This window comes from Candidatus Pelagibacter sp. HIMB1746, from assembly GCF_052047555.1.
Taxonomy (GTDB): domain Bacteria; phylum Pseudomonadota; class Alphaproteobacteria; order Pelagibacterales; family Pelagibacteraceae; genus Pelagibacter.
On the sequence record NZ_JBNAJZ010000004.1, the window covers coordinates 1 to 115,343 of the forward strand.

A 115,343-nucleotide genomic window follows, 5' to 3' on the forward strand; every position below is an offset into this window, starting at 1 on the left:
ATATAATATAAAAAATATTAAAAATATTTTAACAGAGAGCAATAAAATCATTAACAACTTTCAAAAAAATTTCTATATAGATGAAACCCAAATAATATTACAAAACTCAAAAAATCTAAATTGTAATAGACATTTTAAGGTATTTAATGAATTTAATATTATTCCAAAATATTGCTTCTCTTGTTATAAAATTCAAGTAAGCCTATTCAATGTAATTGATCTGATTAAATTATATTTTGTTTTTAAAAATATAAATCTTAAAAATAATAATATTAGGAAATGTATGGTCGAAACAAGAGCAACTATAAAAGTAAACTATAAGGGATTTATTTACTGTAAAGGATTAGAAGAAGCTCAAACAATTTTGAAAGAAATAAATTTAATATTAAATAATAAAAATATATCAAAATTTCAAATTGAAATAAAACATGGCTGTTCAGAATTTTACAAAAGTTATCCAAAATATAAAAAGATTAATTTTCATGGAAAACAGGAACTTGAATATGACAAACAATGGATAGAAAAAGAAAATATTATTGATAAAAGAATTCCAGCCAGAGAAAAGCAAGATGTAAAATTTTTTGGTAAAACTTTAAGAGTACTAAATCTATATGATATTTTAGTTATAAAAAATTGGATTATATACGCAAAGAAAATTGGAGATAAATACTCAGACAGAATTTTAGATGATGAACTTAGTTTTCCAATTTTTGAAAAAATAATTGAAAAACAAATTGATTTCAGGAAAAAAGAACTTCATTCGGATTGATTAAAATTTATTTTAACCAATCATAGCTTTTTTTATAATCATTAATTAAATAATGGTAATCTTTATATTTATCAGAGTTATAGCTTTTTACTGGACTTCTTACTTGTGAAAAACTTAAGGTTTTTGTGAACAAGTCTTTTCTTTTATAAAATTCTAATGATTTATTATTCCAAGTGAGATTACAGAAATCATAAATTTTCTTTGTAAATTGCTCAGCTGATTGTGAAAATTCTTCAAGATTTATTTCTAATATATTTTGTGAATATTTTTTTTTAAAATAATTCATAGCCTTCATGGAACTATCCATATAATCTAAAATATCTTTAATTGAATTTGTCCAAGCAAGCTCTGGTAACATTGATTGATAAATTGAAAAAACAGAGTCATAAAAATTTCTGTACGTATATAAAAATTTAGCATTTGGAAATGAGTTTATAATAATCTCCACATTAAAAATATTTTCTAATGATTTATCGATAAAAGTTATATTTGGATTATCATCAATATTTATTTGTGAATATCTAAATAATGCTCTCTTTTTAAATTCATCTTGATCAATTTCAAATTGAAAATTTTTAATATTAAAATCCTTATTATAAATTTTTGGACCTATTTGTTCTAACACTGATGCATTAATTATATTACATTCACCTAATGATTTTATATTTTCTTTGCTTGATTTTAATATTGACTCTATAAGTGTAGATCCTGATCTTGGTAACCCAACTATAAAAATTGGCATAAAATCAGATTTTGAAGTATTTTCATAATTATTAATAAATTTAATCTTGTCATAATTATTATTTATGATCTGATTATAATAAAATCTCGCACTCATATTATATTGATATTTTGAATCAAAAACACTTGTGTGAAAACTTTTTAGTAATTCAAATTCATTTATAATATTTTTCTTTTTTTTTTCTTTTTTTGATAAAAGAAAATTAATTACTCCAAAATCATATAAAGAAGGCATCTTTTTTTCTCTAATATCTTTTATTATTTCGTAGTCTTTTTCACTTAAATATTCTGGGTCTAAAGTAAAGAGGCCATAAAACGGTTTCACACTATCTTTGTCTAGTTCTTTTAGTTTTAGATAAATTTCTTTTGCTGGCTTAATTTCACCTAAAAACTGTTTAACACCTGCTAGATTATAAAGTGCATTTAGTGAGTTTGGCTGATCTTTTAAAAGTTGTTCATAAAAAAAAATGCTTTTTTCAATATTGTTGGTCTCAGCATATATTAGTCCTAAATAAAATAGTACATTAGGGTTTCTTGAATTTTTTTTTTTTAAATTTAATAAAGTTTCTAAAGCGTTTTTATATTCTTTTTTTTTAATAAAATTTAAGCTTTTTTGAAAATCCAATTGGACATTAGTATTCATTGCTATATTAAAAAATTACTAATACATTATTAAATATGAAAGATAAAGATTTACCTAAAAAAATACCTGTTTTTCCATTGAGTAACTTTATCATTTTTCCAAAAACAACTGTTCCTTTAAATATTTTTGAACCTCGTTACATTGACATGATAAATGACTCAATGAAATCAAATAAAATAATAGGAATGATACAGCCCAGATCCTCAAGTACCGAAAAAAATATTCCAGCACTTCACGATGTTGGGTGTGTTGGTAAAATAACTAGCTTTAGAGAGACTGAAGACGGTAGATATTTAATTGAATTAAAAGGATTAATAAGATTTAAAAATATTCAAGAATTACAGAGTGTTACTAAATATAGAATTTTAGAGGTAAAATATGACGATTATTTAGACGATTTAAAAGGCCAAAAAGAAGATCTAAAGTTTTCTGATTTAGAGTTAATTTTTAAGGACCTTAAATCATTATTTGAAAAGAAAGGATTTATAATTAATTGGAAGGCTTTAGAAAAACAAAGTTTAGACGAAACAATAAACGCTTTGGCTATGGCATCACCTTTTTCTCTAGAGGAAAAACAAGTTTTATTAGAAGCACAAAATTTAGATATTAGAAAAAATAAAATTGCTGAGATATTAAAAACATATACTCACGATATCTATGAGAATAACACCATTCAATAATCAATAATTCAAACCTGTATCTGCTATTTTTTTTAGTATGTTATTTATAGAATTTTTCCTTGCTAAGTATTTTAAAGAATTGATAAAAAAATTATTTTTAGTCTTACTTTCGTAGTTAAAAAATTCATAAATAAAGTCAATTCCATTTGAAAAAATAAAATTTTTATGCTTTGTATTTTTTTGAAATTCTTGATTAACAGAAATATTTAATGGTAATCCAAGATCTATTTTATTTTTAATTATCTCTAATAATATTTTTATATCTCTAATAGTCATATTAAAACCTTGTCCAGCCAAAGGGTGTATTTTGTGAGTTAATTCACCAAAAGCTAGAATATTTTCATGATAATAATTTCTTAAACTTGCAGAGAATAATTCAAATGAAGATATTTTTTTAATTTTTTTAATTTTATATTTTGGATTATGTAAGTTTATAAGTTCTAATAAATTTTCTTTTTTAATTTTAGCAATATTTTTTATAGAATAAACAACAGAAGTTTCTTTATTAGAAATAGGTAAAAATGCTAAAGGTCCAATTTTTGTAAATACTTGTCTAGCAATTTTATTATCAATTTTCTCATGTTCTAGTATTAAAGTGTAAGCTAAGCTTTTATATTTTTTGATAATTTTTTTACTAAAAAATTTTTTTGTAATTAAATTTGTAAAATTTAAATTTATCAGAAGATTATATTCGTTCTGAATATTTGTTAGATTTATTTTATTTTGTATCCTAAAAAGTTTATTTCCTTTTAAACTTTTTTCTAAAATATTATATAGATCAAAACTTCTGACCATTGAAAAAAGTTCTTGATTATTATTTTGAAACTCCAATAATTTTTCTTTATTTAGTTTGTCAGAAAGAATTTCTATTTTATTTAATTTCCAAATTATTTTATCAATATTGACTATATTATTATTAAAATATCCAACATTACTTTTTGTAATACCTATAGTCCTAGATTGATCAATTTTTTGTTTTTTTTTATCTCTTAAAATATCAACATGTATATTTTGATTAACTAAAGCTTTTGCTAAAGCTAAACTAGTTAGTCCACTTCCTATTATACAAATCTTCATATTATTTTTAATTTTAACAACAAAAATTAGATGATACAAAGTGGTATAATTGATTTGTATAAATGGACATTAAAAAAATAGCTAATTTATTACTTAATTTTACTTTAAAACGACTAGCAGAAATATTTGGAATCACAATTTTCTCTGCTGGCATTCTTTTATTTATTGCTCTTTTTTCATATTCACCAGATGACCCTAACTTTATTTTTCCTAAAGATACTAAAATTAAAAATTTATTAGGTTTTCACGGAAGTTTCATTTCAGATCTTTTTTTTCAATCTTTTGGCTTCATTGCTTATCTAATTTCTTTCACATACATAATTACTGGAATCAATATATTTCGGTTGAAAGAATTTTTTTTAATAATTGAAAATACTTTTATATCAATATTGTATACTATAATTGGAACATTATTTTTAAACTATTTTTATTCTGATGCTTTTACACTTTACATAAATGGTAACGGAGGCTTTGTTGGAGAATATTTTGGACAAACTTTTTTAAACTCAATAATTCTTATAAATGAAACATTAATTTATTATGTTTTAATTATACTGATAATTGCTTTATTTTTATTAAGTGTAAATTTTCACCCTATTAAATTTTATAATTCTTTAATAAAAATTATTCAGTTTTTTTTTAAAAAAGAAAATAGATCATATACAGATAAAAGTGAACTTATAAGTGAATATATTCCCCAAGAGGAAATTAAAAACTTAATACAAGAGGACTTACCATTCATTAAAGCAGAGAATAAATCAAATTCTAAAAACAAGTTTCAATTACCAAAAATTGAATTATTAAAAGCTCCAACTAAGAAAGAACGAGAAAACTCAAATAAAGATGAAACAAATGACCCTAAGTTTTTAGAAAAAATTCTAATGGACTTTGGAGTTAAAGGTGAAATTCAGAAAGTAAGTCATGGTCCAGTTGTAACACTCAATGAATTTGAGCCAGCTGCTGGGGTAAAAGTTTCAAAAATTATAAATTTATCAGATGATATTGCTAGAAATACTAGCTCTGAATCTGCTAGAATTTCAACTATTCCAGGCAGCAATACCGTGGGAATTGAATTACCAAATAATTCAAGAGAAAATGTTTATCTCAGTGAAATTATAAATAACTTAGATTTTAAAAAGAAAGAAATAAAATTACCAATAGCTCTTGGCAAAAATATTTCTGGGAAACCTATTGTAGGAGATCTATCCTCTATGCCTCACTTGCTAATTGCTGGAACAACAGGATCAGGAAAATCTGTTTGCATTAATACAATTATTTTATCTCTTCTTTACAGACACACACCTGAAAGATGTAAGTTTATACTGATTGATCCAAAAATGCTTGAGCTTTCAACATATGAAGGCATACCACACTTACTTTGCCCGGTAATAACTGAAGCTAAAAAAGCTGCATCAGTTCTTGGTTGGGTAGTAAAAGAAATGGAGAGTAGATACAGGTTGATGACAAAAGAAGGAGTTAGAAATATTGATGGTTACAATGCCAAGCACAAACTACCTATGCCCTACATAGTGGTGGTGGTAGATGAAATGTCAGATTTAATGTTAGTTGCAGGTAAAGAGATAGAGAACTATATTCAAAAATTATCTCAAATGGCTAGAGCTGCTGGGATTCATATTATTATGGCTACGCAAAGACCTAGTGTTGATGTGATAACAGGTACAATTAAAGCAAATTTTCCAACACGAATATCTTTTCAAGTAACTTCAAAAATAGATAGTAGAACAATTCTAGGTGAACAAGGAGCAGAACAATTATTAGGAAAGGGAGACATGCTTTATATGTCATCTGCTAATCGAATAGTAAGAATTCATGCTCCGTTTGTTTCAGATAATGAAATAGAAAAAATAAATAATTTTTTAAGATCACAAGCAGAACCAGATTATATTGATGAAATCTTGAATTTTGCAGACGAAAAGGAGTTAGGATCAAACACAGATCAAGGAGATAAAGATGAATTATATCAACAAGCTGTTGAAATAATTAGATCTGAGGGAAAAGCTTCTACCTCATTTTTACAGAGAAAACTTCAAATTGGTTACAACAGAGCTGCAAGAATAATTGACATGATGGAAGCTGATGGAATTGTTAGCAAAGCAAATCATGTGGGTAAAAGAGACGTTCTTTAATGTTGAGAGTCCTGCTTTTAGTTTGTCTAATTAGTTTATCTAGTGAAGCAAATGCAAATAATAAAGATCAAATAATTAATAAATTAAAAAATACTTCAAATTTAAATTTTGATTTTGAACAAGATATAAATGGAAAAATTGAGTTTGGAAACTGTACAATTCAATATCCAAAAAAAATGTTTTGTGCGTATGATCAAAAAAACAAAGTTATAGTTTCAAATGGAAAATCTTTAATTGTAAAATCTACTTCGAGCTATTACAGATATCCATTGAATAAAACACCATTAAATTTTATTTTAGATAAAAATTTTTTATTAAAAAAAATAGCCGAATTAAATGAAGAAATTATTAATAATTCTCTGATTAAGTTTACAATAAATGAAAATAATCAATCAATAGAGATTTTTTTTGATATAAATAATTATAATTTAATTGGCTGGCAAACTAAGGATATTTATCAAAATATTACTGTCACACTTCTTTATTCAGTTAAATTAAATCAAATTGTTGACGAAAAAATATTTAAAACTCCTCTTCAAAATTAAATTTTAACAATTTCTGATTTAAATATTTTCATTCCTCTAGATAGATAATTATTTAGTGCATTTTTATGGTCAAGAGAACAGGTATGAAGCCAAACTCTCTCTACGTTTTGTTGAAATGATTTTTTAATAGCATCCGATAATAAAAATGAGCCTAATTTTTTATTTTGGTATTCTTCTAATATTCCAAAATATGCTATTTCCACTTCTTTCTTTTCAGAATGAATAATTAATTCAAAAAAACCAACTAAATCTTTTTTATTTTTTAATACAAATGTTTTAACATTTTTGTTAGATACGTATTTGATCCACTGCTCTTCTGTCCATATTAATCTATCAATCCATTTATGTTTTTTACCTATATTTTTATAAAAAAATTTATTTAACTGAAAATCAGTCGGATCAATCAATTTAACTTGATAATCTTCTGAAGGTGGTTCGCCATCTTTTAAATCATGCAATGAGTTTATTTCTAGATAATTTCTTTTAACTTCTTCTGTCACTCGACCATTTTTCCAACACGTTCACCACCAAATAAATGAAAATGCAAATGAGGGACCTCTTGACCACCATGTTCACTAATATTAGCTAGTGCTCTATAACCTTGGCCTATTTCTGTTGAAATACCAAGCTTTTTTGCAACTATGTTAATACCTTTCAAAAGGCCCACCATCTCTTCTGATGATGCATTCATACTAAAATCGTCAAGATCTATATATTTTCCCTTAGGAATTACTAGAGCATGAACTTTCTTTTGTGGATTAATATCATGAAACGACAAAACAAAATCATCTTCGTAAATTTTATTGCAAGGTACCTCTCCACGTAAAATTTTAGCAAAAATATTATTGTCATCGTAGCTCATTTTTTCCTTTTTTCTAATTCTTCCATTACTTCTTCAATTTTCACATCATTAGCTTCTAAATACATTAATAAATGGTAAAATACGTCAGCTGCTTCATGTATTTTGTTTGTATTTTCTTCTATAGCTTCAATTAATTCATAAATTTCTTCTAAGACTTTTGCTTTGCTGAGAGATTTATCTGTAAGTAATTTGTTTGTATAAGAACCTTCAACTGGATTAGTTTTTCTCTCTCTTGCAAGTTTAATTAAATTTTCTAATGTATTAAGCATATTAAATTCTAACAGGTATTCCCTTTGAATCCAAATATTCCTTCGCCTCTTTTACAGAGTGTTTGCCATAATGAAATATTGATGCTGCTAAGACTGCACTGGCATTTCCCAATCTAATTCCATCAACTAAATGATCCAGATTCCCAACCCCGCCTGATGCAATGACAGGAATATTTACCTTAGATGAAATTTTAGACATAAGCTCAATATCATAACCTACTTGAGTACCATCTCTATCCATTGATGTTACCAATAGCTCACCTGCTCCACTACTTTCCATTTTTGATGCAAATTCTATTGCATCTATTCCAGTGTTGTTTCTTCCACCATGGGTAAAAACTTCCCATTTGTCAGCATTTTTTTTAGCATCAATAGCAACAACAATGCATTGTGAACCAAATTTTTTTGAGCTCTCAACTACTACCTCAGAATTTTGAACCGCTGCAGTATTAATAGAAACTTTATCTGCTCCACAATTAAGTAATTTATTTATATCATCAACACTCCTAACACCTCCCCCAACAGTTAGTGGAACAAAGCATTTTTTTGAAGTTTTCTCTACAACATCGTAAATTGTATCTCTATTTTCATTTGATGCAGTTATATCTAAGAAACAAATTTCATCTGCTCCTCCATCGGAGTAAATTTTGGCCTGTTCAACGGGATCACCCGCATCTTTTAAATCGACAAAATTAATACCTTTAACTACACGACCATTTTTGACATCTAAACAAGGTATTATTCTATTCTTAAGCATCTATTTCCTTTGCTAATTCATCCAATTTAATATCACCATCGTAAATAGCTTTTCCAACTATAATACCTTCAATGTTTTTATTATTTAATTCCTTTGCTTTTTTAATATCATCTATCGACGAAACTCCGCCTGATACAATAACTGGACAACTAGAAATATCAGCTACCCTTGCTGTTTCCTCAAAATTAGGACTTTGCTTCATCCCATCTCTGTTAATATCGGTATAAATTAATCTGCTTGCACCATATTCGTTAACTTCTTTTAGGTAATCTAAAGTTAATTGATTTGAATTTTCTTTCCAACCTGAAACAGATAGATAGCCATCTTTAGCATCTAAGCCTAATGCAATTTTTTTTGGAAATTTTTCACAAGCTTGTTTTAAAAAGTTTTTATCTTTAATTGCAGCACTTCCTAAAATAACTTTTTCAACACCAGCATCAGTATATTTCTGGATACTCTTAAAATTTCTAATACCTCCACCAATTTCAATTTTAAGATCATATTTATTAACTATTTTCTCAATAATATCTAAATTAATTGTTTCACCAGTTAAAGCTCCGTCTAAATCAACTATATGTAAATTTTTAAAACCATGGTCTTTGTATTTCCCCGCTTGTTCAAGTGGAGACATTTTATATTCAGTTTTATTGCCAAAGTCTCCTTTTATTAACCTCACACATTTTTTATCTTTAATGTCTATTGCTGGAAATATCTTCATTATAAATTTATAAAATTATGAATAATTTTAAGCCCAATTTTATCACTCTTTTCAGGGTGAAACTGAGTTCCAAAAATATTTTCTTTCTCTACAGAGCAAACAATATTTGAAGAATAATCAGTTGTTGCGGAAATCACATTTTTATCTTCTGGCACAAATTCATAACTATGAACAAAATACATGTGAGAATTATTTTCTATACCTTTAAAAATTTTACTATCTTTAATAATATTTAGTTGATTCCAACCAATATGTGGAAGTTTATATTTTCCATTTTGATTGTCTATTTTTGATACTTTTCCTGAAATCCAACCGAGTCCTTTTGTTTCCGTTTCTTCAAAACCAATGTCCGCAAACATTTGTAAACCAACACAAATTCCTAGAAGTGGTTTTTTATTAATTATTGCGAATTCGTTTAATACATCTACCAAGCCATTAATATTATCAAGTGCATCAACACAACTTTTAAACGAACCCTGGCCTGGCAAAACTACTTTATCAGAAGATTTAATGTTGTTTAAATCTGACGTTACTTTAATTTTTACCTTATTTTTGGCAACTTCCTTAAATGAGTTTATTACCGAGCTTATATTGCCCGAATTATAATCAACAATAGTGACGTTCATTAAACTTATAATGAGCCTTTAGTTGATGGAATACTTTTTTTGCTTCTAGGGTCCATCTCTAATGCCTCTCTTAATGATCTTGCTAATGCTTTATAACAGGACTCAATAATGTGGTGGCTGTTATCACCATAAATATTTTCAACATGCATTGTAATACCTGCAGCCTGTGAAAATGCCTGGAACCATTCCTTAAACAGTTCTGTATCCATCTCACCAAGTTTCTCAACTTTTAATTTTACTTTCCAAATTAAATAAGGTCTGTTTGAAACATCTATTGCAACTCTGGTTAATGTTTCATCCATAGGAATAACTCTGTGTGCATATCTTTTGATACCTACAAATTTATTTGCAGCTTTTTTTAAAGCTTCACCAATTGCAATTCCTGTATCTTCTGTTGTGTGGTGAAGATCAATATGAGTGTCTCCTTTTGCTTTTACTTTCAAATCAATTAGAGAATGCTTTGATAATTGTTCAAGCATATGATCTAAAAAACCTATTCCAGTATTAATATGGTATTTGCCTTTACCATCAATGTTTAATTCAACATTGATACTGGTTTCTTTTGTTTTTCGAGATACTTTTCCTTTTCTAGCCATATAATTTAAATGGTATACATACTTAATTCAACTATATCAATATTAGTGTAGATACTTGAAGTATCAAAAATAGTTACCATTTATTAGTCATGACAACAATTGTACTAGTTAGAAAAAATAATGAGGTTGTAGTTGCTGGTGACGGTCAAGTAAGCATGGGAAATACTGTTGTAAAAAGCACTGCTTCAAAAGTTAGAAAAATTGAAAAAAGAGATGTAGTTGCAGGATTTGCGGGATCAACTGCTGATGCTCTAACTTTATTTGAAAGATTAGAGGGAAAATTAGAAAAACATGCGGGCAATTTATCTAGAGCTGCTGTTGAGCTAGCAAAAGATTGGCGAACAGATAAATATTTAAGAAGATTAGAAGCATTAATGGCTGTAGGTGATAAAGATAATAGTTATATAATTTCTGGAACTGGAGATGTTTTAGAGCCTGAAGGTGATGTAATAGGAATAGGTTCTGGTGGAAATTATGCTTTAGCAGCAGGAAAAGTTTTAATGGAAGGTAATTTATCAGCAGAAGAAATTGCAAAAAAAGCAATTAAGGTTGCAGCAGATATTTGTGTTTTTACAAATGAAAATGTAAAAATTGAAAAAATATAATGGATAATTCAAACGTAACACCTTTGCATCCAAAAGAAAAATCTCAAAAAGAAGAAGCTTCTTTGGTAAGTGCTCTCTCTCCAAGGGAAATAGTTTCAGAATTAGATCGTTTTGTAGTTGGACAAAATAAAGCGAAAAAAGCTGTCGCTGTTGCATTAAGAAATAGATGGAGAAGACAAGCCTTGAAAGGTGAAATGAAAAATGAAGTTTTGCCAAAAAATATCTTAATGATCGGACCAACTGGGGTTGGAAAAACGGAAATATCTAGAAGACTATCAAAACTTGCTGAAGCTCCTTTTGTTAAAGTAGAGGCAACAAGATTTACAGAAGTTGGTTATGTTGGGAGAGATGTTGAGCAAATAGTTAGAGATTTAATTGAAATAGCAATTGCAATGGAAAAAGTAAAAAAAAGAAAGGAAGTTTTTACTAAAGCTCAAAAAGCTGCCGAGGAGAAAGTATTAGATGCCTTAGTAGGAAAAAAAGCAAGCCTTGCAACAAGAGAAAGTTTTAGAAAAAGACTAAGAAATGGTGACTTAGATGACAATGAAATAGAAATAGCTGTAAGCGACAGTGGTTCGAATGGTACATCGTTTGAAATCCCAGGAATGCCAGGCGCCAACGTTGGAATGATTAATATTGGAGAAATGATTGGAAAATCAATGGGAAACAAAGAAAAAAAGAAAAAAATGACAGTTAAAGAATCTCATGAAATATTAATTAATGATGAATCTGATAAACTAATTGAGCAAGATAAAATCATTAAAGCTGCAAAGCTTTCAACTGAAAACAATGGAATAGTGTTTTTAGATGAAATAGATAAAATTTCTGCAAGAACTGATCGAGTTGGTGGTGATGTATCTAGAGAAGGAGTCCAAAGAGATTTGTTGCCACTCATTGAGGGAACAACAGTTAATACAAAACATGGTCCAATAAAAACAGATCATATTTTATTTATTGCTTCTGGTGCTTTTCAACTTGCAAAACCATCTGATTTACTTCCTGAATTACAGGGACGATTGCCTATAAGAGTTGAACTAGAAGCTTTAACTAGCGAAGATTTTAAAAGAATTTTAAAAGAACCAGACTACAGTTTAATAAAACAATATGTAGCTCTTTTAAAGACCGAAAATGTAGAACTTGAATTTTCTGAAGATGGCATTGACACAATTGCAAATATTGCATCTGAAGTAAATGCAACTGTTGAAAATATTGGTGCGAGAAGGCTACATACTATTATTGAAAAAATATTAGATGATATCAGTTTTACAGCAACTGATAGAGCTGGGGAAAAAATTATAATTGATAAAAATTATATTGATAAAAATTTAGACAACTTAGTTAAAGATACTGACCTATCTAAATTCATCCTTTAAAATTACAAATAGCCAAGTTCTAACATCTCATCTTTAAAATGTTTCTCAATTTTTTCTATATTCTTTTTATCAAGAATTTTTCTCCAATCATTTTTAGGTCCTAAATTAAAAAAGACCCTCCTTTTACCAGTCTCTTTGTCGGGTAAAGCTTCAGAAAAACTTTCTTTCTCTTCTTTTGACTTCATTAGGTTAAATTCTGTAGTTTTAATAGCCTTATTTAGTTTAATAATATTTAAATTATGACTGAAGCCAACCTGATTTAAAAATTTAAATACTCTAATTAAAACAGTTTTTTTTTTTGAAATTAAATCCTCATATTTAATTAAAATATATTTATTTTTTTTTTTAAATTCTTTCCAGCTATTATAATTAGATGCCCAAGAACCAACTAAAACTTTACATATATTTGATGATTTGTCTGTAAACATATTTTGATCTAAAATTATATCAGTAGCTTCATCAACGCTTATTCCATTATGATTAGCGAAAGAAGTAACAACATTTCTGGGGTCTCTTACAATATATATTGCTGCTAAAGAATTTTCTAGGTTAGTAAAATCACAATCATACATTTTAACCAATGAACTATGTGTTTTAAAAAAACTCAAACTCCTTTTTTTTTCATTTATAAATTTTTGAACGTTGATAAAATTTTTAAACACCTCTTTATCATTTTCAATATCTATACCTAGAGACATGAAATCAACACTCATTGGAAATTGTTTAATTTGGTTTAGGTTTTTAAATTCAAAGTTTCCATCTTTTGAGTAGAAATAAGATGACAAGATTGATCTCATCAATGTATTTCCACTTTTTGGATAAGAAGCGAGCCAAATTATCATTTATTCTTATTCTTTTTTAAATATATATAAAAAGCACCACTACCACCATCTTTAATGTCAGCATCCCGAATATCATTTATAATTTTCATTAAACTTTTATTATTATTAATAAATTCTGGAACTGAATATTTTAAAATACTTAAATCTTTAGATACATAAGGGTCTTTATCAACATCAGAATGAATACCTTTGCCGGTAACAATAATTAATTTACTAATATTATTTTCAAATGCTTCTAATATAAATTTTTCTACAGCGATATTTGCTTGTTCAAGAGTATATCCATGGAGATCAATGGACTTTGATTTTAAAATATTTTCAGTTTGTGGTCTAAAATCCTTATTGTGAACTTTGTCTTTACCTGAAATAAAAGCTTGCCAATCTTTTTTATCTTTGTCTGAAATTTGATCGTTCAACTAAGTTAATATATTGACGAGTTGCCAATTTGGATTTACAGAGGTTGTATCTCTTGAAAAAACCCAAGTATCATAGATCTTTTTAATTTTTTCAGGATCTCCTGAAACTATTTTTTTTTCTTTATCTCTAATACAAGTGATTACCTCAGCTATAAAATCGACTGTTACATTCAGTATGTTTCCATTCTTTTTATGTTCTTTAATCTCTGCTTTGTTAACACCTATAAAAGTAATTTCTGCGTAATGCCCTCTTTTGGCTCTATTTTTTAATGCATCATCAAACTGATCATATATATCTTTATTTAATAGAGGTTTTGCGTTTGTAATTTTGTTATCATTATCACTAAAATCTGTGATAATTGTTTCATAAGCAATTTTTGCTCCTTTTAAAAATTCTTTTTGAGCTTCATCATCAAATTTATCACTAGGTTTTTTTTGACTATCAACTTTAATTTTATTTAGTACTTCTTGAAATTGTGGTGAAGATTTACCTTCATAACCACTTCTTTTTCCTAAAATGCCTCTTAGTCTTAAAAAAATGAATCCTGCTATCATTGCAAGTAATATGATATCGATATATTCAAAACTATAATTCATAGTTAGATAGTAATTACTCTATTGATTAATTTCAACCGGCAATTTAAATAAAGACAAAATGAACCTAATTTTATTTTTAGTAATTGCTATACCAGTTATTGAAATATACCTTTTTATTAAAATTGGAGCTCAAATTGGAGCAATCACAACAATATTATTAATTTTTATTACTGCTATTGTTGGAGTTTATTATGCTAGATATGAGGGTTTAAACACTTTAAAAGCTGGTTTCTCTCAGTTAAGTAAACAAGAAACCCCGGCTTACGAGATAATTTCAGGTGCTGCAATTGCATTCGCGGCCTTACTGTTAATTATTCCGGGTTTTGCAACAGATGTTTTGGGATTTTTATTAATTTTTCCTACTACAAGAAAGATTATTGTAAATAAATTTTTAAAAAAGTTCTCATACAAAAAAAACAATAAAAATAATTTTATAGATGGAGAATTTGAAGATATAGACGACCGCAATGACAGATAAATATAAAATATTAGGAAAATATATAAAAGATTCATCTAGTGAAACACCAGATCTAGAAACATATTTGTTTGTTAGAGATAGAATAGAAAAATATCAATTGGGTATTGATATAAATTCTAAAGCTCTAAAAAATAATATGATAGAAATTCACACTACTTTTAAATTTGAAGATAAAGAGCAAAGCAAAAAAAAATCATACTTTGAGATAATCTATTCAACAATAATAAAGCTAAATAGTGAAATTACAGATAAGAAAGAATTGGAAAAAATTATTTTATGTGACGTTCAAACAGAAATTTATCCTGATTTAGAAAAATCCTTATTAGATTTATTACATAATTCCGGTTATCCAAATATAAAATTTGAGAAAAAAGTTGATTTTGAAAATTTGTACAAACAGAGATTTAACTAAAGTAATTTTTTTTTAAATTGTTTTTTAAGTACTCTTTATGTTTTTTCAATTCTTCAGGTGTAGGTGAAATTATCTTTTTGTAATATTCTAATTTATTGTTTTGATGCTCTTCTATTTGTGAATTTTGCTTAAAATCTAATGTTGGTTCTTTTTGATCAAGTAGATTGATGTAAACTTTTGCTAATAAATCACAATCTAATAATGCGTTGTGATATGTTCTTCTCGAATTGTCGATTCTATATTTTTTACATAAGGCATCCAAATTTACCTGTGATCCTGGATATTTTTCTCTTGCTAATGTTAATGTATCAACAATTTCGTTATTAATTTTATCTTTGCCAAAAATCTTTAATTCATTATTTAAATGCGCTAGATCAAATTCTGCATTGTGAATAATTAGTCTTTTATCTTTGATAAATTCTAAGAATTCATCTGCAATTTCACTGAATTTTTTTTGCTGTGATAAAAAATCATCAGAGTATCCATGTATTTCAAAAGCTTTTTCAGAAACCTTCCTTTCAGGATTGAGATAGCAATGAAATTTATTTTGGGTTATGATTAAATTATCTAATTCTATACAACCAATCTCTACAATCCTGTGTCCATCTTTTACTGATATACCTGTAGTTTCTGTGTCTAGAATTATTTCTTTCATTTATAAAATTTCTTTTAAAATTTCTTTTATTCGTTTTTTAACAGGCTTTTCTGTAAAAGTATTTTTAATTAAAAAATGAGACTTTTTTCTTTTATAACTTGGTTTTAGCTGAATTTTTCTAAACATATTTATAACTTTAATATTAAAATTAGGCCTTCTTTTAATTTTTCTATCAATATCTTTTCTTTTAGAATCTACGTAGATCAATATATCTTTTTTGTTAAAAATTTTATTTTCAATTAGCAAGGGTATATCTAAGATAACGAGTTTTTTATTTTTGTTCTTATTTAAAAAAATTTTTAATTTTTTTCTTATTTCTTTATGAACAATATCTATTATTTTTTTAAGATTATTTTTATTTGCTAATATTGCTTTTGTAATTTCATTTTTGTTTATCGGAAAAGTATAAATATATTTAGGTAATTTTTTTTTTAATTTAGAATATATTTTTTTGTCTTGATTATATAATTTTGAAACTTCATGATCCGCATTAAAAACTGGATATCCAAAATTATTTGCTACGAATGATTTTCCAGACCCAATATCGCCGACTATACCTATTCTAATCATTATCTAATAAATTAAGTACTTTGTTATTTACATTTGGTTCAACATTGTGCCATAATTTGAATGCTTCGAGAGCTTGATAAATAAACATTAATTTACCATTTTCTATTTGATTTCCTAATTTTTTTCCTAATTTTAAAAAGTTGGTTTCATTAGGATTATAAATAACATCGTAAAACAACTTACCTTGACCAATATTAGAAGAATCTAAATCAATAGATTCATTATTTAAACCTAAACTAGTCGCATTAATAATTATATCAAAGTCAGGCGCCTCGCCCCACTTCACAATGCTAATTTTATCAAATTGAGATTTTAAATCTTCGGCTTTCTTCATGGTTCTATTGCTTATTATTATTTTTGATGCTTTCATTTTATCTAAAACATAAATTATTGATGGAACAACTCCACCAGCACCTAAAATTAAAATTTTTTTGTCTTGAACTTCATAATTTAACTTAATCATAGCTTTTTCAAAACCAGCAACGTCTGTGTTATGACCAATTAAATTATTGTTATGGAAACTAATTGTGTTAACAGATTGTGTTTGTTTTGCTTCCGAACTTAGTTTGTCCAAGAAGGGAATTACTGTTTTTTTGAATGGCACAGTTACATTGCAACCATTTATTTCTTGATTTTTAATTTTAAGTAAAAAATTTTCAATTTCATTTTCTTCAAGTTTAATTTTTTCATAAACTGCATTAATATTATTTTGTTTTAACCAATGGTTGTGTAATTTTGGTGACAAAGAGTGATTAATTGGGTTTCCAATTACAAAATATTTTTTCATTTTTGTAAATTTAAGTACTCTTTAATTTTTTTTATAGGCAAGCCCATTATTGTATCTTCATCTCCTTTTATACTATTGAATAAATTTCTACCCTCTCCTTCAATTTGATAAACATTATAGGCGTAAAGATTTTCATCTGATATCTTAGATAAATATTTTGCTAATTCTAAATCTGAAAAACTTTTCATTGTTAAGGCTGCTTTATCTGTGTAGTTCCAAATCATTGAACCATTTTTTGAAATACAGACAGAGCTTATTAAAAAGTGCATTTTACCGTTAAGTTTCTTTAATATTTCCATTGCCTCTTTTCTACTGTTGGGTTTTGAAATTAACTCTCCATTTAAGTCAATAACACTATCTGCACCTAGCACTATCTTGTCTTGAATTTTAGCACTAACTTTGTTTGCTTTTAACTCTGCTAAATTTTTTGAAATAATTTCTGGACTAGCATTTTCTTTAAGTAAAGATAATTTTACAATATCTTCATCAACGTTTGAAGGTTCCACAGTATTTTGTATATTGTGTTTATCTAAAATATCTTTTCTAATTTTGCTTTTTGACGCTAGAATAATTTTATTTAGCATTGTTTGAATATATTTCGTGTATTTTAATTATAGAAGCAGCGGTCTCCTCGACTGATTTCCTTGTTACATCTATTAATGGCCATTTATATTTTTGAAATGTTTTCTTTGCTTGAAGAACTTCTTTTTTTATACTTTCTAGGTTTGTATAATCTATACTTTCTGTTTCTCTCAAAGAATTCATTCTATTTTTTCTGAGGTCCGCAAGTCTCTCGGGCTCTGTGCTTAATCCAACAACACAAGTTATACCAGGATTTTGTTTTAGTTTTTCTGGCAAAGAATTTTCATTTACTAAAGGAATATTTGAAGTTTTATAACCTTTGTTGGCAAGATAGATAGATGTTGGTGTTTTACTAGTTCTACTAACTCCAACAAGAATAATATCAGATTTTTCAACTTCACTTATTAAATTACCATCATCATGATTCATGGTAAATTGTATTGCTTCAATTCTATCATAATACTCATCATTTAAAACATGTTGTCCACTTGGTTCGTGTGTGGCTTTCTGATTTAAAATTTTAGAAAAATTTAATATTAAATTACCTAATACTCCGAAACAAGGTATCTTTTTACTTTCACTTTCGTTGGCTAAATACTTAGCGAGATTATTATCTACAATCGTATACAAGATAATTGAGTTTTCATTTTTTTTTGCATCTTCTAAAATTTTTAAAATTTGATTTTCTGTTCTTGTAAATGAATAAGAATTAACTTTATATTCTATGTTTAAAAATTGTGCTTTAAGAGCCAAGAATATTCTATCTAAAGTTTCTCCAGTTGAGTCAGAGATTAAATAAATTTGATATGTATTATTCATAAATAAGTTGTTAATAAACTCTGTATTATTTAGATTAAATTATACAATTTAAAATTTCTCCAATAACGTCTGTAAAACCTGACTTTTATTAACAATAATAATAAATAAGATAAAACAATCCACAAAAATTGAGATAATCTAAAAAAGCTTCATTTTTCACAATATTAATCGTCAAACATATTGATAAGTTGTGAGTATAATGTTTATAAAAAATAATCTCATTAATTCACAGGGTACATTAATACTACTATAACTTATAAGACTTTTATATGAAACCATTAAACAGAGTAATTATCAACAAAGATACTTCATTCAATCCGCTTTGGATAATGAGACAAGCAGGTAGATATTTGCCAGAGTTTAGAGAAATTAGAAAAAAAAATCTTGACTTTATTAATCTATGTTTGAATGCCAACTTGGCAGCTGAAATAACTCTACAACCATTGAAAAGATTTGATATTGATGCTGCAATAATTTTTTCTGACATTTTAATGTTACCCTATGGTTTAGGTCAAAAAGTAAGATTTGAGAAAAATTTTGGCCCTAAATTAGATAATTTAGATTTAAAAGAGATAGCAAAATTAGATGAAGTAGATTTTGTTGAAAAAATATATCCTGTTTATAAAGCAATAAAAAAAGTAAGTTCTGATCCAATCGTAAAAGATAAAAATACTATTGGATTTGTAGGTGCTCCCTGGACTCTTTTAGTCTATATGATTAATTTAAAATCTCCAAAAAAAGATTTAAATGAAAATTTTTTTAAAGATGATTTTTTAATAAATAGAATTCTATTAATCATAGAAAAATTTTTAAAAGTACATATTAAAAACCAAATAGATAACGGAGCAAACGTTATCCAAATCTTTGATAGCTGGGCTGGTTTATTAGAAGAAAAGGATCTGCCAAATTATATTTATAGTCCTACCTTTAATTTGGTAGAATATGTTAAATCTTTAAATGTACCAGTAATATGTTTCCCAAGGGAAATTAAAAATTATAAAGAATTTTGTGAAATTGTTAAACCTGATGCAATAAGTATTGATTATAATATTGATCCTAAAAAAATTCTTAAAGAAATAAAAATTCCAGTTCAAGGAGGCTTAGACCCTAGAGTCCTTTTGACAGATTATGAAAATTTAAAAAAAGAAACTTCTAAATATTTAGAAATTTTCAAAGATCACCCATATATATTTAATCTAGGACATGGTATTCTTCCAGAAACCAATCCAAAGATGGTCGAAAACTTAATTAAAATAGTAAAAAATATTTAAATAATGGATATAAATCATCCACCAATAAAACATGGTAAAACAGGGGTCCTGCTAATTAACTTAGGCACACCAGACTCAACAAATTGGTTTGATATTAGAAAATATTTAAAAGAATTTCTTTCAGACAGAAGAGTGATTGAAGTAAATCCCATAATTTGGCAAATAATTTTAAATTTATTTATCCTAACCTTTAGACCTTCTAAGACTGCCAAGGCTTATAAAGAAATTTGGATGAAAAATGAAAATATGTCTCCACTTCTTTATTATACAAAAAAACAAAGTGAGAAAACTTCTGAGTTATTACAAAAAGAAAATATCGTTTTAGATTTTGCAATGAGATATGGGAATCCAAGTATAAAAAGTAAAGTACACAAATTACACGAGATGGGCTGTGAAAATTTAATAATCCTTCCTCTTTACCCTCAATATGCAGCAGCAACAACAGCAACAGTTTGTGATGAAGTTTATAGAACACTAATGAAAATGAGATGGCAACCTTCCTTAAAAGTAATTCCACATTATGAATCTAATCCTTTATATATTGATGCATTAGTTAATTCGATAAATAAAAAAATTAACGAGATTCATTGGAAACCAGATCTTATTATAGCCTCATACCACGGGATACCTAAAAAATATTTTGATAAAGGAGACCCCTATCATTGCTATTGTCAAAAAACAACAAGACTTATTTCAGAAAAGTTTAATTCTATAAAAATTAAAACTACTTTTCAGTCAAGATTTGGTCCACAAGAATGGCTGCAACCATACACTGACAAAACTCTAGAAAGACTACCAAATGAGGGAATTAAAAATATTCTTATTATATCCCCAGGTTTTTCATCTGATTGTGTCGAAACGTTAGAAGAAATATTAATTCAAGGTAAAGAAAGTTTTATAAATGCTGGGGGAATAAATTTCGATATGGTTCCATGTTTAAATGATAATGATGATCATATTACTTTAATAAAATCTTTAATCGAAAAAAACATTTGATAAATGAATATCTATTTGCTTTTTAAGTCCTTGCATTTAATTGCTGTTGTTTCTTGGATGGCTGGACTTTTATATTTACCAAGAATTTTTGTTTATCATGTTGAAAATAAAGAAAAAAAAGAGACCACTGATATTTTTATATTGATGGAGAAGAGATTATACAATTATATTATGCGTCCCGCTATGCTACTAACATGGGCTTTCGGATTAATATTAATTTATTTAATTGGCTTTGAAGTTTTTTTAAATTTATGGATGCAAATTAAATTAGTACTAGTATTACTTCTCTCAATTTATCATGAATACTTGGGCAAGTGTTTAATTGCACTAAAAAACGGAACAAACGCTAGATCTTCGAAATTTTTTAGAATCATTAATGAAATTCCAACCGTGATTTTAATTTTTGTTGTATTTTTAGCGATTTTTAAGCCAATCTAGGGTTGAAATAATAAAAACACTATATATATTAATATCATCGATAAGTCCTTATCAACAAACTACTCATGAACATTCAAGAATTAAAACTCAAATCATCTGAACAGCTCATTACACAGGCAGAAAAGCTTGGTATTGAAAATGCTAGTACACTGAGAAAACAAGAAATTCTTTTTGCTATTTTAAAAAAAGTTGCAGAAAAAGAGGAGATAACAGGTGTTGGTGTTTTGCAGTTATTGCAAGACGGTTTTGGTTTCCTTAGAGCAATGGAGTCTAATTATCTCCCAGGACCGGATGATATATATGTTAGTCCAAGCCAAATTAGAAAATTTGGTTTAAGAACAGGAGATACGGTTGAAGGGCCGGTCAGAGCCCCTAAAGAGGGAGAAAGATATTTTGCATTGTTACAAGTAAGCAAGATAAATTTTGAAGAACCAGAAAAAGCAAGACATAAAATTGCGTTTGATAACTTAACGCCATTATACCCAGACAAACAATTGGTAATGGAAATTGAAACAACAAAGGTAGAAAAAAAGCCAGATCTTACTCCGAGATTAATTGATTTAGTTAGCCCAATTGGAAAAGGTCAAAGATCAATAATTATATCGCCTCCAAAAGCGGGTAAAACTATGATTTTACAAAGCATAGCAAACTCAATAGCTAAAAATTATCCAGAGTGTTATCTTATAGTTCTATTGATAGACGAACGTCCTGAGGAGGTTACAGACATGCAAAGGACTGTAAAAGGCGAAGTAATTAGCTCTACCTTTGATGAGCCAGCACAAAGGCATGTAGCTGTTGCTGAAATGGTTATAGAAAAAGCAAAAAGATTAACTGAACATAAAAAAGATGTTGTAATTTTACTGGACTCGATAACAAGATTAGGCAGAGCATATAATGCTGTAATACCAAGTTCAGGTAAAGTCCTAACTGGAGGTGTGGATGCAAATGCACTTCAGAGACCAAAAAGATTTTTTGGTGCAGCTAGAAATATTGAGGAAGGTGGGTCATTAACTATTATTTCTACAGCTTTGATTGATACTGGAAGTAGAATGGATGAAGTTATTTTTGAAGAATTCAAAGGAACTGGTAATAGCGAAACCGTTTTGGATAGGAAAATTGCTGATAAAAGAATTTACCCTGCAATTGATATAACAAAATCTGGAACAAGAAGAGAAGAACTCTTATTTGATAAAAATGATTTGCAGAAAATGAATGTATTGAGAAGAATAATTGCTCCAATGGGAACTATGGATGCAATAGAATTTATTAACTCTAAATTAAAAGATACAAAAAATAATGCAGAATTTTTTAATTCTATGAATAAACCAGCTTAGCTCTAAAGATATCCTAACTCTACCATCTCTTTTCCAAAACTTTTCTCTATATCCTTTTGTATTTTTTCATTTATAAGGATTTTCCAGTTATTTTTTGGACCAAGAAAAAAAAATTTTTGATTATCAATTGCTTCAACGAAACCATTCCTCTCTTCTTGTTTTTTCAATTTTTCAAAACCGCAATTTATAACCGCACTTTCTATTTTTTCCTCTGCAAATTTTTGATTGGAAATTCTTTCTATAAATTTCGAAATTTTAATAAATTCCTCTAGGGGATTTTCTAATAGCTTTTCGTATTTAATTAGAAGATAATTTTTTTTCATTTTTTTCCAAGAATTATAATGATTTGACCAAGAAGAAATAATTGTAGGCAAATGAATATCAGTCGTTTCCCCTTTTGACCCAATTGATTGTTTTTCATCTTTTAAAAAATCTAAAGCATCTTCATAATTTTTTTTTTTAAAATGATTTTTTAAAGATGTAATAACATTTCTTGGATCTCTAACGATGTGCAAAACACCAAGTGTATTTTCTTCATTTGTAAAACTTTTTTCACCTAGTTTCCAAAGAGCATTGTGAGTCTTAAAAAATTTAATTTCATTATCAAGGTTAATTAAATTTTGAGCATATAAACAATTATCAGCAAATTCTTTAACATTATCAACATCAATATTTAGTGTATTAAAATCACTTCTTAGAGGAAATAATCTAATATTATTTTTATTTATATCTATTCTATCTTCAGAAAATAGAATCGAATTTAAAAAAATTTTTACCCAAGTATTTCCACTCTTAGGATATGAGGCTAGCCAAACAATCATAATTTAAATATAACCTAATTTTTAATGTAATATAATTTTTTTAAATTAATATCTTATGACCATATTTGCTTTATCTAGCGGACCTGGTATTTCTGGTGTGGCAATAATTAGAATTTCAGGACAAAAGTCATCTGAAGTAATAAAATTACTTACACGAGCAAATCTACCAAAACCACGTGTTGCAACATTAAGAAAAATCCAAAAAATCAACACTTCTGAGCTAATTGATGAAGGTATAATACTATGGTTTCCTGGACCTGAGAGCTACACAGGCGAAGATATGGCTGAAATTCAAGTTCACGGTAGCAAAGCTGTAGTAGACGCCCTACACTCTTCTATTGCCCAAATTGAAAATTGTAGACTAGCAGAACCAGGTGAATTTACTAAACTTGCATTTCAAAATGGAAAAATAAATTTATTAGAAGCAGAAAGTATAGCTGATCTAATTTCATCTGAAACAGAAATTCAAAGACAACAGGCAATTAAAATTATGAATGGTAAGTCAGCAGATCAATTCAATTTTTTAAGAGAAAAACTTTTAAAAATTTTATCTCATGTTGAAGCTAAAATTGATTTCCCCGATGAAGATTTGCCAAACAATATTTTGGATGAAATCAAAAATGATTCAAATGATGTTATTCAAAAAATTGAAAAGATTTTAAATGATCAAAAAGTTGGAGAAAGAATTAGAGAAGGATTTAAGATTGCAATTCTTGGACCTACTAATGCAGGGAAATCTAGTTTAATAAATCATTTATCAAATAGAGATGTTGCAATTGTTTCTGAAATAGCTGGTACCACAAGAGATGTTGTAGAGACACATCTCAGTATAGATGGTTACCCCGTAATAATATCTGATACAGCCGGAATACGAGAGTCTAAAGATGAGATAGAAAAAAAAGGTATTAAATTATCTTTAAATAGAGCCGAAGAAGCTGATTTAAAGCTTGTAGTAGTGGATGCAAAAAGCCTTGATTTTACTAATGTTTTGAAGGGTTTATTAGATGAAAATGCAATTTTAGTTATAAACAAGTCTGACCTTTTAGAAAAAGAAATTGATTCAGAAATAAAAAAAATAAATCATGTTTTAATCTCAATTAAAGATAATAAAAACATTGATGAACTAATTTCAAAAATAAAAAATAATTTAAAAAATAAATTTATAACTAGTGATGATATTTTAATTACTAGAGAAAGACACAGACAACATTTAGAACAATGTTTAGACCATTTGAATAACTTTAATCAAAAAAAAGAAATAGAAGATTTTGATAAAGCAGCAGAAGATTTAAGATTAGCTACTAGACATTTGGGTATGATCGTTGGAAAAGTTGATGTAGAAGAGATATTAGGTAGTATTTTCAACGATTTTTGCATCGGTAAGTAATCCCCTATTTTCTTTGTTTTTTTGATATTTTTTATCCAAAACTATTGATAATTAACGCTTATTTACAAAAAATTAAGCCTGTCTTGTAAATCACGTATTCACATGTAAATTCAACACATGAAAAATGATTTGTCATTTGATGTAGTTGTAATTGGTGGAGGTCATGCAGGATGTGAGGCAGCTGCTGCTTCTGCTCGACTAGGAGTTAACACTGCCCTATTCACCCATAAAATAGAAACTATTGGTGAGATGTCATGTAACCCTGCAATTGGTGGTTTGGGTAAAGGTCATTTAGTTCGTGAAATAGATGCACTCGATGGTGTTATGGGAGTTGTTGCAGACAAATCAGGCATACAATTTAGATTATTAAATAGAAGCAGAGGACCTGCTGTGCGTGGACCAAGAACACAATCAGACAGGGCACTTTATCGTAAATTTATGCAAGAAAAACTTATAAACTATTGTAACTTAAGCATTTTTTCAGATCCTGTAATAAAGTTTATTTTTAATAGAAACACTATAAGTGGTTTTATAACTAAAGAAGGTAAAAAGGTATCATGCAACAAGTTAATACTAACAACAGGAACTTTTTTAAATGGTTTGATACATATAGGTGATGAAAGAACACCAGCAGGTAGGTACGATGAAAAACCTTCAACAGGTTTAAGTGAACAATTAGCAAAATATAATTTTAAAATTGGAAGATTAAAAACTGGAACACCTCCAAGGTTAGATGCAAGAACGATTAATTTTGAAAACCTTGAAGAACAATTTGCAGATGATGATCCTTATTTTTTTTCTTTCTTAACTAAAAAAAATTTAAACAAACAAGTGTCATGTCGAATGACCTATACGAATGAGAAGGTTCATAAAATTATAGAAAAAAATTTATCTAAAAGTGCAATGTACTCAGGCAATATAAAAGGAGTAGGTCCAAGATATTGTCCATCTATAGAAGATAAGATAGTAAAATTTGCAGATAAAGTTCGCCATCAGATTTTCTTAGAGCCAGAAGGGCTTAATGATCACACAATTTACCCAAATGGGATCTCCACATCGCTCCCAGCTGAAGTACAAGAAGAAATATGTAATAATATCAACGGTTTAGATAATGTTACTATTATACGACCAGGATATGCTATAGAATATGACTATATAGATCCACGTGAACTATTCTTGACCCTTGAAACTAAGAAGATTAGCAATCTTTATCTTGCTGGGCAGATTAACGGAACAACAGGATATGAAGAAGCAGCTGCACAAGGTCTTATAGCCGGTATAAATGCAGCTTTATCTGTTAAAAATTCTGAGCCCTTTATCCTTGATAGATCCGATGCCTATATTGGTGTAATGATTGATGATTTAGTTACAAAGGGAGTCGCGGAGCCATACCGTATGTTTACATCAAGAGCAGAATATCGATTAAGTTTGAGAGCAGATAATGCAGACCAAAGATTAACAGCCAAGGGAATAGAAATTGGTTTAATTGGAGAGGAAAGAAAAACTTTATATTTGGATAAATTTGACAAAATTGAAAAAATTAATTTAAAAATGAATAAATCTAGTATTTCACCATCTAAAGCAGAAAAATATGGGATTAAAATAGCGAAAGATGGAATTTTGAGGTCTTCAAATGAGGTGCTAACTCAAAAAGGCGTAAATATGAGTAAAATTAGAGAAATATGGCCTGAAATACCTTATTTTAGTAAAGAAATTGATGAACAAGTAGAAATTAATGCTCATTACAGGGGGTATTTAAAGAAGCAAAAAGCAGATATTTTGGCATTTAAGAGAGATGAGAACTTAATTATTCCCGATAAAATTAATTATGATGGGCTTTCAGGTTTGTCTAATGAGGTTAAAGCTAAATTTAAAGAAATAAAGCCTAAAACTATGGGTCAAGCTTTAAGAATCGATGGAATAACCCCAGCAGCAGTATATATTTTGTTGTCACACGTAAAAAGAAAGTCTATTAAGCATATAGCTTAATGGATCAAGAAATTTTAAATTCTTACTCTAGACTTAATGATCTAAATGTTTCACGTGAAACATTTCTAGACTTTGAAAACTATATATCTCTGATTCTGGAAAAAAATAAAAAAATTAACATAATTGGTCAAAATACAGCATCAAAAAATTCAATAATTGAGCGTCATATTATAGATTCAGCACAAATAATTGATTTTGTTAATTTAAATTGCAATACAACCACAGATTTAGGCTCAGGAGCTGGTTTACCAGGAATTATAGTAGCAATTATACTAAAAAACATGAAAAATAAAATGAATGTGCATCTATATGAAAAAAGCTACCATAAAAGCCATTTTTTGAAAGAAGTTTCAGAAAAATTAAATTTAAATACAAAAGTTTTTCAAAAAAATATTTTTGAGATAAAAAATTTAGAGACAGGAACAATTATGTCGAGAGCATTTAAACCTATGCCTGTTGTTTTAGATTTAGTTTATGCAAATTTTTCTAAATATAAAAATTTAATTTTCTTTATGGGTAAAAATGGAAAAAAAGTTTTTGAAAATTCTAAAAAAAAATGGAATTTGGAATATATAGAAAAGAAAAGTTTAACAAGCAAAGATTCATTTTTGATAAATATCAAAAAAATTAAAAAAAAAAAATAAAAAGAAGTTAAAAAAAATTAAATGCAAATTATTTCAGTCATAAATCAAAAGGGTGGGGTAGGAAAAACTACAACAGTAATAAATCTTTCTGCAGGGCTAACACAACATAATAAAAAAATTTTAGTTATAGACCTAGATCCCCAGGGCAACGCAACTACAGGTCTTGGGTTGTCTAATATGGATAACTCTAGTGATACAATATATGGAGTATTGAATGGAACTAAAGAAATTTATCAAGTAATCAAGAAGACACAGTTTGAAAATCTGGATCTGATATCTTCCAACGTTGATTTATCAGGTCTAGAAGTTGAAACAGCTGATGATATCAATAGAGCATTTATTCTGAAGAGAAAATTAACCGCTTATTTAAACGATTCTAGAGGTAATTATGATTATATTCTGATTGACTGTCCGCCCTCACTTAGTTTGCTAACTGTCATGGCCCTAGTATGCTCTAGCTCACTTCTGGTTCCTCTGCAGACAGAATTTTTTGCTCTTGAGGGTCTAACTCAGCTTATGAAGACAATTGAAAGAATTAAAGTAAGTTTAAACCCGGAATTAAAAATTAGAGGTATACTTTTAACAATGTATGACAAGAGAAATAAGTTATCTTCACAAGTTGAAAAAGAAGCAAGAGATTATTTTAGTGATAAAGTCTATTCAACAGTAATACCAAGAAACGTTAGATTATCAGAAGCACCTTCACATGGAATGCCAGTTTTGATTTATGATAAGTCATGCCCAGGTAGTAAGTCATATTTTAGTTTTACAGATGAGTTTATAAACCAAGAGTCAAAAATAGGAAGTGCTGCTTAATGGATAAAATTAAAAAAGGCCTTGGTAGAGGTTTATCCTCGCTGATAGGTGAAGCAAAGGTAGAAGCTCAAACAAATCAATTGCAAGTTAGTGATATTGTTCCAAATAAATACCAACCAAGAAAAATATTTGATGAATCTAATTTAGAAGATTTAACTAATTCTATCAAAGAACGAGGAATGATACAGCCAATCATTGTTAGAAAGTCAAATAATGATAAATCAAAATTTGAAATAATAGCAGGAGAGAGAAGGTGGCTTGCAGCTCAAAGAGCTGGTTTGCACAATGTTCCTGTGGTCATTACAGAAGCTGACGATTTAAAGTCTTTAGAATTCGCAATTGTAGAAAACGTTCAAAGACATGATCTAAATCCACTTGAAGAAGCTCAAGGTTACAAAAGATTAATCGATGAGTTTTCTTACGACCAACAAAAAGTATCAAAATTTATTGGAAAAAGTAGAAGTCACATTACCAATTCTTTGAGACTTCTAACCCTACCAGATGAAGTATTAAAGTTAATTGAAATGCAAAAATTAACAACAGGTCATGCTAAAATTTTAGTTGGTCTTGATAATGCAAGTTTTGTTGCAAATAAAATTATAGAAAAAAAATTATCAGTAAGGCAAACAGAAAATTTTGTTAAAATTTTTAAAAATAAAAAAAAATCTATTTTAACAAAAGATACAAATATTATTGCACTTGAATTATCTGTATCAAATAAAATTGGCTTAAATGTAAATATACAAAACAACAAAAGAAATAAGGGAAAAATAAGTTTTGAATATAAAGATTTAGATCAATTGAATAAAATTATTGATATAATTAAGTCTAATTATTAGTTTTGATTTTTGTTTGGTCAATTATGAGATCATAAATTATTTTAACAGAAATAAATAAATTTTTTTTTGCAAACAGTTCAATTTCATTTATTTTATAAATTAATAATTTTAAATTTTTTGAATTCCATTTTTTAAGCTGCGTTTCTGTAATAATTTTATCTTTCCAAAATATTGGTGGTTTTGCTAGTGAAATTGTTTTTGATATATTTTTATTAATTTCAAATTCATTACTTAATCTTAATAATTGTTTAACTTTATTTAGAAAAGTTCTCAAAATCAAAATAGAATCTTCATTATTGAAATTATTTTCATTTAAAATATCTAATGTTTTTTTTTCATTTTTAGCCAAACAATTATTAATTAATTCTGAAATGTCATGGTTTTCTGTTAGATTTACTAATTTATTTATTTCATTTGGTAAAATTTGTTTTTTATTTTTTGAGTATAAAGTTAATTTTTCTAACTCATTTTTTAAGAAAAGTCTGTCGCCATTACATTTATTAATTATAGAATTTAAATCATAGTTTGATATTTTGATTTTCATCGTGTTTAACCTAGACTTTGCTAAGTTTAATAAAGTTTCTGATGTATCAGGATAAAAAGGAACACAAATTAAATTTTTATCTTTTTCAAAAAGTGATCTAAGTTTAGATTTTTTTTCAAGGTTTGTAGCATTTAAGATTATTTGTGTATCATGAAGCTTTTCATTATCAATTTTTTCAATTATTTTGTTTGATTTATCAGTTGCTCTTCGGATTATTATTATTTTTTTATTTTCAAATAAGGAACCTGAATATAGATCATTAAAAAAAACATCTTCATTTAGTAAAATATCCTTTTCATCAATGAAATTTTTTTGAATATTGTTAGTAATTTTTTCTATTGTTTCTTCCTTGAACCCTTCATTATTTCCGTAAAATAGAAATAAAGAATTTTTTTCAAAAATTTTTTTATTTAAGTTAAAACTTTTTAAAATCACCTTATTTTTTGTAATTGAAAAATTAATTTGTTTGAAATATTTTTAGCCATATCTCTTTTAACAATATTTTCATAATTTCTTTCCTCAAATAAACTGCTTTCTTTTTTAATATCAAATTTTTCAGTTAAAATAATTGGGTTTGCATTTTCTTTGTTAAGAATTTCAGCAATAACTTCTAACTCCAATCTGTAATTTGTTATTTGACCAGCTGAATTACTTGATAGAATTACTTTACCGAATTTGGATAATAAATTTATTTTAAAATTATTTTCAGATTTACTTTTGTTATAACTATTTATATTTCGAACAATTAATTTATTTATCTCATCATCACCTTGAATTTTATTTATAGTTAAAGACAGATCGTGATTTTTTAAATTTGAATAAAGTGGAGTATACCCACATGAATTAAGAATAATAAACAAAAAGAGAAAAGATAAATATTTTTTTATCATTATTAAATTATAATATTAATTAATTTATCTTTTATAAAAATTTTTTTCTTAATTTTTTCATTAATAAAATATTTTTTAATATTTTCATTTTCATTGAGAATTTCAAATAATTTCTTTTCGTTAACCCCTTTTTCTGTTTCTATTAATCCTCTTTTTTTACCATTTATTTGTATTACAATTTTTACATTTTTTTCGATTAATATTTTTTCATCATATAGCGGCCATTTATTATCTTTTGAGTCGATTTGAGATAACGCTTCCATCGCAAAATGTGGAATGACAGGAATCATACATGTCAAAATTTTTGAATAATTTTCAATAATATAATTTTTTCTATAATTTTTTTTTAGCTCTTTTGTTAAAAGACTATAAATTTCATGCAGGTTAGCTATGACTATGTTGTAATTAAATTTCTCTAAATTGTTTGTTATTTCCTTAATAAATTTATTTGTTAACTTGTCTAAATTATTTTCCTGTTGGTTTGCATGATTAAGTTTGATTTCTTCAAGAACTTTTTGATGCAATGTCCATAATTTTTGAATAAATTTATAAGCCGCCTCAATTCCCTCATCTGACCATTGCACATCTTTTTCAGGTGGGCTGTCAGATAAAATAAATAACCGAACAGAATCTGCTCCAAAGTTTTCTATAATCTTTCCAGGATCTATTGTATTTTTTTTGGATTTTGACATTGACTCTGAGGGCCCTACTTTAATTGGTAGAGCTTCATTACTTTTAAGATATTTTTTTCCATTGATTGTCACAACTTCATCTGGACTAATCCAATTATTTTTTTCATCTTTATATGTTTCGTGACAAACCATACCTTGAGTAAACAAACCTCGAAAAGGTTCATTTATGTTAAGATTTTTATTTTCAAATGATAATGCTCTCATGAAAAATCTGGAGTATAATAGATGGAGTATTGCATGTTCTATTCCACCAATATACTGATCGACTGGCATCCAATATTTTAAATCCTCTAAATCAAACCCATAATCTTTTTTATCAGTAGAGCAAAACCTTAAAAAATACCAAGAAGAGTCAACAAAAGTGTCGAGAGTATCAGTTTCTCTGGTGTATTCTTTTCCATCTATTGCGACAGTTTTCCATTCAATTTCTTTATCTAGAGGATTTCCAGCGTGATCTAGTTTGCTTATTTTTGGAAGTTCAACTGGTAACATTTTTTTTGGAATTTTCTTAGGATTTCCATTTTCATCATAAACTATTGGTATAGGGCATCCCCAATACCTCTGTCTTGAAATACCCCAATCCTTTAATCTAAAGTTTGTTTTTCTTTTCCCAATTTGTTTTTTTTCGAGATAATCTATCGTGTGTGAAATAGATTCCTCTGGACATTTTAAACCATCTAAAAAAGATGAATTAAAAATATATCCTGAACCTGTATAAGCCTCATCTCCAATTTCAAAATTCTCAGTATCTAAATTTGGTTTGACTACTGGTTGTATTTTAAGATTGTATTTTTTTGCAAAATCTAAATCTCTTTGGTCATGTGCTGGACATCCAAAAACTGCACCCAAACCATAGTCCATCAAAACAAAGTTTGCGAAATAAACTGGAACCTTTTCTTTGTTTAAAGGATTGATTGCAAAAAGATCAGTTTTAAATCCAATTTTATTTGCATTTGCAATGGATTCTTCAGTAGTCCCAGTAGAGGAACATTTTTTTTTGAATTCCAAAAATTCTTTATTATTTTCATAAATTTTTGATACAGGATGATCAATTGATAAAGCTAAAAAAGACATTCCAAATAGAGTGTCTGGTCTTGTGGTATAACATTTGATATATTCAACTTTATTTGATGGCTCTATATTAAATTTGATTTCACAACCGTAGGATTTTCCAATCCAATTTTTTTGCATAGTTTTAACTTTATTTGGCCATTGATCTAAATCCTCTAAACTTTCTAATAATTCGTTTGAAAAATTTGTTATTTTAAAAAACCACTGATTAAGTTTTTTTCTTTCAACTTTAGCCCCCGATCTCCATCCCTTACCGTCGATTACCTGTTCATTTGCCAAAACAGTTTCATCTATAGGATCCCAGTTAACGTACTGTTCTTTACGGTAAACTAATCCTTTATCAAATAATTCCAAAAAAAATTCTTGTTGATGTCTATAATATTCAGATGAACAAGTTGATATTTCTCTATCCCAATCAATAGAAAGACCTAGCTTTTTTAATTGAGATTTCATGTTTGAAATATTTTCTTCTGTCCATGTTTTAGGATCTAAGTTATTTTGTCTTGCAGCGTTTTCAGCTGGCATTCCAAAAGAATCCCATCCCATAGGATGCAATACATTAAAACCCTGTAAAGCTTTATATCTTGCTAGTACATCACCTATCGTATAGTTCCTTACATGACCCATATGTATCTTTCCAGATGGATAAGGAAACATTTCTAAACAATAAAATTTTTTTTTATTATGATTTACAACAGACTTGAATGAATTGTTTTTCTTCCAAAAATTTTGCCATTTTTTCTCTATCTCTTTGAAATTATATCTTGTGAAATTCACTTTAGATCTATCTTAATTAGTCTACTTTTGGCGCTCTATACGTCTTAGATTTTTTTGACTTTTCTTCTTCAGTTTGTTTTTTATAAATAACAGCTTTTTTCAAAATATTTTTTGTTAATTCATCTTTAATTTTGCCATCAGTTTTTTTAATTGAGCAATTAACAGTTGTTTCACATAATTTGTAAAAAACTTTTACATCTATCGCATCAGATCTTATTTCGTTTGTTAAAAAGCGAACTGAAATTTTTATAAATTCACCATCTTGATTATTTTCCGAGTACCAATCAGTTACGATTATACCACCACTATAGTTTGCAGTTGTAAGAGGCATAAAATCTAAGATATCTAAAGATGCTCTCCACAATTCATTTGAAGTTGCAAAGTCATAATTTGTAGATGTGCTTCCTTTAAAGGTATCATCAAATCTAAATCCTTTTCCTTCTTCTAGATTTTTTTTAACTCTTTCTCTAGGGTCAGGTGACACTTTCCTTGCATCCGCTCCTTTTAAGAAACCGTTTCCACAAGAAGTGATTAAAATAGATAAAGCAATAAAAGACGATATTTTTAATAATTTTTTTAACATTTAAGAAATTTACTAATTTTAGGTAAGCTTATATAAGAAAAATATTAATATTTTAGTTAAAAAAAGACATTAGTCTGCTCTTATGTTGTAAAAATGTCACAAATAGCTAAATTTTTTTATAAAAATCATTATTTTTAAAAAAAAAGCATCATCAAATGTTAAAAGTTCAGCGTTTATTATTAATAATATAACAATCAATAAAGGAGTAATTAATATGAACAACATTAAAAAAATAGGTCTTTCAGCTTTAGCTGGATCTATGGTAGCAATGTCTGCTCAAGCTGGTGATATGTCAGTTACAGGTGTTGCCACTATGTCTATGACTAAAGGTAGTGAGACTGGAAAAACTACTTACTCAATGAACAACCACGTAAACTTCAGTGGTACAACTGAGTTAGATAATGGTTTAACAATAACTTACGCTATGGAGTTAGATGCCGACGAAGGTGATGCTGGAAACGGTGTTGACAACCCAAGTATTACAATCGCTACTGATGGCATGGGAACTTTAGTGTTCGCTGGTGAAGGTGGATCATCTTCAATGAGCGCAATGGATGATAAAACTCCAAACGCTTACGAAGAAGCATTTGATGGTCTAGGTACATCAGCTGTAGTAATTAATGGTCACTCTGCAAATAATATGTTCACTTACACGTCTGAGAATTTTGGCGGTGCAGTGGCAACTGTTGCATTTGTACCAGCTGAAGACACAGCTGCTGGAGCTAACAATAGCACTTACATGGACTTTGGTGTAACTTATACTCCAGACATGGTTGAGGGTTTAACGCTTGGTTATGCAATGGGTACAACAGAAGCAACTGTTGACAGTGAAGTAGATGAATCAACAATGTATGCTACTTATGCAGTAGGTGGTTTAACAGTTGGTTACCAAGTATCTGATTATGATGCAACTACAGCTGCAAACTCTGATGAGTCTGTTGCAATTGGTATATCATATGCAGTAACAGAAGATTTCTCAGTGTCTTACAACGAACACACTGTTGACATCGGTGACTCTTCATCAGACCAAGAAGCTGAAGGTATTTCTGCATCATACACTATGGGCGGAATCACTATCGCAGGTCACTCTAACGAGATGAAAAATGTGAAAGGTACAGCTGGTACTAATGACGAAGGTTACGAAATTAATGTTAGCTTTGCATTCTAATTTAGCTTAATTAATTTTAATCATTTAGGCCCCTCTTATGAGGGGCCTTTTTTTTAAAATAACTTATCCCAGCAAAACCTTTTATATTTAATAGTTTTAATTTTTTAATATTTTTTTCTTCAATACCACCCAAAGCTATAAAATTTAAATTTTTATTATTAATTAATAATTTAAACCTATTAATACCTAAGTAGTTTTTATTTTTTTTGTATATAGACGATAAGAAAAGATTATTAACTTTTTGTTTTTTTTTGATATTGATTTCTCTTAAGTTATGAACAGAACCTACGAGTTCAAATTTATTTTTATATGAATAAGATAAATGATGAAAATTATTATTAAAAGACGGTAAATAAGCACCGTCTAAATCCAGTTTTAATGCTAACTTAACATTATTTGAGAGAATGAATTTATAACCATGAAATTTGATAAAATTTTTTATCCTTATTATTTCTTTAATATTAAATTTATTTTTGTAATTTCTATAGATAAAAGTTGTACTTTTATGTTGGCATTTAATTAAATTTGGTTGAAAACTGTCAATAAAACAATATTTTTTTAAGAAAAATTTATGCATCAATCAGTTAAAAATTTAATTAAAATTAAAGATGAAATTAACACTAAATTAAACCAAATAAAAAAAAATAAATCTCCGAATATTGTTGCAGTTTCTAAAACTTTTCCAATTGATAAAATATTACCTTTAGTGGAGTACGGGCATAGACATTTTGGTGAAAATAAAGTTCAAGAAGCATTGGAAAAATGGGAAAAAATAAAACTAGAAAACGAAAACATTAACCTTCATTTAATCGGTGGACTTCAAAGTAATAAAGTAAAAACAGCAGTTAGAATATTTGATTACATACATTCAGTAGATACAGAAAAACTTGCAACAAAAATTTCAAATGAGTCAAAAAAAATAAATAAAAAAATTAAAATTTTTATTCAAGTTAATTTAGGAAAAGAGGTACAAAAATCAGGCATTAATGTTGAGCAGTTAGATAAGTTTTATATTTATTGTAAAAATCTTGATTTAGATGTTATGGGCTTAATGTGTATACCTCCTGTAAATCAGAACCCAGAAAAGTATTTTCAACAAATGCAATATTATAATAATAAACTAAACTTAAAAGAATTGAGTATGGGAATGTCTTCAGATTATTTAATAGCAATCAAATATTCATCAACTTTTTTAAGAATTGGTTCAAGTATTTTTGGAAAAAGAACTTAACTAATTAATATTTTAGTTTTTTTGGTAATCAATTTTAACAAAATTAAGAAATCTTTCTTTTTTAAAGCAACACACCCTGCAGTAGGTTTGTAGTTATTTGTTAAATGCATAAAGATACAACTACCTTTAAAATTTTTAACTTTTTTATAATTATATTTAATTAAAATTAACATGTCGTATTTATGATCATTTCTATATAGTTTTTCATGTCTAATTTTATTGTTAATATTTATTAATTTATTATAAAATCTTGGAAATCTTGTATCATTACTCCACCCCATATTTTTATTAATTTTAATCGATTTAATCTTAGTTACAGGTTTTTTAACTCGGTCAGCTCTATAATATAAGCAACCTATAGAATATAATCCTTTTGGTGTTTTATAATCACCCTCTATTTTTCTTTTCGACGTTCCATTTTTTCCAATACAACATTTCAATCTAAAATCATCTATCTGAAGTTCATGTTTATTTTTTATAAAAATTGTCATAATCTTAAGACTAATGAATAAACAAAATTTAGCAATTTATTCAAGTTTAACCTTATTTAATATACTTAAAGAATTAGAGGATAATCTAAATATAACTATTGTTTTTATTTCAAATGAAAAAGAATTAAAAAAAAAAATATCTGAAAGTATTTTAATTATTACATCAGAAAAAAAATTAAATATCGAAAATATTTTAAAAATATCTCTTCCAATTAAAATTACTAAATTAATCGAAAAAATTAATGTTGAAACAATAAGAATAAAAGCAAAAATTCAATCTAATGTAGCGATTGGTAACTATAACCTTGATTTAAATGGAAGGTTATTAAAACTTAAATCAGATGTATTAGATTTAACTGAAAAGGAGACAAAAATAATAAATTTTTTGAACAACTCAGATATCCCAGTTAACATAAAAAAACTTCAAACAGAAGTATGGGGTTATAACGAGCAATTAGACACCCATACTGTTGAAACTCATATTCACAGACTCAGAAAAAAATTAATAGATAAATTCGGAAAGAATAATCTCATATTTAGCGAGAAAAATGGATATTATTTAAATAAGCTATCTTAAAATATCTATATTAAAACTTATTATTACTCTGTCATCATCTGACTTATTTTCTTCAACTGAGTGTGGCAAGTAAGCTGGAAAAATTAACAGATCACCTTCCTCAATTTTTATCGTTGCCATTTTTGCATTTAATTCATTTGCTTGTTCAGATTTAGGAAAAAAATTACGATTAATTATATTGGGATTTGAAGCTTTAAAATTTCCACAATTTTTTGGCGCTTTCACATAGTATGCTGCACTTAAATAGTTATTGGAATGTGAATGCTCGACATTAAAATTTCCTCTTTTATTAATAATAGACCACATAGATGTAAATTTGATTTTTTCAGAATTGTAAACCCATTTATAATTTTCAAATACATTTTTAATATATATATTTATGTGATTTAAAAATTTTTTTGGAACACCATGCTGATCATTTAAATCAAAAGTTTTAGAATGCCATCCATTAACATTTGATTTTTTTACACCTAATTTATCTTTTTCAAATTCTTTATAAATAAATTCTAATAATTCTTTGTTTATTTTCTCAAAGTTATCAATTTTATATTTAAAAACTGGTTGAGGAAATAATTTTAGTATTTGTTCATTCTTTGACATGAGTTTATTTAATTTAAAATAATTCTTGCTCCAACTTGTTGTATAACTTTTGAGGAAAGTTTGGTTCCATACGCTAAAGATTCTTGTAATGTTAAATTATTTATTACTCCATGTAAATATCCGGCGGCAAATAGATCACCAGCTCCAGTAAGATCTGTTATCTCTAAATTTTTCTCTGCTGAACACTCAAAAACTTGTTCATTTTTTATTGAAACAGCTCCTTTTGCGCCTCTTGTTATCACTATATTATTATTTAGTTTTTTGCAAAATGAAATGACTTCATTAAAAGAATTTGTCTTTGTAAGAGCAAAAATTTCTTGTTCATTTGCAAAAACTATATCTAGTTTATTTTTTACTAGATAAAGAAAATCAGATTTGTGTCTTTCAACACAAAATATATCAGATAATGACATAGCCACTTTATTTGCATTATTTATAGCTTTATCAAATGCTTTTTTGGGTTCTCCTTCATCCCATAAGTAACCTTCCAGAAATATCATCTCACTTTTTTTTATTACATCAGCATCAACATCTTTTTCATTAATTTTTCCTGCTATTCCTAAGAAAGTACACATTGTTCTTTCTGAATCTGGTGTTACTAATATTAAACAGGTCCCAGTTGGTAATTCTTCTTTTTTTTTAGAATAGAAATATTCTACATTTTCATTTTTTAATCCTTTTTCATAATTTCTACCAAATTCATCATCTGAAATTTTACCTATAAAACCAACTTGATTATCAAGCTGCGATATACCAACCACAGAGTTAGCAACTGAACCACCAGAAACTGTTTTTTCAATTTTAAGATTTTTTAATAAACTTTTGAATTCGTTCTCATCAAAAAATAACTTCATTGTACTTTTTGTGAGATTATTTTGCTCTATAAAACTGTCATCTACTTTACAAATGACATCTATTATTGCATTTCCAATTCCTAAAATTTTCATGTTAAGCTTTTTTTGTAATAACAGGTTTTTTTCTATTTGGATAGCAAGTAGTACATATTTTGCAGCTTAATCCATAACATTCTCTCGCTTTGCAATATTCTCTACCATAAAAAATTATTTGGAGATGAAGTTTGGACCAGGTTTTTTTTGGAAAAATTCTTTTCAAATCCTTTTCTGTTTGAATAACATTTTTTCCGTTTGTTAAACCCCATCTTTGAGCAAGTCTATGAATATGAGTATCAACTGCAAAAGCTGGATACCCAAAACCTTGGGACATTACCACGCTTGCTGTTTTATGACCTACACCAGGTAGTTTTTCGAGTTCTTCAAAAGTTTTAGGTACTTTACCTTTATGCTTTTCCAGCACTTGTTTTGACATTAAGTAAATACTTTTGGCTTTAATCCTAAAAATCCCAATTTTTTTTATTAATTTTTCAATTTTACTTCTACCTAATTTTACAAAATGCTCAGGCTTATAGTATTTTGGATATATATCTTTAGTTACATTATTAACATTTACATCAGTACATTGAGCAGATAGCAGCACAGAAATTAATAATGTAAATACATTTTTACTTTTTAAGGGAACAGGAGCTTTAGGATAAATTTTATTTAAAATCTTGATAATTATTTTTGCTTTTTGTTTTTCATTCATTACGAAAAGTTAAGCAAATCTCTCATTGAATATAATCCTGGTTTTTTTTTCATTAACCATTTTGATGCTGTTAAAGCTCCATCGGAGTAAAGTGCTCTATCAAAAGCCTCATGGTTTAAAGTAATTATTTCTTTTCCACTTGAAAATTTTACTTCATGTTCACCAATAATTTCACCTCTTCTAATTGAGTTAAAATTAATTTTTTTTCCGTAAGGAAAAGATTTTTTATTTAAGAATTTTTTACCAATTAAATTATATAAATTTTTATTTTTTCCATCCGCTATTCCTTTACCTAGCATTAAAGCAGTACCGGATGGGTAGTCTTTTTTATGTTTGTGGTGTACTTCAAATATTTTACTTAAGTATTCATCATTAAGTGATTTTGAGGCAATCTCAGTTAAATACATCAATAAATTTACACCTAAGCTCATATTACCAGCTTTTAAAATTGGTATTTTTTTTGAATATTTTTTAATTTGATTTTCTTGAGCTCTAGTAAATCCAGTTGTACCAATTACTACTTTTGTTTTTAATTTTGATGCTATTTTTAATATTTCAAGGGTGCACTCAGGAACAGTAAAATCAATAATCACATCAGTTTTTTTAAAGGCTTTATCAGAATTTAGTTCAGGTTTAATTCCATTAAATTTTTTATTTACCAATCTATTTTCTGTAAGTGTAACTAATTTGAAATTTTTATTTTTTTTAGAGGACTTGATGAGCTGTTTACCCATTCTTCCCATACATCCCGAAATAGCTAAATTAATTTTTTTCATTAAGTGATAAAATATAGAAGTATCATAAGAACAATTACAATGACACCCCAAATACTTAAATTTTTAACAAATACTTTTTTATTAAAGTTTGATTTTATAAAATTAGGTAAAATTAGAATTAGAATTAATATTAGTGCTATTGATGGAATTATTTCTTCTAATCCCATAATTTAATTTTTCCAAAAATCCTTTGCTTTTTGAAAAAACTTTTTAATACTTGGATTTGACTTATCGTTTTCTATTTCCCTAAATTGTTCAAGTAACTCTTTCTGTTTTTTATTTAAATATACTGGCACTTCTGTTTTTACTTGAACATATAAATCACCAAAATCACCTCTTCTCATAAATGGCATTCCTTTGCCTTTCAATCTAAATTGTTTACCATTTTGGGTTCCATCTGGAATTTTTATTTTTGCTCTTCCGCCATCAATTGTTGGTATTTCAATCGTAGTTCCAAGGGCCGCATCAGCAAGAGATAGGGGAAACTCAAAAAATAGGTTTTCATCCGATCTTTTAAATAGTTCATGAGAATGAACATTTATAAATAAATATAAATCACCTGTAGCACCACCTCTGCTACCAGCTTCACCTTTTCCGGCAAGTCTTATTCTAGTACCATCATCTACTCCTTTAGGAATAGTTACAGATATTTTTTTGGATGTTTGTTTTTTGCCCTGACCATTACAATCATTGCATGGATTAGTTATTTCTTCACCATTACCATTACATTGTGGACAAGTTTGTTGAACAGTAAAGAAACCCTGGTTAGATCTTATTCTTCCATTTCCTCCACAATAAGAACACCTATCTGGAGAATAACCTGGTTCTGAACCATTACCTTTGCAAGTTCCACACTGTTCAGTAGTTGCAAATTTTATGTCTTGTTTTTTCCCGTGATAAGCTTCTTCTAATGAAATAGATAAGTCATATCTTAAATCTGATCCTCTATTATTTGATCTTCTATTTCTTGATCTTCCACTGCCTCCAAAATCTCCAAAGAAATCTTCAAAAATATCTGAAAAATCAGCTCCACTAAAACCACCAAAACCACCACCAGGTCTACCACCACCATTTTCAAAAGCAGCATGTCCAAAGTTATCGTAGTTTTGTTTTTTTTCTTTGTCTGAAAGTATTCCGTAAGCTTCACTAGCTTCTTTAAATTTTTCCTCTGCTTTTGAATCACCTGGATTTTTATCTGGATGATATTTAACTGCTAGTTTTCTATACGCAGATTTTAGTTCGTCAGGACTTGCGCTCTTGTTAACGCCCAGGACATCATAATAGTCTCTTTTAGCCATCAAATTACCCCAGACAATTAAATGTCAGTTTATGCGCTTTTTTCTTTATTTTCGTCTTTTACTTCTTCGAAATCAGCATCAACAACATTCTCGTCTTTTTTACTTGTACTATCTCCACCATCATCTTTTCCTGATTCTGGTTTAGCACTTTGTTGTGATTTGTAGATTGCTTCTCCAAGTTTCATTGAAGCTTGAACTAAAGCTTCAGTTTTTTTCTTGATATCTTCAATATCTTCACCCTTTAGAGCTTCTTTTACAGCAGATGATGCATCTTCAATTGCTTTTTTCTCTGCATCTGAAATTTTTGATCCATGCTCTTTTAAGTTTTTCTCCGTTGAATGAATCAAAGTGTCTGCTTGGTTTCTAACATCAACCGACTCTCTTTTCTTTTTATCAGCTTCTTTATTGGCTTCAGCATCTTTGACCATTTTTTCAATTTCTTCATCACTTAATCCACCAGAAGCTTGAATTTGTATCTTCTGCTCTTTACCTGTTCCCTTGTCTTTTGCCGAAACATTTACGATACCGTTGGCGTCAATATCAAATGTAACTTCAATTTGAGGAACTCCTCTTGGAGCTGGCGCAATACCTACTAATTCAAAATTACCTAATAACTTGTTATCAGAAGCCATCTCTCTTTCACCTTGTAAAACTCTAATAGAAACAGCTGGCTGATTATCTTCAGCTGTTGAGAAAACTTGGCTTTTTTTAGTTGGAATTGTCGTATTTTTATCAATTAGTTTTGTAGAAACACCACCAAGCGTTTCAATACCTAATGATAACGGTGTAACGTCTAATAAAAGAACGTCTTTAACGTCTCCTTGCAACACTCCTGCTTGAATAGCAGCACCCATTGCAACTACTTCATCAGGGTTTACACTCTTATTAGGGTCTTTTCCAAAAAAGTTTTTAACTTCTGCTATAACTTTTGGCATTCTAGTCATACCACCGACCATAACCACTTCATCTATCTCATTTGCGGTGATTCCTGCGTCTTTTAAAGCAGTCTGACATGGAGGCATTGTTCTAGCAATTAAGTCTTCAACTAAAGCCTCAAGTTTTGCTCTAGTCATCTTTAAATTAATGTGTTTCGGACCTGTTTTGTCTGCAGTTATAAATGGTAAATTTATGTCTGTTTGTTCTGCAGATGATAATTCTATTTTTGCTTTTTCAGCTGCTTCTTTTAATCTTTGCAAAGCAAGTTTATCTGATTTAAGGTCAATACCATTATCTTTCTTAAATTCAGAAATTAAATAATCAACTATAGCATTATCAAAATCTTCACCACCTAAAAAAGTATCACCATTAGTTGATTTAACTTCAAATACACCGTCACCTAACTCAAGTATAGAAACATCAAATGTTCCTCCACCTAGATCGTATACAGCAATTTTTTTATTTTGTTTTTTATCTAAACCATAAGCAAGTGATGCAGCAGTTGGTTCATTTATAATTCTTAAAACTTCAAGTCCTGCAATTTTACCTGCATCTTTTGTTGCTTGTCTTTGTGCATCGTTAAAATATGCTGGCACTGTAATTACGGCTTTTGTTACTTCTGATCCTAAATATTTTTCAGCTGTCTCCTTCATCTTTTGTAATATAAAAGCAGAGATTTGTGAGGGAGAATACTTTTCTCCTTTAGCTTCAATCCAGGCATCTCCTTTTTCAGAGTTAACTATTTTAAATGGTGCAGCTTCAACATCTTTTTTTACCGTTGGATCATCAAAATTTCTTCCAATTAATCTTTTAACTGCAAAAATTGTATTTTCAGGATTTGTTACCGCTTGTCTTTTAGCAGGTTGACCTATTAATTTTTCATTTTCATCAGTAAATGCAACTACTGAAGGTGTAGTTCTTGCTCCTTCTGCATTTTCTAAAACCTTAGCTTGTGTTCCTTCCATTACCGCAACACAAGAGTTGGTTGTTCCTAAGTCTATTCCAATTATTTTGCTCATAATATTATTGTCTCTCTTTCGTCATATAGGGTTTAAATTTGAAACTACAAGTTGATCTCATTATTATTTATCTCCTGAATTTTCCTGATTTTGTTCAGTTTTTTCCTCTTTGTTGGTAATTTTTTTTGAGACACCGACTAATGAAGGTCTTAAAAGTCTATCTTTAATAGTAAAGCCTTTTTGAATTTCTTGAACAATTGTTCCAGCTTCTCTAGTGTCATCTTCAATCTCCATCATTGCTTGATGAAAGTTAGGATCTAGTTTTTTGTTAATACAATCAATTGGTTTAATATTGTTCTTTTCAAAAATAGAAATTAAATCTTTCTTTATTATTTCTAAATGCTCCAGTATCTTGTTTAAAGCTTCTGTTTCTTTTAACTTGTCATCGCTTTCTAAAACATGTTTAGAACGATCCAAGTTATCAATTAAATTTAATGCTTCTTTAGCAAAGCTAGAACCTCCATACTCAAATGCATCATCTTTTTCTTTTTCAAACCTTCTTCTTTGATTTTCCATTTCAGCAAAAGTTCGTGCCAGTTTATCTTCTAGTTCAGCAATTTTTTCCTCTGGAGTTGGTTCTTTAATCTCTTCTTTGGTTTCCTGAGGTGTTTCTTGTTTATTTTCACCTGCCGACTTTTCCTCAGGTTTTTCTGTTTCTTTTTTTAAATTCTTATTCTCGTCATCTGGAGTATTGTTTTGGTTTTCTTCTTTTTCCATAAGCCCATATATGGTAAGGAATTTAATTATTTCTAGATGTCTAAGCAAAAAATTAAACAATTACTCATTGGTACTAACAATAAGGGTAAATTAAGAGAAATTAGGAGTTTATTACCAAATTTTATCAAAATTTACTCTACTTCTAATTTCAAACTTAAAAGTCCTGTTGAAAATGGAAAAACTTTTGAGGAAAATTCCTTAATTAAATCAAAATATTTCTCTAAAAAGACTGGTCTGATATGTTTGGCTGATGACTCTGGTTTGGAGATAGATAATCTAGATAAAAGACCTGGAATTTATTCTGCAAGATGGGGAGGAAAATCTGGGGATTTTAATAAAGCTATTAAAAAAGTATTTAGAGAGTTAGATAAAAAAGATAAGAATTGGAAAAATAAAAAAATTAAAGCAAGATTTGTTTGTGCCCTATCAATCTCTTATTTAAATAAAAAAATTGCTTGTGTAGTAGGCAAAGTTGAGGGTCGAATATCAAATGAGCCAAAGGGGAAAAATGGATTTGGTTATGATCCAATTTTTATTCCACTAAAAAAATCTAAAACATTTGGTGAAATGAAACCATCTCAAAAATACAAAATGGACCATCGCTATCAAGCTTTCAAAAAGCTTAAAAGATTTCTGTAAGTTTTTTATTTTCTATTTTATAAAAATTTAATCTGTGATTAATTTTGTTATCTTTGATATCAAAAATTCCTATCTTTCCCTTAAATGAATTTTTTTTCTTAAATAATTTATCCATTTTTGAAAGATCTGATTTTAATGAAAGATAATATACTAAACCAACCAAATCATAACTTAACAGTGAGAGATGGGATGGGTTTTGATTAAAAGCATTAAAATATTTGATTTTATAATCATCAAAATTTCCTTTATTAATTGATGGATAATAAATTGGTTGAATATTTGTCTCTTCCATTAAACTTTCATCAAACCATTGGTTAAGGGTTATAAAGTATTTATTTTTTGGAGACACATCAGTGTAGAGTAAAGAAGTTGCAACACTTTTAAGACTTTCATCAAAATCAGATATAACAACTGCATCAAAATTTACACTTCCAATCGTGTATCTTTTTTCCAAGCTTTTAATTTTTCTTTCTTTATTTGGTTCATTTGATTCTTGAATTCTTTTTATTTCATCCGCTAGATTTTGTTTTCTAATTTTGTATTTAGTTATTTCCTCAATTTGTTTTGTAAGTTTTGTTGGTTCAGTATTATATTCAAAATTTTTAAAAACTTTTATTTTAGAATTTTTAACACCATCTTTGACTTCAAACTCAAAATTTTGAATTGGAGTTAAAAAAAGAGTTTTTTGTAAATCATTATTATCTAAAAATTTTTTTATAGTATTAAACTGTGATGTGGAATTTATTCCAGCAGAAATAACATTTTCAGGTAAATCTAAAGTTTTATTTGTTAATGATAAAAAAGTTAAATCTTTCATCTCATCTAAATAAGTTAAACTTTCATGGAATATTGGTCCAATAACAATTTTTATTCCCATTTGTTTTAATTCAAAAGCAGACTTAAGAGTTTGGTTAGCCCTTGTTGCAGTATCTTTTGGATAAATTTCAATTAAATCATTATTAATATCTTTGACAGCTAAACTTACAGCCTTAATAATAGATGATCCCAGATCCTTATTTTCTCCAGTCATTGGAACTAACAGTCCAATTTTTATTTTTTCATTGGCATTAACTAAATTTAAGAAGTTTAAGAATAAGAGAAGTAAGGAAATAGAAATAATTTTGATAATCTTTTTCATTTTGATGTTATTATATAGTTTTTAAGCTGAATTATGATCACAAAACCACAATTTAAATCAAATGATTATAAAAATGGGCTTTATTTAGTAGCAACACCAATAGGTAATTTAAAAGATATATCATTTAGATCACTAGAGGTTCTGGAAAAATCAGATTATATACTTTGTGAGGATACTCGTGTTTCTAAAAATTTATTAGACAAGTATAAAATTAAATCAAAATTGATTTCAAATCATAAATTCAATGAAAAAAAAAATACATTACAGATAATTGAATATTTAAAATCAGGTAAATTAATTTCGCTTATATCAGATGCAGGAACTCCAAGTATCTCTGATCCAGGTTTAGTTTTAGTAAATGAATGTATAAAAAATAATCTTAATATATTTTCAATACCTGGACCGTCAGCAGTTACAACTGCTGTTGCAGCGAGTGGGTTTTCGGATAAGTTTTTATTTTATGGTTTTTTACCAGAAAAAAAAAATCAAATTGAAGATGAATTAAAAAAATTATCAAATTTTAATTACAGTTTAGTTTTTTTTTCATCATCAAAAAAAATTAATAAACTTATACCTGCATTTAAAAAATTTTTTAATGGGAGAAAAATAGTCTTCTGTAGAGAGCTGTCTAAATTGTATGAAGAGTATATTAGAAAAAATATTGATGAATTGGAATTATTTAACAATGAATTAAAAGGCGAATTAACAATAGTTATTTCTGAAAAAAAAGAAGAAAAAGCCTCCCAAAAGCTAAGTGAATCAGATATTAATTTGATTAAGAAAATGATTAACAAATTAACCACAAAAGAAATTACAGATTTAATATGTAGTAATAAAAATATTCCCAAAAAAGTGGTTTATAGTTTTTGCTTAAAATTAAAAAATGAAACTTAAAATTTTAATAATTATTTTTTTATCGATTATTTTGTCAGGTTGCGTGCCAGGAGTTAGCTCAACTGGTTTATTTGGGACAGGAGTATCAGTAGCAATTGACCCAAGAACTGTCGGAACACAAATAGACGACTCTATTATGCAAAAAACAATTTCAAGTAAAATACTTGCTATGGATAAAAAACATTTTTTAAAAGTCAAAACTAAAGTTTTGGATGGAAGAATATTTATCACTGGAAAAGTTGATGCACCAGAAGAAAAATTAAAAATTACTAAAATTGCCTGGGAAACAAAAGGCGCTAGATCGGTAAGAAATGATATCAAAATAAAAGAGGAATTTAATTTTAAGCAGTCAGCAAAAGATTTACTTATAACGTCTCAATTAAGAACTGCCTTGATAGTAAATAAAAATATCAAAGCAACAAATTATCAAATAGATACTTATAAAAAGAAAATTTACGTTTATGGAATAGCTTTAACTGATGAAGAAAAAGAAATGGTTATCAGTGAAGCAAAAGAAATTCTTGACGTTGAAGATGTAGTGGCAAGTATTTTGCTACTTGAAGACTTGAGAATTCAAAAAAATTAATCTATTTGATATTATATTCAATTACCTCAGATGAATAAGCTGCAATAGAAGCTAAATTAATAATTTCTGATGTTGAAGACCTAAGAGGAGCAATCTCAATTGGCAAACCAAGTCCAATCAATAAGGGCCCTATAACTTTAGTATCACCTAAAGTTTTCATTAGTTTATATGATATTGCTGCACTATGTTGTCCAGGCATTATCAAGATATTTGCTTTACCTACTATTTTTGCAAAAGGGTACAGTTCTTCATAATCAGGATTTAAAGCAACATCCGGTTGCATATCACCATCAAATTCAAAATTAACTTGTCTATCTTTTAAAATATCTACTGCTGAACGAATGTGTTTTGTTCTACTTGTTAAAGGTTGTCCAAATGTAGAGTGAGAAACAAATGCAATTTTTGGATCAATTCCAAAAAGTCTTACTACTCTAGCTGCTGAAATTGCTATTTCTGCCATTTCTTCTGATGTTGGGTATTCGTGAACGCTTGTATCTGCAATAAAAATTGTTTTTCCTTTATTAACAACCATGTTTAGTCCAAACATTATTTCGCCTTTTCTAACATCTACAACTTGTTTTATTTTTTCAAGAGATGCTCCAAAACGTCTAGTATTTCCTGTTACTGCACCATCTGCATCTCCACAAGCAACCATACTTGTAGCCCAAATAACTCTATCGTTTCTAACCATTCGATCGCAATCTCGTTCTAATAAGCCTTGTTCCCTTTGAAGCTTTTTGAACAAATGATTTACGTATTTTTTTCTTTTTCCCTCATCTTTTGAATTGGTAATTTCAATATCAAAATTTTCGCTGTATCCGATATTTTTAATCTGCTCTTTAATTTTACTTTCTTTACCAACTAAAATTGGAATACCAAGTTTTGAATTTTTAAATGCTATTGCAGCTTTTAAAGTATTTTCATCTTCCCCATCTGCAAAAACAATTCTTTTTTGATTTTTTTTAATGAAAGAATTTATACCCTGCATAATTGTAACTGTTGGATCTAATCTTTGTTTAAGTTGCTCTTTATAGTTTTCAAAATTATCAATTTTTTTTCTAGCAACCCCACTTTCTATTGCTGCCTTAGCTACAGCAGCTGGAATAACACTAATTAATCTTGGATCAAAAGTTGATGGGATAATATAGTCTTTGCCGTAATGAGGTCTTTCTCCTCCCATAGCTGCCACAACTTCATCTGGAACATCTTCTCTAGCAAGTTTTGCTATAGCTTCAGCAGCAGCAACTTTCATTTCCTCATTGATTGTTTTCGATCTTACATCTAGTGCACCTCTAAATATGTAAGGAAATCCGATTAAATTATTTACTTGATTGGGATAATCTGATCTTCCAGTTGCAATAATCGCATCATTTCTTACTTCATTTATTTCCTCTGGTGTAATCTCTGGATCAGGATTTGCACATGCAAATATAATTGGATTTTTAGTCATGCTTTTAACCATATCTTTTTTCAAAACACCTTTAGAAGATAATCCTAAGAATACATCAGCACCTTTAATTGCATCACTTAAAGTTCTTAAATCTGTATTAATTGCAAATCTTGATTTCCATTGATCTATACCTTCCGCTCTTCCTTTATAAATCACACCTTTTCGATCTAGCATTATTACATTTTCAGGTTTTACACCTGAGTTAATAAATAACTCTGTACATGCCTGAGCAGATGCACCAGCACCATTAACAACGACTTTTATATCCTTAATAGATTTTCCACTTATGTCGAGTGCATTAAGCAAAGCAGCGGTTGTGATAATTGCGGTTCCATGTTGATCATCATGAAATACTGGAATATCCAATATTTCTTTGAGCTTTTGTTCAATAATAAAACAATCTGGCGCAGCTATATCTTCTAAATTTATTCCTCCAAAACTTGGAGCAAAGTTTTTAATAGAACTGATAATTTCCTCAGCATCTTTACAGTCTATTTCTAAATCAATCGAATCTATATCTGCAAACCTCTTAAATAGTACCGCCTTTCCTTCCATAACCGGTTTAGAGGCTAATGCACCTAAGTTGCCCAACCCTAAAATTGCAGAACCATTACTAATTACTGCTACTAAATTTCCTTTACTCGTATAATCATAAGCTGCCTCTGGATTCTCACTTATTTTTTTAACTGGGGCAGCAACCCCTGGAGAATAAGCAAGAGCAAGGTCTCTTTTGGTAGTCATGTTCTTTGAAGAAACTATTTCAATCTTGCCAGGTTTTATATCCTTATGAAAATCTAAAGCTTCTTTATCTGTGTAATGATCAATCTTTGTTTTTTTCATTTTTGTTTAATTATCTAAACTTAATTCTATTTGTATTTTTTTTAAAAATTTTTATTAATCTTAATATTTTATCTATATATTCTTACAATAAGCTTACAATTAGTGTAAAATTTAGACTAATATGATTTATGAACTTACTTAAGTCAACAGGCACATTTGGCTTTTATACCATAATCAGCAGATTGCTTGGATACTTTAGAGATATATTACTAGCAGTATTTCTTGGAACAGGTTTGTTAGCAGATGCTTTTTTTGTAGCATTTCGAATTCCAAATACATTTAGAAGATTATTCTCAGAAGGAACTTTCAATGCAGCCTTTGTACCTAGTTATACCTCTGAAATGAACAAAGGAAAAAAATCTGCAAACGATTTTGCAAATAATATTTTTAATTTTTTATTTTTAGGTCTCTTGATTTTAACAATTGTAGTTCAGATTTTTATGCCTGGATTTGTATTAATTATTGCCCCAGGTTTTATAGATGATCTAGAAAAAATGGATTTAGCTATCAGTTTAACAAGGATTACTTTTCCTTTTTTATTATTTATTAGTTTAGCATCTTTTTTTTCTGCAATATTAAATTCTTATAATAAATTTGCTGCAGCTTCAGCAGCACCAATTCTATTAAATGTTATTTTAATTATTGTTTTATTATTTTCAAAAGCTTTAGGAGATGAGCTTGTTTACTATTTATCTTATGGTGTATCTTTAGCGGGATTATTACAGTTAATTTTTTTAAATTATTTTGTTAAAAGATTTTTTTCATTTAAATTTAATTTTAAGATAGCAAGTGATGAAAAGGTAAAGTTTTTTTTTAGAAAACTACTACCGAGCATTTTTTCATCTGGCGTAACGCAAATTAATATTCTGGTTGGAACTATTATTGCTTCTTTTCAAGCTAGCGCAGTTTCCTATCTTTATTACGCAGACAGAATTTATCAAATTAATCTAGCGATAGCTGGCATTGCTATTGGAGTTGTGATTCTGCCACAACTTTCTAGGTTTATAGACTCTAAAAATGAAGAAAAAATTTCTCTTATTCAAAACAAAGCTTTAGAGCTTAGTTTATTTTTAAGTATTCCAGCAACAATAGCTTTAGTGATAGGTTCAGAGGAGATAATTTCAGCGTTGTTTGGTTATGGTAATTTTAACAAAGAATCTGTTAATAATTCAAGTCTTGCTTTATTTTATTTCGCTTTAGGTTTGCCCGCTTTTGCTTTGATAAAAATTTTTTCAAGTTTTTTATTTGCTAATCATAATACAAAAACACCATTTTATATTTCGTTAATTTCAGTCCTTTTAAATATTTTGATTAGTATTTATTATTTTAACAAAATAGGTTTTATTATAATTCCAATCGCAACTTCAATCTCATCATGGTTTAATGCAGTAGTACTCTTTATATATTTAAAAAACAAAAGTTTGTTTTATTTTAAAAATAACTTTTTTTTAAATTTCTTTAAAATAATTTTTGCATCAATTTTGATGGGATTATTCTTTAATTTTCTATTAAATTTTTTTGAAAATCAACTTTCGTTTTATTATGGCTTTAAATCAATTTATTTAATCTTAAGCGTATTATTTTCACTATTCTTTTACATTTTTATTTGTTATTTCATCAAAGCTTTTAAAATTAGCGATATTAAATTAAACTATTAAGAATATGGGTAAAAAAATATTTTCTGGTGTTCAGCCAACAGGCAATCTTCATTTGGGCAATTATTTAGGTGCAATCAAAAACTTTGTAGACCTTAATAATGAGGTTAATAATGATTGTATTTTCTGTGTGGTTGATCTGCACGCAATTACAGTTAAACAAGACCCAAAAGAGCTAAAAAATAATATACGAGAGACTGTAGCTACTTTTATAGCGAGTGGAATTGATCCTAAAAAAAGCATTATTTTTAATCAATCTGGTGTAGCAGCTCATTCAGAGGGAGCTTGGATTTTGAGCTGTGTTGCTCGAATGGGTTGGTTAAATAGAATGACACAATTCAAGGAAAAAGCAGGTAAAGATAAAGAAAAAGCAAGCGTTGGACTATATTCATATCCTGTTTTAATGGCAGCGGATATTCTTTTGTACGATGCGACTCATGTCCCTGTTGGTGATGATCAAAAACAACATCTTGAGTTGTGTAGAGATATTGCTCAAAAGTTTAATAACGATTTTGATCAAGATAATTTTTTGCAAGTACCTGAACCTTTAATTCAAAAAGAATTTTCTAGAATTATGAGTTTAAAAGATGGATCAAAAAAGATGAGTAAATCTGAATTATCAGATTTAAGCAGAATTAATTTAACAGATGACAGAGACGCAATTGTAAATAAAATAAAAAAAGCAAAAACTGATCCGTTACCAATGCCAAGTAGTGTTGAAGAATTAAATGAGAGGTTAGAGGCAAGAAACCTTCTTGGTATATATTCTAGTTTAAATAATTCAACTTTACAAAATACAGTCGAAAATTTTTCAGGTAAAAATTTTTCTGAATTTAAAAATCAACTTTCTGATTTATTGGTTAAAAAGATTGAACCTATATCTTTAGAAATAAAAAAACTTTTAAATGATCAACCTTATTTAGATAAAATCCTTCTAGAAGGAGTTGAAAAAGCAAACTTAATTGCATCAAAAAAGATAGATAGAATTAAAGAAATACTAGGATTTTAATATTATTTAAATATCAAGTTTAAATTTTAGAAATAAGCTCTATATATATTTACAACATGTTTGTACAAACAGAAATAACGCCAAATCCTAATTCTTTGAAATTTCTTCCTGGGAAGAAAGTATCAAATAGTGGTCCTTACGAAATCACGAATAAAGATCAAATAAATAATGATTTGGTCAGAAATATCTTATCAGTCAACGGGGTTGAGGGTATTTTTTTAGGACAAGATTTTATTTCAGTAAACAAAAATGACCAAATTAAATGGGACGAAATTAAACATATTGTTATTTCATTAATAAACGATTTTTATTTAGACGGTAAAGAATACGTTATTGATGAAAATGAAGAGGAAAAAAATAACAATTTGAGTGAAATTGAGGAAAAAATTGTAAAAATTTTAGATCAAAAAATTAGACCTGCAGTTGCAAGAGATGGTGGTGATATAAAATTTAAAGAATTTAAAGACGGAATAGTAAAAGTACAATTACAAGGAAGTTGTTCAGGCTGTCCAAGTTCAACAATGACTTTAAAGCAAGGGGTACAAAATCTTCTGTGTCACTATCTTCCAGAGGTAAAAGAAGTTGTCGCGATTTAAAACTTTATGAAAAAAAATTTAATTAAATTTCAATTTAGTAAAAATAAAAGTATTAATTCTATTTCTAGATTTATGTTAAGTGGAATTTTTTTAATTTCATTTTTTTATATAACTCCTATGTTTATTAACTTTGCTGAAAAAAATTTTAATCATAAAGAATTTACCAATAATTCTAAAAATCTTTTATTGAAAAAACTTAATACAAACAATTTAATAGAAGAAGATATTACGGGTGAAGTAGATGAGATGGATTTGCTTTATGATATTTTAGAGGAAAATAATTCAGAAATTAATCTTGTAAGGTATACCACCTCAGAAATTAATTCCTTATTTAAAGAAGTAAACTACAGCTTAAAAGATGTGAGGGAAAATAAACTTGTAAAACCTATCGATATAGGACTTCTTCCAAACGAAATAAATGACATCTCTAGTTCAAAGAAAAAAAAGGAGATGTTTATTAAAATAATCCTTCCATTGATTGTTAAAGAAAACACTAAAATTAGAATAGATAGAAAAAGACTCTTTACGATTTTAAATAAAAGTAGCAATACTGATATCGAAAAAAAATGGCTTGAGAAAAAATTTAAGCAATATGGTGTTAGGCAAAATGATTTTTCATCATTAAAGGTAAGAATGGATGAAATTCCAGTATCTTTAGCAATTGCACAAGCAGCAAAAGAAACAGGTTGGGGAACTTCAAGATTTGCAAGAAAAGGAAATGCTTTATTTGGTCAATGGACGTGGTCTGGCGAAGGTTTAAAACCCAAAGAAGCTAAGAAAGGTGAAACTCATAAAGTAATGAAATTTAATAGTTTACAATTATCTGTAAGAGCATACTTAAGAAATTTAAATACTCATAAATCTTACATAAATTTAAGAAAAGCTAGGAGTGAGTTGAGAAGCAATGATAAACCACTTGATAGTATAATTTTATCTAAACATTTAGATAAATATGCTGAAACAGGAAGTCAGTACGTTGAAGTTCTTCAAAAAATAATAAATCAAAATAAATTGAAAGATTTTGATGAGGCAAGATTATTGCCATCTAGTAAGGATTTAGAAAGCTTGATTTAATTTTTCTTGATTGGAAATTGAACTCCAAACCATCTCCATTTGCCATTATCGTTTAAAGAACAGTTTATTCTGCCTCTTCTAGGTTTAAAAGGTTCTCTAAATTCAATAGTTAAGATTTGATTAGATAAATTAGTTTTAGATTTATCCCACTTGTCTCCTTCGTTGGAATAACATGTAATATTGCTTAAATTTTTTTGTTCTTTAAAAAATTCAACTTTAAAATTTGGTGGATTGTCATTTATTGTAAGTTGTTTTTCACTTGGAGATAAATTTTTATATTCTAAAGGATAATAATTAATTATAGATTTAAATCTTTTAAGCTCTCCATATTTTTCATTTATCGGAAATCTTGGCAGTTCAAATTTATTTTTGTTAAGATCAATAACCCCCGAATGTTGACCAAATGCGTATTCAAAGTTTTGAGAAATATAATCTCTCATTAATTTAGAATATTCGCCAAATGGATAAGAGAATAGACTAGGAATATAATTAAGTTCTTGTTTAAAAATCTTGTTTGCAGTTTCTATATCTAAAATGAAATTTTCTTCGGTTTCTTCTATTAGGTATTCGTGGCTATGTGAATGATGTCCAATTAAAGAAAAATCCACTGCATCAATTTCTCTAATTTGATCCCAGGTCATATAACCTTTGTTTCCAACTGGTTCTGTTGAAACAAAAAGTATAAATGGAATTTTGTTATCTCTTAAATGTGGCCAAGCTTCATTGTAAAATGATTCAAATGCATCATCAATTGTTATCAAAACTTCTTTTTCTGATTTTGAAGTTTTAAATTTTGAATCAAATTCATTAGGATTAAGAAAATTATAATTAGAATTTTTAACAATTTCTAAGTGCTTCTTAAATACCTCCATATTAATATTAGTTGACGGGTATTTATGTTCATTAAAACGATGATACATTATTGATAAAATCCCATTATCTTCTGAATAAAATTTGATATTATTTTCATCTGATTTAGAACTAAAACTAAAAAACAAAGATAAAATGAATAAACTTATAATTGATGTAGCTGGAGATAAAATTTTTTTAATGATCATAGCTAATGATCATATTTACAATATTACTCATGAGAATACTAAAATAAATTATGAAAAATTAACTTTGATAATAAAAGAATTTTTAGAATTAAATAAATTTGAATTGAAAGATATTAACAAAATATACATTAACAGAGGCCCAGGAAGTTTTGCGGGGATTAGAAATTCTATTTCTGTTGTAAAGGCTCTCAAATTAGCAAAAAATATTGATTATTATTGCTATAGTTTACAAGATTTTAAAGGTGAAAAAGATGTAAAATATGAAAATATCCCTTTTTTGTGCGTTAAATTTAAAATTAAAAAAAATTTGATTAACCCTATTTATATAAGTTAAAATTAATTTATGTCTGAAACAATTGAACAAAAATGTTTAGCAAAAGGTGTGAAATTGACAGATCAGAGAAAAATAATTGCTCAGGTCATGTCCGAATCTACCGATCATCCTGATGTTGATGAACTTTACAATAGAGTTTCAAAGATAGATAATAAAATAAGTATTGCTACCGTTTACAGAACAGTAAAATTATTTGAAGAATCTGGAATACTTACTAAGCATGAGTTTAAAGGTGGAAAAGCTAGGTATGAAGAGCTTAATGAAGGACATCATGACCATTTAATAGATGTGAAGTCAGGTGAAATAATAGAATTTGTTGATGAAGAAATCGAAAAACTTCAAAAAAAGGTAGCAGATAAATATGGTTACACTTTAGTTGATCACAAACTTGAACTTTATGGGATAAAAAAAAAATCCTAAACTAAAATGCAAAAAATTTTTATCAAAACGTTTGGTTGTCAAATGAATGAATATGATTCAAATAGAATTTTTGATTCAGTAAAGAAAATTGGTTATCAAAAAAGTGAAAACCTGGAAGAAGCTGACTGTTACTTATTAAACACTTGCCACATTAGAGATAAAGCAAAAGAAAAAGTTTATTCTGAAATAGGAAGAGTTAAAAAAAGCTTTCGAGCCAAAAAAAAACCATTAGTTATAATTGCAGGGTGTGTTGCTCAAGCAGAAAACCAAGAGATGCTTAAACGTGAGCCTTATATAGATTTAGTAATTGGCCCTCAAGCATATCATAAGATTAACGAGACAATTCTTGATCATATTGAAAAAAGTAAAAAAATTGAACAAACAGATTTTGATGCTGTTTCAAAATTTAAATATTTTAGTAAAATAAAGAATGAGGCAGGTAAGGTTTCGTCTTTTTTAACTATTCAAGAAGGATGTGATAAGTTTTGTCATTTTTGTGTGGTTCCATATACTCGTGGACCAGAATATTCTAGACCATTCAATCAAATAATTGAGGAGGCAAATTATTTGTCTGATAATGGAGCAAAAGAAATCATACTTTTGGGACAAAATGTAAATGCTTACAACGATAATAGTAAAAGACTATCTGATTTAATTTTAGAAATTGAAAAGATTAAAGATTTAAAAAGAATTAGATACACAACTTCGCATCCAAAAGATATGACTGATGACTTAATTGAAGTATATAAAGTCTCTAAAAAGTTAATGCCTTTAGTCCATCTTCCAGTTCAGAGCGGATCCGACAGGATTTTAAAGTTGATGAATAGAAAACATAAAATAGATCATTATTTAAAAGTTTATGATGAATTGAAAAAAATTAATCAATCAATTGAATTTTCAAGTGATTTTATTATTGGTTATCCTGGTGAAACTGAAGAAGATTTCCAAAGTACAATCGATTTAATTAAAAAAGTTAATTTTATAAATTCTTTCTCATTTATTTTTAGTCCAAGGCCTGGGACAAAAGCAGAAGGTTTAGATTTAATTGATAAAAAAATTTCAATGAAAAGGTTAGAATTTATTCAAAATTTATTATCTGAAAATCAAACCCATATGAACAAAAAATTAGAAAATAGAACAATTGATGTGTTGGTTGAAAATTTAACTGAAGATAAATCCAAAGCTTTTGGCAGAACTGAATATATGACATCAGTAATTTTTAATGGTAAAAGAGAACATATTGGAAAAATTATGAAAGTAAAAATTACAAATAGTAATAGAACTACATTGTTTGGAGAATTGTTAAGCAACCCAGATCAAAAGGTGGCATAATCTTTGAATAATACAATTAAAAAAAAAATCGATACCACTCTAAAATTTGTTTACTCAGACAACAATTCATTAAGTGTAATATTTCACAACAATGAATTACTCATGGGTGTTGCTGGAGAATTTAATAAAAATTTAAAAGAATTAGAAAAGATGACTAACTCTAGCTTGTATTCTAGAGGAAATTCAATAATGATAAAATCAGATCCACAAAAAAATGAATTGATAAAAAATGCAATTCAATTTTTAACTAATCAATTTATAAACAATGGTTCAATTGAAAATAAAGATCTTATATCATCAGTTGATCAATTTATGATTAAAGAGAAGGTTAAAAATAATAATGTAACTGACATTATAAAAACACCAAAAAAATCAATTATTCCTAGATCCGAAAAACAAAAAAGCTATGTCAGAGCTTTAAGACAAAGTGATATTGTAATCTCAGCAGGTCCAGCTGGAACAGGAAAAACTTTTTTAGCTGTTGCAGTTGGTTTAACTATGTTGTTAGAAAAAAAAATAGAAAGAATTATTCTATCTAGGCCTGCAGTTGAGGCAGGAGAGAGACTTGGCTTTTTACCCGGAGATATGAAAGAAAAAGTAGATCCGTATTTAAGACCTTTATATGACTCTTTGTACGACTTATTCGATTTTGAAAAAATACAAAGAATGATCGAAATTGGTGATATCGAAATTGCTCCTTTGGCATTTATGAGAGGTAGAACACTAAAAAATTCTTTTGCAATATTAGATGAAGCACAAAATGCAACAGATACACAAATAAAAATGTTTCTAACAAGGATCGGTGAAAATTCAAAAATTGTAGTTAATGGAGATCCTACCCAGATAGATCTTCCTAACAAAAGTATGTCAGGATTAGTTAGATCAAAAGAATTATTGGGGCATCTAAATGAAATTTCAGTTGTAGACTTTGATCATTCAGATGTAGTTAGACATCCACTAGTTTCTAAAATTGTAAAAGCCTACTCCAAAAATGATTAATTTAAACGTCTTCTCAGAAGAGAAGGCTTGGTCTAAAAAACTTAAAAAAAAAGATTTTTTTTTTAAAAGTATTTGTGATGCTTTTCCAAAAAAATATAAATTTTTAAATAAAAAAATAAGTTTATCTTTACTTCTTTCAAATAATAAAAAAATTAAAATTTTAAATAAAAAATTTACAAATAAAAATAAATCTACTGATATTTTATCTTTCCCGTCTAGCAAAAAATTAAAAATATCAAAGCAAACTTACTTGGGAGATATAATTATTAGTTTTAATTTTATGAATAAATCAAAATCACAAACAGATAAACAATTTAAAGAAAAAATAATTAAAACATTTATTCATGGTTTTTTACACTTGTTAGGATTTGATCACATAAAAAATAAAGATTATTTAAAAATGTTAAAAGAAGAAGAAAAAATCTATAAATCAGTTATCTCAAAAATAAAGTAAATTGAAAAAAAATTTATATATTGATGTAGTTTATTTATTGTTCCTTGGAGCGATAACTTCATTAAGTTTACCACCTTTCAATTTCTTAATAATTAATTTTCTATCCTTTAGCTTATTTTTTATTTTTTTGATTAAAAAAAAAGAGAGCAAACATAAATTATTTTTTTTCTATGGCTGGTTATTTGGATTTGGGTATTTTTTAACAAATATATATTGGATCTCTATTTCATTAACATTTGATGAAAATTTTAAATTTTTAATTCCATTTGCTCTAATTTTAGTTCCTTCTTTTATTGCGTTATTTTACGGTTTTGTTTGTTATTTGTTTATTTTCTTTAAACCAAATAAAACTTTGAGTTCAATTTTATTATTTTCTGTAATCTTTGGTTTTCTAGAATTCATTAGAGGTTCAATTTTATCAGGTTTTCCTTGGAACTTAATTGCATATAGTTTTTCAAATCATTTAGAAATTCTAAGTATAACATCATTAATAGGCACATATTCTTTCAACTTATTTTGCATAACTTTGTTTCTAAGTCCTGCACTCTTCATTTTACGGAATGACAAAAAAGATTTAATTTTTTGCTTAATTTTACCTTTAATATTTTTGTTATTTTATTTCTTTGGATATTCAAATAAGCAGGATTTTTACAATAGTGATGTTGAAAAACTTGAATATAAAATAAGATTAGTTGGTACTGATATTTCTTTAGATAGGTTTTATTCAGGAGAAGGGCCTTTATCAAGTATAGAAGATCTTATAAATATTAGCTCACCAAACAAGAAAGAGAAAATAATTTTCATTTGGCCAGAGGGCATATTGCCTGGAATTTCTCAGGATCAAATTCAAAGTTATGATTATTTATTTAATGAAAGTTTTAACGAAAATCATTTACTTATTTTAGGTATAAACAATAAATTAAAAGTTAATGATCAAGTTAAGTATTACAATTCTTTATCGGTTTATGACCATAATCTTAATTTATTAAATTATTATAATAAAATAAATCTTGTACCGTTTGGCGAATTTTTACCCATGGAAAATTTATTAAAAAAAGTAGGTCTCAAATCTTTAACTAACAATTATCAATCCTACTCAAAAGGTCAAAAAAGAGAAATTATAGAGTTAAATCAAAAAAATTTTTCTATAAAATTTTTACCATTAATTTGTTATGAGATAATTTATTCTGGAAAATTATATAAAAATCATGACTTTGATATAATAGTAAATATTTCAGAGGATGGATGGTTTGGTCAATCAATAGGGCCAGAACAACACTTTGTTCACAGTATATTTCGAGCTATCGAAAGTGGAAAATATGTAATTAGATCGGCTAATAACGGAATAGCTGCGATAGTAAATCCTCTCGGTATCGTTGAGGAAAAAATTAACTTTAATGAAGTTGGATATATTGATTTTACGAAAATGAGAAAAAATCAACCAACAGTCTTTTCTAAATATGGGAATAAAATTTTTGGTTTAATAATTTTATTGTATATTTTTTTAATATTTTCATTTAATAGAATTAAAAATGAGTAATTTAAAAAATTTCTTATTTACAAGCGAGTCAGTTTCAGAGGGACATCCAGATAAAGTATCAGATAGAATTTCTGATATGGTTGTTGATAGTTACATTTCTGGAGATCCTTATTCAAGAGTTGCTTGTGAAACTTTAACGACAACAAACAAAGTTGTACTTGCAGGTGAAGTAAGGGGACCTGAGATTAAAAAAGATGATTTAATCGAAAAAGTAAGGAATTGCATAAAAGATATTGGATATGATCAGGAAGGATTTACCTGGAAAGAAGCAACAAAAATAGAAAGTCATTTGCATTCTCAATCTGCTGATATTGCAATGGGTGTGGACTCATCTGGAAACAAAGATGAAGGTGCTGGAGATCAAGGTATAATGTTTGGTTATGCATGTAATGAAACAGATGTGTTTATGCCCGCACCAATTCATTATTCGCATAAAATTTTAAGACTTATGGCTGAGGATAGAAAATCTGGTAAATTAAAAAATATCGAACCAGATTCAAAAAGCCAAGTTACATTCGAATATGTTGATGGTAAACCGACCAAAGTAAAATCTGTTGTCATATCATCTCAACATTCTTCTGATGTTAATCAAGCTCAGGTAAGAGAATTATTAAGACCGTATATGTTAAAATCAATCCCAGAAAAATTTCTTAAAGATTTTAATGAGGAAGAGTTTTATGTAAACCCAACTGGTAATTTTGTAATAGGTGGTCCTGATGGCGATTGTGGTTTAACAGGAAGAAAAATTATTGTGGATACCTATGGTGGAGCAGCACCCCATGGAGGAGGAGCATTTTCAGGTAAGGATCCTACAAAAGTAGATAGATCTGCTGCTTATGCGGCAAGATATATTGCTAAAAATGTTGTTGCTTCAAAAATAGCAGACAAATGTTTGATACAGTTAGCCTATGCAATCGGAGTTTCAAAACCTTTATCAATTTATGTTGATTTGTTTGATAATGATTTAGATAAAAACAAATTTGTTGTTGAAAAAATTAATGAAAATTTTGATCTCAGTCCTAGAGGAATTAGAGAAATGTTAAACCTTAATAGACCTATATATGAAAAAACAGCAGCCTATGGTCACTTTGGTAGAACTCCAGGAGATGATGGATCATTTTCGTGGGAAAAAACTGATAAAATCAACGTTTTTTCTAAATAGTTTCAGTTGAATTAAAAAAAAACTTTACTATATTGCCTTTACATTGTTGAATTATCAAAATGGGCTTTGGCCCATTTTTTTTTGGAGCAGATAAAAAATGTTAAATAAAAGAGCAGATAAATTAGAATTATTAAGAATTGCTGAAGCAGTAGCTTTGGAAAAATCGATAGATAAAGAACTTATAATTAGTTCTATGGAAACAGGAATAGCTAAAGCAGCTAAATCTAAGTTTGGTCAAGAAAATGAAATTAAAGTTTCAATCAATAGAGATAATGGAGACATAGAATTATTCAGAAAACTTGTTATTTCTGAAAATCCTGAAAATGCAAATACAGAAATAAAATTAGAAGATGCGATAAGTCTTAATCAAAATAATAAAGATAAATCAATCGGTGATGAAGTTCTTCAACCATTACCGTCTTTTGATTTTGGAAGAATAGCTGCCCAAACTGCAAAACAAGTTATAAGCTTTAATGTTAGGGAAGCAGAGAGAGAAAGACAATTTAATGACTTTATTGATAAAAAAGATACAATTTTAAGTGGTATTGTTAAGAGATTAGAATTTGGAAGTGTTATTGTTGATCTAGGTAGAACAGAAGCAATCATTCAAAAAAATGAATTAATTCCTAGAGAAAATATTAAAGCTGGTGATAGAGTAAAAGCTTATTGTTATGACGTAAGAAGAGAGCCAAGAGGTCAACAAATCTTTTTGTCTAGAGCTCACCCAAAATTTATGGAGAAACTTTTTGTTCAAGAGGTTCCAGAAATATATGATGGATTAATCGAAATTAAATCTTCTTCAAGAGATCCCGGAAGTAGAGCAAAGATTTGTGTTAAAGCAGTTGATACATCATTAGATCCTGTTGGAGCTTGTGTTGGTATGAGAGGTTCTAGAGTTCAGGCAGTTGTAAATGAACTTCAAGGAGAAAAAATTGATATTGTAAATTGGTCAGAGGATGCTGCAATATTAGTATCAAATGCTTTGTCACCTGCAGAAGTTCAAAGAGTTAATGTTGATGCAGAAAGAAAAAAACTTGATGTGATTTTAACTGAAGAAAATTTAAGTAAAGCGATTGGTCGAAGGGGTCAAAATGTAAGATTGGCAACTAAATTGTTAAATTATGAAATTAATATTATGACTGATGCAGAGGACTCCGAGAGAAGACAATTAGAATTTAAAGAAAAGACAGATAACTTTGTTAAAAACTTAGAATTAGATGAAACTTTAGGTCAGTTATTAGTAGCCGAAGGTTTTTCAACAATAGACGATATTAAAGATAGCTTGCCAGAAAACTTAACTAAAATAGAGGGAATTGAAGAAGAAACAGCTATTGCGTTAATTGATAGAGCAAAAGAGTTTCACCAAAAAGATCAAGAAGATATATCGGAAAGAATTAAAGAGCTTGGTCTACAAGATGCTCTTATCAACCTTAAAGGTCTAACTCCAGGAATGTTAGTTACACTGGGTGAACAAAAAATATTAACATTAGAAGATTTTGCAGATCTAGCATCTGATGAACTTACTGGTGGCTACGATGTAGTTAAAGGAGAGAGAGTTAAAATTCAGGGGTATTTAGAGGATTTTGCTTTATCTAAAGAAGAGGCAGATGAATTAATTATGTCTGCTAGAAATATAATTTACAAAGATTGAGAGATGAGCAATGGAGAAAAAAATAAAATTAACAATATCCGGCTCTGCGAAGAAATCTATAAGAAATATTGAGATAGCTAAAACTCAAGGAAAAAATTCTAGAGTAATTGAAAAGCAAGGCGGAAAATTCACTAATAGAGGTGGATCGTTTAGACCTGGTGCAGGAAAACCAAAATCTACTACTTCATTTAATAGAGGTGCACCATCAAAACCATCTTTTGCACCAAAATCTCCTCCAATTACAAGTGATTTTGAAAGAAGAAAACTGGCAGAACAAAGAGCCACCAAAAGACTTAAGGGAGATAGTGAAAAAGATAAAAAAACATTAAAAGCTGGGACAAAAAAAAGAGAATTAAAATTAACTGTTTCAAGAGCACTAAGTGATGAAATAGAAGCAAGAGAAAGAAGTTTAGCATCAGTTAAAAGAGCTCGACAAAAAGAAATGAAAAACTCTTCTAAAGAAGAGGCACAAGAAAATTCAAAACCAGTAAAACGAGATATTAATATTCCAGAGGCTATAACTGTTAGAGAGCTAGCTAATAGAATGGCGGAGCAATCTAGCAATGTAATTAAATATTTATTTGGAATGGGAGTAACTGTAACAATTAATCAAACTTTAGCTGCTGACACAGCTGAATTTTTAGTTAAAGAATTTGGACATAATCCAATTAGAGAAGAAAAAGCAGAAGAAATTATTCAAAAAATAAAGGCTACTAGAGTAGAAAATTTAAAAAATAGACCACCTATTGTTACGGTTATGGGCCATGTTGATCATGGTAAAACTTCTGTTTTAGATGTTTTAAGAAGTGCAAATGTAGTTTCAGGAGAGTTTGGTGGAATTACTCAGCATATCGGAGCATACCAAATTGAAAGTCAAAATAATAAATTAACTTTTATAGACACTCCAGGTCATGCAGCTTTTACTGAAATGAGAGCTAGAGGTTCTAAATTAACAGATGTAGTTGTTTTAGTTGTTGCAGCTGATGATGGAGTGAAACCGCAAACAGTTGAGTCTATTAAACACGCAAAAGCAGCAAATGTTCCAATAGTAGTTGCAATAAATAAGTGTGATCTTCCTGAAGCTGATCCACAAAAAATTAAAAACCAACTACTTGAACATGAGTTAATCGCAGAAGATTTATCTGGCGATACATTAATGGTTGAGGTTTCTACAAAAACAAAACAAAACTTAGATAAGTTAGTTGAGTCTATAATTTTACAAGCTGAAATTTTAGATCTTAAAACAGATTATGAATCTAAAGCTACAGGGATTGTATTAGAGTCAAAAATAGATGTTGGGAGAGGACCGGTTGCAAATCTTATTGTAACGACAGGTACTCTTAAAAAAGGTGACTTTTTTGTAAGTGGTTTAAAATGGGGAAAGGTTAGAGCAATTATTAATGATAAAGGTCAAAATATTAGCGAGGCTCCACCGTCAACTCCCATAGAAGTTTTGGGTATAAATGGTGCTGCTAAAGCTGGGGATGATTTTATTGTTTTAGACACCGAAAAAGAAGCTAAAACTTTGAGTGAAAATAGGGCTCAAGAGAGCAAAGATGGGAAAAACCCGCTAACCTTTGCAACACAAGATTCTGCTTTTTCAGATAAGTCTTCTGAGGAATTAAATTTAATTATTAAATCTGATGTACAAGGTTCATCTGAGGCTATCAAAAATGCAATTGCTCAAATTAAACATGAAGAAGTGAAACCAAAAATTATTTTAGCAGACATTGGAATGGTAACTGAAACTGATGTTACATTAGCCAAAGCATCAAATGCTGTTCTAATAGCCTTTAATGTTAAACCGAGCAAAGAGGCTAAAAAACTTGCTGAAAATGAAAAAATAAAAATCTCTTCTTATAATATCATTTATGAAGTATTGGATTATGTTAAACAAAAAATGTCTGGGCTATTATCTCCTGATGTTCAAGAAACAATTACTGGAACAGCACAAATTCTTGAGATATTCAAAGTTTCTGGTGCTGGAAAAGTTGCAGGTTCAAAAATTACGGAAGGTGAAATAAATAGTAATTCTGATGTAAGAATTATTAGAGATGGAGCAATAATTTACACAGGAAAAGTTTCAACAATTTTCAGAGAAAAAAACCAAGTAAAACAAGTTAGTGATGGTCAAGAATGTGGAATTACTGTTAAAGATTATATGGATTTCCAAAAAAACGACACAATAGAAGCATTTAGTGTTACATCTACAGAGAGATCGATTTAATGGCTGATAGAATAGGAAAACCAGTATCACAAAGACAGCTTAGAGTTGGAGAGATGATTAAGCAGTCTTTAAGCATGATTTTTATAAGAAATGAGGCTAAGGTGCCAAATTTAGAAACAAATACTATAACAGTTACTGAGGTTAGAATGAGTCCTGATTTAAAAATTGCTAAAGCATATGTTCTTCCATTGGGAGGAAAAGATGCTGAGGAAACAATTAATGTTTTGAAAGAATACTCATTTTTAATAAGAAAAATTTTATCACAAAAAGTGGTTATGAAATTTTTACCAAAATTACTTTTTAGAAAAGATGAGTCTTTTGAGTATGCGGAAAAAATAGAAAACTTAATAAAACAAACAAATAAATAGGAAGAAAGAGGCATGAATAAAAAGGCACAAGAATTAGCAATGCATGATAAAGATACTGGATCTTCAGAAATCCAAATCGCTTTGCTAACAGAGAAAATTGAAACTCTCTCTAAGCATATTAAGCAATTCAAGAAGGATAAACATTCATCTGTTGGATTGTTGAGAGCGGTAAATAGAAGAAAGAAATTGTTAGAATACCTAAAGAAAAACAAAATGGATTCTTACAAAAATGTACTGTCGAAATTGAATTTAAGAAAATAGAAGTCAAGATAGATAGAACGAGATGGAACGAAACGAACGAAACGAAATGGAAATGAAATGTTTAAAGTATACAAGAAGGAAATTGAAGTAGCGGGAAAGAAGATAAGTTTAGAAACAGGTAAAGTAGCAAGACAGGCAGACGGCGCAATAATCGCAACATGTGGAGAGACAGTTGTACTAGCAACAGTAGTGGGAGCAAAAAAAGTAAATCCTGATATGGATTACTTTCCATTATCTGTAAATTACCAAGAGAAATATTATGCAGCTGGAAAAATTCCAGGTGGATATTTTAAAAGAGAAGCAAGACCAACTGAGAGTGAAACACTAATCTCTAGATTAATTGATAGACCAATCAGACCTTTGTTTCCTGATGAATTTAAAAATGAAGTACAATTATTACCAACTGTAATTTCATACGACAAAGAAAACGAACCAGATATTTTATCAATAACTGCTTCATCTGCAGCATTAGCTATATCAGGAATGCCATTTATGGGACCTGTAGGAGCTTCAAGGGTTGGATTTATTGATGGAAAATATGTTTTAAACCCATCTAAAGCAGAGTTAGAAAAATCTAAATTAGATTTAGTTGTAGCAGGTACAAAAGATGCTGTGCTTATGGTTGAGTCAGAAGCAAGCGGTTTAACTGAAGAAGAAATGTTAAACGCAGTTAAATTTGGTCATGAAGGCTTTGTTCCAGTGATTGAAATGATCGATGAGCTTGCAAAAGAATGTAGAAAACCTGAATGGACAGTTGAGAAAAAAGATTTATCTGAAGTTAAGAAAAAACTTGAGGAAACTTTTACTGAAGATCTTAAAAAAGCTTTTGCTACAAGAGATAAACAAGATAGATCAAATCAAATTTCCGAAATTACTGATAAAGCTAAAAAACTTTATGAGGAAGATGAAAACTACACAGATCTTGATGTTAACAGTCAGCTAAAAAGCCTAGAAAAATCAATTGTTAGAACTGATATTCTAAAAAATAAAAATAGAATTGATGGAAGAGGTTTATCTGATGTAAGACCTATCGAGTGTGAAGTGGGTATTTTACCTAGAGCTCATGGCTCTGCATTATTTACTAGAGGAGAAACCCAAGCAATTGTTGTAGCAACTCTAGGAACTTCTGATGACGAACAAAGAATTGAAAGTTTAGATGGGCTTCAGAGAGAACGATTTATGCTTCACTATAATTTTCCTCCTTTTTCTGTTGGAGAAACTGGAAGAATTGGAACTGGCAGAAGAGAAATCGGACATGGTAAATTAGCTTGGAGAGCGATTAACTCTTCATTACCAACGAAAGAGGCATTTCCATATACTTTTAGAGTAGTTTCAGAAATAACTGAGTCTAATGGTTCTTCTTCTATGGCTACTGTTTGTGGAACGTCTTTAGCGTTAATGGACGCTGGAGTGCCAATTAAAGAGCCAGTTGCAGGTATTGCAATGGGTTTAATTAAAGAAGGTGATGATTTTAGTGTCTTATCAGACATTTTAGGTGATGAAGATCACCTTGGTGACATGGACTTTAAAGTTGCTGGAACTAAAGATGGAATTACTTCTCTTCAAATGGATATCAAAATTACAGGTATTACATTTGAAATCATGGAGCAAGCATTAAGCCAAGCTAAAGATGGAAGAGTTCATATCTTAGGAGAAATGAACAAAGCATTATCAGCTTCAAGATCTGATGTTGGAAAACATACTCCAAAAATGGAACAAGTTAATGTTGATAAAAAAGACATTGCTGCTGTCATTGGAAAAGGTGGTGCAACAATCAGAGAGATAGTTGAAAAATCAGGAGCGAAAGTAGATGTAAATGACGAAGGTGTGGTAACAGTTGCTGCTCCAGATGAAGAGTCTAGAAACATTGCTATGCAGATGATTAAAGACATAACTGCAAAAGCTGAACTTAATAAAATTTATTCAGGTAAAGTAATGAAGATTATGGAATTTGGCGCATTTGTTAATTTCTTAGGAAAACAAGACGGACTTGTTCATATCTCAGAACTTGCAGATAAAAGAGTTGCTAAAGTAACTGATGTTGTCAAAGAAGGCGATGAAGTAAAAGTTAAAGTGATTGGTTTTGATAGAGGTAAAGTTAAGCTTTCTATGAAACAAGCTGCTGAATAATTAATAGCCTAAATTTAAATTTTAAACCCCCTGGATGAGAGTTCTGGGGGTTTTTTTAACTAAAATTAACTAAATTTAGCTGATATTCTTTGGGTCAGGCATTCCAACTTTGTTATATCCTGCATCTACATAGTGAATTTCACCAGTAACTCCGTTTGCAAGATCACTTAATAGATATAATGCTGAATTTCCAACATCATGGATATCTACGTTTCTTTTGAGAAAAGAATGGTCTTCATTCCATTTATATAGGAATTTTGCATCTCCAATCGCAGAAGCTGCCAATGTTTTAATAGGTCCCGCACTTATTGCATTTACTCTCATGCCCCTGGCACCCAAATCTCGAGCTAGATACTTAACACTAGCTTCTAAAGCTGATTTACAAACACCCATTACGTTATAATTTGGAATTGCTTTAGTAGACTCGTAAGTTAAAGTTAATAAACTTCCACCTTGTTTCATTACCTTTGAAGCTTCTTTTGCTACTTCTGTAAACGAAAAGCATGATATTAACATGCTTCTTAAAAAGTTTTCTCTAGTTGTATTTAAATATTCACCTGATAACTCTGATTTATCAGAGAAAGCAACTGCATGAACTACAAAGTCAATTTCACCCCATTGGGATTTGATATCTTCAAATAATTTTACAACCTCTTCTTTTTTTTCAACATCACAACTAAATGTAACGTTTGAATTTAATTTTTCTGCTAAAGGAACTACTCTTTTTTTCAAAGCATCGCCTAAATATGTAAATGCTAGTTCTGCCCCTGCTTCAGCAAGTTTTTGAGATATACCCCAGGCAATAGATCTTTCATTTGCAACACCCATGATTAATCCCTTTTTGCCTTTCATTAAACTCATAAATTAAACCTTTTCAAAAATTAAAGCTGCATTAGTTCCACCAAAACCAAAGCTATTCGACATTACCGTATTTAAAGTTGCTCCAGTTTCAGTTTTTGAAACTATAGGAAATTTTTTAGCTTCTTCATCCATCTCACTTATGTTTGCAGAGCCAGCTATGAAATTATTCTTCATCATTATCAAACAGTAAATTGCTTCATGAACTGAAGCTGCACCAAGTGGATGTCCTGATAAAGATTTTGTCGAACTAATCTTTGGGATATTGTCCCCAAAAGTATTTTTAACCGCATTTAGCTCCGTGATATCTCCAACTGGAGTAGAAGTTCCATGAGTATTGATATAATCAATTTTATTTTTTGCAGTAGACATTGCCATTTGCATACATCTGACAGCGCCTTCTCCTGATGGAGCTACCATATCGTATCCATCTGAAGTTGCTCCATAACCAGTTAATTCTGCGTATATTTTAGCACCTCTTGCTTTAGCATGTTCATATTCCTCAAGCACTAGCACACCTGCACCACCTGCAATTACAAAACCATCTCTTGTTTTATCATATGCTCTAGATGCTGTTTCAGGAGCGTCATTATATTTTGATGATAAAGCAGTCATCGCATCAAACATTGCCGTCATAGCCCAATGAACTTCTTCACTTCCACCTGCAAAAACAACATCTTGTTTTCCCATTTGAATTAATTCCATTGAATTACCAATACAATGCCCACTTGTTGCGCATGCAGAACTCATTGTGTAGTTGGTTCCTTTAATTTTAAATGGAACAGCAAGTGTTGCAGAAGCTGTACTTGCCATTGTTCTTGGAACAATGAACGGTCCCATTAATTTTGGAGTTTTAGCCCTCGTTTTATCCGCAGCCAAAATAACATTTTCAATTGATGGACCACCAGAACCCATAACGATTCCAGTTTTGAAATTGCTAACTTCAGTTTCTTCTAATCCAGAATCCTCAATAGCTTCTTTCATTGCAATATAATTATAAGCTGAACCTGAACCCATAAATCTAATTGTTTTTCGATCGATATGATCTTCTAATTTTATATTTGGTTTGCCATGAACATGACTTTTAAGATTATGTTCTTTATATTCCTCAGCATAAGAAATTCCTGATTTTGAATTAATTAATGATTGATGAACTTCCTCTTGGTTGTTTCCCAAACAAGAGACAATTCCTAATCCCGTAATTACTACTCTTCTCATTATTTAAATAACCCCACTTTCAAACTTTCTGCTGAATATATTTTTTTGTCATCAGCAAGTACAATTCCATTGGCAAGACCAACAGTTGTTCCACCTGGCGACATAATTTTTTTCATATCTATTTCGTACCTTACATTTTTAACATTTTGTAAAACTTCACCAGTAAATTTTACAGTACCAACTCCTAGAGCTCTACCTTTGCCAGGATTTCCTAGCCAGCCCAGAAAAAATCCAACTAATTGCCACATAGCATCTAAACCTAGACACCCAGGCATGACTGGATCCTCTTTAAAATGACAGTCAAAAAACCATAGATCGTTTTTTATATCTAATTCAGCCTTTAAAGAGCCTTTATTAAAAGCTCCATTATTCTCGTTGATTTCAGTTATTCTATCAAACATCAACATTGGAGGAAGTGGTAATTTTGCATTACCTGGTCCAAAAAGATCACCACTTCCGCAACTTATTAGATCATCATATGAGTAGGAATTTTTTTTCATATTTTTTGAGAAACCTTATTACTTGATTTAATGCCAATATAATATAATAAAACTGTATATTTTTATTCATACATTAGAATAATTATAAAATACAATGGTAAAAAACTGCAATTTTGTTGAAAAATTAAGAGATTTAGGACTTAGACCCACTAAACAAAGGGTTAAAATGTGTGAAGTTCTATTTAATAGAGAAAAAACTTTTCATTTTACAATCAATGATCTCGTAAAAATGATTTCTGAGGAGATGAATGAAAAAATTTCTTTAGCAACAGTTTACAACACTGTTCATGCATTTCAGAAAAAAGGTTATTTAAAAGAAATTTCGATTAACAGCGATAAAAGTTATTTTGATACAAACACATCATTTCATCATCATTTTTATGATGAAGATACTCATCAGCTAATAGATTGTGATGAAAAAGATATAGACCCAGTAAATATTAAAAAAAATATTACAGGAAAAAAAATAAATTCAGTTGAAGTTTTGGTTAAAGTTGCGAGTGATAATCAAACTCAAAAATAATTCAATTAAATCAATTATATAAAATCTAGATTATAATAATTCTAAACTATTGACATTAAAGTTTTAGACACTATATGGTCTATAAAGTTAAATTAAGGAGAAAAAAATGTCTTTAAAAGGAAGTAAAACAGAAGAGAACTTAAAAGCAGCATTCGCTGGTGAGAGTCAAGCAAATAGAAGATATCTTTATTTTGCTCAAAAAGCTGACATCGAAGGTTATAACGATGTAGCCACAGTATTTAGATCAACAGCAGAAGGTGAAACTGGTCACGCACATGGTCACTTAGAATACCTTGAACAAGTTGGAGATCCAGCTACTGGGAAACCAATTGGTGAAACTAAAGCAAATTTAGCTTCAGCAATTGAAGGAGAAACGCACGAATATACTGACATGTACCCAGGTATGGCTAAAACTGCAAGAGAAGAAGGTTTTGAGGAAATTGCAGATTGGTTTGAGACTTTAGCAAAAGCTGAAAAATCTCATGCTGGTAAATTCCAAAAAACTTTAGAGTCTATTGCCTAAATAATATTCATTAGTGGGCGTTTACCGCCCACTAAATTTAACAAAATTTCTAAAATCAAAAAAAATGAAAGAGCAACTTTTACAATTAATAAAAGATTGGTTTAATGAACCAGTGGTATTAGTTTCTTTATCATTAATTATAATTTCTAATATAATCGTATGAGCAAAGAAGGAAGTCTAGACGCCCCAATACGTCACCCTATTGATTTTGAGCATCCAGATTTTTTAAATCCTGAAAAATTAGATGCAGAAATGCGAAGAGTGTTTGATATTTGCCATGGATGTCGAAGATGTTTTAATCTTTGTGACTCCTTTCCAAAATTGTTCGATATGATTGATGAATCTGAAAATGAAGACGTAGAAAGTTTAAAAAGTGAGCAATTTGCTCCGGTTGTTGATGCCTGTACTCTTTGCGACATGTGTTTTATGACCAAATGTCCTTATGTACCTCCTCATGATTTTGATCTTGATTTCCCTCATTTAATGTTGAGGTACAGAACGGCACAGAAAAAATTAGGTAAATTACCAAGTGTTCCAAAGCAATTAGCCCAAATAGATAGAAATGCAAAAATTGGGGTTTTATTTTCAAAAATAATTAATTGGGCATCAGATATAAAAAATAAGTTGTTCAGAAAAATATTAGAGGTAGTTGCGGGTATCGATAAAAGGGTTCAACTTCCAAAATACAATTCAGAAACTTTTTCTAACTTTTTTAAGAAAAATAATGACAAAATAAACTACGAGACAAAAACTAATGATAGAAAAGTTGTAATTTATTCTACCTGTTTTGTTAACTTTAATAAAAAAAATACGGGTGTTGCAGCTTTAAAAGTTCTAAAGAAAAATGGTGTAGAAGTTCAAGAAGCCTATCCTGGATGTTGTGGAATGCCATTCTTAGAGCAAGCTGATCTTCCTAAAGTTGTGGAACAGGCTAAAAAAGTTTCTAAAGATTTAGTTGAATGGATTAACAAAGGTTACAAAGTTGTTACCTTAACCGCTAGTTGTGGCTTAATGTTAAAATTTGAATGGCCATTGCTTTTACCAAATGATGATAAAATAAAAAAATTATCTGCAAATGTAATGGATATTGATGAATATGTTGTTGATATTGCAAACAAAGAAGGATTAGCAGATGGTTTGCAAGAAATCGATGGTGGAGTAACAGTTCATCATGCGTGTCATGCAAGAGCACAAAACATGGGTATCAAAGCAAGAGATATGCTTAAACTTATCCCGAATGTTAAAATTGATGTTGTAGAGAAATGTGCTGGGCATGGTGGAACTTTTGGTGTGATGAAAGAAACACATGATCTGGCCAATAAAGTAGGAAGACCAACTGCAAGACAAATTAAAACAAAAAATAACAAGTACATGGCTTCTGACTGTCCTTTAGCAGGTAAGCACTTGAAGCAGCTTGAAGAGGATACTAACATCTCCAATGATGAGGCACTACATCCTATAGAATTAATGGCTAAAAGTTATAAATTATGATTATGCCAAGAGAAAAAAGAGAGATACAAAAAGAAGACATCATGCCATTGGATGTCTATACAAAAAATAGAAGAGAATTGAGAAAAAATATTGTTGATTTTAAAAAAAATAGAAGAATTGCATTAGGTCCTTATGCAACTTTTTATTTTGAAAGTTACGAGACAATGTTAGCTCAAGTTCAAGAAATGTTATATATTGAAAAAGGTGGAGATGAACAACTTAAAGATGAGTTGTCAGCATACAATCCTCTAATACCAAATGGTAAAGAATTAACTGCTACTTTGATGTTTGAAATAGACAATCCTATATCACGTGCAGCTTTCCTAGGAAAAGTGGGTGGAATAGAAGAAACAGTGTTTATGAAAATTAATGGAGAAAAAATAAAAGCTATACCAGAGGAAGATGTTGATAGAACATCAGCTGAAGGAAAAGCTTCTTCAGTTCAATTTATTCATTTTAATTTTTCAGATGACCAAATAGCTAAATTTAAATCTGAAGAAATTGAAGTTGAAATAGGAATAGATCATAAAGAATATTCCCATACTACCAAGCTGTCTTTAGAGAACAAAAAGTCACTTTCTGCAGATTTTAGTTAATTATATCCCCAGACACTATCTGTTTTAACCCAACCTTGAAATTTTCCAGATGTTATCTGACACCATTCTTGCTCACACTTTTCTAATATTAATAACCTACCTTCCTTAATAAGAGCTATTGGTTTTGCAAAAGATGTAGGGTTTTTAAATAAAATTTTATCTTTTGTTGCTATTGCAGAATTATTTTTTTTTAATTGAGATATATGTATCCACCCACCATTATTTTTAAGGTCTATAATTCTTCTAAAGTTTTCTTTTTTATCTATTTGTTTTAAAGGAAGATTAATTTTTTTGTAAACATATTTTACATCTGAATCAAAACTTGGACCGTACCTAACGTTTACTTTATTTTTTTTTAAAGAAACAAATATTTCATCAGCTGAACTTATTGAAATTGATAAGATAAAAATTAAAATTATTCTTATAATTAATTGCATAGACAGTTTTTTCTTTTCTTAATTTTTGCTTTTCTAAAATTTAAATTTAATAAATCAATAATTAAAATATAATTATTCAAACTTTGGCCTATATTTAAAATATTTTTTAAAATTTCATTAGCTTGCATCGTGCCAACTATTCCTGCTACAGTTCCCAGGATTCCTTCATATTCACAATTGAGTATTTCATCTGATATTTTTTCCTCTTGATAAAAACATCGAAGGCATGGTTCTTTTTTATTTTTAAAATTAAATGTAAAGATATGACCATCAAATTTACTTATAGCACCAGTTACCAAAAACTTTTTATACTTTAAACTTAAATCATTAATTAGAAATTTACTTTCAAAATTATCAGTTCCATCAACAATATAATCGTAATCTTTAATAATTTTTTGAAAATTAGATTTATTTAATTTGTAATTAAAAATTTTTATTTTTGTTAAAGAATTAATGTTGTTTAATTTTTTTTTAGCTATTTTAACTTTTAGTTGATTTAAATCTTTCTGATTGAATAAACTCTGCCTATGAATATTTGAAAGGCTTATTCGATCATGATCCACAATTCCTAATGAGCCAACCCCTGACCTAGTCAAGAATTCTGCTACTGGGCACCCGAGACCACCCATGCCTATTATTAATACTTTTGCATTTGTAATTTTATTTTGACCTAAAATACCAATATTTTTTAATATGATCTGTCTTGAAAAACGTTCGATTTGTTTTTTGTTTAGTTTTCTGCTCATTTTCCTGTTGAGCCAAATCCGCCTTCGCCTCTAATTGTTTCTGGAAGCTCATCTGTTTCTTCAAAATTCATTTTTATCACTGGTGCAAGAACCATTTGAGCTATTCTATCTTTATTGTTTATTAAAAAATCTTCTTTTCCGTGATTGTAAAGTATTACTTTTATCTCACCCCTGTAATCACTATCTATTGTTCCTGGTGTATTTAAAACACTAATATTATTTTTTGCTGCTAAACCTGATCTAGGTCGTATTTGAATTTCAAATTCATTTGAAAAAGCAACGGCAATTCCAGTTGGAACTAAACAAGAATTTTGGGATTTAAGTATAATAGGTTCTTTTATAAATGCCATAAGATCCATTCCCGAAGCCCCTTCTGTTTTGTAGGCAGGTAGCTCTATTGAAGGATCTAATTTTTTAACAAGGATTTTTGCCATTAATTTAATTGATTAATTATTCTATCAACTATTTCTTCAGAAATTTCAGATTTTCTTTTGTATGGTAGGACTTCACTTTTTAAAGATTTATTTTTGTAGTGGATTACAACTTCATTATAATCAGAGTTAAATCCAATATTTTTTTTAGAAACATCATTAGCAATTATCCAATCACAATTCTTTTTATTTAATTTTTCTTCTGCATTTTTTAAAACTTCGTTTGTTTCTGCTGCAAAACCAATCACAATTTCAGGCCTCATAGAATTATGATTTGATATGTAATTTAAAATATCAATATTTTTTTCTAAATTTAAATTTAATGCTTCCTCTTTTTTTATTTTTTTTTGAGATTTATTTTTTACTTTAAAGTCTGATACTGCTGCTGAAAAAATTGCTACATCTACAGGTAAATTCTCTTGTGTAGCAGCAAACATTTCATCCGCTGTTTCAACTTTAATGAGTTTAATATCTTTTTCTACTTCTAGATTAGTTGGTCCTGAAATCAGTGTTGTATCAAAACCTTTTTTCGATAGACATTTAGCTAGTTCATACCCTTGTTTGCCACTTGATTTATTTGTTATAAAACGCACAGGGTCGATATACTCATTTGTTGGACCCGCGGTAACTAAAGCTTTAAATTTTTTATTTTGACTTTGGTTTAAAAAAAATTGGTTTAACTCATCCGCAATTTTTAATGGTTCTGACATCTTACCTTCTCCGTATTCCCCGCATGCCATATCTCCTATTTCTGGACCAATAAACTTATAACCAAAATCTTTTAATTTTTTTAAATTAGTTTTTGTAGATTTATGTTCCCACATTCTAACATTCATCGCTGGTGCTAAATAAATTTTTTTATTTGAAGCAAGTATTACAGTAGAAGCCAAATCATCTGTAGTACCTTGTGCTAATTTAGAAATTGTATTTGCTGTAGTTGGTGCAACGATAACTACGTCTGCCCATCTAGAAAGTGAAATGTGATCCATTTCAGTTTCGTTTTCTAAACTAAACAAATCACTATAAACTTTACCTTGAGATAATGATGCTACTGATAATGGAGTTACAAATTCTTTAGCACTAGAAGTAAGTATAGTTTTTATTTCTGCACCATTTTTTTTTAATAATCTAATCGTTTCAAGACTTTTATAAGCTGAAATACCACCACAAATAATAAAAAGAATTTTTTTGTTATTAAGATTTTTCATTTGCAGAATTAAAATACTATAAGACCAAAAATTACAAGAAGTAATAAACCAATAATAGATTGGTTTCTAAATGCTATCATTTCAGATTTTTTATCCTTTAAAGCTGTATAAGAATTGGAGTTTTGAGGAATTTGTCCGCTAGCTAAAAATGTTAGAGCTTGATTTGCTTTGTCCATGATTTCAGGTAACTCAGGTAATCTTTTAATTACTTCAGTACTATTTTTAAGTGTTTCGTTAAAATTATTTATGGGATCTTTTGTTTCTCTTAACCAACTTTCAAGAACTGGTTTAGAGGTTGTCCAAATATTAGTGTTAGGATTTAATTTTCTTGCAACACCCTCAACTACAACCATTGTTTTTTGTAACATCAACAATTGAGGTTGAGTTTGCATATTGAATTTTTCTGTAACATCAAAAAGCTGTTTTAATAATTTTCCACCTGAAATATCTTTAACCTCTTGACCAAATATTGGCTCTCCTATTGACCTTAATGCTTGTGCAAGATCATCTATTGGCACATTTTTAGGGACTAATCCTGCAACCAAGTGAACCTCAGCAACTTTTTTATAATCTCTTTGTATAAATCCAAATAAAATTTCAGCTAAAAAACGTTTACTCATTTTGTCTAATCTACCCATTATGCCAAAATCTATTGGAGCTATTAGACCATTCTCATCAATAAATATATTTCCTTGGTGCATATCAGCATGAAAAAAACCATCCCTTACTGCATGTCTTAAAAAATGTTGGATAATATCCTCAGCAATTTTATTAGTATTTAAATTTCTTTTTTTCAGCTCTTCTGTTTCACGAATAGATACTCCATCTATCCAATCTAATGTCATTACATTTTCACTAGTAAAGTTCCAATATATTTCAGGAACCTTAAATCCAGCATCATTTTTTGTATTTTCTGCATATTCATTTGCGGCTGCTGCCTCAAACCTTAAATCCATTTCTAGGTTAGTTATTTCTTTCAACAAAAAAACAACTTCCACAAGTTTTAATCTTTTAGTTTTTTTTAAAAATGACTCAATGATAAATGCAAATAGCATCATCGCATCAATTTCTTCATTAAATATTTTTTTTATGTCTGGTCTTATAATTTTTATTGCTACATCTTTAATTGTACCATTGTCATTTATTTTAGCTTTATGAACTTGTGCTATTGATGCAGCAGCAACTGGCTCACTTAAATCAATAATAGAATTGTAAGCATCATTGCCTAAATCATTTTTAATTATTTCTTTTGCTTGATTAATAGAAAATGGTGGTACACGATCTTGTAATTTTTCCAGCTTTGTAGAAAGTTCTTCTCCTATAATATCAGGTCTAGTAGCTAAAAATTGACCTAATTTTATAAAAGTTGTACCCATCGACTCTAATGATTTTGAAAGTCTTTCACCATCATCTTGGGCATGATTACTCAATTCTTTTTTTTCAAAAGATATTGCTAATAGCTGAAATAAAATTGTGATTGCGACCGGCGGTTTTTTAAATTTAGAGGCAATATCTAAAATATCAGATTTTGCAATTTTTCTTCCTAATTTAAATAAAGTAATTAATTTTCTTAGCATTATATTTTCCAACCACTATGGATAGAAACTATACCACCTGAAAAGTTTCTATAATTACATTTCGTAAAATTATGCTTTTTCATTAAGTCAATTAATTCTTCCTGATTAATAAATTCTTCAATACTTTTTACTAGATATTCATATGGTTTTTTATCGCCAACAATAAATTGACCAATATGAGGAATTATTTTTGAATAGTTTTTATAAACAAAATCTAGGTTAGAGTTTTGAATTTTTGAAAATTCTAAACATAAAAATCTTCCACCTGGTTTTAATACTCTATAAGCTTCGGATAGAGCTTTATCTAAATTCTTTGTATTTCTAAGACCAAAACTTATTGTGTAATAATCAAATTCGTTGTCTTGAAGTGGAAGCTTCTCAGCAGCTGCATTGATCCATTTTATATTTTTATAATTAGATAATTTTTGTTTGCCTTGACTAATCATACCTTTATTTGGATCTACACAAGTGACTTCTGACATTTGATTTGTACTATTCAAAAATAATTTACCGATATCTCCAGTTCCACAAGCAACATCTATTAACTTTCTATTTGGAGATGGTTTCATTATATTGATTAGACTTTTTTTCCAAAATCTATGAATGCCCAGTGACATGAAATCATTCATCAAGTCGTATTTACTATAAACTTGATCAAAAACACCTTCCACAAGGCCTTTTTTATTTTGAAGATATTGTTGCATAAAAAAATATATATTGAATATAGTGAGAAATGCCAGAATTACCAGAAGTAGAAATTGTTAGACAATCTTTAGACAAAAAAATTAAACAAAAAAGTATTAAAAAAGTAATTATTAGAAATAAAAATCTTAGGTTTCCACTTCCAAAAAATTTTAGTTCTTTTTTAATGAATAAAAAAATTATTAAAGTAGATAGATTTTCCAAGTATTTAATATTGAATTTTAAAAGTGGAGAGTTTTGTTTGATACATTTGGGTATGTCTGGAACCATACACATCATTGATAGTAAAAAAAAATTAAAATTTACTAATGCTAGTTTTTATCATTCTCCTATATTACCAAAAAAACATAATCATATTGAATTAATATTTAATTCTTTGAAAGTAATTTATAATGACCCAAGAAGATTTGGTTTTTTTGAGTTAGTAGAAAATAGTGAAAAATTAGAAAGTAGATTTAAAAATTTGGGACCAGAACCATTCAATTTAAATTTTAATATGAATTATGTTTTTAATTACTTCAAAGGAAAGAATAAAAATATTAAAACATTTTTATTAGATCAAAAATTTGTTTCTGGAATTGGGAATATTTATGCAAGTGAAATTTTATTTCTAAGTAAGATTTATCCATTTAAAAAAGCAAGTTTGTTAACCAGAGAAGAATGTAAAAAAATTATTTACTATTCAAAAAAAATTTTATTAAGAGCAATTAAAAAAGGTGGTTCAAGTATTAGAGATTTTAAGGATACGTTGGGATCTTCTGGAAACTATCAAAAAGAGTTTAAAGTATATCAGCAAGAAGGATTAAGATGTAAAACTATAGGATGTACCGATACTATACAGAAAAAAATTGTATCAAATAGATCTACTTTTTTTTGTAATTCCTGCCAAAATTAGCCAAATATTTAGTTGACCGTTTTCAGTTCTCAAGCTATACCCCTGCGCATGGCAAATACAAAATCAGCTATTAAACGTATAAGACGTATTTCTAAACAAACAGCAGTTAATAAAGCTAGAAAAAGTAGATTTAGAAATGCATTAAAGAAAATGAACGCTTTAATTGATACCAAAAAGAAAGATGAAGCGTTAAAATTCTTACCTAAATTAAACTCTGAGTTGATGAAAATTGCAAAGACTGGTGTAATTAAAAAACAAAATGCATCAAGAAACGTTTCAAGAATAACTAAAAAGATTGCAGCAATTTAAAAACCTTAAGTTGTTTCGAAGATAAATTTCACACACACATTATATAAGATCTACATATTTTCAAATTACTATATTTAGATTTAGTAAATCTTTGATCTTACACAATACAATCAATGTTTGATTCAATCTGTATTTGATTCAATCAAAAATTTTATTTTTAAGAAAATTTAAAACTAATTTAAAAATTTGTGTCCATAAAAAAAAATGATTGTGACAATAAATTCTACAATTGCAGATTTAATTTTTTTTTAATTTTAAATTTAATACTTGTTGCAAAATTTTTTAAATCGTTCTAACTGAGATCTTCCCTTAAGTTATGAATAAATCTTTTACAAATAAAAATATTAATAATTTTGCTTCAGAAGAGATTGATTGGCAACAAATTCAATCTGAAATGAAGAATAAATTAGGTTTGGAAATTTATGAAAGTTGGTTAAAAAAAATATCATTTCTTGAGGAGCATAATAATTATTTACTTTTATCTGTTCCAACTAGATTTATCAGAGACTGGATTACTTCGAGGTATTTAGACCAAATTCTGAAAATAATTAAATTGTATAAAAAAGATATAATTAGAATTGAATTTAAAATTATTGATCAAAAAGTTGATAAGGATTTAAACGACACAACAAATATTGAAAATACCCAAAATGAAAATGTTTCATTTATAAAAGACTCGTACCTTCAGTATAACCGAATAGATCCAAACAAACGATTTGATAACTTTATAACCGGATCAAGCAATAAACTTGCATATGAAGCTTCTTTAAAGGTTACAGAAACTATCTCTCATTATAATCCACTCTATATTTATGGTGGTGTAGGAATGGGGAAAACTCACTTATTAAATTCTATTGGTTTTGAGATGAAGAAAAAAAATAAAGTGATGTTCATTTCAGCTGAACGTTTCATGTATCAGTTTGTAAAGTCAATTAAATCAAATGACATGGTTAAGTTCAAAGAATATTTTAGAAATACTGACATTTTATTAATAGATGACATTCAGTTTATTAGCGGCAAAGAAGCAATGCAGGAAGAATTTTTTCATACATTCAATGCTTTGTTAGATAAAGGATCACAAATTATAGTGTCTGCTGATAGAGCACCTAATAAATTAATGCGTATTCAAGAGAGAATTAAATCTAGATTTTCAGGTGGATTGGTTGTTGACATTCAAAAACCTGATTTAGAATTACGAAAAAAAATAGTTCAAAAAAAAACAGAAGAATTAAACAATTTATATTCAGATCAACTTCAAGTATCAAAAGATATACAAGATTTTATAAGTAATGAGATCTCAGGAAGCGTTAGAGAATTAGTTGGAGCAGTTAATCGAATAGTATCCTTTTCAAGAATTTATAATAAAGTTCCAAATTTACCTGAAACTAAAGTGGTATTAAAAGATCTTTTAAATATCTCAGAAAATAAAGTAACAATTGACTTAATACAGACTATTGTGTGTAAGTTTTTTAAGATAAGCAAAAATGAAATGCTTTCTTCAAGAAGATCAAGATATCTTGTAAGACCTCGACAGACAGCAATTTACTTAACTAAAATTTTAACTTCAAAATCATTACCAGAAATAGGTAGAGAATTCTCGAATAGAGATCACACAACAATTATCCATTCTGTTAAAACAATTGAAAAAATCAAAGAAAAAGATCCAGAAATGGTAGATAATATCAATAAACTTAAAAATCAGATATTATACAATAACAAAGAAAATGAAATTTAACGTCAACCAACAAGACCTTCAGCAAGCACTAAATTATTGTCAGGGTGTAATTGAAAAGAGAAGCACGTTACCAATTTTATCTAATATTTTACTAGATGCTAGCAATTCTAAATTAACAATTACTGCTACAGATCTTGATTTAATTTTTATACACCAGCTAAATAATGTTGAAATTCTAGAAGAAGGAAAAACAACAACAACCTCGTCAATTATGTATGACATAATCAGAAAATTAACATCAGGAAAAAAAATTAACCTTAGTCTTACCGATGTAAGTAAATTACAAGTAGAATCGGAAAAATCCATTTTTAATTTGAATTGTATTAGTGCTACCGAGTTCCCATTGACTGATGAAAATTTTAATCAAAATGAATTTATTATAAAATCAAAACAATTACTGAAGCTTCTAAATAAATGTAAGTTTTCTGTTTCAAATGATGAAACTCGACATTATTTAAGTGGTATTTATTTTCACCAAACTGAAGTTGAAGATAAAAATTATTTAACAGCTGTTGCTACGGACAGTCATAGAATGTCGATTTCAAAAATCAGGCTAGATGAAAAAATTGAATTTGACCCTATTATACTTCCCAAAAAAACAATTTTTCAACTTTGTTCACTGTTAGATAGTTATGATGGTGATGTAAAAGTATCAAATCTAAAGTCAAAAATTAAGTTTGAATTGAATAATAGTATTTTAATTTCAAAACTTATTGATGGAAAATTCCCGAATTATATTCAGGTAATCCCTAAAAATAATCAAAAAAAATTAGAAATTGATTTAAAACTTTTTTTAAACTCAGTTGATAGAGTGGCCTCTGTATCTCTGGATAAAAAAGATGGTGTAAAATTTAATTTATCAAATGATACTCTAAATCTTTCGGTAAATAATACTAATAGTGGAGACGGAAAAGAAACATTAAATGTTAAATTTGATCATGACTTAGAAATAAGTTTTAACTCCAGATATTTGATTGATGTAGCTTCACAATTAGATGGTGATAGAGTCGAAATCTTCTTTAATGATACGGGTTCACCAGCTTTAATAAAAGATCCAGGCGATTTTGATAGTATTTATGTTGTGATGCCAATGAAGGGTTAATTTATTAAATCTAATTCTTGATAGATATTTTTTTCTAGAGTTTTCAAAAATTCATTTTTTTCTAGGCCAGCTGAAATAGGTTTTAATATTGATATAGTAATTGTTCTATTACTATTTTTTCCACCTTTTTTTGGCCATACGTAACCAGAGTTTATGGCTACTGGTAAACAATTTATTTTTAATTCTTCATATATTCTTGAGGCTCCTTTTTTAAATGGAGTTCTATCATCAGGCAATACCCTGGTACCTTGAGGAAAAATAATTAATGGACGATTTGATTGTGATATTGTTTTTGAAATATCATTAAAAAACCCCAAATTATCTTTAGTTGTTTTATTTCTATTTATTGAAATTGATCCTATTTTTTTTAAATACCAACCAAATATTGGAATTTGAAGAAGCTCTTTCTTTAAAATAAAAACAGGTGAATTAAAAATAGTTTGCAAATAAAAAGTTTCAAACATTGATTGATGAGATGCAGCAATAAAAAATTTATCCTCTTTGATTATATTTTCTTCACCTTTGATAAGGATTTTTACTGAAAGGATAAACCTCAAGCAAATACCAGTCCAATAGCCCATTAATTTACCACCGATTAAAACAATTTTTCTTGGTAGAAAAAAAGAAGGTAAAAAAATTATAGAAATAAAAATAATTCCAGTAAAAAAAATTATTGAAAATAAAATGTTTCTTATCATTGTCTCAAAAGCTAAATTAAATCTTTATGCTTTTGTCTTTTTCTAATTATTTTTATTTTGTTGTTTTTAATTAATATTTCTAATGGTTTTGTTCTTAAGTTATAATTTGAACTTAGTGACATTCCGTAAGCACCAACATCACATATTGCAACATAATCCTTTTCTTGAAGTTCCTGAAAGTTTTTAATAGTTACAAACTTGTCTGTGCTTTCACATATAGGTCCTACAAATTCATAAGTTTTTTTGGAAACTTTTCCAGATTTAATAACAGGTAAAGTTTTGTGAATTGCACCATATAACGCTGGTCTCATTAAATCATTCATTGCTGCATCCAATATAATGAATTTTTTACTTTCACTGTCTTTTATATAAATTACTTTTGTAATCAATGTTCCAGAATTTCCTATTATAGATCTTCCTGGTTCAAATATAATTTTACATTTCTTATTTTTTAAAAATTTTTTAATAGCTAAATTATATTTCTTATAATTAAGTTTTTTATTTTTCTCTGTGTAAGAAATTCCCATACCACCACCTAAATCGATGTATTCAAATTCATGAGATGTTTTCTTTAAAATATTATCGACTACTTTAAGCATCTTTTCATAAGGCTTATGATCTAAAATTTGGCTTCCAATATGAACACTTAAGCAATTAAGATCTATATTTTGTGAACTTTTGCAATATTCAATTATTTCATAAAATGTTTTTTCATTTACACCAAACTTATTCTCTTTTTTACCGGTTGAAATTTGGCTTAATGTTTTTGCATCAGTATTAGGATTTAATCTTAAACCAATTTTTACAATTTTATTTTTCTGTCTAGCCACTCTATTTATTTCTACTACTTCACTTTTGGATTCTGCGTTTATTAGTAAAATTTTTTTATCTATTGCGTAACTTATTTCATTTGTAGTTTTACCAACTCCTGAAAAGACAATTTTTTTTGGACTAATACCTGCTTTAAGGGCCATCATCATTTCACCAACAGATACTACATCGGCCCCAAAACCAAATTTTGATATCTCATTTATTAAATTTACATTGGTATTTGATTTAACCGCAAAACATATCAATGGTGAAATTGATTTAAAATTTTTTTTAAAATTTAAAATATTTTCTTTTAACCTTGAGTAAGAATAGCAATATGTTGGAGTACCATATTTTTTTGCAATTTTTAAAAAGTTAACTTTATCAATAGATAATTTTTTATTTATGTATTTCATTACACTCTATTTTTAGAGAATAGATTTAAATAAACTTGGTTTTTGTCCTCTTTGTATACAGGGTCACCTTTCTTGCCACATGAAAATAACAGTAGTAACATAATTAACGTAAATGTGATTTTTTTTATCATTTTAATTTTTTATATTTAGTTATCATTTTTTTAATATTTTCAAAAGAAGTTCCCCCAAATGATTTTTTTGAATTTATAGAGTTTTTTAAATTGAAAATTTCTAAAACTTTTTCTGTCAATTTTGGTTCAATTTTTTTAAGTTCATTTAAACTTAATTCGTTTAAATTTTTCTTTCTTTTTTCAGCCATGTTAACAATAGCAGCTGTTTTTTGATATGCCTTTCTAAATGACACGTTGTGTTCTCTAACTAAATAATCAGCTAGATCTGTTGCTGTAATATGGCCTGTGTTTGCAAGTTCAAGCATCTTCTTTTTATTTGCACTACAATTTTTTAAAACTTCATCAAATATTTTTAAGCAATTTATTAGAGTGTCATTAGAATTAAAAACTAATTCCTTATCATCCTGTAAATCTTTAAAATAAGAAAGTGGCAAGCCCTTTAGTATCGTTAACATAGAAAAAAAATTTCCGTAAGAAGTACCAGTTTTTCCTCTTAGATATTCTAAGAGATCAGGGTTCTTTTTTTGAGGCATAATTGAAGAGCCTGTAACAACTTTATCTGACAAGTTGATTAAGTTAAATCCATCTGAATTCCATATAATTAATTCCTCTGCAATTCTAGAAATATGCATTGAACATACTGAAATAGCGTAAAGAAAATCTACCACAAAGTCCCTATCCGAAACTGTATCTATTGAATTATTAGTTGGTCTTTTAAATCCAAGTTTTTTAGATGTAAAATTTCTATCTATATTAAACGAAGTGCCTGATAGAGCTGCTACACCCAACGGACTTTCATCTAAATTATCTAAATTGTTTAAAAATCTTTTTTTATCTCTGGTAAACATTTCCACATAAGCCATTAAATAATGGCCAAATGATATAGCTTGAGCATTTTTAAGATGAGTAAACCCTGGCATGATAGTCTCTATATTTTTTTCAGCTAGTTTAATTGTGCTTTTGATTACTTTATCTATATTATTATTAATATCTTTTGTTGCAGTTTTAATCCAAATTTTAAAATCAGTTATTACCTGATCGTTTCTTGATCTAGCTGTATGAATGTATCCAGCTTCATCACCAATTATTTGAAATAATCTTTTCTCTATATTCATATGAATGTCTTCATATTTTTTATTAAATTCAAATTTTTTGTAAGTTATTTCTTTATAAATTTTATTTAGACCATAAATAATTTTATTTTTTATTTTAAAGGAAATTATCTTTTGTCTAAAAAGCATTTCAACATGTGCAATGGATCCTTGGATGTCTTCTTTGTAAAGTCTCTTGTCTACGTCAATAGAATTACCAACTTTTTGAAATAAGTTTGACGCTTCCTTTTGTATTCGCGTGTTCCATATTGCTTGGTTGTTTTTATTTTTTGCCATGATATTTAGTTATACCTAATTAATATGAGAATTTTAGCATTATTTATTTTTTTAATTACAACTGCAGATGCTAGTGATTTACCAAACATTAAAAATATTGTTATTCATAAAGTTCCAAAAACGTATGAAAATGTATTTTTTTTAAATAAGAAAAATGAAAAAATTAAAATTAATGATTTCAAAGGAAAATTGTTAGTTTTAAATTTTTGGGCTACTTGGTGTCCTCCGTGCAAAGAAGAGATGCCTTCATTAGACAATATGCAAGCAAATTCATCACTTAATAATTTAAAAGTTTTTCCTATTAATATTGGTAAAGAAAAACTAAATAAAGTTGAAGAATTTTTTGTGAAATTAGACTTAAAAAATTTGGAACCTTTTTTTGATCCAGAAGTAACTTTAGCTAAAACATTTTCTCTAAGAGGAGTTCCAACATCAATATTTATAAATAAAGAAGGCGAGGAATTTGCAAGGGTTCTTGGTGACATAGACTTTAATGACAAAGATTTTTTAAAGTGGATTGAGAAATATAATTAGTTTTTAAAAAAATATGCGAAAGCTACCAAAACAAGTATAGCCACAAATTGCAGCAGAACTCTAAGCTGCATTAGTTTATTTGAATATTTTTTACTTGTTTCTCCACCTTTAAATAAAGTTCCAATACCCAAAACCAAAACTATTCCAACAGCTATTAAAAGAGCTATAGATAAAATTTTAACTAATATTCCAGAAAACATATTATTATTGTAGTGTGTTTTTAAAAATAAAAAACATAATAAATCATCTATGACATTTTGCCTTAATTCAATCATCATCAAACCAGAAGAAGGAACAGAAATTAAGAATGCGATAATTTTACTTCATGGGTATGGTGGAGATGGAAAAGACATAAGTATGTTAACTTTAAATTGGAAAAGACATCTGCCAAACACTATTTTTATTTGTCCTAATGGACATGAAAAGTGTGCAATTAATCCATCAGGATATCAATGGTTTGATTTAACCAAAGAAGATCCATCTTATATTCTTGAAGAGTCAATTAAAGCTGAAAATGTTATTAAAAAATTTATTGAGGAAGTTAAAACTGAATACAACTTATCAAATCAACAAATTTGCTTATCAGGTTTCAGCCAGGGCTGCATGATGTCTTTGAATGTTGGTCTTACCTCAAATGAAAAATTTTTATGTGTCGTAGGATTTTCAGGAAAAATAATAGATCAAATTAATTTGAAAGATAGAATAAAAAATAGCACAGATACATTACTAATACATGGTGATGTCGACCAAATTGTTCCATCAACACATTTACTTGAAGCTAAAGATTTTTTAATTCGAAATAATATTCCTGTTGAAACGTTATTAATAAAAAATTGTGACCATCACATTCCTATCGAGGCATCAAGTACAGCATTAAATTATATTTTAAAAAAAATTTAACATCTGATCATATTGATTATGATGCTAAACTAAGTTAATGTTTTAATGTGAACAACTTTATTGAACAAGATGTATCATTAGAAAAATGTCCTGCATTAGTTCTTAATGCTGATTACAGACCTCTAAGCTATTACCCACTATCATTATGGTCATGGCAAGACACTGTGAAATCAGTTTTTCTTGATAGAGTTATAATTGTAAGTCATTACGATAGAACTATCAGAAGCCCTTCATTTAATATGAAGCTACCAAGTGTTATAGCTTTAAAAGACTATATTGTTCCTCAAACGAAACCAAGTTTTACTAGATTTAACGTTTTTTTAAGAGATAAATTCTCTTGTCAATATTGTGGAAGTAATGAGGAACTTACTTTTGATCATTTGCTTCCAAGATCTAAAGGTGGAGAAACAAATTGGGACAATGTTGTTACAGCTTGTTCAGCTTGTAATGTAAAAAAAGGTGGAAAATTATTAAAACATTCAGGAATGAAATTAAATCAATATCCATTCAGACCTTCAACAGAAGATTTACATAAAAATGGTAAGAACTTTCCTCCTAACTTTTTACACAAAAGTTGGATGGATTATTTGTATTGGGATGTTGAATTAGAAACTTAAATTTTTTCAGAAATATTAATTGCAATTTTAGAACCAGTTTTAATTATTTTATCTAAAATACCATAAGGTCCTTTTTTAGTTGCACCCTTTTCATAAGCGATATCTTTATGATTAAGCTCATCTTCTCTAAATTTTGTAATTTTGTTTTTGAGAAATTTTTCATCTTCATCTAATTGATTAATTTGATTTAAGTAGTGTTCATCAATTACTTCCTCTACAGATGCTGTGCATAGCATGGCTGCCTTTTTCCCTAACAAAGTAGAACCAAATCCTAAACCAACACCTAGCAAATCCCATAGTGGTAAAAGTTTTGTAGGAGCAATGTTTCTTTTTTTAATTTCATTTTCAAAGAATTCACTATGTTCCTTTTCATGAATTTTCATATCTTCTATGATTTTTTTCAAATTTTCATCTTTGACAAATGTATTTAAAGCTAACAATTGACCTTCATATATTTTAACTGCTCCACGCTCACCAGCATGATCTACCCTTATAAATTCTTCAATTTTTTTTTTACTTACTTTTGGCATAGTTTAAATAAATTTTTAATGCATTGATTGTAATTAGTATAGAAATTACAATATTGTAAGTTGTAAGTGATAATCCAAAAATTTTAAATGTTACATCTTTGCAGCTCACTTTTTGTTCCTGCAATTGTTTTAAAATTTCTTCTTTGGAAGTTGCCTCGGAGCCATTTTTTAGGTCACAAACTAAAGATTCCTTGATAAATCCTTGTTCAATACCAAAATGATAAACTGATAAGATAGTAGCTGTTAAAAAAACAATTACCAATAAAACCAAAAATATTTTTTCAAACTGAGAAAATTTATAATTCAAGAGTATAATTACTATTGCAATTACATATGGAATTCTCTCTAAGATACAAAGATTGCATGGTTGATGACCCAAAACATATTCAATAAAGAACGCTGACAATAAAGCAACGAAACTGACAAATAAAATTAGGTTAAGAAACAATGATTTGTTATTAAGCATTAAATTTAAAAATTAAAAATATAATTCCTAATACTATAACTATTAAAATTCCAATTATAGTGAACCATTTTGAACCATGCTTCTCCATGAATTCAGTAAATAAGTCACCAAATTTATAAGATAAATAAGCAACAATAAAAAATCTAAGACTTCTTGAGATTAAACTCACAACAATAAATATAGGTAAACTAAAACCAACAACACCGCTAGCAATAGTGAATGCTTTATAGGGAAGTGGAGTAAATCCTGCTAGAAAAAGAATACTTAGCCAGGCAAAAAAACCTGATCCTTGAGACAAACTTGTCTTCAAATTTTCTACTTTATTTTCATAACCATAAAATTCAATTACATGAATAGCTAAATCATAAAACAAATAACCTAGTAAATATCCAAAAATTCCTCCTAAAACTGAAAATAAAGATGCGATTAAAAATATTTTAAAATATTCTTTTTTTTTAGCAATCACCATAGGAACAATCATTACATCTGGAGGTATAGGAAAAAACGAACTTTCAGTGAAGGAAACAATTCCTAAGTACAAATTTGAACTTTTGTGAGCAGCTAAATTTAAACACTTTTTATAAAGACTTTGGAACATTTTTTGGTTTTAATATAATTTTAGTTCTTATACTATTTAATTATAATTTAATTTAATGGGCGAATGGCGGAACTGGTAGACGCGCACGACTCAAAATCGTGTTTCGCAAGAAGTGAGAGTTCGATTCTCTCTTCGCCCACCAAAGTTTATGAATATAAAAAACTATAATAATCTTTTAGAACTATTTTATAATCAGTATACAAAAGAAAAAGCAGATCAAATTTTTCTAAAATCCTTAAAAAATCCAAACGATAAATTTTCTTGGAGAGATACTTATTTGAATATTTTAAAATTAAGCGACGAGCTTAAATCTTTAATTCAAAAAAAAGATAGATGTTTATTAATTTCAGAAAATAGACCTGAATGGATGATATCTGATTTAGCGATAATGTTAGCAGGTGGAATTACCGTGCCAGCCTATACCACTTATACCGAAAGAGATTATGAATATTTAATTGATGATTGTAATCCATCAGTAATAATTGTCTCAGATCAAGTTCAATATAATAAAATTAAAAATATAATTTCTATAAAGCCATTTATAAAAAAGGTTATCACCTTTGATCAAATTGACAGTCAATCTGATACTATATGCGTTAAAGACATTTTTTTGAGGAACGACTGTGAAGAGATCGATTTTTTAAAATTAGAAATTTCAAGAAAAGATGTAGCTTGTATTATTTATACATCAGGAACCCAAGGTAACCCCAAGGGAGTAATGCTTAGTCATGGGGGGATTTTAAATAATTGTGAAGGTTCTATTTCACTTTTAAAAGAGATAATATCTTACAAACCTAAATTCCTAACTTGGTTACCATTATCTCATTCTTATGAACACACCGTTCAGTTTGTCCAAATAGCAATTGGTGCCGAAGTTTACTACGCAGAAAGTATAGATAAGTTAATTAAAAATATGGGGGAGTGTAGTCCAGATATTATGACAGCTGTTCCAAGATTTTATCAGAATCTGTATCAAAAAATTAATTCAACTTTTAATAAAGCTACTGGTTTTAAAAAATCTCTAATAAACAAAATGCTATATCTAGGAGAAAAAGTACTAACAAATCAAAAACTTACTTTTTTTGAAAAAGTGCAAAATACAATTTGTGAAAAAATAGTTAGAAAAAAAATAAAAGCTCAGTTTGGAGGTTCTTTAAAAGCATTCATTTCTGGAGGAGGTGCGCTAGATAAAGAAGTGGGTGTTTTTTTAAATTCGATAGGTTTACCGACTTTGCAAGGTTATGGGTTAACTGAAACTTCTCCAGTTGTAAGTTGTAACCCAATAAAAGATATAAGGATAGATACAGTAGGTCCTGCTTTTAGTGGTAATGAGGTGAAAATTGCTGATGATGGTGAAATTCTGGTTAAAGGTGAAAACGTTATGTTAGGTTATTGGAATAAAAAGGAAGAGACTGAAAAAGTTTTAAAGGATGGCTGGTTATATACTGGAGATATAGGACATTTTGAAAATGGATACTTAAAAATTACTGATAGAAAAAAAGATATTTTGATTACACCAGGTGGTGACAATATTTCTCCTGTAAAAATTGAAAATGACTTACTGAAGATTGAATATGTAGAGCAAGCATTAGTTTATGGAGATAACAAACCATATTTAATAGCTATTTTAGTTTTAAATAATAATGAAAGTAATGTGTCAGATGAAAACATTTCAAAAGAAATAGAAACAATAAATAAAAACTTATCTAAGATAGAAAAAATTAAAAAGTTTTTTGTAATTAAAGATCAATTTACAATTGAAAATGGATTAATGACACCAACTTTAAAGTTAAAAAGATATAAAATTATTGAAAAGTATAAAAGTGAAATAGAAAAACTTTATTAAATTTCTTTAAATTAAGAGTTTATTTACCGCATAAACATTAACTAAATTAATAAAAAAATTTTTTATAAAAAATAAAAAAATAAAAAATATTTTTTTAAAATTCACTTTTAATTAATGATTTGACATAAGTTGTATAAAAAAATAAAAATAAGTTAACAGCGAATCAATTTGATTCGTTAAACTAAAAAGGGAGCTAAAGATGCCTAAGAAAAGAAAAAAAGCGGCAAAGAAAACTAAGAAAAAAGCTAAGAAAAAAGCTAAGAAAAAAGCTAAAAAGGCTAAGAAAAGAAGAAAATAATAACTTAGTATTCTTTACAAAAAACGCTTCTCATAACTTTTTGTGTGAGAGGCGTTTTTTTTTATTCGTCTAAAGGTTCGTCAGTTTCAGAAATAGGTTCTTCGACAGGTAAATCAGCAGTTGGAGTTTTAGGAGTAGCGCTAATAGCTTGTGTTTGTCCGCCAACATTTCTCTTTAATGCTTTATCTAATTTTTTTTGAGTGTCTTCTGGTGATAAATTTAAAATTATCTGAAATTCTGATTGCATTCTTTCATAAGCTTTTTCGAAAAGTTGTCTTTCACTATAAGATTGATCAACCATAAGATCATCACCTTTGTTTAGATCTCTTACAACTTCAGCTAATTCATAAATTTTACCTGATGAAATTTTTGCCTCATATTCTTGTGCTCTTCTACTCCACATCGATCTTTTGATTTTTGGCTTACTTTTTAATATAGAAATACATTTGTTTACTTGATTAATTGTTGCTAAAGGCCTTAGGTGAGACTGTTTGTTAACGGGTACCATACCATTAGCTTTATCTTTTTCAAATTTGATAACGTATGTTTCAACATCAATACCACCGATATTTATTTTTTTAAATTCTGTAATCTGACCAACACCATGTTTTGGATAAACAACATAGTCTTTAATTTTAAATTCTCTTTTTTCAGTTTCTTGTTTTTTAACTTTTTTTATTTCAGGTTTAACCTCATTAGTTTTTGATATTCTTAAATTATCTACTTTCGGTTCATCTGACGTTTCAGTAGTTTTTGAAACTTTTTTTATTTTAGGGGATTTATTTGGAATTTTCTTTAATACTTTTTTAGCTTTTTTTACTACTACTTTTTTTACTTTTTTAATTTTAGGTTTTACAACTTTTTTGACTTTAGTTACTTTTTTCTTTTTAACTTTTTTTGTCATTTCTTTATCTGATTTTCCTTTAAAGATTTTCTTTAAAATACTTTTCGTACTTATTTTGCTCATTTTTAAATTTTTCGTGATCCGCAGGGGGATCTTTTTTCTCACTTATGTTTGGCCAGATTTCTGAATACTTTTTATTGATCTCTAACCATTTTTCGCTTCCAGGTTCAGTATCTGCTTTTATAGCATCAACAGGGCACTCTGGCTCACAAACGCCACAATCTATACACTCATCCGGTTTAATTACAAGCATATTTTTCCCTTCATAAAAACAATCAACCGGACAAACGTCTACACAATCAGTAAGTTTACATTTAATACAATTATCGTTTACAATATAAGTCACTCTTTACTTTCCTCTTTTACTTTATGCTTAATATCCCCCATAGTTTTACTGTCAATGTATAAAAGTCCCGCTAATCTTCTCATAAGATTTGTTTCATACATATCTGCATCTTCATTAGAATAAATAATTGACCAAAGAGCTCCCACTATTTTAATTTTATCTTTTTCAGGTAAATTTTTAATTTCTCTTGTGAAGTCTAAAATTTGGTTTGAATTTTCCTCAATAATTTTTGCATCTTGTATAGTTTTTGTGATTTTTTCACTTTCAAGGCCCAACTCTAGAAGTGTTTTTTTAATTATTTCCTCCTCTTTGTCAGTATAATTTTCATCTATTTTTGCAGCATGGATTAATAAAGCACAAACTTTTACTATAAAATTATTCTCTCCTTTTTTATCTGTCTTTTTAAAAAACATAAAATTAACCTAACTTGAGATTTTTAAGAACTTTAAATGGATTTTCATTTGAAACTTTTTTGTTCTGTATTTTTTTAAATTTTTTAACAGGATTATATTTAAAAAACATGTCTTGTTCTTTCTCATAAGTTTTATAACCCATTTTTTGTAATAATTTTTTAAAGTTCTCTTTGCTGCACCCTAAAAGATTTAACATTTCAGGTATCATTTTTATTTCATTATTTTCTTTTGAAGTAGCATTAATAATTTGTACAAAGAGTCTTTCAAGAATATCTATTCTTACAAAAAGATTATCAAATTTTTCAAATCCACAGAGAAGCATAAAGTTTTTATTTTGAGAATCTTTATCTTCTAAAAAATTTAATCCAAAAGTTGGTGGTTTTAAATTATAGAATTTTTGATGAAAATTTTTCCACAATAAGGTTCTTAAAGATACAGCATCTGGTTTTATAAGCTGATAAAGGAATACATGGTATCTTCCAAATTTTACACCCAATTCTCTTAGTACTTTTCTATCTATTTGTTCAAGATTTTTTAAATAATCAGAAACTTGTTCTCTTTTTAAAACACCATTATTTTCATAAAGCTGATAAGCCAAAGCCTTAATTGAAGACTTATCTTCTTTAATGTTTTTTAAATCTATTAAACTTTTCAAGACATCGCTTATCTTAGAGTTTAGCCATTTTTGAATAAAATCATTTAGTTTTTGTTTTGGATTTTGTTCAATAATGTCATCAACAACTAAAGTAAAATTAGGACTTAAATAATCATTTCCTGGCAACAGTCTAGCAATTGGAAATTCATTCCAATATATTTTAAAATCCTCTTTTAAATCTATCAATCCCGTATCTATAATTAATTGAATTCTTTTATCAAACTCAGGCCCAATTGATTGTCTAGCAGCTTTTTTTAATGACTTGATATCAGTTTCAAGAGAGCCTTTTTTTAAATCTAATTCTAATTTCAAACCTTTGATTTTACCAATAAACTGATCATCTATTTTAACGTCATTGTTCTGTAATATTTCAGTTTTGAATTCCATGTCTTGTTTTAAACCTCTTGCAAGTATACTTGCTCTTTTGTCGATAAAAGTCTTGGTAAGTTCTTCATGAAGTCTGTCAGAAAGTCTATCTTCTAAATGTTTTGTTTTTTCTATCCAATAATTTTGATTTTCTACCCAATTATTTTTATTTGAAACATAAGACCAAGTTCTTACATTTGCAATTCTATTTGATAAAGAATCTACATTTCCCTCTAATTTATCAAGTTTCATGAGCTGTAATCTCATGTAATCTTCTGAAATTAGACCTTTTTCACTGTTTAAAAATTTAAAAACATTTCTGATCACTTCATAATGATTGCCGTAGGTTTTTTTAACAAAATCAGGTATCTGACAACATTCCCATAATAATTTGAGAGTTCTTTCGTTAAATTCTAGATTATTTTTTTCATCTTTTATAAAATATTTTAGCGCTCTTTCATCCTCACATTCGTGAACTTTTCTTAACCATTCCATTTGGGGTCTTTCTTCAAGACTTTTAATCAGTGAATTTGGGTTATTGAAATTAAGATCAGAATTTCTCCAGAATAAAGTTCTTATTTCCTCAAATTTATGTCCTTCAATTAATTCCACTTCTTCAGGTGAAATTTCTTTACAATCACCAGTTATTCCAAAACCACCATCATTCAAATATCTTCCAGCTCTTCCCGCTATTTGACCTATTTCAGATAAATTTAATTTTCTTAATTTTTTTCCATCAAATTTTTTAAGATTTGAAAAATATACATAATCTAGATCCATATTTATTCCCATTCCAATAGCGTCAGTGGCTACTAAAAAATCGACATCTCCAGATTGGTAAAGTTCTACTTGAGCATTTCTCGTTTTAGGACTTAATGAACCCATAACTATAGCTGCCCCACCCTTTTGTCTTCTTATTAATTCTGCTATTGCATAAACTTCCTCCGCTGAAAAAGCTATGATTGCAGTTTTTCTATTTATTCTTGATATCTTTTTATGTCCGGCATAGGTGAGTTTTGATAATCTATCTCTATTAATAAATTCTAAATCCTCATTTAATTTAGATATGATGTTTTTAATAGTACTAGAACCCATTAGCATTGTAAGTTTTTCACCTCTTAAATTTAATAATCTATCTGTGAATATGTGACCTCTTTCATGATCTGCACACATTTGAATTTCATCTATGCCCACAAATTCTAAATGTTTTTCAATAGGCATTGATTCTACTGTGCATAAATAATATTTTGCGTTTGTAGGAATTATTTTTTCTTCACCAGTAATTAAAGCAACTTTGTCTATACTAATTTTTTTTATTACTTTATCGTAAACCTCTCTTGCTAATAATCTTAATGGGAACCCAATCATTCCGCTGTCAAAAGATAGCATTGTGTCAATTGCAAGATGAGTTTTACCTGTGTTTGTTGGACCTAGAACAGCTGTAATTTTATTTTTAGGCATTTCTATCTTTGGTGTATAATTTTTTTTACCTACCAGATATTGTTAGTGCTAAAGAACAAAAATAGACTAAAACATGACCGAATCGGAGGGTAAAAAGTTCTCATTTTTATATTAATATTAATGAGAATATCATAATTGAGATTAATTCTATAATAGTAATTTAAAAAAATAAAAATGACCAATAAACTTTGGGAAGCATCTTTTAAAGAGAAAAAAAATTCAAATCTTTATGCTTTTGAGAAATTTATTTCAAAAAAAATCAAAAAAAAATTTAATTTAAATTACAAAACTTTTTTAAATTGGACTATTAAAAATTCTCCTGAGTTTTGGAATTATTTTTGGGAATTTTCAGAAATTAAAGGATTGAAAAGTAAAAAAAAAATTAAAAAATCTAAAATATTTTATAAAAATTTATTCTTACCAGGTAGTAAGTTAAATTTTGGTGAGAATTTATTGTCAAAAAATAATGATGATAAGGCGATTACTTTTATAAGCGAAAATGACTTTAGAGAAGAAAAATCTTGGAGAGAATTAAATTTAAGTACAGGCAAAATTGTAAAGTTTTTAAAGGAAATTAAAATTAAAAAAGGAGATAGAGTTGCAGCTTATATGCCTAATACTATTGAGACAGTTGAGGCGTTTATAGCAGCGAGTACTATAGGAAGCATTTGGTCATCATGCAGTCCTGATTTTGGTATTAAAGGTGTTGTTGAGAGATTTTCTCAAATTAATCCAAAAGTTTTGTTCATTACAGACCAGTATTTTTACAATGGGAAAAAAATTAATGTATTAGAGAGATTATCTGAAATTTTAAAATCTATTCCGTCAATTAAAAATGTTGTGATTGTTAATTATCCTGGAAAAAAATATGTCACTAATAAAAGTAAATATAAGAAAATAAATTTAATTAAATGGCGTGAGATTATTCATAATCAATCTGAAAAAATAAATTTTAAAAAGTATGATTTCGAAAGTGAGTTGACTATTTTATATTCAAGTGGAACAACTGGAAAACCAAAATGTATTTGCCACAGAACTGGTGGAGTTCTTCTTCAACATAAGAAAGAACACCAATTACACTGCGATATAAAAGAAAATGATAACGTGTTTTATTTTACTACTTGTGGTTGGATGATGTGGAATTGGTTAGTAAGCTCGTTAGCTTCAAAGGCATCAATAGTACTTTTTGATGGTTCTCCAATGTATAAATCAAGTGATTTACTTTTAAAAATAGCACAAAGAGAAAAAATTACTCTGTTTGGAATTAGTGCTAAATATATTGATGCTCTAAGAAAATTAGAACCTAATCTTAAATTTAAATATAAACTTCAAAAACTAAAAACAATATGTTCAACAGGTTCTCCTTTATCAAGTGAAGGTTTTAAATATGTTTACAAAAATATTAAAAAGAAAGTTCATCTCTCATCTATTTCGGGTGGTACAGATATTGTATCGTGTTTTGTTTTAGGAAATGTATATCAGCCAGTAAATATTGGTGAAATACAAAATTCTGGCTTAGGTTTAGATGTTGATGTCTTTAATGATAGTGGCAAATCTTTAAAAAATTCTAAAGGTGAACTTGTTTGTAAAAATCCATTTCCATCAATGCCTCTTAAATTTTGGAATGATAAAAATGACGTAAAATATAAAAAAGCTTACTTCAATAGATATAAAAATATTTGGCATCATGGTGATTATGCTGAAAAAAGAAATACCGATGGTTTTATTATACATGGAAGATCTGACACTACCCTTAATCCAGGAGGTGTAAGACTTGGTACTGCTGAAATATATTCTGAGGTTGAAAAGTTTAAAGAAATTAAAGAAGCACTAGTAGTTGGTCAATCTTGGGATAATGATATAAGAATAATTCTTTTTGTTGTAATGAGTAATGAATACATACTTAATGATTCTTTACTTAATAGAATAAAAACTCAAATAAGAATAAATGCATCACCAAGACATATCCCTAGTAAAGTAATTGTTGTAAAAGATATTCCAAGAACCAAAAGTGGTAAAATTGTTGAGCTTGCAGTTAAAAGCACTATAGAAGGAAGTGTTGTTAAAAATAAAGAAGCTTTAGCAAACCCAGAAGTATTAAAACAATACAAAAATTTGAAACAGTTAAGTTATTAAATGTTAAAAAATATAGTTAAAGATTTAAAACCATCTTCTACGCTAGCAATTAATGAAGCTTCAAAAAAACTTGAAGATGAAGGAAAAAAAATATTTAAATTTGGTTTTGGACAATCACCCTTTAAAGTTCCACAAGACGTAGTAGAGGAGCTTAAAAATAATGCGTATCAAAACAAATATTTGCCCATGCAAGGTCTTTCAGAGCTAAGACAGTCTGTTGCAAAATACACATCAAAGAAAAAAAATTATGAATATAATTCTGAAAATATCATTATAGGACCAGGCTCTAAAGAGTTGATGTTTTTACTTCATGTAATATTCGATGGTGAAATTATATTACCTGCACCAAGTTGGGTTTCTTACGCGCCACAAGCAATATTAGGAAGAAACAAAATTCAAATTTTACAAACAAAAAGAGAAAATAATTGGTTCCCTACAGCTCAAGAAATAGAGGAAGTAATATTACAAGATAAAAATAAAAATTATTTATTATTTTTAAATTCCCCTAATAATCCTTCAGGGCAAGTTTGTGAAAATTTGGAAGAAATTTCTAATGTTGCAAATAAACATAATCTTATAATTTTATCTGATGAGATATATTCAGAACTGACTTTTACAAAAAATTATAAGTCTATTTCAAATTTTTGTCCTGAAAAAACAATTATCAGTACCGGTCTAAGTAAATGGTGTGGAGCTGGTGGTTGGAGATTGGGATATTTTATTGTTCCAGAGAGCTTAAATGACATAAAAAACATGATTAATGTTTTAGCGAGTGAAACCTTTTCAGCAGTAAGCGCGCCTATACAATATGCTGCAATAAAAGCTTATGAAAACAATCATAGCGAATACATTAATAAATCTAGAAATATTTTAAAGGCTGTCGGCAATTATGTTTATCAAAATTTAAAATCAAACAAAATTTTAATTAATGAACCTCAAGGAGGTTTCTATTTAATGCCTGAATTTTTAAATTCTAAATTTAAAACTTCATCAGGAATGTGTGAAAATATTTTAAAAGAAACAGGTGTTGCATTATTGCCTGGATCAGATTTTGGATTTAATGAAAGTAAAATGCTTGCAAGATTAAGCTTTACTGATTTTGATGGAGAAAAATTCATGAATAATATTAAGGAAGACCAATCTATTGATTTTAATATAATCGAAAAGTTGGCACCAAAGGTTGTAGAAGGTGTTGATAATTTAAAAAAATGGTCAGAAAATCTTTAAAATCAGCCTATACATCTATTATAATTTTTTGGTAAGATTAGTTTATAAAAAATAACGACATACAATTATAGAGAGGGAAAAATAATGAAAAAAATAATCACATCCCTATCAAGTGCTTTACTGATTTTATTTGCATCACTGTCTTTAACTACAGTTGCTAAATCAGCTGAGTTCTTCACGATAGGAACTGGTGGACCTACTGGAGTATACTTCCAAACAGGTAACGCTATATGTAAAATGCTTCATAAATCAGCAATTAGTGCTGAGCACGGTAGAAAAAAAGGTACAGCTAAAGCGTATAGATGTACTGCTCCATCGACAGGTGGTTCAAACTACAATATTGGACAAATAGCAGCTGGAGAATTTCAATTTGGCGTAGCTCAATCTGACTGGCAATATCACGCAGTGAATGGTTCAAGCAAATGGGAAGGAAAACAGTTTAGTGATTTGAGAGCTGTGTTTTCAGTTCACAACGAACCTTTTCAAATTTGGGCTAGAAAAAAAGCAAGAATTAAAGATTTTGCAGACTTAGAAGGTAAAGTAGTAAACATTGGTAACCCTGGTTCTGGTCAGAGAGGAACTATGGAAGAGCTAATGAAAGCTATGGGTGTTGATAATAGTTTCTTTAAATCAACAACAGAGTTAACTTCTTCAGAGCAAGTGAAAGCTTTATGTGATGGTAAAATTGATGCATTTGGTTATTCGGTTGGATTTCCAAATGGTGCAATGGAACAAGCAGCAACTTGTGCTGCTAAAGCATCTCCAATCAATTTGACTGGACCAGAAGTTCAAGGCTTAATTGATGGTGCTGATTATTATGCGCAGGCTGTAATTCCTAAAGGCACTTATACAAAACAGAAAAAAGATGCTACTACATTTGGTGTTAAGGCAACTGTGGTAACTTCGGCTGATGTTTCTGAAGAATTAGTATACTTAGTTACAAAAGCAGTTTTTGAAAACTTCGATGATTTCAAAAAACAACATCCAGCATTTGGATTTTTGGAAAAGAAAAACATGATTAAAGATGGTTTATCTGCTCCACTACATCCTGGTGCAATTAAATATTATAAAGAAGCTGGATTAATGTAATCTAAGTTTTTTACTTTTTAAAAGGCCTGGTAATTTTTACCGGGCCTTTTTTTTATGGTATGAATATTTCTTATGAGTGATTCAATTAGCGCCAATATAAAAAATAAAATAAGCGAAGATTTATCACCAACCAGAAACATTACTGGATTTCATTTAAAGGTAGTTTCTGCAATAGCTATCATTTGGTCCTTATTTCAACTTTGGTACGCATCACCATTTCCATTTATGTTGAATATTGGAATGTTTAAAGGTTTACCTGCGAGAGCAATACATTTAGGATTTGCATTAACTTTAGCATTTTTAATCTACCCAGTAGCAAAAGGAAAAAAAATTTCATTTTTTGATATTATTATAAGTTTTGTGGGCGCTTTTTCTTGTCTCTATATTTATTTTTTTTATGATCAATTAGTAGAGAGGGGTGGTGTTCTTTTAAGTTTGAAAATCACTGATACATTCAATTTTCCAGTGGAATTAATTTTAGGAGGATGTGGTATTTTAATACTTTTAGAGGCCACAAGAAGAGCAATTGGATTACCTTTGGTAATCATTGCAACTTGTTTTTTATTATTTTCATATTTTGGAAGGTATGCACCAGAGATAATTTCTCATGGAGGCTTGTCTTTAAATAGATTAGTAGGATTTCAATGGTTGGATCAAGAGGCAATATTTGGAATCCCTATTGGTGTTTCTGTAGATTTTATTTTTCTGTTCGTTTTATTTGGTGCCTTACTCGAAACAGCAGGTGGAGGTAAATATTTTTTAGATTTAGCCTTTGCGATGGTTGGTAAAATGAGAGGTGGACCAGCCAAAGCTGCAATTCTAGGTTCAGGAATGACTGGCTTAATCTCAGGATCATCAATTGCTAATACCGTAACTACTGGAACATTTACTATTCCAATAATGAAAAAAACAGGTTTCTCTAAAGAAAAGGCAGGTGCAATTGAGGTTTCGTCATCTGTAAATGGACAAATAATGCCGCCTGTGATGGGTGCCGCAGCATTTGTAATGGCAAGTTTTATTGGGGTTACTTATTTTGAAATAGTTAAACATGCTTTTTTACCTGCAATTATTTCTTATATTGCTCTATTTTATATATCTCACCTAGAAGCTTTAAAATTAAATCTCAAAGGAATGGACGATGCCGATGTTCCTAATTTGAAAAAAACATTTTTATCTGGAATTCACTTTTTAATTCCTATTTTTGTTTTAATTTATACTCTTGTTTATTTAAGGTTCACTGCTTCGTATTCAATTTTTTATGCAACAATTACTTTAATTTTAGTAAATCTAATTAACTTAATTATTAAAAATAATTACTCTAAAGATTCTTTTAAAGAATGGTTTAATCAAACAATCGTTGGTTTTGAAAAAGGGGCATTGAATATGGTAGCAGTTGGTATAGCAATTGCTACAGCTGGTATCATAGTAGGTGCAGTTGGCTCAACAGGCTTAAGTACAAACTTAATTATTGTTATCGAATCTATTGCTAAAGATAACGTCACAATACTATTATTTTTAACAATAATTTTATGTTTGTTGTTAGGAATGGGTTTACCAACTACAGCAAACTATGTTGTGGTTGCATCTTTGATGGCAACTGTTTTAGTTGATGTTGGAAATGCATCTGGGTTTATTTTTCCACTTATAGCAGTTCATTTATTTGTTTTTTACTTTGGACTGATGGCAGATGTAACACCGCCAGTAGGGTTAGCTTCTTATGCAGCTGCAGGAATATCTGGAGGAGACCCATTAAGGACTGGAGTTCAAGCATTTTGGTATAGTTTAAGAACAGGAATATTACCAATAGTCTTTTTGTTTAATCATGAACTTTTACTTATTGGTATTGAGAATATCTGGCATGGGCTTATTGTTATTATAACATCATTAATCGGAATTTTAGTTTTTACATCAGCAACTCAAGGTTGGTTTGTAAATAGACTTAAATGGTATGAGATAATTATTTTTTTAATTATTTCTATTTCTTTATTGTCTCCAGATTTTGTTCTAAATAAATTTTACCCAAAATATAATTATCAAGAAATTAATAAAATCAATTCATTAAAATTTGATTCAAAAAAAGAAATCCAAATTAAAGTAACAAGACCCAGTTTATATGGAGAAAGATATAAACTTTTTGTAATATCAAAAAATACCTTTGAAGATCATTTTACTCTAGAGGATTATGGGATTACTTTATTGGTGCAAGATGAAAAAATAATTGTTGATAATTTAAAATGGAATGGAGAGGCAAAAAAAAATGGTTTTGAAATGGGTGATTATATTAGTGAATTCAAAATTGAAAACTTTGATAGACCATCGAAAAATATAGTTTATCCAATCGCTTTAATTTTATTAGTTATTTGTGGATATTTTAATATCAGAAGAAAAGAATAAATTAACCACCTGGACCTAAGTTTGAAGGTTTAACTTTTAAAATTTTCCAAACACCTGTTGCTGATGTTATAATTTTATTATTACATTTTAGCTCACAAAATAAAAATATTAATGTATTTGTTTTTTTTAATATTTTTGTGTGCCCAATAATTTCATCACCAACTTTTGAGGCACCAATAAATTTAATATCTAATGAAATAGTTACACATGGAGCGTTACCAGCAGATCTGTGAGCTGCGGTTCCAGCACCAGCATCTATTAATGCTGATAGATAGCCTCCATGAGTTATTCCTGCAGCATTTAAGTGATTTTCATTTATAGTAGATTTAAATTCATATTCAGTTTCAGAGATGTTTCTAAACAAAACACCTCCATTATGTTTCATGAACCCTGGGGTTAGACTTATTTGTTCAAACTCATTACTCATAAAATTTACAATACAATTGTTAATAGCAATAATAACAATGTAATAATTATAAAAAAGTAAATTACTGATTTTTGTAAAGAAGCTTTTAATAGCCAATCAATCATTTTTTTCCTTTTTGGTGGACCGCCCAGAACTCGAATCTGGAATCTCCCGGTTCGTAGCCGAGCGCCTTATCCAATTTGGCCAGCGGTCCAAAATTAATTTTATTAAAGATACTGTATTTTATGGTTTTATTAACAAATTTTGTTCAATTAAAACACAGCTTTGCATAAAAAGATTAATTAATGTGATAAAATAACATAAAAATATATTTTATTTGAGTGTATAAGCCTTTTAAATAATGAGCGAAAAACTACTTGTTCCTGACATTGGTGATTTTGAGAATGTTGAGGTAATAGAATTACTTGTAAAGCCAGGAGACACAATCAAGGAAAATGATCCAGTAGTTACAATTGAAAGTGATAAATCTAGTGTTGAAATCCCATCAACTATTTCAGGAAAAATTGATACCGTTAATGTCAAAGTAGGTGATAAAGTTTCAAAAGGTGATTTACTTTTAAGTTTAAGCAATTCAACCAAAAGTCTTCCAGAGAGCAATCTTCCTAAAGATACAGAAAATATTATTAAACAAGCTGAGGAAGCAATGGCTGTAAATAAAGAGGAGCCGGTGAATGTTCCAGAGCCAGCTAAAGAAAAAAAACAATCTATAATTCAAGTTACAAATGGATTAGATACAGATCCTTTAGAAACTCAAGATTGGCTAGAGTCTTTATCTGCAGTAATTTCAAAAGATGGAAATCAAAGAGCTCATTTTTTAATTAAGGAATTAATTAACAAAGCCTATCGTGAAGGAGCAAATATTCCTTACACCCAAAATACTCCGTATATAAATACCATTCCTCCTGAGGCTGAAATAAAATCAAATGGAGATCAAAATATTGAGAGAAGAATAAGATCTCTGATCAGATGGAATGCAGCTGCAATGGTAGTAAGAGCTAACAAAAAATTTCCAGAATTAGGTGGACACATAGGAACCTTTGCATCTGCTGCAACTTTATATGATGTTGGAATGAATCATTTTTGGAGAGCAAAAAACAATAAATTTGGAGGTGATCTAGTATATTTCCAAGGACACAGTGCACCTGGAATGTATGCTAGAGCATTTTTAGAAGGTAGATTAACTGAGAAACAATTAGATAGTTTTAGACAGGAAGTAAAACCTGGAGGATTATCTTCATACCCTCACCCTTGGCTAATGCCAAATTTTTGGCAATTTCCGACTGTTTCAATGGGGTTAGGACCAATGCTTGCAATTTATCAAGCAAGATACATGAAATATTTAATCAATAGAGGATTGATTAAAGATGAAGGACGAAAGGTCTGGGCTTTTTTAGGAGATGGTGAAATGGATGAACCAGAATCCATGGGTGCAATTGGATTAGCAGCTAGAGAAAAACTAGATAATTTAATTTTTGTAATTAATTGTAATCTCCAAAGACTTGATGGACCTGTAAGAGGAAATGGAAAAATTATACAAGAACTTGAAGGTAGCTTCAGAGGTGCTGGATGGAATGTAATAAAAGTTATTTGGGGTTCATATTGGGACTCATTATTAGCTAATGACAAATCTGGTCAATTAGTAAAAATTATGAATGAAACTGTAGATGGTGAATACCAAGCCATGAAAGCAAGAGATGGTGCATATGTACGAGAAAAGTTTTTTGGAAAAAATCCAGATACTTTGGAGATGGTTTCATCTATGTCAGATAAAGATATTTGGAGATTAAATCGAGGAGGACATGACCCCCATAAGGTATACGCAGCTTATGATAAAGCAATTAAAAACCAAGGAAGTCCAACTGTTATTATTGCAAAAACAATCAAGGGATATGGAATGGGAAAAACAGGTGAAAGTGTAAACACTACTCACCAAACTAAAAAATTAGATGTGGATGATCTTATGTATTATAGAGATCGTTTTGATGTTCCTCTAACTGATGAACAAGTTAGAAACATAGAATACTTTAAGCCTGATGAAAAATCTCCAGAGATTAGATACATAAAAGAAAGAAGGCTTAAACTGGGAGGTTATTTGCCAGAGAGATCAACCTTTGCAAAACCTATTAAAGCACCATCAAAAGATATTTTTGATTTTATGAAAGTTTCAACTGGTGAAAAAGAAATGTCTACCACAATGGCGCTGGTCAGAATGTTAACTAATTTGTTAAGAGATAAAAATATTTCACCTAGATTAGTTCCAATTATCCCAGATGAAGCTAGAACATTTGGTATGGAAGGTTTTTTTCAAAAAATTGGAATATACGCTCATGAAGGACAGAAATATGAGCCCGAAGATGCTGCACAACTAAGTTCTTATAGAGAAGATAAAAGTGGACAGGTACTTGAAGAAGGAATTAATGAGGCAGGAGCGATGTCTTCTTGGATAGCAGCTGCAACTGCTTACACAAATCATGATATTGAAATGATACCGATATATATTTTTTATTCTATGTTTGGATTTCAAAGAATTGGAGATTTAGCTTGGGCTGCTGGTGATAGCCAAGCTAGAGGTTTTTTAGTTGGTGCAACAGCTGGAAGAACAACATTAGCAGGTGAAGGATTACAACATCAAGACGGACATAGTCATTTGATTGCATCAACAATTCCTAATTGTGTAACTTATGATCCTACATTTCACTATGAATTGGCAACTATTTTTAGAGAGGGTCTAAGAAGAATGCATGAGAAGAAAGAAAATGTTTTTTATTATATTACAACAATGAACGAAAATTATTCACATCCTGAAATGCCTAAGGATAAAAATTGTGAAGAGGGAATTCTTAAAGGAATGTATAAGATAAAGGAATTTAGCAAATATAAAAAAACGAAACTTCAACTTTTAGGCTCAGGAACGATATTAAGAGAGATGATGTCAGCAGCTGAAATTTTACAAAACGATTATCAAATTGATAGTGAAATATGGAGTGTTACAAGTTTTAATGAGTTAAGAAAAGATGGGATGGAAGTTGAAAGATATAACCTTCTAAATCCGGACAAAACTCCTAAAAAATCATATGTAGAGCAATGTCTTGGAAGTACTGAAGGACCAATTATGGCAGCATCTGATTATATGAGAATGAACTCTGATCAAATAAGACCTTACACAAACAATAAGAGCTTTTATTCTCTAGGTGCAGATGGTTTTGGAAGAAGTGATACTAGAAAAAATTTAAGAAAATTCTTTGAGGTAGATAAAGAACATTTAGTAGCTTATGGATTAAGTATTTTAGCAAAAGAACAATTGATAGCTTCAAAATATGCAAAAGATGCTATGAAAAAATACAAAATTGATGGCGATAAACCTATGCCAACAAAATTATAATGTTAGATATTGAAATTAAGGTACCAAATATAGGAGATTTTAAAGATGTTGAGGTTATTGAGGTATTAGTAAAAAAAGGCCAATCAATTAAAAAAAATGACCCTTTAATTACAATAGAAAGTGATAAGTCTAGCGTAGAAATACCATCTAGTTTTGAAGGTAAAATTTCTAACTTAAATATAAAAGTTGGAGATAAAGTATCTGAAGGAGATTTAATTTTAACTTTAGAAAAGTCATCACAGATAAATCAAAAAGTTGAACAAAAGCCAATAATAGAAAAAGAGTTCAAAAAAATTGAAGTAATAGAACCTGAAGTTCAACAAGAAACTAAAGTTTTAAATAATGTATCTAACATTTCATCAGCAAGCCCAAAAGCTAGAAAATTTGCTAGAGAACTCGGTGTAGATATAAATAAAGTTTTAGGAAGCGAGAGAGATGGAAGAGTAGTTGAAGATGATATAAAAAAATTTGTAGCGTTAAGATCAAATAATAAAGTTGAAGTTGTTGAGGAAAAAAAATCAAACAAAATTAAAAATGAATTTGAGCATTCAGATTTTGGTGAAATAGAGATCACAGATATACCAAGAGTAAAAAAATTATCATCAAAGTACTTAACAAATTCATGGACCACTATACCTCATGTTACAAATCATGATGAGGCTGATATTACAGAAATGGAAAGCTTCAGAAATTCTTTGACTGATATTTATACAGGAGAAAAAATTAAAATTACTCCTTTAGCATTTATTGTAAAAGCCTTAGTTGCTTCGCTCCAAAAGTTTCCAAGTTTTAATTCCTCAATTGATGAAATTGAAACCGGCAAAATGACAATGAAAAAATATTACCATGTAGGTATAGCTGTAGACACTCCAAATGGACTAATGGTTCCAAAAATTAGAAACGCTAATAATAAAAAAATTTCTCATATTAGTAGAGAGCTGAGAGAGGTAAGCGAGCTTTGTAGAAATTTAAAAATAGACAAAAAAGAATTGTTTGGTGGTTCGATGACCATTACTAGTTTGGGTGGAATAGGTGGATCATTTTTTACACCAATAATAAATTATCCTGAAGTAGCAATTTTAGGAGTAGGAAGATCAGAGAAAAAACAAATTTATATAAATGGAAAGTTTCAAACTAGAACAATGTTACCGATTTCTTTGTCTTATGATCATAGAATTATTGATGGTGCTGAGGCAGCAAGATTTAACAATGATCTTAAAGAAAACTTAGGCAAAAATTTTGCTTATAAGCTAGCTGTATAGTCTAAAATGTCCAAACCCATTTCCCTATTTAGTGCCTTGTTATGTACTTTTATATGGGGCACAACTTTTATTGCTCAAGATACTGGTATGGACAATATTGGTCCTTTCACATTTAATGCTGTTAGATTTTTTGTTGGTTTTTTAGCTATTACCCCACTCGTAATTTTATTTGAGTTAAAAAATTTTAAATCAGAATTAAAGACAGATAAAAAAACATTTATAAATTATGTGTCTTTAATAGGATTATCCTTATTTTTAGGTTCTGCATTACAACAGGTTGCTTTGCTCTATACAGATGTTGCAAATGCAGCCTTTTTTACGATCTTTTATGTACCTATGGTGCCTATCATAATTTATTTGTTCGGAAAAAAATCAATTCATTGGAGTGTATGGCCTTCAGTAATTTTATGTTTAATTGGAGGATATTTATTAACAAATTTTTACGATGCAACTGTTAGGTTGGGAGATACTTTGGTTGTACTAGGAGCTTTATTTTGGAGCACACATATTATATTTACTGGAATTATTATTTCTAAATACAATCTTCCACTTACAATTGGAGCAATTCAAACTTTAATCGTAGCTATTTTATCTTTTTTCATTGGAATTCTTTATGAAGAATTTGTTTGGAACAACATTCTAATGGAAATATATTCTATATTATATGCTGGAATATTATCTGGAGGATTTGCATTTGTATTACAGATTTATGCACAAAAAAATATTTCACCTGCACCAGCAGCAATTATTTTCTCCCTTGAGGGTGTATTTGCAACTGTAGCTGCATGGTTTATTTTAAATCAAGTATTAGATATAAATAATATACTTGGATGTTTTTTTATTTTGTGTGGAGTTTTATTATCACAATTACTCCCACTTATAAAAAGAAAAAAAATTTAATAAATTAAACTAAACAATACTAAAGCAATTATTATTCTATAAATTACAAATGCATTCATAGAAAACTTATTTATAAAAATTAAAAAATATTTAACTGTTAAAAAAGAAAGAATAAAAGAAGATATAATTGCAATTATTACCAAATAATTAAATTCTGTTGGTTGATTAAAAATATCTTTTAAACTAAGTACACTTGCACCAGCTAATGCTGGGATAGATAGTAAAAAAGATATTTTACTCGAATCTACTCTATTAAATTTTAAAATTCTCGCAGCTGTTATTGTAATACCTGCTCTGCTTACTCCAGGTATCAATGATAAAATTTGCATTATTCCTATAAATAGAATTGATTGAATATTTAAATTTGTAGAAATTTTTTTATCAAAACGACTCTTGTCAGAGATATATAAAACAACCGCAAATATTAAAGTTGTCCATGCAATAGTTTCAATGTTTCGTAAACTATAAATTAGCCCTGTGGTATACAAAAAATATCCAAAGATTATTAATGGAATAGATCCAATAACAATTAAACTTATTAATCTTTTATTTTTATTTATGTTTAATAACTCTTCTTTAAAGTAATAAACTATTGCAAAAAGAGATCCAAGATGAAGGCTTATATCAATTAGTAATGAGCTAGATTTAAATTCATATAAACTTGAAACTAAAATTAAATGTGCAGAAGAACTTATCGGAAGAAATTCTGAAACCCCTTGAATTACTGAAAGGATTAAAACTTCTATAATATTCTGAAACATAATTTCTTCGTAGCTTATAAAGCTTATATTTCAAACAATACGATTTGATCATAGTAGCTATGCATTTATTAGAAACCTGTTTATTTATAACAAAAATGAGAGCTTAAAGGTCAATAAATATGACCTATTTAATGCTTTATTAAACAAAATCATTATATAATTTGCCTAAAATTATATTTTATATGACTGACAAAATGTTAAAATTTATAAAAATAGGTCAACAAACTCCACCTAAAAGAGAGGTTGATCAAAGAAAAAAGGATTTTAACGAGATATATGACGAATATATCAATGAAAAAGCTAAAGAGCAATCAAGCAGATGTTCTCAATGTGGAGTTCCTTTCTGTCAGGTTCATTGTCCTTTAAGTAACAATATTCCTGATTGGCTAAAGTTAACTGCTGAAGGAAGATTAAAAGAAGCATACGAGCTTTCCCAAAGCACTAACAATATGCCTGAGGTTTGTGGAAGAATTTGTCCGCAGGATAGATTATGCGAGGGAAATTGTGTAATTGAGCAGTCTGGTCACGGAACAGTTACAATTGGTTCTGTTGAAAAATATATAACAGATAACGCCTGGGAACAAGGTTGGGTTAAACCAATTGAAGTTACAAATGAAAAAAATCAAAGTGTTGGAATTATAGGAGCTGGTCCTGCCGGATTAGCGGCGGCAGAACAGTTAAGAAAAAATGGCTATAAAATTACAGTTTACGATCGTTATGATAGAGCTGGAGGATTGTTAATATATGGAATTCCAAATTTTAAATTAGAAAAAGAAATAGTTCAAAGACGAACAAAGCTTTTAAAAGATGGTGGAATAGAATTCATACAAAATTTTGAAGTTGGAAAGGATGCAAGCTTAGAGCAATTAAGAAAAAAACATGATGCAGTATTAATTGCAACAGGAGTTTACAAAGCAAGAGAAGTTAATTTACCAGGTAATGATTTAGATAACATTTTTCCAGCAATGGATTTTCTTACAGCATCAAATAAGAAAGGATTGGGCGATGATGTTGAATTATTTGACAAGGGAATTCTAAATGCTGAGGGAAAAGATGTTGTTGTAATTGGTGGAGGTGATACAGCAATGGATTGTGTGAGAACTTCAATAAGACAAAAAGCAAAATCAGTAAAATGTTTATATAGAAGAGATAAAGAAAATATGCCTGGTTCAGCAAGAGAAGTTGCAAATGCTGAAGAAGAGGGTGTTGAATTTGTATGGCTATCTAGTCCTAAAGAATTTAAAGGGACTAATAAGGTAGAAAATTTAATTGTAGATCAAATAAAGTTAGGTGAACCAGATGAAACTGGCAGAAGAAAACCTGAAGTACAAGAAGGATCAAGTTATGAAATAAAAGCAGATATGGTTATTAAAGCTCTTGGATTTGATCCAGAGGACTTACCTAATTTATTTGATAGCAATGAACTTCAAGTTACAAAATGGGGAACAATAAAAACAGATTTTGATACTATGGAAACTAATCTAAGTGGTGTTTTTGCGGCTGGAGATATCGTTAGAGGAGCTTCATTAGTTGTTTGGGCAATTAAAGATGGGAGAGACGCAGCAGTTTCCATAAAAAATTATTTAGAAACAAAATCCAAAAATGAGAAAAAAGTTGCTTAATGAAAACTTATAAAAAAAATTTTGATCTACTTAAGAAAAACAATGTCTATTCTGAAGATATGGAGCATGATGCTTGTGGAGTAGGTTTAATAGCTTCAACAGAGGGAAAAAAATCCAGGAATGTTGTTGAGTATGGAATTGAAGCTTTAAAAGCTGTTTGGCACAGGGGTGCGGTAGATGCCGATGGAAAAACAGGAGATGGAGCTGGAATTCACGTAGAAATTCCAAAAGATTTTTTTATAGAAAAAATTGAGGTTACTGGACACACACACGATAATTCTGAAATCTGCGTAGGAATGATTTTTCTTCCACGTAATGACTATGCAGCACAAGAGAGCTGTAAAACAATTGTTGAAAGCGAACTAACGAAAAATGATTTTAATATTTATGGCTGGAGACAAGTTCCTGTTAATCCAAAGGTTTTAGGTGAAAAAGCTTTTCAAACTATGCCTGAAATTATTCAGGTACTTTTCAAACCTCATAATAAAGAGCTTACAAATAAAGATTTGGAGAGAAAAATTTATGAGACAAGAAGAAAAATCGAAAACGAAGCTTTCAAAAAATCATTAAATAATTTTTATATTTGTTCATTAAGTTCAAAGTCAATTATTTACAAAGGAATGTTTTTAGCTGAAGCAATTTCAGAATTTTATTTAGATTTAAATGATGAAAGATTTGTATCAAGATACGCAATATTTCATCAGCGGTTTTCAACCAATACGGCTCCAAGCTGGAATCTTGCTCAACCATTCAGAGCAATTGCACATAATGGAGAAATTAACACTTATAGAGGAAATAAAAATTGGATGAAAGTTCATGAGCAAGAAATGAATAGTCCATTATTTGATGATATAGAAAATCTTAAGCCAGTTATTCAACAAGGAGCCTCAGATTCTGCAGCTTTAGATAATGTTTTCGAATTATTAAACATTTCAGGTCAACCTGCACCATTAGCTAAACTAATGTTAGTTCCAGATGCATGGTCTAAGAAGAATAAGACTTTGCCAAAAGATCATCAGCAGTTATTTAATTTTTTAAATAGCACAATGGAACCTTGGGATGGGCCTGCCGCTATAGCCGGAACTGACAATGAGTGGGTTATTGCAGCAAATGATAGAAACGGATTAAGACCTTTAAGATATGCAATCACAAAGGATAAGTTATTGTTTGCAGGCTCAGAAACTGGGATGATCGAACTAAATGAAAAAAGAATTTTATCAAAAGGAAGATTAGGTCCTGGAGAAATTATAGGAGTAAGAATAGAAAAAGGTAAAGTATTTACTAATAAACAAATTAAGGATTACTTAGCAAAAGAGTATAAACATTTTAATTCACAAATTATTGATTTAGATGACAAACTAACGATTGAAGATGAAAAAAATTCTTTTTCAGGGGATGATTTAAGAAGAAGACAATATACTTTTGGAATTAGTTTAGAGGATCTTGAATTAATTTTACACCCTATGGCTGAGGATGCAAAAGAGGCTACAGGATCAATGGGCGATGACACCCCTTTAGCTGTGCTATCAGATAAATATAGACCTCTGTATCATTTTTTTAGACAAAATTTTAGCCAAGTTACAAATCCACCAATAGATTCTTTAAGAGAAAACAAAGTGATGAGTTTAAAAACAAGATTTGGAAATCTAGGCAATATTCTAGATTTTGATAATTTAACAAAACAGAATATTTATGTTCTTAATAGCCCAATTTTATCTAATTCTCAGTTTGAAAAATTCATCAATTTTTTTGGAAATAATTCAACAATAATTGATTGTACTTTTGAAGAAAGTAACAGTTTGTACGAAGCTATTAAAAAAATTCAAAAAGATGCAGAAATTGCTGTTAGACAAGGTGTTACACAATTAATTCTTAGCGATAAAGATTTATCAATTTCAAAACTTCCAATTCCAATGCTGCTTGCAGTTGGTGCAATTAACTCTTTTTTAATTGAGAAAAAATTAAGAGGGTATGTGTCAATCAATGTCCAATCTGGAGAAGCATTAGATACACACTCTTTTGCAACTTTAATTGGTGTTGGAGCAACAACAGTAAATCCTTATTTGGCGTTCGACAGTTTATATCAAAGATTTGAAAAAAAATTATTTGGAAAGTTTAGCTTTGAAGAATGTGTTGAAAGATACATTAAATCTGTAAATGCAGGTTTATTAAAAATTATGTCTAAGATGGGTATCTCTGTTTTAAGTTCTTACAGAGGTGGATGCAATTTTGAGACTGTTGGATTAAGTAGAACTATTGTTTCAGATTATTTTCCAGGAGTTGTATCTAAAATTTCTGGTATTGGACTTACTGGAATCGAAAAAAAAATAAGAGCAATTCACAAAGAAGCATTTGAAAGCACTGATACAATTCTTCCTATTGGAGGGATTTATAGATATAGAAAAAATGGAGAAACACACCAATATCAAGGCAAACTAATACATTTACTTCAAAGTGCAGTTGGTTCTAATTCTTATGACGCTTATAAAAGATATGCAGAGGGTATTTATAATTTACCACCAATAAATTTGAGGGACTTAATTGATTTTAGAGAAAAAAAATTAAAGGGAGCTATAGATATTTCAGAAGTAGAACCAATAGAAAATATTTTAAAAAGATTTGGAAGTGGAAGCATGTCTCATGGTGCTTTATCTAAAGAGGCACATGAAACTTTGGCTACAGGCATGAATAGAATTAAAGGTGCTTCTTGTAGTGGTGAAGGTGGTGAAGATGAAAAAAGATTTAAAGTGTTAGATAATGGAGATAGTGCAAACTCAAGAGTAAAACAAATAGCTTCAGCAAGATTTGGTGTAACAGTTAATTATTTAAACAATTGCAATGAGATTGAAATAAAAATTGCACAAGGTGCAAAGCCAGGAGAAGGTGGACAACTCCCAGGTTTCAAAGTTACCGATGAAATAGCAAAGTTAAGACACTCAACGCCTGGAGTAACACTAATTTCTCCTCCACCACACCACGATATTTATTCAATTGAAGATCTTGCGCAGCTTATTTATGATTTAAAACAGATTAATCCAAAAGCAAGAATTGGAGTAAAACTAGTTGCTTCCTCAGGAGTTGGGACTATTGCTGCAGGAGTTGCCAAAGCAAAAGCAGACATAATATTAATTTCAGGACATAACGGTGGAACTGGAGCTACTCCGCAAACAAGTGTAAAATACGTAGGTATTCCATGGGAGATGGGATTAACAGAGGCTAATCAGGTTTTAACATTAAACAATCTTAGACACACAGTTACACTTAGAACTGATGGAGGGATTAAAACAGGTAGAGATGTTGTTATAGCAGCCATGATGGGAGCAGAAGAGTATGGAGTTGCAACAACTGCTCTAGTTGCAATGGGATGCATAATGGTAAGACAATGTCATTCGAATACATGCCCCGTTGGTGTCTGTACTCAAGATGAAAAATTAAGAGAAAAATTTACTGGAACACCAGATAAGGTTGTTAATCTATTTACGTTTATAGCAACTGAGGTTAGAGAAATTTTAGCTAAATTAGGTTTTAAATCATTAAATGATATTATTGGTAGAACTGACTTACTTCGACAAGTTAGCAAGGGTTCAGATAATTTAGATGATTTAGATTTAAATCCTTTATTTGTTCAAGCAGATACTGGGAACAATACTAGATATTGTGAAAACCAAGAAATTAATTCAGTGCCAGATACTCTAGACCAAGAAATATGGCCGGAGATTGAAAAGGCTTTAGATAATTCTGAAAAAATTGAAAAAGAATATTTAATTAAAAATACACATAGAGCAGTTGGGACAAGAATTTCTCATCATTTATATAAAAAATATGGTTATGAAAAACTTGATGATAATTTTTTAGTATTAAACTTTAAAGGATCAGCTGGTCAATCTTTTGGAGCCTTTTCATCCAAAGGTTTGAAGTTAGTATTAAAAGGTGATGCAAATGATTATGTCGGCAAAGGTCTTTCAGGAGCTACAATTTCTATAAGACTACCAGAGGAAAGTAACTTAGTTTCAAATGAAAATACT

116 protein-coding genes, 2 tRNA genes and 1 pseudogene (1 of these 119 running past the window's edge) are annotated in these 115,343 nt (G+C 28.7%); 61 read left to right on the plus strand and 58 right to left on the minus strand.

Translation table 11 applies throughout. From position 1 onward, the window contains the following. Positions 1-769 (plus strand): annotated as a pseudogene (locus tag ACTTBM_RS05545) (hypothetical protein); the annotation flags it as partial. 7 nt (positions 770-776) lie between these two features. Here ACTTBM_RS05545 and ACTTBM_RS05550 read toward each other — a convergent pair. Next, positions 777-2,153 (minus strand): tetratricopeptide repeat-containing sulfotransferase family protein, encoded by a 1,377-nt coding sequence (locus ACTTBM_RS05550; protein WP_440635049.1) that lies wholly within the window; start codon positions 2,151-2,153, stop codon positions 777-779. Positions 2,154-2,188: 35 nt separating this feature from the next. On the opposite strand from ACTTBM_RS05550, the gene ACTTBM_RS05555 reads away from it, so the two are divergent. Continuing rightward, complete coding sequence (locus tag ACTTBM_RS05555) at positions 2,189-2,833, plus strand: LON peptidase substrate-binding domain-containing protein (protein WP_440635050.1); 645 nt, start codon at positions 2,189-2,191, stop codon at positions 2,831-2,833. On the opposite strand, the gene ACTTBM_RS05560 is transcribed toward ACTTBM_RS05555, so the two are convergent. Further along, positions 2,834-3,910: a ubiquinone biosynthesis protein UbiB gene (locus ACTTBM_RS05560; protein ID WP_440635051.1), complete on the minus strand. Its 1,077-nt coding sequence runs from the start codon at positions 3,908-3,910 to the stop codon at positions 2,834-2,836. 62 nt (positions 3,911-3,972) lie between these two features. Between ACTTBM_RS05560 and ACTTBM_RS05565 the strand changes: the two genes are divergently transcribed. Beyond that, positions 3,973-6,057, plus strand: a complete 2,085-nt coding sequence (locus tag ACTTBM_RS05565; protein ID WP_440635052.1) for a DNA translocase FtsK — start codon at positions 3,973-3,975, stop codon at positions 6,055-6,057. Then, on the plus strand, positions 6,057-6,602 hold the full coding sequence (locus ACTTBM_RS05570; RefSeq protein ID WP_440635053.1) for a LolA family protein: 546 nt from the start codon (positions 6,057-6,059) through the stop codon (positions 6,600-6,602). Before ACTTBM_RS05565 ends, ACTTBM_RS05570 begins: the two co-directional genes overlap by 1 nt. Here ACTTBM_RS05570 and ACTTBM_RS05575 read toward each other — a convergent pair. From ACTTBM_RS05575 to hisB, 7 genes are read right to left on the minus strand one after another with little or no spacing between them, the layout of a single operon-like run. Then, positions 6,599-7,102, minus strand: coding sequence for a GNAT family N-acetyltransferase (locus tag ACTTBM_RS05575; RefSeq protein ID WP_440635054.1), 504 nt, complete (start codon positions 7,100-7,102; stop codon positions 6,599-6,601). The genes ACTTBM_RS05570 and ACTTBM_RS05575 overlap by 4 nt on opposite strands. Beyond that, positions 7,099-7,464 (minus strand): HIT domain-containing protein, encoded by a 366-nt coding sequence (locus tag ACTTBM_RS05580; protein WP_440635055.1) that lies wholly within the window; start codon positions 7,462-7,464, stop codon positions 7,099-7,101. Before ACTTBM_RS05580 ends, ACTTBM_RS05575 begins: the two co-directional genes overlap by 4 nt. Then, on the minus strand, positions 7,461-7,733 hold the full coding sequence (hisE, locus tag ACTTBM_RS05585; protein ID WP_440635056.1) for a phosphoribosyl-ATP diphosphatase: 273 nt from the start codon (positions 7,731-7,733) through the stop codon (positions 7,461-7,463). The genes ACTTBM_RS05580 and hisE overlap by 4 nt, the downstream gene beginning before the upstream one ends. Before the next feature lies 1 nt (position 7,734). Further along, the gene (gene hisF, locus ACTTBM_RS05590) at positions 7,735-8,490 is read right to left on the minus strand and encodes an imidazole glycerol phosphate synthase subunit HisF (RefSeq protein WP_440635057.1); all 756 of its coding nucleotides are present in this window, start codon (positions 8,488-8,490) and stop codon (positions 7,735-7,737) included. Further along, positions 8,483-9,208 (minus strand): 1-(5-phosphoribosyl)-5-[(5-phosphoribosylamino)methylideneamino]imidazole-4-carboxamide isomerase, encoded by a 726-nt coding sequence (gene hisA / locus ACTTBM_RS05595; RefSeq protein ID WP_440635058.1) that lies wholly within the window; start codon positions 9,206-9,208, stop codon positions 8,483-8,485. Before hisA ends, hisF begins: the two co-directional genes overlap by 8 nt. Then, positions 9,208-9,834: an imidazole glycerol phosphate synthase subunit HisH gene (gene hisH / locus ACTTBM_RS05600; RefSeq protein WP_440635059.1), complete on the minus strand. Its 627-nt coding sequence runs from the start codon at positions 9,832-9,834 to the stop codon at positions 9,208-9,210. Before hisH ends, hisA begins: the two co-directional genes overlap by 1 nt. Before the next feature lie 5 nt (positions 9,835-9,839). After that, positions 9,840-10,430: an imidazoleglycerol-phosphate dehydratase HisB gene (hisB, locus tag ACTTBM_RS05605; RefSeq protein WP_440635060.1), complete on the minus strand. Its 591-nt coding sequence runs from the start codon at positions 10,428-10,430 to the stop codon at positions 9,840-9,842. Positions 10,431-10,519: 89 nt separating this feature from the next. Here hisB and hslV point away from each other — a divergent pair, with 89 nt between their 5' ends. Both hslV and hslU read left to right on the plus strand, forming a co-directional pair. Continuing rightward, positions 10,520-11,035 carry an ATP-dependent protease subunit HslV gene (gene hslV, locus ACTTBM_RS05610; RefSeq protein ID WP_440635061.1) on the plus strand — a complete coding sequence of 172 codons (516 nt, stop codon included), beginning with the start codon at positions 10,520-10,522 and terminating at the stop codon, positions 11,033-11,035. Then, positions 11,035-12,408, plus strand: coding sequence for an ATP-dependent protease ATPase subunit HslU (hslU, locus tag ACTTBM_RS05615; protein ID WP_440635062.1), 1,374 nt, complete (start codon positions 11,035-11,037; stop codon positions 12,406-12,408). The genes hslV and hslU overlap by 1 nt, the downstream gene beginning before the upstream one ends. 2 nt (positions 12,409-12,410) lie before the next feature. On the opposite strand, the gene ACTTBM_RS05620 is transcribed toward hslU, so the two are convergent. Genes ACTTBM_RS05620 through ACTTBM_RS05630 form a run of 3 tightly spaced genes read right to left on the minus strand, consistent with a single transcriptional unit; the run spans position 12,411 to position 14,263 of the window. After that, positions 12,411-13,250, minus strand: a complete 840-nt coding sequence (locus tag ACTTBM_RS05620) for a sulfotransferase domain-containing protein (protein ID WP_440635063.1) — start codon at positions 13,248-13,250, stop codon at positions 12,411-12,413. Further along, positions 13,247-13,666 carry a Smr/MutS family protein gene (locus ACTTBM_RS05625; protein WP_440635064.1) on the minus strand — a complete coding sequence of 140 codons (420 nt, stop codon included), beginning with the start codon at positions 13,664-13,666 and terminating at the stop codon, positions 13,247-13,249. The genes ACTTBM_RS05620 and ACTTBM_RS05625 overlap by 4 nt, the downstream gene beginning before the upstream one ends. Next, positions 13,667-14,263: a Tim44/TimA family putative adaptor protein gene (locus ACTTBM_RS05630; RefSeq protein ID WP_440635065.1), complete on the minus strand. Its 597-nt coding sequence runs from the start codon at positions 14,261-14,263 to the stop codon at positions 13,667-13,669. Between the two features lie 58 nt (positions 14,264-14,321). On the opposite strand from ACTTBM_RS05630, the gene ACTTBM_RS05635 reads away from it, so the two are divergent. Beyond that, positions 14,322-14,741, plus strand: coding sequence for an FxsA family protein (locus tag ACTTBM_RS05635; RefSeq protein WP_440635066.1), 420 nt, complete (start codon positions 14,322-14,324; stop codon positions 14,739-14,741). Next, entirely contained in the window at positions 14,731-15,153 is a 423-nt protein-coding gene (locus tag ACTTBM_RS05640; protein WP_440635067.1) for a protein-export chaperone SecB, read from the plus strand. The genes ACTTBM_RS05635 and ACTTBM_RS05640 overlap by 11 nt, the downstream gene beginning before the upstream one ends. Here the strand turns inward: ACTTBM_RS05640 and dnaQ are convergent. From dnaQ to ACTTBM_RS05665, 5 genes are read right to left on the minus strand one after another with little or no spacing between them, the layout of a single operon-like run. Next, entirely contained in the window at positions 15,146-15,808 is a 663-nt protein-coding gene (gene dnaQ / locus ACTTBM_RS05645; RefSeq protein ID WP_440635068.1) for a DNA polymerase III subunit epsilon, read from the minus strand. The genes ACTTBM_RS05640 and dnaQ overlap by 8 nt on opposite strands. Then, positions 15,809-16,378: a dephospho-CoA kinase gene (gene coaE / locus ACTTBM_RS05650; protein ID WP_440635069.1), complete on the minus strand. Its 570-nt coding sequence runs from the start codon at positions 16,376-16,378 to the stop codon at positions 15,809-15,811. Continuing rightward, positions 16,371-17,165 (minus strand): shikimate dehydrogenase, encoded by a 795-nt coding sequence (aroE, locus tag ACTTBM_RS05655; protein ID WP_440635070.1) that lies wholly within the window; start codon positions 17,163-17,165, stop codon positions 16,371-16,373. The genes coaE and aroE overlap by 8 nt, the downstream gene beginning before the upstream one ends. Next, complete coding sequence (locus tag ACTTBM_RS05660) at positions 17,162-17,749, minus strand: Maf family protein (protein WP_440635071.1); 588 nt, start codon at positions 17,747-17,749, stop codon at positions 17,162-17,164. Before ACTTBM_RS05660 ends, aroE begins: the two co-directional genes overlap by 4 nt. Continuing rightward, the gene (locus tag ACTTBM_RS05665; RefSeq protein ID WP_440635072.1) at positions 17,739-18,566 is read right to left on the minus strand and encodes a pyruvate, water dikinase regulatory protein; all 828 of its coding nucleotides are present in this window, start codon (positions 18,564-18,566) and stop codon (positions 17,739-17,741) included. The genes ACTTBM_RS05660 and ACTTBM_RS05665 overlap by 11 nt, the downstream gene beginning before the upstream one ends. Positions 18,567-18,835: 269 nt before the next feature. Between ACTTBM_RS05665 and hemE the strand changes: the two genes are divergently transcribed. The 4 genes from hemE to rho all read left to right on the plus strand — a co-directional run bounded on the left by hemE (position 18,836) and on the right by rho (position 22,605). After that, on the plus strand, positions 18,836-19,837 hold the full coding sequence (hemE, locus tag ACTTBM_RS05670; protein WP_440635073.1) for a uroporphyrinogen decarboxylase: 1,002 nt from the start codon (positions 18,836-18,838) through the stop codon (positions 19,835-19,837). Positions 19,838-19,840: 3 nt separating this feature from the next. Next, positions 19,841-20,833 (plus strand): ferrochelatase, encoded by a 993-nt coding sequence (gene hemH / locus ACTTBM_RS05675; RefSeq protein ID WP_440635074.1) that lies wholly within the window; start codon positions 19,841-19,843, stop codon positions 20,831-20,833. Positions 20,834-20,836: 3 nt separating this feature from the next. After that, a complete protein-coding gene (gene hemJ, locus ACTTBM_RS05680) occupies positions 20,837-21,271 on the plus strand; it encodes a protoporphyrinogen oxidase HemJ (protein WP_440635075.1) in 435 nt (144 codons plus the stop codon). Positions 21,272-21,336: 65 nt separating this feature from the next. Beyond that, complete coding sequence (gene rho, locus ACTTBM_RS05685; protein ID WP_440635076.1) at positions 21,337-22,605, plus strand: transcription termination factor Rho; 1,269 nt, start codon at positions 21,337-21,339, stop codon at positions 22,603-22,605. Positions 22,606-22,607: 2 nt separating this feature from the next. On the opposite strand, the gene ACTTBM_RS05690 is transcribed toward rho, so the two are convergent. Continuing rightward, entirely contained in the window at positions 22,608-23,426 is an 819-nt protein-coding gene (locus ACTTBM_RS05690; protein WP_440635077.1) for a sulfotransferase domain-containing protein, read from the minus strand. A 55-nt stretch (positions 23,427-23,481) separates the two neighbouring features. Here ACTTBM_RS05690 and mnmE point away from each other — a divergent pair, with 55 nt between their 5' ends. The 5 genes from mnmE to ACTTBM_RS05715 all read left to right on the plus strand — a co-directional run bounded on the left by mnmE (position 23,482) and on the right by ACTTBM_RS05715 (position 29,101). Then, complete coding sequence (gene mnmE / locus ACTTBM_RS05695) at positions 23,482-24,813, plus strand: tRNA uridine-5-carboxymethylaminomethyl(34) synthesis GTPase MnmE (RefSeq protein WP_440635078.1); 1,332 nt, start codon at positions 23,482-23,484, stop codon at positions 24,811-24,813. 117 nt (positions 24,814-24,930) lie between these two features. Then, positions 24,931-26,802: a tRNA uridine-5-carboxymethylaminomethyl(34) synthesis enzyme MnmG gene (gene mnmG / locus ACTTBM_RS05700; RefSeq protein ID WP_440635079.1), complete on the plus strand. Its 1,872-nt coding sequence runs from the start codon at positions 24,931-24,933 to the stop codon at positions 26,800-26,802. Then, positions 26,802-27,446, plus strand: coding sequence for a 16S rRNA (guanine(527)-N(7))-methyltransferase RsmG (locus tag ACTTBM_RS05705; RefSeq protein WP_440635080.1), 645 nt, complete (start codon positions 26,802-26,804; stop codon positions 27,444-27,446). The genes mnmG and ACTTBM_RS05705 overlap by 1 nt, the downstream gene beginning before the upstream one ends. Before the next feature lie 21 nt (positions 27,447-27,467). After that, on the plus strand, positions 27,468-28,262 hold the full coding sequence (locus ACTTBM_RS05710) for a ParA family protein (protein WP_440635081.1): 795 nt from the start codon (positions 27,468-27,470) through the stop codon (positions 28,260-28,262). Beyond that, positions 28,262-29,101, plus strand: coding sequence for a ParB/RepB/Spo0J family partition protein (locus tag ACTTBM_RS05715; RefSeq protein WP_440635082.1), 840 nt, complete (start codon positions 28,262-28,264; stop codon positions 29,099-29,101). Before ACTTBM_RS05710 ends, ACTTBM_RS05715 begins: the two co-directional genes overlap by 1 nt. Here ACTTBM_RS05715 and holA read toward each other — a convergent pair. Genes holA through ACTTBM_RS05735 form a run of 4 tightly spaced genes read right to left on the minus strand, consistent with a single transcriptional unit; the run spans position 29,091 to position 33,658 of the window. Further along, positions 29,091-30,080 carry a DNA polymerase III subunit delta gene (gene holA / locus ACTTBM_RS05720; protein WP_440635083.1) on the minus strand — a complete coding sequence of 330 codons (990 nt, stop codon included), beginning with the start codon at positions 30,078-30,080 and terminating at the stop codon, positions 29,091-29,093. The genes ACTTBM_RS05715 and holA overlap by 11 nt on opposite strands. Continuing rightward, complete coding sequence (locus tag ACTTBM_RS05725) at positions 30,077-30,535, minus strand: hypothetical protein (RefSeq protein ID WP_440635084.1); 459 nt, start codon at positions 30,533-30,535, stop codon at positions 30,077-30,079. The genes holA and ACTTBM_RS05725 overlap by 4 nt, the downstream gene beginning before the upstream one ends. Before the next feature lie 2 nt (positions 30,536-30,537). Beyond that, positions 30,538-33,075 carry a leucine--tRNA ligase gene (gene leuS, locus ACTTBM_RS05730; protein ID WP_440635085.1) on the minus strand — a complete coding sequence of 846 codons (2,538 nt, stop codon included), beginning with the start codon at positions 33,073-33,075 and terminating at the stop codon, positions 30,538-30,540. A 16-nt stretch (positions 33,076-33,091) separates the two neighbouring features. Continuing rightward, positions 33,092-33,658 (minus strand): DUF3576 domain-containing protein, encoded by a 567-nt coding sequence (locus tag ACTTBM_RS05735; protein WP_440635086.1) that lies wholly within the window; start codon positions 33,656-33,658, stop codon positions 33,092-33,094. Positions 33,659-33,872: 214 nt separating this feature from the next. Here ACTTBM_RS05735 and ACTTBM_RS05740 point away from each other — a divergent pair, with 214 nt between their 5' ends. Continuing rightward, a complete protein-coding gene (locus ACTTBM_RS05740; RefSeq protein WP_440635087.1) occupies positions 33,873-34,826 on the plus strand; it encodes a porin in 954 nt (317 codons plus the stop codon). Between the two features lie 16 nt (positions 34,827-34,842). On the opposite strand, the gene ACTTBM_RS05745 is transcribed toward ACTTBM_RS05740, so the two are convergent. After that, entirely contained in the window at positions 34,843-35,403 is a 561-nt protein-coding gene (locus ACTTBM_RS05745; RefSeq protein ID WP_440635088.1) for a thiamine phosphate synthase, read from the minus strand. Between ACTTBM_RS05745 and ACTTBM_RS05750 the strand changes: the two genes are divergently transcribed. Then, positions 35,398-36,057 (plus strand): YggS family pyridoxal phosphate-dependent enzyme, encoded by a 660-nt coding sequence (locus tag ACTTBM_RS05750; RefSeq protein WP_440635089.1) that lies wholly within the window; start codon positions 35,398-35,400, stop codon positions 36,055-36,057. The genes ACTTBM_RS05745 and ACTTBM_RS05750 overlap by 6 nt on opposite strands. Here the strand turns inward: ACTTBM_RS05750 and ACTTBM_RS05755 are convergent. Further along, on the minus strand, positions 36,054-36,548 hold the full coding sequence (locus tag ACTTBM_RS05755; protein WP_440635090.1) for a L,D-transpeptidase family protein: 495 nt from the start codon (positions 36,546-36,548) through the stop codon (positions 36,054-36,056). The genes ACTTBM_RS05750 and ACTTBM_RS05755 overlap by 4 nt on opposite strands. A 13-nt stretch (positions 36,549-36,561) precedes the next feature. Between ACTTBM_RS05755 and ACTTBM_RS05760 the strand changes: the two genes are divergently transcribed. Beyond that, complete coding sequence (locus ACTTBM_RS05760) at positions 36,562-37,125, plus strand: winged helix-turn-helix domain-containing protein (protein ID WP_440635091.1); 564 nt, start codon at positions 36,562-36,564, stop codon at positions 37,123-37,125. Here ACTTBM_RS05760 and ACTTBM_RS05765 read toward each other — a convergent pair. The 8 genes from ACTTBM_RS05765 to ACTTBM_RS05800 all read right to left on the minus strand — a co-directional run bounded on the left by ACTTBM_RS05765 (position 37,117) and on the right by ACTTBM_RS05800 (position 44,073). Then, on the minus strand, positions 37,117-37,725 hold the full coding sequence (locus tag ACTTBM_RS05765; RefSeq protein WP_440635092.1) for a TIGR02466 family protein: 609 nt from the start codon (positions 37,723-37,725) through the stop codon (positions 37,117-37,119). The genes ACTTBM_RS05760 and ACTTBM_RS05765 overlap by 9 nt on opposite strands. 8 nt (positions 37,726-37,733) lie before the next feature. Then, positions 37,734-38,672 (minus strand): adenosine kinase, encoded by a 939-nt coding sequence (locus ACTTBM_RS05770; RefSeq protein ID WP_440635093.1) that lies wholly within the window; start codon positions 38,670-38,672, stop codon positions 37,734-37,736. Position 38,673: 1 nt separating this feature from the next. Then, a complete protein-coding gene (gene nth / locus ACTTBM_RS05775; RefSeq protein WP_440635094.1) occupies positions 38,674-39,327 on the minus strand; it encodes an endonuclease III in 654 nt (217 codons plus the stop codon). Next, positions 39,327-40,103, minus strand: a complete 777-nt coding sequence (gene dapB / locus ACTTBM_RS05780) for a 4-hydroxy-tetrahydrodipicolinate reductase (RefSeq protein ID WP_440635095.1) — start codon at positions 40,101-40,103, stop codon at positions 39,327-39,329. The genes nth and dapB overlap by 1 nt, the downstream gene beginning before the upstream one ends. Beyond that, positions 40,103-40,270, minus strand: coding sequence for a hypothetical protein (locus ACTTBM_RS05785; protein WP_440635096.1), 168 nt, complete (start codon positions 40,268-40,270; stop codon positions 40,103-40,105). The genes dapB and ACTTBM_RS05785 overlap by 1 nt, the downstream gene beginning before the upstream one ends. A 3-nt stretch (positions 40,271-40,273) precedes the next feature. Further along, entirely contained in the window at positions 40,274-41,401 is a 1,128-nt protein-coding gene (gene dnaJ / locus ACTTBM_RS05790; protein WP_440635097.1) for a molecular chaperone DnaJ, read from the minus strand. Positions 41,402-41,430: 29 nt separating this feature from the next. Next, complete coding sequence (gene dnaK / locus ACTTBM_RS05795; protein WP_440635098.1) at positions 41,431-43,356, minus strand: molecular chaperone DnaK; 1,926 nt, start codon at positions 43,354-43,356, stop codon at positions 41,431-41,433. A 63-nt stretch (positions 43,357-43,419) separates the two neighbouring features. Further along, entirely contained in the window at positions 43,420-44,073 is a 654-nt protein-coding gene (locus tag ACTTBM_RS05800) for a nucleotide exchange factor GrpE (protein WP_440635099.1), read from the minus strand. Positions 44,074-44,109: 36 nt separating this feature from the next. Here ACTTBM_RS05800 and rdgB point away from each other — a divergent pair, with 36 nt between their 5' ends. Further along, on the plus strand, positions 44,110-44,712 hold the full coding sequence (gene rdgB / locus ACTTBM_RS05805) for an RdgB/HAM1 family non-canonical purine NTP pyrophosphatase (protein WP_440635100.1): 603 nt from the start codon (positions 44,110-44,112) through the stop codon (positions 44,710-44,712). On the opposite strand, the gene ACTTBM_RS05810 is transcribed toward rdgB, so the two are convergent. Next, positions 44,696-45,850: an ABC transporter substrate-binding protein gene (locus ACTTBM_RS05810; RefSeq protein ID WP_440635101.1), complete on the minus strand. Its 1,155-nt coding sequence runs from the start codon at positions 45,848-45,850 to the stop codon at positions 44,696-44,698. The genes rdgB and ACTTBM_RS05810 overlap by 17 nt on opposite strands. Before the next feature lie 33 nt (positions 45,851-45,883). Between ACTTBM_RS05810 and rsmI the strand changes: the two genes are divergently transcribed. Together rsmI and ACTTBM_RS05820 are read left to right on the plus strand one after the other, a co-directional pair. Then, positions 45,884-46,744 (plus strand): 16S rRNA (cytidine(1402)-2'-O)-methyltransferase, encoded by an 861-nt coding sequence (rsmI, locus tag ACTTBM_RS05815; protein ID WP_440635102.1) that lies wholly within the window; start codon positions 45,884-45,886, stop codon positions 46,742-46,744. Then, positions 46,734-47,330 (plus strand): BON domain-containing protein, encoded by a 597-nt coding sequence (locus ACTTBM_RS05820; protein WP_440635103.1) that lies wholly within the window; start codon positions 46,734-46,736, stop codon positions 47,328-47,330. Before rsmI ends, ACTTBM_RS05820 begins: the two co-directional genes overlap by 11 nt. Position 47,331: 1 nt before the next feature. Here ACTTBM_RS05820 and ACTTBM_RS05825 read toward each other — a convergent pair whose 3' ends face one another. Further along, on the minus strand, positions 47,332-49,620 hold the full coding sequence (locus ACTTBM_RS05825) for an NADP-dependent malic enzyme (protein ID WP_440635104.1): 2,289 nt from the start codon (positions 49,618-49,620) through the stop codon (positions 47,332-47,334). Between the two features lie 128 nt (positions 49,621-49,748). Here ACTTBM_RS05825 and murJ point away from each other — a divergent pair, with 128 nt between their 5' ends. From murJ to ACTTBM_RS05845, 4 genes are read left to right on the plus strand one after another with little or no spacing between them, the layout of a single operon-like run. Next, on the plus strand, positions 49,749-51,278 hold the full coding sequence (gene murJ, locus ACTTBM_RS05830; RefSeq protein WP_440635105.1) for a murein biosynthesis integral membrane protein MurJ: 1,530 nt from the start codon (positions 49,749-49,751) through the stop codon (positions 51,276-51,278). A gap of 4 nt (positions 51,279-51,282) precedes the next feature. Continuing rightward, the gene (trpS, locus tag ACTTBM_RS05835; RefSeq protein WP_440635106.1) at positions 51,283-52,284 is read left to right on the plus strand and encodes a tryptophan--tRNA ligase; all 1,002 of its coding nucleotides are present in this window, start codon (positions 51,283-51,285) and stop codon (positions 52,282-52,284) included. Between the two features lie 56 nt (positions 52,285-52,340). Then, on the plus strand, positions 52,341-52,880 hold the full coding sequence (locus tag ACTTBM_RS05840) for a NifU family protein (RefSeq protein WP_262590050.1): 540 nt from the start codon (positions 52,341-52,343) through the stop codon (positions 52,878-52,880). Positions 52,881-52,886: 6 nt separating this feature from the next. Beyond that, positions 52,887-53,954 carry a glucosaminidase domain-containing protein gene (locus ACTTBM_RS05845; protein ID WP_440635107.1) on the plus strand — a complete coding sequence of 356 codons (1,068 nt, stop codon included), beginning with the start codon at positions 52,887-52,889 and terminating at the stop codon, positions 53,952-53,954. On the opposite strand, the gene ACTTBM_RS05850 is transcribed toward ACTTBM_RS05845, so the two are convergent. Then, positions 53,951-54,952 (minus strand): polysaccharide deacetylase family protein, encoded by a 1,002-nt coding sequence (locus ACTTBM_RS05850; protein WP_440635108.1) that lies wholly within the window; start codon positions 54,950-54,952, stop codon positions 53,951-53,953. The two genes, ACTTBM_RS05845 and ACTTBM_RS05850, sit on opposite strands and share 4 nt — an antisense overlap. 7 nt (positions 54,953-54,959) lie before the next feature. On the opposite strand from ACTTBM_RS05850, the gene ACTTBM_RS05855 reads away from it, so the two are divergent. The 12 genes from ACTTBM_RS05855 to pnp all read left to right on the plus strand — a co-directional run bounded on the left by ACTTBM_RS05855 (position 54,960) and on the right by pnp (position 67,890). After that, on the plus strand, positions 54,960-55,346 hold the full coding sequence (locus tag ACTTBM_RS05855; RefSeq protein WP_440635109.1) for a peptidase M22: 387 nt from the start codon (positions 54,960-54,962) through the stop codon (positions 55,344-55,346). 9 nt (positions 55,347-55,355) lie between these two features. After that, positions 55,356-55,766, plus strand: coding sequence for a Fur family transcriptional regulator (locus tag ACTTBM_RS05860; RefSeq protein ID WP_262590055.1), 411 nt, complete (start codon positions 55,356-55,358; stop codon positions 55,764-55,766). Between the two features lie 6 nt (positions 55,767-55,772). Next, positions 55,773-57,098: a tRNA (N6-isopentenyl adenosine(37)-C2)-methylthiotransferase MiaB gene (miaB, locus tag ACTTBM_RS05865; RefSeq protein WP_440635110.1), complete on the plus strand. Its 1,326-nt coding sequence runs from the start codon at positions 55,773-55,775 to the stop codon at positions 57,096-57,098. Between the two features lie 3 nt (positions 57,099-57,101). Further along, positions 57,102-58,097: a PhoH family protein gene (locus ACTTBM_RS05870; RefSeq protein ID WP_262590057.1), complete on the plus strand. Its 996-nt coding sequence runs from the start codon at positions 57,102-57,104 to the stop codon at positions 58,095-58,097. Beyond that, positions 58,090-58,551, plus strand: coding sequence for an rRNA maturation RNase YbeY (gene ybeY / locus ACTTBM_RS05875; protein WP_440635111.1), 462 nt, complete (start codon positions 58,090-58,092; stop codon positions 58,549-58,551). The genes ACTTBM_RS05870 and ybeY overlap by 8 nt, the downstream gene beginning before the upstream one ends. A 1-nt stretch (position 58,552) precedes the next feature. After that, entirely contained in the window at positions 58,553-60,091 is a 1,539-nt protein-coding gene (gene lnt, locus ACTTBM_RS05880) for an apolipoprotein N-acyltransferase (protein ID WP_440635112.1), read from the plus strand. Beyond that, positions 60,084-61,253, plus strand: a complete 1,170-nt coding sequence (metK, locus tag ACTTBM_RS05885; protein ID WP_440633224.1) for a methionine adenosyltransferase — start codon at positions 60,084-60,086, stop codon at positions 61,251-61,253. The genes lnt and metK overlap by 8 nt, the downstream gene beginning before the upstream one ends. Positions 61,254-61,350: 97 nt before the next feature. Further along, positions 61,351-62,904, plus strand: a complete 1,554-nt coding sequence (nusA, locus tag ACTTBM_RS05890; protein ID WP_440635113.1) for a transcription termination factor NusA — start codon at positions 61,351-61,353, stop codon at positions 62,902-62,904. 10 nt (positions 62,905-62,914) lie between these two features. Further along, entirely contained in the window at positions 62,915-65,131 is a 2,217-nt protein-coding gene (gene infB, locus ACTTBM_RS05895) for a translation initiation factor IF-2 (RefSeq protein ID WP_440635114.1), read from the plus strand. After that, positions 65,131-65,499: a 30S ribosome-binding factor RbfA gene (gene rbfA, locus ACTTBM_RS05900; RefSeq protein ID WP_075485631.1), complete on the plus strand. Its 369-nt coding sequence runs from the start codon at positions 65,131-65,133 to the stop codon at positions 65,497-65,499. The genes infB and rbfA overlap by 1 nt, the downstream gene beginning before the upstream one ends. A 12-nt stretch (positions 65,500-65,511) precedes the next feature. Continuing rightward, complete coding sequence (gene rpsO / locus ACTTBM_RS05905; protein WP_075485648.1) at positions 65,512-65,760, plus strand: 30S ribosomal protein S15; 249 nt, start codon at positions 65,512-65,514, stop codon at positions 65,758-65,760. Between the two features lie 57 nt (positions 65,761-65,817). Further along, positions 65,818-67,890, plus strand: coding sequence for a polyribonucleotide nucleotidyltransferase (gene pnp, locus ACTTBM_RS05910; RefSeq protein WP_440635115.1), 2,073 nt, complete (start codon positions 65,818-65,820; stop codon positions 67,888-67,890). Positions 67,891-67,965: 75 nt separating this feature from the next. Here pnp and ACTTBM_RS05915 read toward each other — a convergent pair whose 3' ends face one another. From ACTTBM_RS05915 to fabA, 3 genes are read right to left on the minus strand one after another with little or no spacing between them, the layout of a single operon-like run. After that, positions 67,966-68,751 (minus strand): enoyl-ACP reductase FabI, encoded by a 786-nt coding sequence (locus ACTTBM_RS05915; RefSeq protein ID WP_440635116.1) that lies wholly within the window; start codon positions 68,749-68,751, stop codon positions 67,966-67,968. Positions 68,752-68,754: 3 nt separating this feature from the next. After that, on the minus strand, positions 68,755-69,966 hold the full coding sequence (gene fabB / locus ACTTBM_RS05920) for a beta-ketoacyl-ACP synthase I (RefSeq protein ID WP_440635117.1): 1,212 nt from the start codon (positions 69,964-69,966) through the stop codon (positions 68,755-68,757). Further along, the gene (gene fabA, locus ACTTBM_RS05925) at positions 69,966-70,466 is read right to left on the minus strand and encodes a bifunctional 3-hydroxydecanoyl-ACP dehydratase/trans-2-decenoyl-ACP isomerase (RefSeq protein WP_440635118.1); all 501 of its coding nucleotides are present in this window, start codon (positions 70,464-70,466) and stop codon (positions 69,966-69,968) included. Before fabA ends, fabB begins: the two co-directional genes overlap by 1 nt. A 94-nt stretch (positions 70,467-70,560) precedes the next feature. On the opposite strand from fabA, the gene ACTTBM_RS05930 reads away from it, so the two are divergent. From ACTTBM_RS05930 to ACTTBM_RS05945, 4 genes are all read left to right on the plus strand, one after another. Then, on the plus strand, positions 70,561-70,989 hold the full coding sequence (locus tag ACTTBM_RS05930; RefSeq protein WP_440635119.1) for a Fur family transcriptional regulator: 429 nt from the start codon (positions 70,561-70,563) through the stop codon (positions 70,987-70,989). A 106-nt stretch (positions 70,990-71,095) separates the two neighbouring features. Continuing rightward, positions 71,096-71,512, plus strand: coding sequence for a rubrerythrin family protein (locus tag ACTTBM_RS05935; RefSeq protein WP_262590070.1), 417 nt, complete (start codon positions 71,096-71,098; stop codon positions 71,510-71,512). 159 nt (positions 71,513-71,671) lie between these two features. Further along, entirely contained in the window at positions 71,672-73,003 is a 1,332-nt protein-coding gene (locus ACTTBM_RS05940) for a (Fe-S)-binding protein (protein ID WP_440635120.1), read from the plus strand. A 2-nt stretch (positions 73,004-73,005) separates the two neighbouring features. Continuing rightward, positions 73,006-73,599, plus strand: coding sequence for a DUF3501 family protein (locus tag ACTTBM_RS05945; RefSeq protein WP_440635121.1), 594 nt, complete (start codon positions 73,006-73,008; stop codon positions 73,597-73,599). Here the strand turns inward: ACTTBM_RS05945 and ACTTBM_RS05950 are convergent. The 6 genes from ACTTBM_RS05950 to ubiE are packed head-to-tail and all read right to left on the minus strand — an operon-like array spanning position 73,596 to position 78,702. After that, positions 73,596-74,036, minus strand: a complete 441-nt coding sequence (locus tag ACTTBM_RS05950; protein ID WP_440635122.1) for an SH3 domain-containing protein — start codon at positions 74,034-74,036, stop codon at positions 73,596-73,598. The genes ACTTBM_RS05945 and ACTTBM_RS05950 overlap by 4 nt on opposite strands. Beyond that, on the minus strand, positions 74,027-74,782 hold the full coding sequence (locus tag ACTTBM_RS05955; RefSeq protein WP_440635123.1) for a HesA/MoeB/ThiF family protein: 756 nt from the start codon (positions 74,780-74,782) through the stop codon (positions 74,027-74,029). The genes ACTTBM_RS05950 and ACTTBM_RS05955 overlap by 10 nt, the downstream gene beginning before the upstream one ends. Then, a complete protein-coding gene (gene dut / locus ACTTBM_RS05960) occupies positions 74,779-75,216 on the minus strand; it encodes a dUTP diphosphatase (protein WP_440635124.1) in 438 nt (145 codons plus the stop codon). The genes ACTTBM_RS05955 and dut overlap by 4 nt, the downstream gene beginning before the upstream one ends. Further along, a complete protein-coding gene (gene coaBC / locus ACTTBM_RS05965; protein ID WP_440635125.1) occupies positions 75,216-76,421 on the minus strand; it encodes a bifunctional phosphopantothenoylcysteine decarboxylase/phosphopantothenate--cysteine ligase CoaBC in 1,206 nt (401 codons plus the stop codon). Before coaBC ends, dut begins: the two co-directional genes overlap by 1 nt. Positions 76,422-76,429: 8 nt before the next feature. After that, positions 76,430-77,998: a 2-polyprenylphenol 6-hydroxylase gene (ubiB, locus tag ACTTBM_RS05970; protein WP_440635126.1), complete on the minus strand. Its 1,569-nt coding sequence runs from the start codon at positions 77,996-77,998 to the stop codon at positions 76,430-76,432. Then, positions 77,998-78,702 (minus strand): bifunctional demethylmenaquinone methyltransferase/2-methoxy-6-polyprenyl-1,4-benzoquinol methylase UbiE, encoded by a 705-nt coding sequence (ubiE, locus tag ACTTBM_RS05975; RefSeq protein ID WP_440635127.1) that lies wholly within the window; start codon positions 78,700-78,702, stop codon positions 77,998-78,000. Before ubiE ends, ubiB begins: the two co-directional genes overlap by 1 nt. Positions 78,703-78,731: 29 nt before the next feature. Between ubiE and mutM the strand changes: the two genes are divergently transcribed. The 4 genes from mutM to dnaN all read left to right on the plus strand — a co-directional run bounded on the left by mutM (position 78,732) and on the right by dnaN (position 82,741). Next, positions 78,732-79,595: a bifunctional DNA-formamidopyrimidine glycosylase/DNA-(apurinic or apyrimidinic site) lyase gene (mutM, locus tag ACTTBM_RS05980; RefSeq protein ID WP_440635128.1), complete on the plus strand. Its 864-nt coding sequence runs from the start codon at positions 78,732-78,734 to the stop codon at positions 79,593-79,595. Between the two features lie 48 nt (positions 79,596-79,643). Further along, a complete protein-coding gene (gene rpsT / locus ACTTBM_RS05985; protein ID WP_262590084.1) occupies positions 79,644-79,904 on the plus strand; it encodes a 30S ribosomal protein S20 in 261 nt (86 codons plus the stop codon). Positions 79,905-80,220: 316 nt separating this feature from the next. Next, a complete protein-coding gene (gene dnaA / locus ACTTBM_RS05990) occupies positions 80,221-81,639 on the plus strand; it encodes a chromosomal replication initiator protein DnaA (protein ID WP_440635129.1) in 1,419 nt (472 codons plus the stop codon). After that, complete coding sequence (gene dnaN / locus ACTTBM_RS05995; RefSeq protein ID WP_440635130.1) at positions 81,629-82,741, plus strand: DNA polymerase III subunit beta; 1,113 nt, start codon at positions 81,629-81,631, stop codon at positions 82,739-82,741. Before dnaA ends, dnaN begins: the two co-directional genes overlap by 11 nt. Here the strand turns inward: dnaN and ACTTBM_RS06000 are convergent. From ACTTBM_RS06000 to argH, 3 genes are all read right to left on the minus strand, one after another. Beyond that, positions 82,738-83,439, minus strand: a complete 702-nt coding sequence (locus ACTTBM_RS06000) for a lysophospholipid acyltransferase family protein (protein ID WP_440635131.1) — start codon at positions 83,437-83,439, stop codon at positions 82,738-82,740. The genes dnaN and ACTTBM_RS06000 overlap by 4 nt on opposite strands. An 11-nt stretch (positions 83,440-83,450) precedes the next feature. Continuing rightward, positions 83,451-84,665, minus strand: coding sequence for a diaminopimelate decarboxylase (lysA, locus tag ACTTBM_RS06005; protein ID WP_440635132.1), 1,215 nt, complete (start codon positions 84,663-84,665; stop codon positions 83,451-83,453). A gap of 127 nt (positions 84,666-84,792) precedes the next feature. Next, positions 84,793-86,184 (minus strand): argininosuccinate lyase, encoded by a 1,392-nt coding sequence (gene argH, locus ACTTBM_RS06010; RefSeq protein WP_440635133.1) that lies wholly within the window; start codon positions 86,182-86,184, stop codon positions 84,793-84,795. 24 nt (positions 86,185-86,208) lie between these two features. Here argH and ACTTBM_RS06015 point away from each other — a divergent pair, with 24 nt between their 5' ends. Continuing rightward, positions 86,209-86,718 carry a TlpA family protein disulfide reductase gene (locus ACTTBM_RS06015; protein ID WP_440635134.1) on the plus strand — a complete coding sequence of 170 codons (510 nt, stop codon included), beginning with the start codon at positions 86,209-86,211 and terminating at the stop codon, positions 86,716-86,718. Here the strand turns inward: ACTTBM_RS06015 and ACTTBM_RS06020 are convergent. After that, entirely contained in the window at positions 86,715-86,918 is a 204-nt protein-coding gene (locus tag ACTTBM_RS06020; RefSeq protein WP_262590092.1) for a twin transmembrane helix small protein, read from the minus strand. The genes ACTTBM_RS06015 and ACTTBM_RS06020 overlap by 4 nt on opposite strands. 49 nt (positions 86,919-86,967) lie before the next feature. On the opposite strand from ACTTBM_RS06020, the gene ACTTBM_RS06025 reads away from it, so the two are divergent. After that, a complete protein-coding gene (locus tag ACTTBM_RS06025) occupies positions 86,968-87,618 on the plus strand; it encodes an alpha/beta hydrolase (RefSeq protein WP_440635135.1) in 651 nt (216 codons plus the stop codon). Positions 87,619-87,665: 47 nt separating this feature from the next. After that, a complete protein-coding gene (locus ACTTBM_RS06030; protein WP_262590094.1) occupies positions 87,666-88,235 on the plus strand; it encodes an HNH endonuclease in 570 nt (189 codons plus the stop codon). On the opposite strand, the gene ACTTBM_RS06035 is transcribed toward ACTTBM_RS06030, so the two are convergent. Genes ACTTBM_RS06035 through ACTTBM_RS06045 form a run of 3 tightly spaced genes read right to left on the minus strand, consistent with a single transcriptional unit; the run spans position 88,232 to position 89,829 of the window. After that, positions 88,232-88,765, minus strand: coding sequence for a demethoxyubiquinone hydroxylase family protein (locus ACTTBM_RS06035; RefSeq protein ID WP_440635136.1), 534 nt, complete (start codon positions 88,763-88,765; stop codon positions 88,232-88,234). The two genes, ACTTBM_RS06030 and ACTTBM_RS06035, sit on opposite strands and share 4 nt — an antisense overlap. Further along, positions 88,749-89,231, minus strand: a complete 483-nt coding sequence (locus ACTTBM_RS06040) for a disulfide bond formation protein B (RefSeq protein WP_440635137.1) — start codon at positions 89,229-89,231, stop codon at positions 88,749-88,751. The genes ACTTBM_RS06035 and ACTTBM_RS06040 overlap by 17 nt, the downstream gene beginning before the upstream one ends. Continuing rightward, on the minus strand, positions 89,224-89,829 hold the full coding sequence (locus ACTTBM_RS06045) for a YqaA family protein (protein WP_440635138.1): 606 nt from the start codon (positions 89,827-89,829) through the stop codon (positions 89,224-89,226). The genes ACTTBM_RS06040 and ACTTBM_RS06045 overlap by 8 nt, the downstream gene beginning before the upstream one ends. A 57-nt stretch (positions 89,830-89,886) precedes the next feature. Here ACTTBM_RS06045 and ACTTBM_RS06050 point away from each other — a divergent pair. Further along, positions 89,887-89,971: transfer RNA gene (locus tag ACTTBM_RS06050), tRNA-Leu, on the plus strand. A gap of 6 nt (positions 89,972-89,977) precedes the next feature. Further along, positions 89,978-91,675 (plus strand): AMP-dependent synthetase/ligase, encoded by a 1,698-nt coding sequence (locus ACTTBM_RS06055; protein ID WP_440635139.1) that lies wholly within the window; start codon positions 89,978-89,980, stop codon positions 91,673-91,675. Between the two features lie 359 nt (positions 91,676-92,034). Here ACTTBM_RS06055 and ACTTBM_RS06060 read toward each other — a convergent pair whose 3' ends face one another. Genes ACTTBM_RS06060 through ACTTBM_RS06075 form a run of 4 tightly spaced genes read right to left on the minus strand, consistent with a single transcriptional unit; the run spans position 92,035 to position 96,118 of the window. Then, positions 92,035-92,940 (minus strand): CarD family transcriptional regulator, encoded by a 906-nt coding sequence (locus tag ACTTBM_RS06060; protein WP_440635140.1) that lies wholly within the window; start codon positions 92,938-92,940, stop codon positions 92,035-92,037. Then, the gene (gene fdxA / locus ACTTBM_RS06065; protein WP_075484280.1) at positions 92,897-93,223 is read right to left on the minus strand and encodes a ferredoxin FdxA; all 327 of its coding nucleotides are present in this window, start codon (positions 93,221-93,223) and stop codon (positions 92,897-92,899) included. Before fdxA ends, ACTTBM_RS06060 begins: the two co-directional genes overlap by 44 nt. Beyond that, positions 93,220-93,636: a TerB family tellurite resistance protein gene (locus tag ACTTBM_RS06070; RefSeq protein ID WP_440635141.1), complete on the minus strand. Its 417-nt coding sequence runs from the start codon at positions 93,634-93,636 to the stop codon at positions 93,220-93,222. The genes fdxA and ACTTBM_RS06070 overlap by 4 nt, the downstream gene beginning before the upstream one ends. A 4-nt stretch (positions 93,637-93,640) precedes the next feature. Further along, positions 93,641-96,118, minus strand: coding sequence for a helicase-related protein (locus ACTTBM_RS06075; protein WP_440635142.1), 2,478 nt, complete (start codon positions 96,116-96,118; stop codon positions 93,641-93,643). A gap of 174 nt (positions 96,119-96,292) precedes the next feature. On the opposite strand from ACTTBM_RS06075, the gene ACTTBM_RS06080 reads away from it, so the two are divergent. The 4 genes from ACTTBM_RS06080 to ACTTBM_RS06095 all read left to right on the plus strand — a co-directional run bounded on the left by ACTTBM_RS06080 (position 96,293) and on the right by ACTTBM_RS06095 (position 102,964). Then, positions 96,293-98,254 carry an acetoacetate--CoA ligase gene (locus tag ACTTBM_RS06080; RefSeq protein ID WP_440635143.1) on the plus strand — a complete coding sequence of 654 codons (1,962 nt, stop codon included), beginning with the start codon at positions 96,293-96,295 and terminating at the stop codon, positions 98,252-98,254. Continuing rightward, positions 98,255-99,481 (plus strand): pyridoxal phosphate-dependent aminotransferase, encoded by a 1,227-nt coding sequence (locus ACTTBM_RS06085; RefSeq protein ID WP_440635144.1) that lies wholly within the window; start codon positions 98,255-98,257, stop codon positions 99,479-99,481. 84 nt (positions 99,482-99,565) lie between these two features. Further along, positions 99,566-100,570 (plus strand): TAXI family TRAP transporter solute-binding subunit, encoded by a 1,005-nt coding sequence (locus ACTTBM_RS06090; protein ID WP_262590104.1) that lies wholly within the window; start codon positions 99,566-99,568, stop codon positions 100,568-100,570. 72 nt (positions 100,571-100,642) lie between these two features. After that, entirely contained in the window at positions 100,643-102,964 is a 2,322-nt protein-coding gene (locus tag ACTTBM_RS06095) for a TRAP transporter permease (protein ID WP_440635145.1), read from the plus strand. A 1-nt stretch (position 102,965) separates the two neighbouring features. On the opposite strand, the gene ACTTBM_RS06100 is transcribed toward ACTTBM_RS06095, so the two are convergent. Next, a complete protein-coding gene (locus ACTTBM_RS06100; RefSeq protein WP_440619311.1) occupies positions 102,966-103,391 on the minus strand; it encodes a PaaI family thioesterase in 426 nt (141 codons plus the stop codon). A 116-nt stretch (positions 103,392-103,507) separates the two neighbouring features. Beyond that, a tRNA-Arg gene (locus tag ACTTBM_RS06105) sits at positions 103,508-103,584 on the minus strand. Between the two features lie 147 nt (positions 103,585-103,731). Here ACTTBM_RS06105 and aceE point away from each other — a divergent pair. From aceE to ACTTBM_RS06120, 3 genes are read left to right on the plus strand one after another with little or no spacing between them, the layout of a single operon-like run. Then, positions 103,732-106,773 (plus strand): pyruvate dehydrogenase (acetyl-transferring), homodimeric type, encoded by a 3,042-nt coding sequence (gene aceE / locus ACTTBM_RS06110; RefSeq protein WP_440635146.1) that lies wholly within the window; start codon positions 103,732-103,734, stop codon positions 106,771-106,773. Then, positions 106,773-108,035 carry a 2-oxo acid dehydrogenase subunit E2 gene (locus tag ACTTBM_RS06115; RefSeq protein WP_440635147.1) on the plus strand — a complete coding sequence of 421 codons (1,263 nt, stop codon included), beginning with the start codon at positions 106,773-106,775 and terminating at the stop codon, positions 108,033-108,035. Before aceE ends, ACTTBM_RS06115 begins: the two co-directional genes overlap by 1 nt. 6 nt (positions 108,036-108,041) lie before the next feature. Next, on the plus strand, positions 108,042-108,935 hold the full coding sequence (locus ACTTBM_RS06120; protein WP_440635148.1) for a DMT family transporter: 894 nt from the start codon (positions 108,042-108,044) through the stop codon (positions 108,933-108,935). On the opposite strand, the gene ACTTBM_RS06125 is transcribed toward ACTTBM_RS06120, so the two are convergent. Next, positions 108,932-109,696 (minus strand): undecaprenyl-diphosphate phosphatase, encoded by a 765-nt coding sequence (locus tag ACTTBM_RS06125; protein ID WP_440635149.1) that lies wholly within the window; start codon positions 109,694-109,696, stop codon positions 108,932-108,934. The two genes, ACTTBM_RS06120 and ACTTBM_RS06125, sit on opposite strands and share 4 nt — an antisense overlap. A gap of 182 nt (positions 109,697-109,878) precedes the next feature. On the opposite strand from ACTTBM_RS06125, the gene ACTTBM_RS06130 reads away from it, so the two are divergent. Both ACTTBM_RS06130 and gltB read left to right on the plus strand, forming a co-directional pair. Next, entirely contained in the window at positions 109,879-111,318 is a 1,440-nt protein-coding gene (locus tag ACTTBM_RS06130; RefSeq protein WP_440635150.1) for an NAD(P)-dependent oxidoreductase, read from the plus strand. Continuing rightward, a protein-coding gene (gene gltB / locus ACTTBM_RS06135) for a glutamate synthase large subunit (RefSeq protein ID WP_440635151.1) crosses the window boundary here: on the plus strand, positions 111,318-115,343 show its 5' portion. 480 nt of this gene lie beyond the right edge of the window; only the first 4,026 of its 4,506 coding nucleotides appear in the window; it begins with the start codon at positions 111,318-111,320; its stop codon lies beyond the right edge, outside the window. The genes ACTTBM_RS06130 and gltB overlap by 1 nt, the downstream gene beginning before the upstream one ends.

Excerpts from the sequence above, each read along its gene's own strand:
- ubiB (WP_440635126.1), bottom strand. The coding sequence starts at position 77,998 with ATGCTAAGAAAATTAATTACTTTATTTAAATTAGGAAGAAAAATTGCA.
- hslV (WP_440635061.1), top strand. The coding sequence starts at position 10,520 with ATGACAACAATTGTACTAGTTAGAAAAAATAATGAGGTTGTAGTTGCT.
- ACTTBM_RS05560 (WP_440635051.1), bottom strand. The coding sequence starts at position 3,910 with ATGAAGATTTGTATAATAGGAAGTGGACTAACTAGTTTAGCTTTAGCA.
- ACTTBM_RS05725 (WP_440635084.1), bottom strand. The coding sequence starts at position 30,535 with ATGATAAAAAAATATTTATCTTTTCTCTTTTTGTTTATTATTCTTAAT.
- ACTTBM_RS05770 (WP_440635093.1), bottom strand. The coding sequence starts at position 38,672 with ATGAAAATTTTAGGAATTGGAAATGCAATAATAGATGTCATTTGTAAA.
- fabB (WP_440635117.1), bottom strand. The coding sequence starts at position 69,966 with ATGAGAAGAGTAGTAATTACGGGATTAGGAATTGTCTCTTGTTTGGGA.
- ACTTBM_RS05710 (WP_440635081.1), top strand. The coding sequence starts at position 27,468 with ATGCAAATTATTTCAGTCATAAATCAAAAGGGTGGGGTAGGAAAAACT.
- hisB (WP_440635060.1), bottom strand. The coding sequence starts at position 10,430 with ATGGCTAGAAAAGGAAAAGTATCTCGAAAAACAAAAGAAACCAGTATC.
- ACTTBM_RS05855 (WP_440635109.1), top strand. The coding sequence starts at position 54,960 with ATGAATAAACTTATAATTGATGTAGCTGGAGATAAAATTTTTTTAATG.
- ACTTBM_RS05955 (WP_440635123.1), bottom strand. The coding sequence starts at position 74,782 with ATGAGCAGAAAACTAAACAAAAAACAAATCGAACGTTTTTCAAGACAG.
- ACTTBM_RS06125 (WP_440635149.1), bottom strand. The coding sequence starts at position 109,696 with ATGTTTCAGAATATTATAGAAGTTTTAATCCTTTCAGTAATTCAAGGG.
- aroE (WP_440635070.1), bottom strand. The coding sequence starts at position 17,165 with ATGAAAAAATATTTTGTAATTGGAAACCCAATTAATCACTCTTTGTCA.
- ACTTBM_RS05845 (WP_440635107.1), top strand. The coding sequence starts at position 52,887 with ATGAAAAAAAATTTAATTAAATTTCAATTTAGTAAAAATAAAAGTATT.
- hisH (WP_440635059.1), bottom strand. The coding sequence starts at position 9,834 with ATGAACGTCACTATTGTTGATTATAATTCGGGCAATATAAGCTCGGTA.
- mnmE (WP_440635078.1), top strand. The coding sequence starts at position 23,482 with ATGACCATATTTGCTTTATCTAGCGGACCTGGTATTTCTGGTGTGGCA.
- ACTTBM_RS05665 (WP_440635072.1), bottom strand. The coding sequence starts at position 18,566 with ATGAATAATACATATCAAATTTATTTAATCTCTGACTCAACTGGAGAA.
- ACTTBM_RS05765 (WP_440635092.1), bottom strand. The coding sequence starts at position 37,725 with ATGTCAAAGAATGAACAAATACTAAAATTATTTCCTCAACCAGTTTTT.
- pnp (WP_440635115.1), top strand. The coding sequence starts at position 65,818 with ATGTTTAAAGTATACAAGAAGGAAATTGAAGTAGCGGGAAAGAAGATA.
- ACTTBM_RS05930 (WP_440635119.1), top strand. The coding sequence starts at position 70,561 with ATGGTAAAAAACTGCAATTTTGTTGAAAAATTAAGAGATTTAGGACTT.
- ACTTBM_RS05630 (WP_440635065.1), bottom strand. The coding sequence starts at position 14,263 with ATGAATTATAGTTTTGAATATATCGATATCATATTACTTGCAATGATA.
- dnaK (WP_440635098.1), bottom strand. The coding sequence starts at position 43,356 with ATGAGCAAAATAATTGGAATAGACTTAGGAACAACCAACTCTTGTGTT.
- hemH (WP_440635074.1), top strand. The coding sequence starts at position 19,841 with ATGGATATAAATCATCCACCAATAAAACATGGTAAAACAGGGGTCCTG.
- rpsT (WP_262590084.1), top strand. The coding sequence starts at position 79,644 with ATGGCAAATACAAAATCAGCTATTAAACGTATAAGACGTATTTCTAAA.
- ACTTBM_RS05620 (WP_440635063.1), bottom strand. The coding sequence starts at position 13,250 with ATGATAATTTGGCTCGCTTCTTATCCAAAAAGTGGAAATACATTGATG.
- ACTTBM_RS05760 (WP_440635091.1), top strand. The coding sequence starts at position 36,562 with ATGAATAAACAAAATTTAGCAATTTATTCAAGTTTAACCTTATTTAAT.
- nth (WP_440635094.1), bottom strand. The coding sequence starts at position 39,327 with ATGAATGAAAAACAAAAAGCAAAAATAATTATCAAGATTTTAAATAAA.
- murJ (WP_440635105.1), top strand. The coding sequence starts at position 49,749 with ATGAACTTACTTAAGTCAACAGGCACATTTGGCTTTTATACCATAATC.
- metK (WP_440633224.1), top strand. The coding sequence starts at position 60,084 with ATGAGTAATTTAAAAAATTTCTTATTTACAAGCGAGTCAGTTTCAGAG.
- dnaA (WP_440635129.1), top strand. The coding sequence starts at position 80,221 with ATGAATAAATCTTTTACAAATAAAAATATTAATAATTTTGCTTCAGAA.
- ACTTBM_RS05785 (WP_440635096.1), bottom strand. The coding sequence starts at position 40,270 with ATGGGATTAGAAGAAATAATTCCATCAATAGCACTAATATTAATTCTA.
- hisF (WP_440635057.1), bottom strand. The coding sequence starts at position 8,490 with ATGCTTAAGAATAGAATAATACCTTGTTTAGATGTCAAAAATGGTCGT.
- hisE (WP_440635056.1), bottom strand. The coding sequence starts at position 7,733 with ATGCTTAATACATTAGAAAATTTAATTAAACTTGCAAGAGAGAGAAAA.
- ACTTBM_RS06085 (WP_440635144.1), top strand. The coding sequence starts at position 98,255 with ATGTTAAAAAATATAGTTAAAGATTTAAAACCATCTTCTACGCTAGCA.
- dut (WP_440635124.1), bottom strand. The coding sequence starts at position 75,216 with ATGGCAAAAATCCTTGTTAAAAAATTAGATCCTTCAATAGAGCTACCT.
- ACTTBM_RS05840 (WP_262590050.1), top strand. The coding sequence starts at position 52,341 with ATGTTTGTACAAACAGAAATAACGCCAAATCCTAATTCTTTGAAATTT.
- ACTTBM_RS05555 (WP_440635050.1), top strand. The coding sequence starts at position 2,189 with ATGAAAGATAAAGATTTACCTAAAAAAATACCTGTTTTTCCATTGAGT.
- ACTTBM_RS05715 (WP_440635082.1), top strand. The coding sequence starts at position 28,262 with ATGGATAAAATTAAAAAAGGCCTTGGTAGAGGTTTATCCTCGCTGATA.
- ACTTBM_RS05860 (WP_262590055.1), top strand. The coding sequence starts at position 55,356 with ATGTCTGAAACAATTGAACAAAAATGTTTAGCAAAAGGTGTGAAATTG.
- ACTTBM_RS06035 (WP_440635136.1), bottom strand. The coding sequence starts at position 88,765 with ATGCCAAAAGTAAGTAAAAAAAAAATTGAAGAATTTATAAGGGTAGAT.
- ACTTBM_RS06100 (WP_440619311.1), bottom strand. The coding sequence starts at position 103,391 with ATGAGTAATGAGTTTGAACAAATAAGTCTAACCCCAGGGTTCATGAAA.
- infB (WP_440635114.1), top strand. The coding sequence starts at position 62,915 with ATGGAGAAAAAAATAAAATTAACAATATCCGGCTCTGCGAAGAAATCT.
- ACTTBM_RS05565 (WP_440635052.1), top strand. The coding sequence starts at position 3,973 with ATGGACATTAAAAAAATAGCTAATTTATTACTTAATTTTACTTTAAAA.
- argH (WP_440635133.1), bottom strand. The coding sequence starts at position 86,184 with ATGGCAAAAAATAAAAACAACCAAGCAATATGGAACACGCGAATACAA.
- lysA (WP_440635132.1), bottom strand. The coding sequence starts at position 84,665 with ATGAAATACATAAATAAAAAATTATCTATTGATAAAGTTAACTTTTTA.
- ACTTBM_RS05550 (WP_440635049.1), bottom strand. The coding sequence starts at position 2,153 with ATGAATACTAATGTCCAATTGGATTTTCAAAAAAGCTTAAATTTTATT.
- ACTTBM_RS06130 (WP_440635150.1), top strand. The coding sequence starts at position 109,879 with ATGACTGACAAAATGTTAAAATTTATAAAAATAGGTCAACAAACTCCA.
- hemE (WP_440635073.1), top strand. The coding sequence starts at position 18,836 with ATGAAACCATTAAACAGAGTAATTATCAACAAAGATACTTCATTCAAT.
- ACTTBM_RS05820 (WP_440635103.1), top strand. The coding sequence starts at position 46,734 with ATGAAACTTAAAATTTTAATAATTATTTTTTTATCGATTATTTTGTCA.
- ACTTBM_RS06015 (WP_440635134.1), top strand. The coding sequence starts at position 86,209 with ATGAGAATTTTAGCATTATTTATTTTTTTAATTACAACTGCAGATGCT.
- ACTTBM_RS05935 (WP_262590070.1), top strand. The coding sequence starts at position 71,096 with ATGTCTTTAAAAGGAAGTAAAACAGAAGAGAACTTAAAAGCAGCATTC.
- nusA (WP_440635113.1), top strand. The coding sequence starts at position 61,351 with ATGTTAAATAAAAGAGCAGATAAATTAGAATTATTAAGAATTGCTGAA.
- ubiE (WP_440635127.1), bottom strand. The coding sequence starts at position 78,702 with ATGCAACAATATCTTCAAAATAAAAAAGGCCTTGTGGAAGGTGTTTTT.
- dnaN (WP_440635130.1), top strand. The coding sequence starts at position 81,629 with ATGAAATTTAACGTCAACCAACAAGACCTTCAGCAAGCACTAAATTAT.
- ACTTBM_RS05690 (WP_440635077.1), bottom strand. The coding sequence starts at position 23,426 with ATGATTGTTTGGCTAGCCTCATATCCTAAGAGTGGAAATACTTGGGTA.
- coaE (WP_440635069.1), bottom strand. The coding sequence starts at position 16,378 with ATGATTAGAATAGGTATAGTCGGCGATATTGGGTCTGGAAAATCATTC.
- ACTTBM_RS05635 (WP_440635066.1), top strand. The coding sequence starts at position 14,322 with ATGAACCTAATTTTATTTTTAGTAATTGCTATACCAGTTATTGAAATA.
- rbfA (WP_075485631.1), top strand. The coding sequence starts at position 65,131 with ATGGCTGATAGAATAGGAAAACCAGTATCACAAAGACAGCTTAGAGTT.
- ACTTBM_RS05915 (WP_440635116.1), bottom strand. The coding sequence starts at position 68,751 with ATGAGTTTAATGAAAGGCAAAAAGGGATTAATCATGGGTGTTGCAAAT.
- ACTTBM_RS06040 (WP_440635137.1), bottom strand. The coding sequence starts at position 89,231 with ATGCTTAATAACAAATCATTGTTTCTTAACCTAATTTTATTTGTCAGT.
- fabA (WP_440635118.1), bottom strand. The coding sequence starts at position 70,466 with ATGAAAAAAAATTCCTACTCATATGATGATCTAATAAGTTGCGGAAGT.
- trpS (WP_440635106.1), top strand. The coding sequence starts at position 51,283 with ATGGGTAAAAAAATATTTTCTGGTGTTCAGCCAACAGGCAATCTTCAT.
- ACTTBM_RS05705 (WP_440635080.1), top strand. The coding sequence starts at position 26,802 with ATGGATCAAGAAATTTTAAATTCTTACTCTAGACTTAATGATCTAAAT.
- ybeY (WP_440635111.1), top strand. The coding sequence starts at position 58,090 with ATGATTAATTTAAACGTCTTCTCAGAAGAGAAGGCTTGGTCTAAAAAA.
- rho (WP_440635076.1), top strand. The coding sequence starts at position 21,337 with ATGAACATTCAAGAATTAAAACTCAAATCATCTGAACAGCTCATTACA.
- ACTTBM_RS05750 (WP_440635089.1), top strand. The coding sequence starts at position 35,398 with ATGCATCAATCAGTTAAAAATTTAATTAAAATTAAAGATGAAATTAAC.
- ACTTBM_RS06070 (WP_440635141.1), bottom strand. The coding sequence starts at position 93,636 with ATGTTTTTTAAAAAGACAGATAAAAAAGGAGAGAATAATTTTATAGTA.
- rdgB (WP_440635100.1), top strand. The coding sequence starts at position 44,110 with ATGTCTAAGCAAAAAATTAAACAATTACTCATTGGTACTAACAATAAG.
- ACTTBM_RS05950 (WP_440635122.1), bottom strand. The coding sequence starts at position 74,036 with ATGCAATTAATTATAAGAATAATTTTAATTTTTATCTTATCAATTTCA.
- ACTTBM_RS06115 (WP_440635147.1), top strand. The coding sequence starts at position 106,773 with ATGTTAGATATTGAAATTAAGGTACCAAATATAGGAGATTTTAAAGAT.
- dnaQ (WP_440635068.1), bottom strand. The coding sequence starts at position 15,808 with ATGAAAGAAATAATTCTAGACACAGAAACTACAGGTATATCAGTAAAA.
- ACTTBM_RS05640 (WP_440635067.1), top strand. The coding sequence starts at position 14,731 with ATGACAGATAAATATAAAATATTAGGAAAATATATAAAAGATTCATCT.
- rsmI (WP_440635102.1), top strand. The coding sequence starts at position 45,884 with ATGATCACAAAACCACAATTTAAATCAAATGATTATAAAAATGGGCTT.
- mnmG (WP_440635079.1), top strand. The coding sequence starts at position 24,931 with ATGAAAAATGATTTGTCATTTGATGTAGTTGTAATTGGTGGAGGTCAT.
- ACTTBM_RS06120 (WP_440635148.1), top strand. The coding sequence starts at position 108,042 with ATGTCCAAACCCATTTCCCTATTTAGTGCCTTGTTATGTACTTTTATA.
- ACTTBM_RS06055 (WP_440635139.1), top strand. The coding sequence starts at position 89,978 with ATGAATATAAAAAACTATAATAATCTTTTAGAACTATTTTATAATCAG.
- ACTTBM_RS06075 (WP_440635142.1), bottom strand. The coding sequence starts at position 96,118 with ATGCCTAAAAATAAAATTACAGCTGTTCTAGGTCCAACAAACACAGGT.
- ACTTBM_RS05580 (WP_440635055.1), bottom strand. The coding sequence starts at position 7,464 with ATGAGCTACGATGACAATAATATTTTTGCTAAAATTTTACGTGGAGAG.
- ACTTBM_RS06095 (WP_440635145.1), top strand. The coding sequence starts at position 100,643 with ATGAGTGATTCAATTAGCGCCAATATAAAAAATAAAATAAGCGAAGAT.
- hisA (WP_440635058.1), bottom strand. The coding sequence starts at position 9,208 with ATGAAGATATTTCCAGCAATAGACATTAAAGATAAAAAATGTGTGAGG.
- ACTTBM_RS06045 (WP_440635138.1), bottom strand. The coding sequence starts at position 89,829 with ATGTTCCAAAGTCTTTATAAAAAGTGTTTAAATTTAGCTGCTCACAAA.
- ACTTBM_RS06090 (WP_262590104.1), top strand. The coding sequence starts at position 99,566 with ATGAAAAAAATAATCACATCCCTATCAAGTGCTTTACTGATTTTATTT.
- dapB (WP_440635095.1), bottom strand. The coding sequence starts at position 40,103 with ATGAAAAAAATTAATTTAGCTATTTCGGGATGTATGGGAAGAATGGGT.
- ACTTBM_RS06025 (WP_440635135.1), top strand. The coding sequence starts at position 86,968 with ATGACATTTTGCCTTAATTCAATCATCATCAAACCAGAAGAAGGAACA.
- ACTTBM_RS05755 (WP_440635090.1), bottom strand. The coding sequence starts at position 36,548 with ATGACAATTTTTATAAAAAATAAACATGAACTTCAGATAGATGATTTT.
- ACTTBM_RS06060 (WP_440635140.1), bottom strand. The coding sequence starts at position 92,940 with ATGAGCAAAATAAGTACGAAAAGTATTTTAAAGAAAATCTTTAAAGGA.
- ACTTBM_RS05660 (WP_440635071.1), bottom strand. The coding sequence starts at position 17,749 with ATGCTAAATAAAATTATTCTAGCGTCAAAAAGCAAAATTAGAAAAGAT.
- ACTTBM_RS05570 (WP_440635053.1), top strand. The coding sequence starts at position 6,057 with ATGTTGAGAGTCCTGCTTTTAGTTTGTCTAATTAGTTTATCTAGTGAA.
- hslU (WP_440635062.1), top strand. The coding sequence starts at position 11,035 with ATGGATAATTCAAACGTAACACCTTTGCATCCAAAAGAAAAATCTCAA.
- hemJ (WP_440635075.1), top strand. The coding sequence starts at position 20,837 with ATGAATATCTATTTGCTTTTTAAGTCCTTGCATTTAATTGCTGTTGTT.
- ACTTBM_RS05800 (WP_440635099.1), bottom strand. The coding sequence starts at position 44,073 with ATGGAAAAAGAAGAAAACCAAAACAATACTCCAGATGACGAGAATAAG.
- ACTTBM_RS05740 (WP_440635087.1), top strand. The coding sequence starts at position 33,873 with ATGAACAACATTAAAAAAATAGGTCTTTCAGCTTTAGCTGGATCTATG.
- ACTTBM_RS05735 (WP_440635086.1), bottom strand. The coding sequence starts at position 33,658 with ATGTTAAAAAAATTATTAAAAATATCGTCTTTTATTGCTTTATCTATT.
- ACTTBM_RS05940 (WP_440635120.1), top strand. The coding sequence starts at position 71,672 with ATGAGCAAAGAAGGAAGTCTAGACGCCCCAATACGTCACCCTATTGAT.
- mutM (WP_440635128.1), top strand. The coding sequence starts at position 78,732 with ATGCCAGAATTACCAGAAGTAGAAATTGTTAGACAATCTTTAGACAAA.
- ACTTBM_RS05745 (WP_440635088.1), bottom strand. The coding sequence starts at position 35,403 with ATGCATAAATTTTTCTTAAAAAAATATTGTTTTATTGACAGTTTTCAA.
- ACTTBM_RS06000 (WP_440635131.1), bottom strand. The coding sequence starts at position 83,439 with ATGATAAGAAACATTTTATTTTCAATAATTTTTTTTACTGGAATTATT.
- ACTTBM_RS05810 (WP_440635101.1), bottom strand. The coding sequence starts at position 45,850 with ATGAAAAAGATTATCAAAATTATTTCTATTTCCTTACTTCTCTTATTC.
- ACTTBM_RS05945 (WP_440635121.1), top strand. The coding sequence starts at position 73,006 with ATGCCAAGAGAAAAAAGAGAGATACAAAAAGAAGACATCATGCCATTG.
- aceE (WP_440635146.1), top strand. The coding sequence starts at position 103,732 with ATGAGCGAAAAACTACTTGTTCCTGACATTGGTGATTTTGAGAATGTT.
- coaBC (WP_440635125.1), bottom strand. The coding sequence starts at position 76,421 with ATGAAAAATCTTAATAACAAAAAAATTCTTTTTATTATTTGTGGTGGT.
- ACTTBM_RS05825 (WP_440635104.1), bottom strand. The coding sequence starts at position 49,620 with ATGAAAAAAACAAAGATTGATCATTACACAGATAAAGAAGCTTTAGAT.
- rpsO (WP_075485648.1), top strand. The coding sequence starts at position 65,512 with ATGAATAAAAAGGCACAAGAATTAGCAATGCATGATAAAGATACTGGA.
- dnaJ (WP_440635097.1), bottom strand. The coding sequence starts at position 41,401 with ATGGCTAAAAGAGACTATTATGATGTCCTGGGCGTTAACAAGAGCGCA.
- miaB (WP_440635110.1), top strand. The coding sequence starts at position 55,773 with ATGCAAAAAATTTTTATCAAAACGTTTGGTTGTCAAATGAATGAATAT.
- ACTTBM_RS06020 (WP_262590092.1), bottom strand. The coding sequence starts at position 86,918 with ATGTTTTCTGGAATATTAGTTAAAATTTTATCTATAGCTCTTTTAATA.
- ACTTBM_RS06080 (WP_440635143.1), top strand. The coding sequence starts at position 96,293 with ATGACCAATAAACTTTGGGAAGCATCTTTTAAAGAGAAAAAAAATTCA.